The 115,343-nt window shown below is 45.3% G+C and carries 108 protein-coding genes and 2 pseudogenes; 59 read left to right on the plus strand and 51 right to left on the minus strand.

Annotated elements, in window-relative coordinates; translation table 11 throughout:
- The first annotated feature begins 321 nt into the window (after positions 1–321).
- A complete protein-coding gene (locus RJ60_RS09670) occupies positions 322–1,500 on the plus strand; it encodes an MFS transporter (RefSeq protein WP_103134590.1) in 1,179 nt (392 codons plus the stop codon).
- Between the two features lie 112 nt (positions 1,501–1,612).
- Positions 1,613–1,963, plus strand: a complete 351-nt coding sequence (locus RJ60_RS09675) for a DUF3147 family protein (RefSeq protein ID WP_103134591.1) — start codon at positions 1,613–1,615, stop codon at positions 1,961–1,963.
- Positions 1,964–2,023: 60 nt separating this feature from the next.
- Here the strand turns inward: RJ60_RS09675 and RJ60_RS09680 are convergent, their stop codons facing one another.
- From RJ60_RS09680 to arsB, 5 genes are all read right to left on the minus strand, one after another.
- A complete protein-coding gene (locus RJ60_RS09680) occupies positions 2,024–2,707 on the minus strand; it encodes an aromatic aminobenezylarsenical efflux permease ArsG family transporter (RefSeq protein ID WP_103134592.1) in 684 nt (227 codons plus the stop codon).
- The gene (locus tag RJ60_RS09685) at positions 2,707–3,195 is read right to left on the minus strand and encodes a nitrophenyl compound nitroreductase subunit ArsF family protein (RefSeq protein ID WP_103134593.1); all 489 of its coding nucleotides are present in this window, start codon (positions 3,193–3,195) and stop codon (positions 2,707–2,709) included. Before RJ60_RS09685 ends, RJ60_RS09680 begins: the two co-directional genes overlap by 1 nt.
- 324 nt (positions 3,196–3,519) lie before the next feature.
- Positions 3,520–4,290, minus strand: coding sequence for a metallophosphoesterase (locus RJ60_RS09690; protein WP_103134594.1), 771 nt, complete (start codon positions 4,288–4,290; stop codon positions 3,520–3,522).
- Positions 4,290–4,613: a metalloregulator ArsR/SmtB family transcription factor gene (locus tag RJ60_RS09695; protein WP_103134595.1), complete on the minus strand. Its 324-nt coding sequence runs from the start codon at positions 4,611–4,613 to the stop codon at positions 4,290–4,292. The genes RJ60_RS09690 and RJ60_RS09695 overlap by 1 nt, the downstream gene beginning before the upstream one ends.
- Positions 4,597–5,670 (minus strand): ACR3 family arsenite efflux transporter, encoded by a 1,074-nt coding sequence (gene arsB / locus RJ60_RS09700; protein WP_103134596.1) that lies wholly within the window; start codon positions 5,668–5,670, stop codon positions 4,597–4,599. Before arsB ends, RJ60_RS09695 begins: the two co-directional genes overlap by 17 nt.
- Before the next feature lie 149 nt (positions 5,671–5,819).
- Between arsB and RJ60_RS09705 the strand changes: the two genes are divergently transcribed.
- The 6 genes from RJ60_RS09705 (at position 5,820) to RJ60_RS09730 (ending at position 9,164) form a co-directional block, all read left to right on the plus strand.
- Positions 5,820–6,107: a helix-turn-helix transcriptional regulator gene (locus tag RJ60_RS09705; RefSeq protein ID WP_103134597.1), complete on the plus strand. Its 288-nt coding sequence runs from the start codon at positions 5,820–5,822 to the stop codon at positions 6,105–6,107.
- A gap of 229 nt (positions 6,108–6,336) precedes the next feature.
- Entirely contained in the window at positions 6,337–6,594 is a 258-nt protein-coding gene (locus RJ60_RS16215) for a hypothetical protein (protein WP_258006265.1), read from the plus strand.
- Positions 6,591–7,124 (plus strand): permease, encoded by a 534-nt coding sequence (locus tag RJ60_RS09715; protein WP_103134598.1) that lies wholly within the window; start codon positions 6,591–6,593, stop codon positions 7,122–7,124. Before RJ60_RS16215 ends, RJ60_RS09715 begins: the two co-directional genes overlap by 4 nt.
- Before the next feature lie 16 nt (positions 7,125–7,140).
- A complete protein-coding gene (locus tag RJ60_RS09720) occupies positions 7,141–8,256 on the plus strand; it encodes a permease (RefSeq protein WP_103134599.1) in 1,116 nt (371 codons plus the stop codon).
- Positions 8,257–8,274: 18 nt separating this feature from the next.
- Positions 8,275–8,508: a thioredoxin family protein gene (locus RJ60_RS09725; RefSeq protein ID WP_099829744.1), complete on the plus strand. Its 234-nt coding sequence runs from the start codon at positions 8,275–8,277 to the stop codon at positions 8,506–8,508.
- Between the two features lie 74 nt (positions 8,509–8,582).
- Positions 8,583–9,164 carry a flavodoxin family protein gene (locus RJ60_RS09730; protein ID WP_103134600.1) on the plus strand — a complete coding sequence of 194 codons (582 nt, stop codon included), beginning with the start codon at positions 8,583–8,585 and terminating at the stop codon, positions 9,162–9,164.
- A 16-nt stretch (positions 9,165–9,180) separates the two neighbouring features.
- Here RJ60_RS09730 and RJ60_RS09735 read toward each other — a convergent pair whose 3' ends face one another.
- From RJ60_RS09735 to RJ60_RS09750, 3 genes are all read right to left on the minus strand, one after another.
- On the minus strand, positions 9,181–12,237 hold the full coding sequence (locus tag RJ60_RS09735) for a glycoside hydrolase family 38 C-terminal domain-containing protein (RefSeq protein WP_103134601.1): 3,057 nt from the start codon (positions 12,235–12,237) through the stop codon (positions 9,181–9,183).
- 587 nt (positions 12,238–12,824) lie between these two features.
- A complete protein-coding gene (locus RJ60_RS09745) occupies positions 12,825–13,784 on the minus strand; it encodes an alpha/beta fold hydrolase (RefSeq protein WP_103134602.1) in 960 nt (319 codons plus the stop codon).
- A complete protein-coding gene (locus RJ60_RS09750; protein WP_103134603.1) occupies positions 13,781–14,602 on the minus strand; it encodes a diguanylate cyclase domain-containing protein in 822 nt (273 codons plus the stop codon). Before RJ60_RS09750 ends, RJ60_RS09745 begins: the two co-directional genes overlap by 4 nt.
- Before the next feature lie 150 nt (positions 14,603–14,752).
- On the opposite strand from RJ60_RS09750, the gene RJ60_RS09755 reads away from it, so the two are divergent.
- From RJ60_RS09755 to RJ60_RS09785, 7 genes are all read left to right on the plus strand, one after another.
- Positions 14,753–15,574: a thermonuclease family protein gene (locus RJ60_RS09755; protein WP_258006266.1), complete on the plus strand. Its 822-nt coding sequence runs from the start codon at positions 14,753–14,755 to the stop codon at positions 15,572–15,574.
- Between the two features lie 118 nt (positions 15,575–15,692).
- Entirely contained in the window at positions 15,693–16,088 is a 396-nt protein-coding gene (locus RJ60_RS09760) for a Fur family transcriptional regulator (protein WP_258006275.1), read from the plus strand.
- Positions 16,085–16,969 carry a metal ABC transporter substrate-binding protein gene (locus tag RJ60_RS09765; RefSeq protein WP_103134605.1) on the plus strand — a complete coding sequence of 295 codons (885 nt, stop codon included), beginning with the start codon at positions 16,085–16,087 and terminating at the stop codon, positions 16,967–16,969. The genes RJ60_RS09760 and RJ60_RS09765 overlap by 4 nt, the downstream gene beginning before the upstream one ends.
- On the plus strand, positions 16,959–17,699 hold the full coding sequence (locus RJ60_RS09770) for a metal ABC transporter ATP-binding protein (protein ID WP_103134606.1): 741 nt from the start codon (positions 16,959–16,961) through the stop codon (positions 17,697–17,699). Before RJ60_RS09765 ends, RJ60_RS09770 begins: the two co-directional genes overlap by 11 nt.
- Entirely contained in the window at positions 17,696–18,523 is an 828-nt protein-coding gene (locus RJ60_RS09775) for a metal ABC transporter permease (protein ID WP_103134607.1), read from the plus strand. Before RJ60_RS09770 ends, RJ60_RS09775 begins: the two co-directional genes overlap by 4 nt.
- Before the next feature lie 147 nt (positions 18,524–18,670).
- A complete protein-coding gene (locus RJ60_RS09780; RefSeq protein WP_103134671.1) occupies positions 18,671–19,471 on the plus strand; it encodes an MBL fold metallo-hydrolase in 801 nt (266 codons plus the stop codon).
- Positions 19,472–19,526: 55 nt separating this feature from the next.
- Positions 19,527–20,699, plus strand: coding sequence for an iron-containing alcohol dehydrogenase (locus RJ60_RS09785; RefSeq protein ID WP_103134608.1), 1,173 nt, complete (start codon positions 19,527–19,529; stop codon positions 20,697–20,699).
- A gap of 788 nt (positions 20,700–21,487) precedes the next feature.
- Here RJ60_RS09785 and RJ60_RS09795 read toward each other — a convergent pair.
- The 4 genes from RJ60_RS09795 to RJ60_RS09810 are packed head-to-tail and all read right to left on the minus strand — an operon-like array spanning position 21,488 to position 25,930.
- Positions 21,488–22,525 carry an ABC transporter ATP-binding protein gene (locus tag RJ60_RS09795; protein ID WP_103134610.1) on the minus strand — a complete coding sequence of 346 codons (1,038 nt, stop codon included), beginning with the start codon at positions 22,523–22,525 and terminating at the stop codon, positions 21,488–21,490.
- The gene (locus RJ60_RS09800) at positions 22,522–23,493 is read right to left on the minus strand and encodes an ABC transporter ATP-binding protein (protein WP_099829757.1); all 972 of its coding nucleotides are present in this window, start codon (positions 23,491–23,493) and stop codon (positions 22,522–22,524) included. Before RJ60_RS09800 ends, RJ60_RS09795 begins: the two co-directional genes overlap by 4 nt.
- Before the next feature lie 5 nt (positions 23,494–23,498).
- The gene (locus tag RJ60_RS09805; protein ID WP_103134611.1) at positions 23,499–24,893 is read right to left on the minus strand and encodes an ABC transporter permease; all 1,395 of its coding nucleotides are present in this window, start codon (positions 24,891–24,893) and stop codon (positions 23,499–23,501) included.
- Positions 24,890–25,930, minus strand: a complete 1,041-nt coding sequence (locus RJ60_RS09810; RefSeq protein WP_103134612.1) for an ABC transporter permease — start codon at positions 25,928–25,930, stop codon at positions 24,890–24,892. The genes RJ60_RS09805 and RJ60_RS09810 overlap by 4 nt, the downstream gene beginning before the upstream one ends.
- Before the next feature lie 365 nt (positions 25,931–26,295).
- On the opposite strand from RJ60_RS09810, the gene RJ60_RS09815 reads away from it, so the two are divergent.
- Positions 26,296–26,880: a DUF1349 domain-containing protein gene (locus tag RJ60_RS09815; RefSeq protein WP_103134613.1), complete on the plus strand. Its 585-nt coding sequence runs from the start codon at positions 26,296–26,298 to the stop codon at positions 26,878–26,880.
- Positions 26,881–26,929: 49 nt separating this feature from the next.
- Here the strand turns inward: RJ60_RS09815 and RJ60_RS09820 are convergent, their stop codons facing one another.
- Together RJ60_RS09820 and RJ60_RS09825 are read right to left on the minus strand one after the other, a co-directional pair.
- The gene (locus tag RJ60_RS09820; protein ID WP_103134614.1) at positions 26,930–28,825 is read right to left on the minus strand and encodes an alpha/beta fold hydrolase; all 1,896 of its coding nucleotides are present in this window, start codon (positions 28,823–28,825) and stop codon (positions 26,930–26,932) included.
- Positions 28,826–28,967: 142 nt separating this feature from the next.
- Positions 28,968–30,833 (minus strand): glycoside hydrolase family 127 protein, encoded by a 1,866-nt coding sequence (locus RJ60_RS09825; protein ID WP_103134615.1) that lies wholly within the window; start codon positions 30,831–30,833, stop codon positions 28,968–28,970.
- 88 nt (positions 30,834–30,921) lie between these two features.
- Between RJ60_RS09825 and RJ60_RS09830 the strand changes: the two genes are divergently transcribed.
- The 5 genes from RJ60_RS09830 (at position 30,922) to RJ60_RS09850 (ending at position 37,846) form a co-directional block, all read left to right on the plus strand.
- Positions 30,922–31,242 carry a hypothetical protein gene (locus RJ60_RS09830; RefSeq protein ID WP_103134616.1) on the plus strand — a complete coding sequence of 107 codons (321 nt, stop codon included), beginning with the start codon at positions 30,922–30,924 and terminating at the stop codon, positions 31,240–31,242.
- Positions 31,243–31,493: 251 nt separating this feature from the next.
- Positions 31,494–32,339, plus strand: a complete 846-nt coding sequence (locus RJ60_RS09835; protein WP_103134617.1) for a M23 family metallopeptidase — start codon at positions 31,494–31,496, stop codon at positions 32,337–32,339.
- Complete coding sequence (locus RJ60_RS09840) at positions 32,323–33,327, plus strand: lipoate--protein ligase (RefSeq protein WP_258006267.1); 1,005 nt, start codon at positions 32,323–32,325, stop codon at positions 33,325–33,327. The genes RJ60_RS09835 and RJ60_RS09840 overlap by 17 nt, the downstream gene beginning before the upstream one ends.
- A gap of 384 nt (positions 33,328–33,711) precedes the next feature.
- Positions 33,712–37,242: a pyruvate:ferredoxin (flavodoxin) oxidoreductase gene (gene nifJ, locus RJ60_RS09845; RefSeq protein WP_103134619.1), complete on the plus strand. Its 3,531-nt coding sequence runs from the start codon at positions 33,712–33,714 to the stop codon at positions 37,240–37,242.
- Between the two features lie 94 nt (positions 37,243–37,336).
- Complete coding sequence (locus RJ60_RS09850) at positions 37,337–37,846, plus strand: ferritin family protein (protein ID WP_099829767.1); 510 nt, start codon at positions 37,337–37,339, stop codon at positions 37,844–37,846.
- A gap of 156 nt (positions 37,847–38,002) precedes the next feature.
- On the opposite strand, the gene RJ60_RS09855 is transcribed toward RJ60_RS09850, so the two are convergent.
- Entirely contained in the window at positions 38,003–38,722 is a 720-nt protein-coding gene (locus tag RJ60_RS09855; RefSeq protein ID WP_099829843.1) for a sugar phosphate nucleotidyltransferase, read from the minus strand.
- A gap of 255 nt (positions 38,723–38,977) precedes the next feature.
- Between RJ60_RS09855 and RJ60_RS09860 the strand changes: the two genes are divergently transcribed.
- Positions 38,978–39,622: an MgtC/SapB family protein gene (locus tag RJ60_RS09860; protein ID WP_099829768.1), complete on the plus strand. Its 645-nt coding sequence runs from the start codon at positions 38,978–38,980 to the stop codon at positions 39,620–39,622.
- A 2-nt stretch (positions 39,623–39,624) separates the two neighbouring features.
- Here RJ60_RS09860 and RJ60_RS09865 read toward each other — a convergent pair whose 3' ends face one another.
- On the minus strand, positions 39,625–40,017 hold the full coding sequence (locus RJ60_RS09865; protein WP_243392302.1) for a hypothetical protein: 393 nt from the start codon (positions 40,015–40,017) through the stop codon (positions 39,625–39,627).
- Positions 40,018–40,805: 788 nt separating this feature from the next.
- On the opposite strand from RJ60_RS09865, the pseudogene RJ60_RS09870 reads away from it, so the two are divergent.
- From RJ60_RS09870 to RJ60_RS09885, 4 genes and pseudogenes are all read left to right on the plus strand, one after another.
- Positions 40,806–41,828: pseudogene (locus RJ60_RS09870) on the plus strand (FAD-dependent oxidoreductase); the annotation flags it as partial.
- A gap of 763 nt (positions 41,829–42,591) precedes the next feature.
- A complete protein-coding gene (locus RJ60_RS16220) occupies positions 42,592–43,017 on the plus strand; it encodes a patatin-like phospholipase family protein (protein ID WP_258006268.1) in 426 nt (141 codons plus the stop codon).
- Entirely contained in the window at positions 43,014–43,595 is a 582-nt protein-coding gene (locus tag RJ60_RS09880) for a hypothetical protein (protein ID WP_180979935.1), read from the plus strand. Before RJ60_RS16220 ends, RJ60_RS09880 begins: the two co-directional genes overlap by 4 nt.
- A gap of 210 nt (positions 43,596–43,805) precedes the next feature.
- The gene (locus RJ60_RS09885) at positions 43,806–44,744 is read left to right on the plus strand and encodes a PHB depolymerase family esterase (protein ID WP_103134621.1); all 939 of its coding nucleotides are present in this window, start codon (positions 43,806–43,808) and stop codon (positions 44,742–44,744) included.
- Here the strand turns inward: RJ60_RS09885 and RJ60_RS09890 are convergent.
- Positions 44,736–45,539 (minus strand): class I SAM-dependent methyltransferase, encoded by an 804-nt coding sequence (locus RJ60_RS09890; protein WP_146028908.1) that lies wholly within the window; start codon positions 45,537–45,539, stop codon positions 44,736–44,738. The two genes, RJ60_RS09885 and RJ60_RS09890, sit on opposite strands and share 9 nt — an antisense overlap.
- An 86-nt stretch (positions 45,540–45,625) precedes the next feature.
- Between RJ60_RS09890 and RJ60_RS09895 the strand changes: the two genes are divergently transcribed.
- Entirely contained in the window at positions 45,626–46,426 is an 801-nt protein-coding gene (locus RJ60_RS09895) for a hypothetical protein (RefSeq protein WP_103134622.1), read from the plus strand.
- Here the strand turns inward: RJ60_RS09895 and RJ60_RS09900 are convergent.
- Positions 46,416–46,598, minus strand: a complete 183-nt coding sequence (locus tag RJ60_RS09900) for a hypothetical protein (protein ID WP_103134623.1) — start codon at positions 46,596–46,598, stop codon at positions 46,416–46,418. The genes RJ60_RS09895 and RJ60_RS09900 overlap by 11 nt on opposite strands.
- A 453-nt stretch (positions 46,599–47,051) precedes the next feature.
- Between RJ60_RS09900 and RJ60_RS09905 the strand changes: the two genes are divergently transcribed.
- The 13 genes from RJ60_RS09905 to RJ60_RS09955 all read left to right on the plus strand — a co-directional run bounded on the left by RJ60_RS09905 (position 47,052) and on the right by RJ60_RS09955 (position 61,094).
- On the plus strand, positions 47,052–47,642 hold the full coding sequence (locus RJ60_RS09905) for a DUF6305 family protein (RefSeq protein WP_099829773.1): 591 nt from the start codon (positions 47,052–47,054) through the stop codon (positions 47,640–47,642).
- 57 nt (positions 47,643–47,699) lie between these two features.
- Positions 47,700–48,992 carry a C4-dicarboxylate ABC transporter gene (locus RJ60_RS09910; RefSeq protein ID WP_103134624.1) on the plus strand — a complete coding sequence of 431 codons (1,293 nt, stop codon included), beginning with the start codon at positions 47,700–47,702 and terminating at the stop codon, positions 48,990–48,992.
- Positions 48,993–49,019: 27 nt separating this feature from the next.
- Positions 49,020–49,184 carry a hypothetical protein gene (locus RJ60_RS15565; protein ID WP_165775359.1) on the plus strand — a complete coding sequence of 55 codons (165 nt, stop codon included), beginning with the start codon at positions 49,020–49,022 and terminating at the stop codon, positions 49,182–49,184.
- A gap of 11 nt (positions 49,185–49,195) precedes the next feature.
- The gene (locus RJ60_RS09915) at positions 49,196–50,362 is read left to right on the plus strand and encodes a succinylglutamate desuccinylase (RefSeq protein ID WP_099829775.1); all 1,167 of its coding nucleotides are present in this window, start codon (positions 49,196–49,198) and stop codon (positions 50,360–50,362) included.
- A 55-nt stretch (positions 50,363–50,417) separates the two neighbouring features.
- The gene (locus tag RJ60_RS09920) at positions 50,418–51,983 is read left to right on the plus strand and encodes a dipeptidase (RefSeq protein WP_099829776.1); all 1,566 of its coding nucleotides are present in this window, start codon (positions 50,418–50,420) and stop codon (positions 51,981–51,983) included.
- Positions 51,984–52,057: 74 nt separating this feature from the next.
- Positions 52,058–53,653 (plus strand): C69 family dipeptidase, encoded by a 1,596-nt coding sequence (locus RJ60_RS09925; RefSeq protein WP_103134625.1) that lies wholly within the window; start codon positions 52,058–52,060, stop codon positions 53,651–53,653.
- A gap of 363 nt (positions 53,654–54,016) precedes the next feature.
- The gene (locus RJ60_RS15570; RefSeq protein WP_258006270.1) at positions 54,017–54,640 is read left to right on the plus strand and encodes a DUF6305 family protein; all 624 of its coding nucleotides are present in this window, start codon (positions 54,017–54,019) and stop codon (positions 54,638–54,640) included.
- Positions 54,641–54,651: 11 nt separating this feature from the next.
- A complete protein-coding gene (locus tag RJ60_RS09935) occupies positions 54,652–55,926 on the plus strand; it encodes a hypothetical protein (protein ID WP_219725875.1) in 1,275 nt (424 codons plus the stop codon).
- A gap of 64 nt (positions 55,927–55,990) precedes the next feature.
- On the plus strand, positions 55,991–57,652 hold the full coding sequence (locus RJ60_RS09940) for a dipeptidase (RefSeq protein ID WP_099829779.1): 1,662 nt from the start codon (positions 55,991–55,993) through the stop codon (positions 57,650–57,652).
- 113 nt (positions 57,653–57,765) lie between these two features.
- Positions 57,766–58,401 (plus strand): DUF6305 family protein, encoded by a 636-nt coding sequence (locus tag RJ60_RS09945; protein ID WP_103134627.1) that lies wholly within the window; start codon positions 57,766–57,768, stop codon positions 58,399–58,401.
- Between the two features lie 61 nt (positions 58,402–58,462).
- Positions 58,463–59,767: a C4-dicarboxylate ABC transporter gene (locus RJ60_RS09950; protein WP_103134628.1), complete on the plus strand. Its 1,305-nt coding sequence runs from the start codon at positions 58,463–58,465 to the stop codon at positions 59,765–59,767.
- Between the two features lie 15 nt (positions 59,768–59,782).
- Positions 59,783–59,935, plus strand: a complete 153-nt coding sequence (locus tag RJ60_RS15575; RefSeq protein ID WP_165775360.1) for a hypothetical protein — start codon at positions 59,783–59,785, stop codon at positions 59,933–59,935.
- 10 nt (positions 59,936–59,945) lie between these two features.
- On the plus strand, positions 59,946–61,094 hold the full coding sequence (locus RJ60_RS09955) for a succinylglutamate desuccinylase/aspartoacylase family protein (protein WP_103134629.1): 1,149 nt from the start codon (positions 59,946–59,948) through the stop codon (positions 61,092–61,094).
- 68 nt (positions 61,095–61,162) lie between these two features.
- On the opposite strand, the gene RJ60_RS09960 is transcribed toward RJ60_RS09955, so the two are convergent.
- The 5 genes from RJ60_RS09960 to RJ60_RS09980 form a co-directional block, all read right to left on the minus strand.
- On the minus strand, positions 61,163–61,798 hold the full coding sequence (locus RJ60_RS09960) for an HAD-IA family hydrolase (RefSeq protein WP_103134630.1): 636 nt from the start codon (positions 61,796–61,798) through the stop codon (positions 61,163–61,165).
- Entirely contained in the window at positions 61,798–62,451 is a 654-nt protein-coding gene (locus RJ60_RS09965; protein WP_099829784.1) for an HAD-IA family hydrolase, read from the minus strand. The genes RJ60_RS09960 and RJ60_RS09965 overlap by 1 nt, the downstream gene beginning before the upstream one ends.
- A 69-nt stretch (positions 62,452–62,520) precedes the next feature.
- Positions 62,521–63,024: an inorganic diphosphatase gene (locus RJ60_RS09970; RefSeq protein ID WP_103134631.1), complete on the minus strand. Its 504-nt coding sequence runs from the start codon at positions 63,022–63,024 to the stop codon at positions 62,521–62,523.
- A 105-nt stretch (positions 63,025–63,129) separates the two neighbouring features.
- Entirely contained in the window at positions 63,130–64,596 is a 1,467-nt protein-coding gene (locus RJ60_RS09975) for a C1 family peptidase (RefSeq protein WP_103134632.1), read from the minus strand.
- A gap of 13 nt (positions 64,597–64,609) precedes the next feature.
- Positions 64,610–65,950 carry a hypothetical protein gene (locus RJ60_RS09980; RefSeq protein WP_103134633.1) on the minus strand — a complete coding sequence of 447 codons (1,341 nt, stop codon included), beginning with the start codon at positions 65,948–65,950 and terminating at the stop codon, positions 64,610–64,612.
- A gap of 493 nt (positions 65,951–66,443) precedes the next feature.
- Here RJ60_RS09980 and RJ60_RS09990 point away from each other — a divergent pair, with 493 nt between their 5' ends.
- The 3 genes from RJ60_RS09990 to leuS all read left to right on the plus strand — a co-directional run bounded on the left by RJ60_RS09990 (position 66,444) and on the right by leuS (position 70,273).
- Entirely contained in the window at positions 66,444–66,845 is a 402-nt protein-coding gene (locus RJ60_RS09990; RefSeq protein ID WP_103134635.1) for a hypothetical protein, read from the plus strand.
- Positions 66,846–67,197: 352 nt separating this feature from the next.
- Positions 67,198–67,629: a hypothetical protein gene (locus tag RJ60_RS09995; RefSeq protein ID WP_103134636.1), complete on the plus strand. Its 432-nt coding sequence runs from the start codon at positions 67,198–67,200 to the stop codon at positions 67,627–67,629.
- A 268-nt stretch (positions 67,630–67,897) separates the two neighbouring features.
- On the plus strand, positions 67,898–70,273 hold the full coding sequence (gene leuS, locus RJ60_RS10000) for a leucine--tRNA ligase (protein ID WP_103134637.1): 2,376 nt from the start codon (positions 67,898–67,900) through the stop codon (positions 70,271–70,273).
- Positions 70,274–70,707: 434 nt separating this feature from the next.
- Here leuS and RJ60_RS10005 read toward each other — a convergent pair whose 3' ends face one another.
- On the minus strand, positions 70,708–70,923 hold the full coding sequence (locus RJ60_RS10005) for a class I SAM-dependent methyltransferase (protein ID WP_103134638.1): 216 nt from the start codon (positions 70,921–70,923) through the stop codon (positions 70,708–70,710).
- A 282-nt stretch (positions 70,924–71,205) separates the two neighbouring features.
- Here RJ60_RS10005 and RJ60_RS10010 point away from each other — a divergent pair, with 282 nt between their 5' ends.
- Complete coding sequence (locus RJ60_RS10010) at positions 71,206–72,105, plus strand: DUF1848 domain-containing protein (protein WP_103134639.1); 900 nt, start codon at positions 71,206–71,208, stop codon at positions 72,103–72,105.
- A 184-nt stretch (positions 72,106–72,289) separates the two neighbouring features.
- Positions 72,290–72,874, plus strand: a complete 585-nt coding sequence (locus tag RJ60_RS10015; RefSeq protein ID WP_103134640.1) for a DUF2179 domain-containing protein — start codon at positions 72,290–72,292, stop codon at positions 72,872–72,874.
- Positions 72,875–72,921: 47 nt separating this feature from the next.
- Here RJ60_RS10015 and RJ60_RS10020 read toward each other — a convergent pair whose 3' ends face one another.
- The 5 genes from RJ60_RS10020 to RJ60_RS10035 all read right to left on the minus strand — a co-directional run bounded on the left by RJ60_RS10020 (position 72,922) and on the right by RJ60_RS10035 (position 76,244).
- Positions 72,922–73,608 carry an ABC transporter ATP-binding protein gene (locus RJ60_RS10020; RefSeq protein WP_103134641.1) on the minus strand — a complete coding sequence of 229 codons (687 nt, stop codon included), beginning with the start codon at positions 73,606–73,608 and terminating at the stop codon, positions 72,922–72,924.
- On the minus strand, positions 73,601–74,308 hold the full coding sequence (locus tag RJ60_RS16225; protein WP_258006271.1) for an ABC transporter permease: 708 nt from the start codon (positions 74,306–74,308) through the stop codon (positions 73,601–73,603). Before RJ60_RS16225 ends, RJ60_RS10020 begins: the two co-directional genes overlap by 8 nt.
- A 194-nt stretch (positions 74,309–74,502) precedes the next feature.
- Positions 74,503–74,763 carry a hypothetical protein gene (locus RJ60_RS16230; protein ID WP_258006272.1) on the minus strand — a complete coding sequence of 87 codons (261 nt, stop codon included), beginning with the start codon at positions 74,761–74,763 and terminating at the stop codon, positions 74,503–74,505.
- Position 74,764: 1 nt separating this feature from the next.
- Positions 74,765–75,412 (minus strand): B12-binding domain-containing protein, encoded by a 648-nt coding sequence (locus tag RJ60_RS10030; protein ID WP_103134642.1) that lies wholly within the window; start codon positions 75,410–75,412, stop codon positions 74,765–74,767.
- A gap of 10 nt (positions 75,413–75,422) precedes the next feature.
- Complete coding sequence (locus RJ60_RS10035) at positions 75,423–76,244, minus strand: aldo/keto reductase (RefSeq protein ID WP_099829798.1); 822 nt, start codon at positions 76,242–76,244, stop codon at positions 75,423–75,425.
- Positions 76,245–76,500: 256 nt separating this feature from the next.
- Between RJ60_RS10035 and RJ60_RS10040 the strand changes: the two genes are divergently transcribed.
- The 7 genes from RJ60_RS10040 (at position 76,501) to RJ60_RS10070 (ending at position 83,438) form a co-directional block, all read left to right on the plus strand.
- Complete coding sequence (locus RJ60_RS10040; protein ID WP_099829799.1) at positions 76,501–76,824, plus strand: hypothetical protein; 324 nt, start codon at positions 76,501–76,503, stop codon at positions 76,822–76,824.
- A gap of 144 nt (positions 76,825–76,968) precedes the next feature.
- A complete protein-coding gene (locus RJ60_RS10045; RefSeq protein ID WP_103134643.1) occupies positions 76,969–77,610 on the plus strand; it encodes a peroxiredoxin in 642 nt (213 codons plus the stop codon).
- 300 nt (positions 77,611–77,910) lie between these two features.
- Positions 77,911–79,206, plus strand: a complete 1,296-nt coding sequence (locus RJ60_RS10050; RefSeq protein ID WP_103134644.1) for an ABC transporter substrate-binding protein — start codon at positions 77,911–77,913, stop codon at positions 79,204–79,206.
- A 56-nt stretch (positions 79,207–79,262) separates the two neighbouring features.
- The gene (locus RJ60_RS10055) at positions 79,263–80,138 is read left to right on the plus strand and encodes a carbohydrate ABC transporter permease (protein ID WP_103134645.1); all 876 of its coding nucleotides are present in this window, start codon (positions 79,263–79,265) and stop codon (positions 80,136–80,138) included.
- Entirely contained in the window at positions 80,132–81,427 is a 1,296-nt protein-coding gene (locus RJ60_RS10060; protein ID WP_103134646.1) for a carbohydrate ABC transporter permease, read from the plus strand. The genes RJ60_RS10055 and RJ60_RS10060 overlap by 7 nt, the downstream gene beginning before the upstream one ends.
- Before the next feature lie 11 nt (positions 81,428–81,438).
- Positions 81,439–82,638 (plus strand): glycosyltransferase, encoded by a 1,200-nt coding sequence (locus RJ60_RS10065; protein ID WP_103134647.1) that lies wholly within the window; start codon positions 81,439–81,441, stop codon positions 82,636–82,638.
- Positions 82,617–83,438, plus strand: coding sequence for a MurR/RpiR family transcriptional regulator (locus RJ60_RS10070; RefSeq protein ID WP_099829805.1), 822 nt, complete (start codon positions 82,617–82,619; stop codon positions 83,436–83,438). The genes RJ60_RS10065 and RJ60_RS10070 overlap by 22 nt, the downstream gene beginning before the upstream one ends.
- Positions 83,439–83,585: 147 nt before the next feature.
- Here RJ60_RS10070 and RJ60_RS10075 read toward each other — a convergent pair whose 3' ends face one another.
- The 9 genes from RJ60_RS10075 to RJ60_RS10115 all read right to left on the minus strand — a co-directional run bounded on the left by RJ60_RS10075 (position 83,586) and on the right by RJ60_RS10115 (position 91,881).
- Entirely contained in the window at positions 83,586–84,746 is a 1,161-nt protein-coding gene (locus RJ60_RS10075; RefSeq protein ID WP_258006273.1) for an MEDS domain-containing protein, read from the minus strand.
- Positions 84,747–84,918: 172 nt separating this feature from the next.
- Positions 84,919–85,896 (minus strand): cell wall metabolism sensor histidine kinase WalK, encoded by a 978-nt coding sequence (locus RJ60_RS10080; RefSeq protein ID WP_103134649.1) that lies wholly within the window; start codon positions 85,894–85,896, stop codon positions 84,919–84,921.
- Positions 85,893–86,567, minus strand: a complete 675-nt coding sequence (locus RJ60_RS10085) for a response regulator transcription factor (RefSeq protein ID WP_103134650.1) — start codon at positions 86,565–86,567, stop codon at positions 85,893–85,895. The genes RJ60_RS10080 and RJ60_RS10085 overlap by 4 nt, the downstream gene beginning before the upstream one ends.
- Positions 86,564–87,241: a phosphate signaling complex protein PhoU gene (gene phoU / locus RJ60_RS10090; RefSeq protein ID WP_103134651.1), complete on the minus strand. Its 678-nt coding sequence runs from the start codon at positions 87,239–87,241 to the stop codon at positions 86,564–86,566. Before phoU ends, RJ60_RS10085 begins: the two co-directional genes overlap by 4 nt.
- Positions 87,242–87,256: 15 nt before the next feature.
- Positions 87,257–88,009: a phosphate ABC transporter ATP-binding protein PstB gene (gene pstB / locus RJ60_RS10095; protein ID WP_099829809.1), complete on the minus strand. Its 753-nt coding sequence runs from the start codon at positions 88,007–88,009 to the stop codon at positions 87,257–87,259.
- A 1-nt stretch (position 88,010) separates the two neighbouring features.
- Complete coding sequence (gene pstA / locus RJ60_RS10100; RefSeq protein ID WP_103134652.1) at positions 88,011–88,847, minus strand: phosphate ABC transporter permease PstA; 837 nt, start codon at positions 88,845–88,847, stop codon at positions 88,011–88,013.
- Positions 88,844–89,719: a phosphate ABC transporter permease subunit PstC gene (pstC, locus tag RJ60_RS10105; protein WP_103134653.1), complete on the minus strand. Its 876-nt coding sequence runs from the start codon at positions 89,717–89,719 to the stop codon at positions 88,844–88,846. Before pstC ends, pstA begins: the two co-directional genes overlap by 4 nt.
- Positions 89,720–89,735: 16 nt before the next feature.
- The gene (locus RJ60_RS10110; protein ID WP_103134654.1) at positions 89,736–90,560 is read right to left on the minus strand and encodes a PstS family phosphate ABC transporter substrate-binding protein; all 825 of its coding nucleotides are present in this window, start codon (positions 90,558–90,560) and stop codon (positions 89,736–89,738) included.
- Positions 90,561–90,831: 271 nt separating this feature from the next.
- The gene (locus RJ60_RS10115) at positions 90,832–91,881 is read right to left on the minus strand and encodes a metallophosphoesterase (protein WP_103134655.1); all 1,050 of its coding nucleotides are present in this window, start codon (positions 91,879–91,881) and stop codon (positions 90,832–90,834) included.
- 359 nt (positions 91,882–92,240) lie between these two features.
- Between RJ60_RS10115 and RJ60_RS10120 the strand changes: the two genes are divergently transcribed.
- Complete coding sequence (locus RJ60_RS10120) at positions 92,241–93,176, plus strand: magnesium transporter CorA family protein (protein WP_103134656.1); 936 nt, start codon at positions 92,241–92,243, stop codon at positions 93,174–93,176.
- Here the strand turns inward: RJ60_RS10120 and RJ60_RS10125 are convergent.
- The 5 genes from RJ60_RS10125 to uvsE form a co-directional block, all read right to left on the minus strand.
- A complete protein-coding gene (locus RJ60_RS10125; protein WP_103134657.1) occupies positions 93,166–94,065 on the minus strand; it encodes a glycosyltransferase family 4 protein in 900 nt (299 codons plus the stop codon). The genes RJ60_RS10120 and RJ60_RS10125 overlap by 11 nt on opposite strands.
- The gene (locus RJ60_RS10130; protein WP_103134658.1) at positions 94,065–95,225 is read right to left on the minus strand and encodes a DegT/DnrJ/EryC1/StrS aminotransferase family protein; all 1,161 of its coding nucleotides are present in this window, start codon (positions 95,223–95,225) and stop codon (positions 94,065–94,067) included. Before RJ60_RS10130 ends, RJ60_RS10125 begins: the two co-directional genes overlap by 1 nt.
- Positions 95,225–95,764: a hypothetical protein gene (locus RJ60_RS10135; RefSeq protein ID WP_103134659.1), complete on the minus strand. Its 540-nt coding sequence runs from the start codon at positions 95,762–95,764 to the stop codon at positions 95,225–95,227. The genes RJ60_RS10130 and RJ60_RS10135 overlap by 1 nt, the downstream gene beginning before the upstream one ends.
- Entirely contained in the window at positions 95,761–97,632 is a 1,872-nt protein-coding gene (locus RJ60_RS10140) for a nucleoside-diphosphate sugar epimerase/dehydratase (RefSeq protein ID WP_103134660.1), read from the minus strand. Before RJ60_RS10140 ends, RJ60_RS10135 begins: the two co-directional genes overlap by 4 nt.
- Before the next feature lie 77 nt (positions 97,633–97,709).
- The gene (uvsE, locus tag RJ60_RS10145; protein ID WP_103134661.1) at positions 97,710–98,618 is read right to left on the minus strand and encodes a UV DNA damage repair endonuclease UvsE; all 909 of its coding nucleotides are present in this window, start codon (positions 98,616–98,618) and stop codon (positions 97,710–97,712) included.
- Positions 98,619–98,693: 75 nt separating this feature from the next.
- Between uvsE and RJ60_RS10150 the strand changes: the two genes are divergently transcribed.
- Complete coding sequence (locus tag RJ60_RS10150; protein ID WP_258006274.1) at positions 98,694–99,299, plus strand: GerMN domain-containing protein; 606 nt, start codon at positions 98,694–98,696, stop codon at positions 99,297–99,299.
- 148 nt (positions 99,300–99,447) lie between these two features.
- On the opposite strand, the gene RJ60_RS10155 is transcribed toward RJ60_RS10150, so the two are convergent.
- Complete coding sequence (locus RJ60_RS10155) at positions 99,448–100,101, minus strand: hypothetical protein (protein WP_103134663.1); 654 nt, start codon at positions 100,099–100,101, stop codon at positions 99,448–99,450.
- Positions 100,102–100,357: 256 nt separating this feature from the next.
- The gene (locus RJ60_RS10160) at positions 100,358–101,701 is read right to left on the minus strand and encodes a transglutaminase-like domain-containing protein (RefSeq protein ID WP_103134664.1); all 1,344 of its coding nucleotides are present in this window, start codon (positions 101,699–101,701) and stop codon (positions 100,358–100,360) included.
- 737 nt (positions 101,702–102,438) lie between these two features.
- On the opposite strand from RJ60_RS10160, the gene RJ60_RS10165 reads away from it, so the two are divergent.
- Both RJ60_RS10165 and RJ60_RS10170 read left to right on the plus strand, forming a co-directional pair.
- Complete coding sequence (locus RJ60_RS10165) at positions 102,439–102,930, plus strand: peroxiredoxin (protein WP_099829845.1); 492 nt, start codon at positions 102,439–102,441, stop codon at positions 102,928–102,930.
- Between the two features lie 187 nt (positions 102,931–103,117).
- Positions 103,118–103,246: pseudogene (locus tag RJ60_RS10170) on the plus strand (transposase); the annotation flags it as partial.
- Between the two features lie 251 nt (positions 103,247–103,497).
- On the opposite strand, the gene RJ60_RS10175 reads toward RJ60_RS10170, so the two are convergent.
- Entirely contained in the window at positions 103,498–105,108 is a 1,611-nt protein-coding gene (locus tag RJ60_RS10175) for a methionine synthase (protein ID WP_103134665.1), read from the minus strand.
- Position 105,109: 1 nt separating this feature from the next.
- Positions 105,110–106,189, minus strand: a complete 1,080-nt coding sequence (locus RJ60_RS10180) for an NAD/NADP-dependent octopine/nopaline dehydrogenase family protein (RefSeq protein WP_099829831.1) — start codon at positions 106,187–106,189, stop codon at positions 105,110–105,112.
- Between the two features lie 298 nt (positions 106,190–106,487).
- Between RJ60_RS10180 and RJ60_RS10185 the strand changes: the two genes are divergently transcribed.
- Positions 106,488–107,915: an asparagine synthase-related protein gene (locus RJ60_RS10185; protein ID WP_103134666.1), complete on the plus strand. Its 1,428-nt coding sequence runs from the start codon at positions 106,488–106,490 to the stop codon at positions 107,913–107,915.
- 26 nt (positions 107,916–107,941) lie between these two features.
- On the opposite strand, the gene RJ60_RS10190 is transcribed toward RJ60_RS10185, so the two are convergent.
- From RJ60_RS10190 to RJ60_RS10205, 4 genes are all read right to left on the minus strand, one after another.
- Positions 107,942–108,790, minus strand: a complete 849-nt coding sequence (locus tag RJ60_RS10190; protein ID WP_103134667.1) for a homoserine kinase — start codon at positions 108,788–108,790, stop codon at positions 107,942–107,944.
- Complete coding sequence (gene thrC / locus RJ60_RS10195; protein WP_103134668.1) at positions 108,787–109,833, minus strand: threonine synthase; 1,047 nt, start codon at positions 109,831–109,833, stop codon at positions 108,787–108,789. The genes RJ60_RS10190 and thrC overlap by 4 nt, the downstream gene beginning before the upstream one ends.
- Positions 109,830–111,986 (minus strand): aspartate kinase, encoded by a 2,157-nt coding sequence (locus RJ60_RS10200; RefSeq protein WP_099829835.1) that lies wholly within the window; start codon positions 111,984–111,986, stop codon positions 109,830–109,832. Before RJ60_RS10200 ends, thrC begins: the two co-directional genes overlap by 4 nt.
- A 734-nt stretch (positions 111,987–112,720) precedes the next feature.
- Positions 112,721–113,032, minus strand: a complete 312-nt coding sequence (locus tag RJ60_RS10205; RefSeq protein WP_099829836.1) for a co-chaperone YbbN — start codon at positions 113,030–113,032, stop codon at positions 112,721–112,723.
- 62 nt (positions 113,033–113,094) lie between these two features.
- On the opposite strand from RJ60_RS10205, the gene RJ60_RS10210 reads away from it, so the two are divergent.
- Together RJ60_RS10210 and RJ60_RS10215 are read left to right on the plus strand one after the other, a co-directional pair.
- Positions 113,095–113,652, plus strand: coding sequence for a CoA pyrophosphatase (locus tag RJ60_RS10210; protein WP_099829837.1), 558 nt, complete (start codon positions 113,095–113,097; stop codon positions 113,650–113,652).
- A gap of 4 nt (positions 113,653–113,656) precedes the next feature.
- Positions 113,657–114,820 carry an iron-containing alcohol dehydrogenase gene (locus RJ60_RS10215; RefSeq protein WP_099829838.1) on the plus strand — a complete coding sequence of 388 codons (1,164 nt, stop codon included), beginning with the start codon at positions 113,657–113,659 and terminating at the stop codon, positions 114,818–114,820.
- Positions 114,821–115,343: the final 523 nt, after the last annotated feature.

The raw sequence follows: 115,343 nt of genomic DNA on the forward strand, positions 1-115,343 counted from the left end.
ATTTTCGAGGAAAGGGTGTTGGGAAGAAACTGCTTTCATTTGCTACGAAGGATCTGTCAGGAAAAGGCGTTGATGAAACGTTTTTTGAATGTGTCTTTGACAGCGATTATCACAATTGGTCTAAGGCTGTCGGGATGAGTGAATTCTCAATTCTTCTGGAGAAGAGCCTAAAGCAATGAGAAGAGATCCCAACTTTGATCGTTTCGAGAGAAGATTTCCAAGACCAACCGTAATAAGCTTTCTGAACCATAAGACTGGATATTGAGTGGTCATTCAAGTGTTATAATTGGTAAGCCAATCAAACTATAAGGAGAGTTTCCCTTGTTCAACAAACGTCTTCCACTTTTGCTAACATCCCTCATTGTGTTCTTCGTGATGTTCGGCTTCGGCTTACTACTTCAGTTGAAGTTGAGGGAGCTGGGAGCTTCTCTTCTTATGGTCGGACTTCTAACAACAGTTAGGGGAGCGGTTGAGATTCTTGGCTCGCCCGCGTGGGGAGCGATATCGGACAGCCTGAAGAGGCGAAAACCGTTAATGATAGTGCTTGTTCTGACTTCTGCTCTTCTCTACTTCGCCTATTCCGTTATCGAGATACCGTTAGTTTTCATATTGTTCTCTGCTTTGATAGCATTCTTCACAGCTGGATTTGAGCCCATAGCAATGGCGCTCAGCACTGAGCATTCCAGAGACTCTGTCAGAAATACTTCAAGGGAGCTATCAATACTGAACACCGCCAATTCAATGGGGATGTTATCAGGCAGGCTACTGCTTTCTTTGCTTCTAGTATTTTTTACTGTAACCCAGACGATCAACTGGTACGCGACAATAGCTTTTTTAGCAGTGATTCCAGCTCTTTTCTTGAGGGATCAAGAGCACACCGTGGCCCGCAGAAAGGGTTTTCTGAACAGACTGTTCCCTCTTAAGCAGGATTCTTCGCCGCTCTGGGAGAATGGATTGTGGGCGGTCTATGTCGGAACATTCTTAAGGCAGTTAGGTACTGCAGGAGCGACTTCTATCATTGCGATATTCATGACGGAAAGGATAGGTCTGTCAGCTTCGGCAACGGCGATAATCACATCGGTAAATCCTTTCATGCAAATATTCTCCCATATCTTCTTCGGTAGAGTAATATACAGAATAGGACCCAGGAAAAGCACATTGATCGGTATCGGCCTTACAATATTTACGATGCTTTTCTTTGCGATGGCGCAGAGCTGGGCCTTGATAGCACTCGGTTACTTTTCGCTTGGAATTGCCTTTGGTGCTTTCATTAACGGTGCTGGTACTATGATATCTTTGAGCTCACCACCCGAGCGAAGGGCCGAGTTTCTTGGACTGCTTAGGTCGGCGAGAGCGATTGGTTTCATGGTGGGGCCTTTACTGGCCGGAACGGTTGCAGAATACTCTTATTTCGTCATGTTCATCATGATGGCTTCACTCATTGCAACTGGAGGACTAATCGTGATTGTTTTTACGAAGGATCGATTGATAACGAGCTGAGTCAAACCGGTGTATGATAATGCATTAGAATCTCAGGAGTAAAGTAATAGGAGATTATTCAAGGAATTGGCAACGTGGGCAAGAAGAAGGATCGAAGCGGAGGTGAACAAGTTTGTTGAGATACATCGTCAAAATCCTTGTGTCATCGATAATAATCGCTCTTGTTTCTGAAGTTAGCAGGAAGTCCGGATACATTGGAGGACTTATAGCATCTTTACCCCTTACTTCAATGCTGGCGCTATTCTGGCTCTACAACGATACAAAAAATCCAAGTAAAGTTGCAGAACTTTCCACCGGTATTCTCTTATTTGTTCTTCCTTCTTTGATTTTCTTTGTTGCTATGCCGTTGTTTCTTAGAAGAGGCATCAATTTCTACGTAGCGCTTGCATTGTCCAGTGGAATCATGATGGCGGGCTATGCCTTCTTTTTGCTTATCCTTTCGAGGTTTGGAGTGAGATTATAGCGGTTTTGACTTAACGAATTGTTTGACAGCTCTTTGAGAAGCGTTTTGATGCTGAGCGTCTCACAAGAAAATCCTTGTAATGCTCAGGTAGATTCCCAGGACTATGAAAACGGCTCCTGTAACTGTCCGCGCCCAGTACTCGAATCTGGTGATTCGGCTGAACATCTTCGCAACCATTTTGGTGCTTATGGCAATTCCAACTGCGACTACCACAACAGGTAAGCCTGTGCCGATACCATAGATTGCAGGGATTAGTAGTCTGGACTGTTCATTGATGGCGAGGGGAATTACGCTTCCAAAGAATAGTGCAGCCGATACAGGGCAAAAGGTGAGGGCGAACAGAGAGCCTAGGATCAGGGCACCAAGCAGACCTTTGCTCTTGATCTTCTCTTGAGATTTGGTATCCAGATTTCTTCCGCTGTTTCTGAAACTCAGCAACTCAAGAAGGAACATGCCTACAACTATCATTATCGGACCAATTAGCTTCCCCATGTATTTCTGGAGGAATCTAGACAGACCGGGAGCAGCCGTCAAGCTTGAAACAAGTATGGCTCCGATTGCGACATATGTTAGTATTCTTCCCAGTGTATAAAGAAGTCCTGCGACCACCGCCCTTTTCGGGCTACCGATATTCTGGCTGATAAAAGAAACTGCTGCGATGTTTGTAGTTAGGGGGCATGGGCTTATCGAGGTTAGAATACCAAACCAAAGAGCGGAAATCATTGAAAACGCTAAGTTATCCATCAGTTCACCTCCAGAAAAGAAGCTATTTCATTTCTTATGTATTCGATGTACTGGGCTTTCTTCTCTGAGAGCTCCCAGGCATGCCAGAGTTCTTTCCATTCGCCTGGTTTGTCGTCTATAAATTCCTGTATCACCAGTGTGTTATACATGATAATGTAATCTTCGAGATAATGGTAGTTTTCTGGAAGGTCTATGTTTGCTACTTTCCACCGCAAAATCCCCGCTTCATATTGCGATGGAAAGTAACTCTCTATTACTCTCTTCGCATTCGTTTCCATCTCTAAGCACGCCTTACAGCGGATAGTACCATGGAAGTAGTAAAGAACAACATAATCTTTTGGAAGTGAAGGATCATCTATTTCCTTAAGTACAGATTCCCGAGTCTTCGAAGATTTATGCAAGAGATCAATTTCGTCATAAGCAAAATAGGCAATGCTGATTGAGACAAATAGTAGCAGAGATATTCTAATGGTTCTCTTCAGTTTCACGTTTCCACCCCCATGAAAAAAGCAATTATCAATTTCGTATTTCTTTCGCCAGTTTTCTTGCTCGCCCCGACCTGAAATTTGCTAACCGAGCAAAAGAACCAGATCCCAAAATGAATTCGGGATGAAATTGTAAGGCTTTCTGACGAACAAATTTCGTATCATCTGAACTTGATTAAGAATTGTGGCCTTAAGGTTCTTGCCTTACCCACCCCCAAGCCCTTGCCACAACGTGTTTGTGACGCTCTGAAAGCCAAGACACAAGTATAAATTCTGAATGACGAAGGTCTCTCTAATGAAAATTGCAGAAGATCAAACCAGAGAGCTTCATATTTTGAAGTCAATCGTGTTCTTTGATTTCGACTGCCCCATATTATATCCTTTGCCGAGCGCAAGGACCAAAGCAAGTTCTGGAGGCAGCCCAACCTCAATCATTTTCTCAGCCACAGATTTGACATCATACTGAACTCTTCGAAATTCATATGAAATACTCTGCTGGATAACATCAACAATCAAATAGCATGCCTCAGGATTCCCGTCCTTAGGCCTGCCAACGCTGCCATCGTTGAAGACGAGTTTTCCCATCGCCCAGCGCGCCATAGGGAGATGAGTGTGACCGTTTACAACGACATCGGCTATGACCCTCTCAAGCACTTCATGTATCCTTTCGCTTGAAGTGTCTGGTCTTATGTACTCTAGTAGATGGTCTATAGGACTTCCATGAACAAGAAGAAATTTCACACCCTCTTCTACGAATTCTAGGGTATGAGGCAGCGCACGAAGAAACTCCTTAGCTGCAGCTGAAGTGTTCGTTATGGTCCAATTTATGGACTCATCACCGACTTCAGTTTCTCTGCCGGGACTATATTCACAGCCGCAGCTTTCCTTTTCGCTGCCTATTGCATCATCATAATTTCCCAGTATTGTAGGGATTTTCAACTCACGAATTCTTTGAACAACCTCGTCCGGCTGAGGACCGTAACCTACTAGATCTCCAAGACAATAGCTTCTGTCGATGTTCTGGCTTTCAATATCTTTCAGTACCGCTTCTAGAGCCTCAAGATTTCCGTGTATATCTGAAAAGAATGCCAATCTCATTATTTCTCACCACACTTTCTGTGTCTCTCTTGTTTTTGGATTTTAAACTCTTCTATGGCCATGTCTATGACCTCATCAACAAATCCAGGGCAATCGGCCATGCTGTAATATCTCCATCTGCCGTCTTTCCTAACCAGGATCAACCCGGAATCGGCCAATGTTTTTAGGTGCCTTGAAACTGTCGGCTGCGGTAGTTCAAGCATATCCTCGAATTCACAGACACATAGTTCATCATGAAGCCTGATAAGACCGAGAAGTCTCAGATTTGTCTCATCTGCAAGACTCTTCATAACGTCGGCAAGATTCCTAGCGAGAGTCTTCATTTAGTCTCCCCCTGCTCCTTGAGAAAGTAAATGCGTCCTTCCGATTCTTCATTATTGCAACCAGTGAAAGCATTACCGGTACTTCAACGAGCACACCGACTACTGTTGCCAGCGCTGCACCGGAATTCATTCCAAAGAGTATAAGTGCAACGGCTATCGAAAGCTCGAAGAAGTTCGACGCGCCGATAAACGTCGATGGCGCGGCCTCGGCATAGTCTATCTTTAATTTTTTTACCGCAAAGTATCCTATGAAAAAGATGAGATAGGTCTGAATCAAGAGAGGGACTGCTATTAGAATTATGTGAAGTGGATTGTCCATAATCGTCTTGCCCTGGAACATGAATACCAGAATAAGGGTCAACAACAGTCCAATCTTCGTGAATGGATCGAATCTTTTGATGACATTCTCGTTCAGGTATCTCTCACTTTTCTTCTTTATCACCATTCTTCGAGTCAGAAGCGCCAGGAAAAGGGGAATGGCGACATAAAAAAAGACCGACCAGAAAATTGTGGAGAAGGGTACCGGGAAGCCTGTCGATACTCCTATCAGAAGTTTACCCATTGGTGCGAAAAGAAAGAGAATAACCAGATCATTAATTGCAACCTGTATAAGCGCATAGTTTATGTTACCCTTTGCAAGATATGTCCAAACTAAAACCATCGCTGTGCATGGAGCCAATCCCAGCAACACCATCCCCGCAATATATTCATTAGCAAGTCCATCAGGAATTACTGGATTGAAAAAAATCTTAATGAAAAGCCATGAGATAAAGGCCATAGTAAATGGCTTAATCGCCCAGTTGACTACCAATGTTACAAGAAGAGGCCTTGAGTTCTTCTTCACGTTTATTATCTCTTTGAACTCAATCTTTAGCATGATCGGGTACATCATGAAAAGTAGGACCACTGCTACCGGAATCGAGACACTCGCGATTTGCCAGTTCCCAAGGGAATTTGATAGACCGGGAAGAATGTTACCCAGTATGGCCCCTAGAAACATAGCTACCCCCACCCACACTGTAAGGTACTTGCTGAAAAGGTCAAGTCTCTGTTCCAATATACTGCCTCCAATATTCTCACATTCGAATATATGAATATGATACTCGCCGATTGTTTTCCGAGCTTTTTCGGAACGTTAAGTTTCATTGTTGCACAACAATGCAACATAAGTTATTCTATGAGTGTATCTTGACAGGAGGTGTCTCGATGAACAAGAAGACAGTAATGCTTTTCAAGGCACTAGGTTGCAGGTGGCGTTTGAAAATACTGGAGCGTCTTTCAGAAGGTACTCTGTGCGTCTGCGAGTTCGACGACTTGTTCCCTATAGACAAAACAACTCTCTCGAGACATGTCAAAACCCTAGTCGATGCGAAGCTTATTGTGGAGAAAAGGAATGGTACGAGAAAGGAGCTCAGCATAGCAGACAGTAGGGTCCTGGAGATTATTAAGCTTGCTCACTCTATTACTGATGAGTCTTCGGAAGAAACGGAGTAGCGACCCATGTACAGCGTCGTCATCTATACCGTCACCGGATTGCTTCTGTTGGCCTCTTTAGTCAGGAACAGGAATAAGACCCAGTTGGCTCTCAAGAAAGCGTGGAGATCTTTTGAACGTATCTTGCCTGAGCTCATTGCAATTATGCTCTTTGTCGGGTTGCTGATCGCTCTGCTAAACCCGCGAGACTATCTCGCAGCTGCTGGGAGAAAGTTCGGGAGTTTGGGGGTTGATGATAGCTTCAGCAGTGGAATCGATAACGCTGATTCCCGGTTTTGTCGCTTTTCCTACGGTGGCCATCTTGGTAGATAATGGTGCCGGGATAACTCAGATAGCTCTTTTCATCTCCACTCTCATGATGGTTGGAGTTGTCACTTTCCCTGTAGAGAAGAAGTACCTCAGAACTAGGCTGACTATCATGAGAAATGTGATGGCTTTTGGATTCTCCTTCATAGTAGCCGGTCTTATGGGAATGATCCTGGGATGAAGGCGAAAAGGTATGTCTTTCCACTAGTAATGGCAGCGGTCGTTTCTGTTGTATTTGCCGCCGACAATCAGCTCGGGCGCAGCGCTTTGAGCATTACTGGCTCGAGTTTTCTGGAGATGTTGTCTGTTATTCCTCCGATACTTATCCTATTGGGCCTTCTCGATGTATGGATTCCGAGAGAAAGGATTATCAGACATTTGGGAGAAGAATCTGGCATTAAGGGGATAGTTCTTTCCTTCATTCTGGGAGCAGCTGCGGCAGGGACTTTGTACGGAGCGTTTCCAATCGTCGCTGTCTTCCTGAAAAAGGGAGTGAAGTTTTCAAATGTGCTGATCTTCATCGGAGCGTGGTCAACAACTAAGATTCCGATGTTTATGTTCGAGATGGGATCACTGGGTATAGGTTTTGCCCTGTTAAGATTGGCGATAAATATCCCGGGAATTCTACTCATGGCAGTTGTCCTTGAAGGACTTACAGGTAAGAAAGATCTCAAGACGATATATGCACAGGCTACCAGCCTGAGTGAATAATAGGGGGCATTTTGTGATGGAAAAAGATCTGAAGAAGGAAGTAACGAAGTTCGGATTGTTAGCAACGGTCTTTCTTGTTTTCTATTTTCTTCCTTTTGGAAGCCAATATGTGCAAGATGCAATAATTAGCGGATTCACAATGCTCGGGTCGTATGCAAGGGAGCATGTTCTTCTCTGCCTGGTGCCGGCCTTCTTCATAGCAGGTACAATCACAGTGTTCATTCGAAAGGATGCAATACTCAAACTGCTCGGTCCCGATGCCCGAAAAATTATTTCTTACCCTGTAGCCTCTGTTTCTGGAGGAATTCTGGCAGTTTGCTCGTGTACGATTCTTCCTCTTTTCGGTGGTATCTACAAACGGGGCGCCGGTCTAGGACCGGCAGTTGCCTTTCTCTTCAGCGGTCCGGCGATAAACGTTGCTGCGATCTTTCTAACTGGAAGTGCTATCGGCTGGGAGATAGCACTTGTGAGAATCATTGGGGCTTCGACTTCAGCGATTGTCATTGGATTAACTATGCAGAGCATCTTCAGAGAGAAGGGATCAGGAGGTTTTGCGACTCAGGAATCGGATGATCAGATTTCCTGGCCGGAGGCCATTGGATTTCTGGCGCTACAGATGACTTTCCTTATCGTTGGCGGTCTGGCAATTGATCCTGTTGTCAAGGCTTCAATACTTGTAGTTTCCGCCGCTGCGGTATTTGTGATGGCGGTCCGGTTCAAGGGAGAGCTGAGAAATCAATGGTTAAGTGAGACATGGGACTTTGCAAAGAAGATCCTGCCATATCTTTTCTTTGGAGTCTTTGCCGCTGGAATAATATCCAGCGCGCTTCCGCAAAGTTTTGTAGAATCGCTTCTTGGAGGTAACAGGCTCAGATCAACTCTCTTCGCATCTGTCTTTGGAGCATTCATGTATTTTGCGACTCTGACTGAAGTGCCTATCGTCCAGTCGCTCATGTCTCTAGGAATGGGTAAGGGTCCTGCACTGGCGCTTTTCATGGCCGGCAACTCACTTAGTTTGCCCAGCATGATTGTTATCACCCGCCTTCTTGGAAAGAAGAGAGCTTTCACTTACTTTGGATTAGTAGTTGTCTTCTCTACGTTTTGGGGATTCATATATGGAAATCTATTTTAGGATTAAGGAGGTCGTATAGTGAAGATCGAAATCTTTGGTTCAGGCTGTCCGAGATGCAAACAGACTGAGAAGATCATGAAAAAGGCTGTCGAAGAGCTAGGTTCAGATGCAGAAGTTGATAAGGTAACGGACATGATGGCAATAATGGAGAAGGGAATTGTTTCGACACCGGCCGTAGCAATTGACGGAAAAATCGTTTTGTCAGGCAAGATCCCCTCTATTGATGAAGCCAAGAGACTAATTAAGGGTTGAATAAGAGGGCTCTCAGATGTTAGATTTGTGGAGGGTTGAATCCCTCCATTTTTCATGGGTTTGGGAGGTTTGATATGAAGGTTGTGGCTTTCAACGGAAGTCCTCGCCGGGACGGGAATACGTCAAAGATGATTGAAGAAGTCCTAGGTGTACTGCGCGAAGAAGGAATCGATACCGAAGCGGTTCAGATAGGTGGGAATTCCGTAAGAGGTTGCACTGCCTGCAATGTCTGCTTCAAGACGAAGGATAGGAGATGCATAATAGACGGCGATTACGTCAATGGTTGCATCGAGAAGATGCTTGAAGCCGACGGTATCATCATAGGTTCTCCGACTTACTTTGCCGATGTGTCTCCTGAAGTGAAGGCTCTAATCGACAGAGTGGGAATGGTTGCTCTGGCTAATGATGCAATGCTTAAGCGGAAAGTGGGAGCCGCTGTCATAGCCGTTCGAAGAGGAGGCTCGGTACATGCTTTTGATTCAATTAATCACCTCTTCCTTATCTCTCAGATGATAGTACCTGGATCTTCATATTGGAATCTCTCAATTGCCTGGAAGAAGGGCGATTTTGAAGGCGACGGAGAGGGTATAAGAACTATGAGAACTCTTGGTCAGAATATGGCCTGGCTTCTGAAAAGAACTGCGGGGAACTCTTAGTATTCACGGAAAACCACTATTCCAGCAGGATCGTATAGATCCCGAAAGGTTCGTAGTTCAGAGAGAAGGTGCTATGAGAAACATCCAGCTCTACTATCCTTTCCTCAAGAAGATTTGTGAGATAGGCCCTTTCAAAATCCAGAGTGCTCCTTATAACAGCTGTGCCTCTTGATCCTAACAGCTCACATACCCTGAGTATTCTACCCTTCCCATTCTCGGCGATCTTGAAGGCCATAATCCTTAAAGTCGACGCCTTCACTTCGAAGATCGGTGAATTCGCCCTGAAAGACCCCTTGCTCGTAAGTAGTCTTGTATTAAGTAATTCTGCCTCTTGAACTGTCTTGAGCAGATCGCAACTTTCATGAGGAAAAACAGCGTATGTGAATTCGTGACGCCCTTCGTCTGCTGTGAAGTCGGGAAATACTGGAGATCTAAGCAAGTTAAGGGACACATTGCATCCTCTTACTCCGTAACCATACTTCCCGTCGTTCAATATCGATATACCGTAATCGTATTCTGATAGATCTACCCATCTATGACCGGGGACCTCAAAAGCCGCCTGTTCTATTACATCGTTTTCTGTTGTGGGTCGTGTAATGAACCCGCATGAAAGGTCATATCTTGCCTGTCTTGTGAGGACTTTCAAGGGGAACAAGGCTCTGAGCATTGTTCTTCTCATATGCCAGTCAACTGTGTTCTTTACCTCGACACGTCTTGAGTTTCTGTAAAGAGAAATGTCTTGGATTATCCTTGTCTTCCCCGCCTGAAAGACGCATCTGATTGTCTCTCTTATTGGGCCAAATTCAGTTTTCTTAATCACCGAAGGCTTCAGGCTCTCTGAGGTGTTTCGATAATCTCTTTCGATGTCCCATGCGTCCCAGTAAGAGGGAATGTCTTTGAAAATCGCTATTGAGGCTTTTCCATCGAATACGTCTCTTAAGTGTTCTTTGTCATAAACACTTATTCCTTCTGCATCTACTTCAACAGTGAGATATTCGTTTTCCATCAACTTTGAGTCGTGATATTCTGTGTGCGGGTTCACGATCTCTTTATTAGAGAACTCTATTGTTACGAAGCCGGTGGGAGGAATTTCCAGCTCTGATAAGAACAGAGTATCACCGTTATCCAACAACTGGCAAGAGAATTCACCCGTAGGGCAAAACGGCTCTTTCGAACCCTGTGCAGTGAATTCAAGTTTCCTGCAGAAAGAACTCGGATTGAAGACTGTCAGTTTCATATTGTCTTCGTCCGTCAATCGATCAAAAGAGGCCTGAAGCATTGACGATGTGGCTGAATGGACTTCACCCAGTTCGTTCAATGCGTCCTCATATACCTCCTTTATTGATGAACCAGGCAGAATATCATGAAACTCATTCTGAAGGAGGATCCTCCATAGTAATTCGATCTCCCCGGGCTTATAGCCTGAGATTGCGCCAAGCATCTCCGCAAGTCTTAGCAAATCTTCACACTCTTTGTGAGCCATTTTGATTCTTCCCTGAGAGGTGTAAGTGCCACGGTGAAGCTCAAGATACAATTCGCCGTCATGTACGTGAAACGAGCGAGAGACCTCTTCTGCCCGCTTAAAGTAACTCTCAAAGCTTCTCATCACCAGTTCGGGCATTCCAGGCAGATCCTTGAGAAACCTGTAGCTTTCGATCATCTCATCTGTAGGTCCCCCGCCTCCATCACCATAGCCAAATGAAAAGACGGTTTCTGGGAACAAATCTTGGTCTCTGAAGTTCTTGGCAGTTGTCAGGATGTCTTTTGGTTCTAGAAGACCGTTGTATCCATTGGATGGATTCTTGAAGCTGTGGCAAATCACCTCAGAACCGTCTATTCCTCTCCACACAAATAGATCATGGGGGAGGGTATTCTTCTCGTTCCAGGTTATTTTCGTTGTGAAAAAAGAGTCCATACCTGCCTTCCGGATAATCTGAGGCAGAATCCAGGAGAATCCGAAGACATCTGGAAGCCATACAGTGCTGCACTTTCTTCCAAAATGCTCCATGAAGAATCTTTGACCGTAGAGAAACTGCCTTACCAAAGATTCGCCGTTCAGCAGGTTGGTGTCACTCTCTACCCACATTCCACCCAGCAACTCCCAGCGACCTTCTTTCACAAGGAGCTGTATTTCCTTGAATAGACCGGGGTCTCGTTCCATTACATCTCTGTACATAGCAGCGGAAGACTGTGAGAACATGTACTCGGGATACTTGTTTGCAAGCCTCACAGAATTGGAAAAAGTCCTGAGTATCTTTCTTCTAGTCTCCTCTAGCGGCCATAACCACGCGTAGTCAATGTGTGCATGACCAGAAAGCGTCATTGTAAGCCGACTAGGGAAGCGTCTCTTGAGATTTGCAAGTTCTTTTTCAACATTTCTCTCTGCTTCAGTGAATGTGTTGTGATCTTCTTCACTAAGTCGTTGACCTTCAGATCTAGTGAATTCCTCAGGCAGCCATACCGCCGATACCTCGCCAGAGATCTCCGGATCATCTAGAACTGCCTTCCAGTAGCCGGATGAATCTCTCGGGATTCTTATTCCGGCTAAGTTATCCGACAGAATTCTGTAGAGACTACTCGCGAGAACTTCATCATCAGTATAGGTGAAAAGCTCTATCAGATTTCTAAGCTTACCTATAATTCGCTTGATATCTGAATCAACAATAAGTAGATCGGACTCTGAGAACACAGGTTCTTTGATACTGCTTCCAAAGAGCCCCTTGGGAACAACATCCGCTTCATAAAAAACCACTTTGCCGGCAAAAACGGAAAGATCAAGCTCTCTGTGATGTGTATTGATCTCTCCATAGGTAATTCCATTGATTCTCACTAGTGATTCTCCACCAAACCAGTTTCTGAGAATGAGCTGCTCATCAGCATCAATTGGCGGGAGTTCGATCTCCCTTGAAAAATATACTGGAAAGCTATCGGGAGACCACTTGAACTCCGGGGAGACTCTTCTTGAATTGAAGGACCAGGAGTCGATTCTCTTCCTTTTTTTGATTGTGTATGGGTACATTTCACCGATGGACCGAAGAAACTTACCTCTAGCGCTTTCCTTAGAATAGTACATAGTGCACCTCTCCCTAACACATTTTCGGAGCTACACTCATTAGACCATAATGAACTGTAAGTGAGAAACATGGCAAGAGTATGATTACCGAAAAACAGTGAGTGTCATATAGTGCCGGTTTCTATGTCACGCTGATATCTTGTAGTGTTGATTGATGGAGGAAGTGTCTTCGTTGCTTGATACTTGAGGTTTCTCGGACGGTTCAACTTTATTTTACTGCTCTTTAATACATCTCTGTTTATTCTTTGGCGGTCAACCCTAAAACGCTCTTCAAAACTTGAAAACCCTCCGAGGGCGGCCTTCGCGAAGCAGGTTCGTTTTCTTGCTATTGTTCACCCTTGGACTGGCTCTGTGCTTCTGTTTTCCGTTTTATTACACGGATACCTGGCAACCGGCGGCTTCATTCTCTACAGCGGAAGCCTGGTCTTCTTAAGCGTCTTGGCCCAGTCCGTAGTCTACCTTCTGGGCAAGTACTTTCCTGCTATGAAGAGTAAGTGGAGACCATTGCACAGAGCTCTGATGATCGTCACATGGATCTCGTTCTTTCTGCATCTACTTGCTCCAGAATCTATCTGGTTCCCGATAATCTAGTCTTTTTCAATCAGCGATCTGACAAAGGGAATGACAATCTCCAGAAGAAGAGTTGGACTTTCCTCTTGTGGGAGATGGCCGGTTTCGGGAAGGATGAAGAGCTCGGCAGAATGCAACTCTTCGGCCAGTCTAATTGAGTCCTGCACAGGGACAATTCTGTCAGAGTCGCCAGTAATGACTAGAGATGGGATTCTTACGCTCTGTACCTTTGAGGAGTCATAAGGTTTTCTTGCGAGTGTAAGTTCCCAGAGAGCCCTGTCCCAGTTTGATGCCTTAAGCTGCTTTCTGTAGCCTTCACGTATTTCATCAGTCAGTCTTTCCGGATCATACCACGCCATTTCCAGGATACTGTCTGAGTTTCTCAAGAGAGTTCTCGAGATAAGCGGCCCCAAATGCCTTCCCTGAGGAGTGCTCGTAAGTATCTTGAACAAGAAACTGTCTGTGTCTTCTGTGTAGATCGCCGCGTCAACCAGGACAAGGCCAAGCACTTTTTCTGGGTGTTGAGCCGCGACTTCAAGAGCTGTAAGCCCTCCGGCCGAGTGACCAACGAGCACTGCCTCTTCGAATCCCAAATATTCCATAAGCGATACTGTTAACTCAACCTGTCCTTCCAAAGAGTATGGGTTGAAAGAACTGATATCCTCGCCAAGTGGTCTTGAGGTCAGGCCAAATCCAGGTCTGTCGAAAGCAATAACAGAGAACTCTTCAGAGAGAGGACCGATCACTTCTCTCCATGAGAAAGTGCTTGCTCCGAATCCATGTAGCAGCATTAAAAGGGGTTTGCCTTCTCCTTTTGCTTTGTAGTGGATGTCTGCATTATTGATCGTGACGAACGTACTGTCTTCATCGGCTAGAAGCCTTGGGACCACAGTATCTTCAAGATCGCTCACCGGTATTAAAAAAGGCGCGATCAGCAGTATTGAGATCAGCGAGGTCATGATGAGCAGGGTCTTCATTTTCTTGCCTCTGAACTCTGAATTGAAGCGAAGGCCTTATTGACAAGCTGCTCGGCATCAACACCATCTCTCGGGAGCAATACAAATCCCGCTCTTAGTTCCATAGAGAACTCGCCACAGTTTTCTTGCCAGATTTTGAATGCGTTGAGGGCCTTTCGAAGTATTGTGCTGGCATTTCTGTAATCCTTCAGATCTTCAGCTAGAAGTAGAAACTCTCTTCTTGAGAATCTGCAGAGCGTGTCATTCTTTCTAATCCCTCTCACCAGCGAGTGTGTCATATCGATTATCGTTGATTCTTCGATACCCGATACCCCTCCTTTGCTCACAAACTCGAAGGCAGCAACCATAGAGGAGGAGTTATTTCTTCTGCTCCTGAATATCGCCATGTTAACTCTATCTCTGAAAAGCACGTAATTTGGAAGACCGGTTTCGCCGTCGAAGTGAGCCAGTTGGGAGATAGTTTGTTCGGCCAGCTTCAGGTCGGAGATATCTTCAACCACGAAGAGAAAGAAGACTCTCTCCGACACCGACAGTCTCTTTACATAATACCTTAACCACCTTCCAGCACGTCTAATGTGATGAAACTCCAATGAGTCTTCGCTTGAGTGCTTAACTTCTCTTATCTTCTTCGAGATCTCTTCTTTGATGTCTTCTATCATGATAGACGCAGCGCTGTTAGCAAATACCGGATTTGAATGTTCATCGATAATCGCTATTCCATCTTCAATTCCCGTTAGAGCTTCGAGAAGAAGATCCGGAATATTCTCAGAGAGACTATCCTGTCTCATTATCACACCACCTTTGTACTGCACGAACATATCGTAACCTCAGTCATATTGTAACCTCTGTTAGTAGGAATAAGGTAACTGTTCAGAAAGCTTAATCATGAAACAGATGCAGGCGAGAGATCTCCGCACTTGTCGGTATAATGGTACTGATGTCTTAATATTGGAAAGGAGGAGCGGATATTGAAGAGAAGAGCTGCGTTAGCCATGGCTTCCCTGTTGTTGATTGCACTCCTTCTCCTGCAGGCATGCGACCGCTCAAGACTTGTCACTACGGTTACCTCGGTAATTGATGGCGATTCCATTACGGTGAAGGCGCTAAACGGCACTGTAAGGCTTATAGGAATAGATGCGCCGGAAACTAGATCAGGCAGCAAACCTGCGGGCCAGTTTGCCGATGAAGCGAAAGATTATCTGGAAATGATAACACGCGAGAGTGGAAAAGTTACCCTTGAGCTTCATGGAGAGGATACATACGGCAGACACCTTGCGTATCTTTTTGACTCGGAAGGTACCTTGATAAATTCTGATATAGTTAGGCAAGGTTTGGCCAGACCTCTTACCTATGAGGACACGTCCCATTATTCATCTGAGATAAGGAATGCTTACAGAGAAGCTTTCAGGAGTAGAAGGGGGATCTTCACTTTCTATGATCAGTCTCTTGTATTTGATGCTTCAATTGTGAGAGGAAATCTCTATTCTTACCAGGCAGGGGGTTTTTTGGGAAGAGTGATCTGGGTGGAATTCGAAGTAACGTCGGTAAACGGTCTCACCTTAGTGGGCGATGACATTGTGGTTCGAATCAGGTCAGAGGAGGCATCGCTTTTCGCGCTTGATCAGGCAGATCTGCAGGTGCTCTATAGAAAGAGGATCAGAGTCTATGGAGAAGTCTGGCAGGATACTTCTGGTAAGGCTTTGATGCTGATCAGAGACCCGGGAATAGAGATCATAGGAGTAGCTCAGCTTGCAAAGACTCTTCCTCTTTTAGCATTGGGGGCTTTCTGAAGCTCTTCACAAGAAAATGCCGCAAACCAAGAATTGACAGGAAGTGAGAAATGTGCGAAAATGTAGTGCAAATGATTTGCGCGAATTGTTTGCCTATAGGAGGTGCCCTTTGAAGAGAATGACATCACTCAGAAGAGAAGTTCTGGAGATCATAGATAAATCTGAATTGCCGTTGACCGCTGATTCAATTCATGAAATGCTTGATGAAAAACCTAATCTCTCAAGCGTTTACAGAGGTCTTTCCTTTCTTGAGGACGAGGGTCTTATCCGCTCGATATCATTCGAGTGCGAGACTAGATTCTATTTCAGCAGTCAGAGGGAACCAGTTCATTTTTTGCACTGCAAGAAATGCCACAAAACTAAGCCTTTCTATGAGTGCTTTGCCGATTCTTTTGCAAAGAGAGTTGCGGAAAACCGAGATTTTACGATTACTAACCATGTGTTTTACTTCATTGGAATCTGCGGGGATTGCAGGAGAAAGATCGTCTCCGATGTTGAGGGGGGCAGACTATGACAAGAAGAGTAATATTGATTCCTTTTCTGCTGATTACATTACTTTCGGGTACAGTTTTTTCGCTCAGGATAGTTGCAACGATTAATCCCTACTATTTGATCGTAAAGGAAATCGTGGGTCAAAATGCTCAGGTAGATCTTCTTATAGGGCCGGGTCAGAACCCCCACATTTTCTCTCCAAAGATCTCTGACATAAGAAGACTGGATGGAGCGGACCTGGTAATCGCAAACGGCCTAGATCTTGAGATTTTCCTGGAAAGATATCTGGACGATCTCGCCTCCCGAGGCAAGACTGTTGTGTACATTGGGAATCTCTTGCCCAAGGAGCTTATCATGGAGAAAGAAGAGCAGAACGAAGAACACGAACATGACCATCACGTGAATCCTCACATTTGGCTTGATCCAGTGATTCTTACTGATTACGTTATACCCTTTCTAGTTGAAGCGCTCTCAGAAATCGCACCAGAGAAATCTGGGTACTTTTCAGCGAATGCTGCGCAGCTTATTGATGATCTGCAGGAGTTCGATGAAGAGGCAAATTCATACCTTGAGAAGTTTCGTGGGAGCGTAGTCATTGTTGCACACCCCAGCTTTACCTATTTCTTCAGAAGATATGGATTGAGACTCGAACCGGTTCTAGAAGGGATAGGAGATGAGCCTACAATAGGCGAGATAAAGAAACTTGTCGATTTTGTGAGGGGCGAGAAAGTTGTTGGTATCTTTGCGGAGTACCAGCACTCTAAGAGAGCCATAGATATTCTGACGGCCGAGACATCTGTAAGACACGGGGAGCTTGACAGTCTTGGAATTTCAATGAGCGGCATCATCGAGCTGTTGCAGTGGAATCTCGGAGAGATCAAGAGGGTCTTTGATGGAGAGTAGAATCCTAAGAGTAGAGAGCTTGAGCTACAAGATCGGCAGCCACTGGATCCTGAGGGACGTGTCTTTCGAAGTGTCCAGAAGAGAATTCGTAGGAATAATTGGTCCAAACGGTGCCGGAAAGACAACGCTGATTAAAGCGATCGTTGGTGATCTGAGCGACTATTCGGGGAAGGTGTCTGTTTCAGCGAAAATTGGATACTTGTCTCAGAACCCCGAAAGAAAGCGAGACTTCCCAATAAGAGTTAAGGAAGTGGCCGCGATGGGTCTCTATGGAGAGCGCGGAATCCTGAAACCCCTGAGAAAGTGCGATTGGAAGAAAGTTGAGGATCTTCTAGAAAGGGTAGGTATATATGATCTGAAGGAAAGGAGAGCCGGTACACTCTCCGGCGGCGAGTATCAACGGCTGATGCTTGCGAGGGCATTGGCATCAGAACCGGAGTTGTTGATACTGGACGAGCCTGAAGCCGGTGTGGACGAAATGGGAAAAGCCTCCTTTTACAGGTTGCTTGAGTCACTAAAGAACGATAAAAACATGGGAATACTTATGGTGAGCCATGATATTGGAATGGTTTTTGAAGCTTGTGATACCGTGATGTGTATTAACAAGACCCTTCATTGCCACACATCTGCTGACAAGATACGACCAGAAGAACTGCAATCAGCTTTTTCTGGCGACCTCGACCTTTTCATAAGATCTAGAGATCACTTCGAAAGGGAGCACCACTTATGATTCAGGATTTTGTGAAGGACATCATAAGCTATGGTTTCCTGAGAAACGCATTAGTGGCCGCCATTCTCGTAAGTTCACTAACTGGAGTGTTCTCGAGTGTGGTTGTGCTAAGAAGGATAGAGTTCATTGGAGATGGTGCAGCTCATGCGACATTTGGAGGAATTGCTTTCGGCCTACTTCTCGGAACGGATTATTTGCTTATGGCGGCAATTACCGCCGTTGTCTTTGCAATTGCCGTAAGCTACTTTACCAGGAGGAACAAGTTGTCCGAAAGCAGCGTAATCGGAATGCTCCTTCCTCTTTCGATGTCTCTGGGAGTAATCGCGCTTTCATTTGTAAGAGGATACACACCGGATGTGATGGGCCTGTTCTTCGGGAACATCCTGATGGTTACTTCTGAAGACGTTTGGCTGCTTATCGCAGCTAACCTTGTCGCTATGGCCTTCTTCACGATATTCTACAGAGAGCTTCTATATTACTCGTATGACGAGGGAATGGCGAAGCATTACGGTGTACCTGTTGGGGCCATTCACTATGCAGTCCTAGTAGGAATCAGCTTGAGTGTTGTAAGCTCGGTCAAGATTGCAGGAATTATACTGGTTACGGCATTTCTGGTCATTCCGGCAGTGGCCGCGAAGCTTATCGCTCGCTCATTCAGAAGTATGATCGTTTTCTCTGTGAGCCTGGCAGTGGTAGCTAGCATAATAGGCATATTCGTTTCTTATGCGCTTGATATGCCTCCCGGACCGGTAATCGTAGTTGCACTATTCTTGGAATTTTTGTTGTTAGCTTCTTTGAAGAGGTTTATTGGAAAGGAATCTTGAAAGATACGACTATCAGATGCGCAATAGTACAAACTTGGTCGATTGCAGGTGGAGTTGAGAGGGATAGATATATGATCCGAATAGTCGGTGAGGCTTGTCGTACAGTGGGAATTGAGTAGAGAGCTTGGCGGCGAAGGGAGAAATGACATGAAGATAACTGTTTTGTGCAACGACAAAGCTCTTAAAGGGTTTGAGTCTGAACACGGTATCTCTTTTTACATTGAATCAAGCAAAAAAAAGTACTTGTTCGATACCGGATCTACAGACGTTGCTGTTAAGAATGCAGCGAAACTTGGTATAGATTTGTCTGAGGTCGAAATGATTATCATCAGCCACGGTCACTACGACCATCTTGGAGGTTTAGAGAGCGTACTTCGTGAGTCTGGAGGAAAGAGAGTACTGATTGGTGAAGGTGGTTTTGAGCCGAAGTATAGCGGTAAAGTGGAGTCAAGTCCCAAAATTACTAGAGCAGAATTCGAAGAGCTTGGGGCGTCAGTAGAAAATGTATGCTCTTCGAAGGAGATTGAAAAGGATCTCTATGTAATGACCGCAGCGCCTTTTGCCACAGATGAGAGGTCTGAGGAGAAACATAACAAGGTTGATGGCAGAAAGCAAACTCGCGATTTCTTCGGTGATGAGCTTTCTCTTGCTCTTGTGGAGAGCGGTATTGTAACGGTAATAACCGGTTGTTCTCACAGGGGTATTGGAAACATAATCAAGCAAGCCTCTGAGTATGGAGAGGTGAAGGCTGTGGTTGGGGGCCTACATTTGCTTCACAAAACAAAGGAGGAGCTTGATGGGATTTTCAACTATTTAGAGGGATTTAAAATTGAGAAATTCCACATTGGGCACTGTACAGGAGATGAAGTTATAAAGGCAATTGAGCGAAGGTTTTCTGCCAAAGTCTGTGAGCTTCGAGCCGGAGAAACCTTTGAGTCTCTTATATAACAATGTAAGACTATTACCGTCAAATCATGAAGTAGCAAATTGGGAGGTCGAAGAAATGGACAAAACGATGAACTTTGAGTATTTTCTGCCGACAAGGATTGTCTTTGGTGTGGGTACGGTGAATAAGGTAGGCAAACTAGCCAGAAATCTTGGAAAGAAGGCAATGATAGTAACAGGAAGAAGTAGTGCGAAGAAAACAGGTCTTCTTGATGAAGTGATCTCGATCTTGGAGAAAAGTGGAATCGAAAGTGTTGTGTTTGATGATATAGTACCTAACCCACTATCATCAACGGTCGACAAAGGCGCCGAAATTGCCAACAGAGAAAAATGCGATATGGTCATAGGTCTTGGCGGAGGCAGCCCAATAGATTCGGCAAAGCTCATTGCAGTGGTGGCCAAAGATGGTGGCCGATGTTGGGAGTACACCGGATCTGGAGGAGGAAGAGTTCCGAAAGCTGCGCTCCCTATCATCGCCATTCCAACAACTCACGGAACAGGAACCGAGTCTGACCCCTTTGCGGTTGTGACGAACAGTGAAACCAACGAGAAGATAGGCGTTGGATTCGACCAGACTTTTCCTGTCATTTCCGTTGTGGATCCTGAGGTTATGAAGACCTTGCCTCCCTATCAGACGGCAGCTACCGGCATGGATGCCTTCTATCATGCAATTGAGTCGTACATAAATACAAATCATCAACCGACATCTGATCTTCTCGCGATGGAAGCAATGGCGCTTATAAATCACTATTTACCAATAGCATACACGGATGGGAATAATATTGAAGCCAGGACTGCTCTTGCCTGGGCGAGTACTGCCGCCGGCATTTGTGAAACACTATCGGGCTGTATTGCAAACCATTCATTAGAACACCCAATAAGTGCTCATTACGATGCTACACACGGTGCGGGGCTTTGTGCTACAGGGCCTGCCTTCTTTGATTACATCAGGCCTCATACAAAAGAGAGACTGGCGCGAGTGGCTCAGATAATGGGAGCTCCAGAAAGCGTGATAGATATCAACAGGCTCTCTGAAATGTCAATAGAACTCATTCATAGGCTTCAGAAAAGTGTAGAAATCGATATCACTCTTAAGGAGCTTGGAGTCGAGAGATCTATGCTTGGCAGATTAGCTGAAGACGCAATGAGAACAATGGGCGGATTGGTTGAGGTGACTCCAGGAGACCTGAAGACCGAAGACTTGAAGAAGATTCTGGAGATGTCTTATTGATAGAGAGTTCGCCGTAAAGATCCGTTCAACGCTGTGAAGAGCCGTCTTCCGCCGTCCAAGAACATGACCGTCCTTCGTGAAGATCAGCCGAGAAAGAGCGTTGTCGAGAGCTTCGCTTCGAGAGTGCGAGAATTCATAGTTGACCGTCAACGGTCCACTGTTCTCCGACCGAGAAGAGAGGACAAGCAGAAATGATGCCGACTTCGTCGGGAAGCGAAGCTCGCTGGCACGAGGAAGTGATGCTGGAGTAAAACATCAGACACAGGGCTGGGCAAGAACGGCCCAGGTCGCAATGCCCGGAGAAGCATCCGGGGACGCAAGGCTGGCGAAGATCACGCCAGGGCGCAATGCTGCCTTCGGCAGGAGGCAACAAAATAGCCATTCAGGCTTCGCCTGGCCAGCGTACCACTTCATGGGTATGAGGCGCAGGGAAGAACCGGGTCTGAGGTCTAGGGCCCGGTTAGATCGCTAGAAGCCGTTCTTGGGGAGAGCCGCTGAACACCTAAGAACGAAGACCTTCTGTTAAGGGTCATCCCGTGATGTTTCTGCACGGGATCTCGCATCTAAGTACCGCTGAACGCTGGGAAGAGCCGTAATCCGTTGACCGTCCAAGAGCAAGGACCCGTCCACCGATAAGAGCATCAGTGATAGCAATGCCTGCTTCGCAGGGAAGCTTATTTTGGTTCAACGTACTCTTTCCTACCACGAACCCGCTACCCCCAACCCCGGCCTTTTGCTTTTTCTTACAACTCACAACTTGCAACTTGGAACCGATCCTTTGCTCTTTCCTACCCCTTAACCCCTACCCCGTTCCTGCTTTCTTCAACGACTTCCTTCCATCTCCTGCAGGCATGGAAGTGTCCATCATCTATCTCCTGAAGCTGAGGTTCTTCCTTCTCCCAGCATTCTTCCTTTGCATAAGGACATCTCGGATGGAATCTGCAGCCGGGAGGGATATTGGCGGCTGAGGGGATCTCTCCCTTTATAGGCACTACCTTGGGTTTGTTCACCTTTCCCGCGATCGGTTCACATACGGCAGCAATGAGAGCCCTTGTGTATGGATGAACGGGATTGTCTATAACATCGTCTGGATCTCCTATCTCTATTATCTTTCCAAGGTACATGACAGCTATCCTGTCGGTGAAGTATCTCGCAGTAGAGAGATCGTGTGTTATGTAGAGATAAGTCAGTCCAAGGTCTCTCTGCACTTCCTTCATCATGTGTAGTATCTCCGCCCTGGTTGAAAGGTCTATCATGGATACCGGTTCATCCGCAACGAGAAGCTCGGGATTGAGAAGAAGAGTCCTGGCAGTAGCAGCCCTCTGTCTCTGACCACCGGATAACATGTGGGGATACCTCACAAGGAACTCATCTGGGGGGTTGAGCTTGACTTCCCTCAAAGCCTTCTCTATCATCTCCATTCTCGCGTCTCTGTCTTCTCCGAGTTTGTGTATTATGAGAGGCTCTTCCATGACATCCCTTATCTTGAACCTCGGGTTCATGGAAGCGTATGGATCCTGAAAGATCATCTGTACGTTCCTTCTGTATCTCTTCAGTTCATCTTTCTCTATATGAGTGACATCCTTTCCGTTTAGAAGCATGTTGCCGCCTGTAGGCTCGAGGAGTTTCATAATTAGTTTTCCCGTCGTCGTCTTTCCACAACCGGACTCTCCAACGAGACCGAATATCTCGCCCCTGTTTATTGAGAAGGATATACCGTCAACGGCCTTAACATAATTGTGTTCACCCTTGAAGAACTGGGATATGCTTCTCCTTATGGGGAACCACTTCTGAAGGTCTTTCACTTCAATGATCTTATCTGTCATCTCTTCTCACACCTCCAGCAGGCCACCATGTGTTCCTCTTCAATCTCAATAAGGGGTGGTTCTTCTTCCTTGCACTTATCCATAGCGAGGGTACATCTCGGATGAAATCTGCAGCCCGATGGAGGTTCCAGTAAGTCTGGAGGAGCACCGGGGATGAAGGATAATTCACTTACCTTCGCGTGCAGTCTGGGAGTTGCAGCGAGCAAGTTTCTTGTATAGGGATGACAGGGCCCCTGTTCTCCGTATATCTGCTGGTTTGTTCCTATCTCCACTATCTTTCCGGCATACATAACGGCTATTCTGTCGGACACTTCCGCCTCAGTTGCAAGATCGTGAGTTATGAAGATGAATGAAAGGTCTAGCTTCTCCTTAAGGTCTTTGAGGAGGTTTATTATTTGAGCCTGCACGATAACATCCAGGGCTGTGGTGGGTTCGTCACAGATTATCACCTTCGGTTCTAGAAAGAGGGCGGTAGCGATGGCGATTCTCTGTTTCATTCCACCTGAGAGTTCATGTGGATATCTCTTAACTATGTCGCTGGAGAGACCGACCAGGTTGAGATACTTCTCTATCCTCTTTCTCGCCTCGTCTCTCTCCATCTCTCTGTGTTCCTGCAGAGTCTCCATCATCTGTTTGCCTATGGTGTAGACGGGAGTGAGGGTATTCATAGCGCCCTGAAAGACCATGGAGATCTTCTCCCAGCGGATGTTCCTTCTCATTTCATTCTCACGCAGGGGAGTAATGTCTATACCGTCGACCACTATCTTCCCGCCTGCGATCTTACCCGGGGGAGTGGGCATCTTAAGCAGGGCGAAGCCGGTGGTAGTCTTTCCGCAACCGGACTCGCCTACTAGACCGAGAGTCTCACCCTTCTTGAGAAAGAAAGAGATATCGTCTGCGGCCTTCACGACACCTTTGCTCGTGTAGTAGTAAAGCTTGAGGTTATCTACTGTCAATATGTTATCCATAGTCATTACCTCGTCTTCAGTTTCGGGTTAAGTATCTTGTCCATTGCAAACCCTACAAATGCGAATGTCATACCCATGAAGGCTATCGCCAGTCCTGGTGGTATTACCCACCACCACATCCCACTCAGCATAGCTCCGCCGCTGTTGGCTGCCTGGAGTATCTGTCCCCACGTAACAATAGTTGCATCTCCAAGACCCAAAAGGCTTATCGTAGCCTCTACAACGATAGCACCTGGGACATTGAGCGCCATAGAGGCGAAGGCGTAAGGGATAAGCAGAGGCACCATATGCTTGAAGATTATTCTCGTATTAGATGCCCCGAGAGCTCTTGAGGCCTCTATGTAGGTCTCTTCCTTTATCTGGAGTCCCATGCTTCTGACTGTCTTCACCGGTCCTACCCAGTAGAAGATGCACATTATTCCTATCATTACCCATATATTCGGCTTGAAGACTGCGCTCATGACGATGAGAACGGGAAGCATAGGAACGCTTATGAATATCTCGAATATCCTTTGCATGAGTGAGTCCTTCCAGCCTCCGACGTATGCACTTATGACACCATATACGACACCTATGGATACTGAGATGAGGGCAGTGAGCAGTCCGATAAGCATAGCCCATTTCACGCCTGCGATTACTCCGCTCCATATGTCTCTCTTGGAGTTGTCCGTTCCAAGAATACCGTGCACTCTGCCTGCAATATTTACAAAGGCTCCTTCGATGTTTTCGTCGGCCTTCTGCAGCAAAAGGGTTACCTTCAACTTGTATGTTCCCACCAATGGCGAAGGGCTTCTGAATATGCCCGGTTGAGCCTTAGAGAACAGAACATCAGTAGTCTTTATGGTCTGAAGCTGGACTCCTTCTGAGGGGGAATACTTCTTTCCAAAATTCATGGCCGAAGTCTGAGACGATCTGTCTATCGAAACTCTTAGACTCTGAGTAGGGGACACTTCAAGCTGTTTTCTATATAGATCGATCGTCAAACCGTCCGGTCTCTCGATCGCAATAACTACAGTTGGTTTGCCGACTCCCGAGGCATGAAATACGATATCTGAAGGAGCAACTGAAGCAGAATAATCGTATTCGAAGACGTATTCTTGTATTCTCATCGCTCCCGCCATAGTCTCAGAAAACGAGTATTCCTCAATACTCTCGGAAACAGCTCTCTTTTTTGAAGCGAATATATTGATCCATGAAGGCGGAGCGCTAGCCGGCAGGTCCTGCCAATAAGTTATGTCCCTCCACTTCAGATTTGCTTCGGGATAGGGGACGATAACCGGTTCGAAGATCAAGATAAACATGAATATAACAAGAAAGATTACCCCGATTATGCCTGACTTGACCTTTCTGAACTCGCTCCAAAAACCGCCTAATGATCTTCTGAAGTCGCTAATAGTCACTGTTTACCACCTACCTTGATCCTTGGATCAAGCAAGCCATATATAAGATCAAGAATCACAAGACCACAAATATATAGTCCGGTCGTAATAGCCAGGTTTCCCATGAGGACCGGAACATCATTCTGCTGCAAAGCAATCCAGTACAGATTGCCCATTCCAGGCCAGGAGAAAATGCCCTCGAACACTATATTGCCTCCTACAGATGCCAGAAGAGCGAGAAGTGACATCGTTACAATTGGTGGAGCAGATGTTCTCATTGTATGCCCGTACAGAACTTTCCTCTCAGGAATACCTCTTGCTCTTGCTGCCATGATGTAATCATCCTGAAGGACTCCGAGGACTATGTTTCGAGTAAGGAAAGCCCTTCCCCAGAACCCGATGACAACAAGTGTCAGTACCGGAAGAGCTAGATGATAGAGAAGGTCGAAGAAATACGAAATTCCCTCTGGAGGAGGAGTAGAATGTAGACCACCTGAAGGAAAGATCTTCACTCCGTAAGCAAAGAACATTATCATTATCATTCCCAACCACCATGATGGCATGCCAAATACCACCATAGTTCCCACCGAAGTGCTTTTGTCTAGAAACCCGCCTGCTTTCTGTGCCTTTTTCAGTCCTAGAAGCAGGCCCAGGACAATGTCTACCATCATAGCTACCGAAAAGAGAAGAAGTGTCTTTGGGATCGCCTCCGAAACAACACTCCATACGCTCCTGTTGCCATCTGAAGCTCTAATGATTGTAGAATTCCCAAAATTGAATGTCAGCGTGTCCCATGTTCGCCACACTACTCTCTCAGCGACAGGTCTGTTCAGCCGGTATAGAGAGTACAGGTCGTTTCTTCTGTTTGCGACGTAATTTGCAAGCTGGCTCTCGTTGAGACTTGTCATCCTCATAGTTTCGCCTCTGATCTGCTCCTCTATCTGCGCTCTCAGAGTTTGCTCCATTACTGTATTGAATAGAGCAGAAAAGATGAAGATTAGGATTGAATACATCAGAAATCCGTATAAAACTCTCTTGATTGCGTATTTCCAGTACATAAATCACCTCGATTGGCAGACAATTCCTTCTGACTTCCACTGACAAAAGTATTACCGGGACCTCCACCATTTCCAAATAAGCATCAGGAACGATCTCGTATTTCAGTTGCCTATGAACTGAATCACTCCGGGTGAATGTCTTGTGTTTTTGTGAGTGGTGTTAAGGTCTTCTCGGAGCAACTCGAAACAACATGATTAGAAGGAAAATCTAGTCTACAGATTATTTTCCTTTCAAAAGACACATAGTATTGCAAAGCACAGGAAAAGTTAGGATAGTCTTAATGATTCAAAGCAATTATATACTATTGGTTACGGGTTTCGATCTTGTCGCGATATAATCCAGAAAGAAAATCGGGAGGTATCATATGCGGTTGTCTTCATTTAATAAGGAAGCTATGAAGTACTTCAAATGGTTCAATGAACCAAGCAACTGGGAGCTGGATGGTGAGAAACTTGTGATTGATGCGGATTCACAAACGGATTTCTGGCAGAGGACGAGTTATGGGTTTAGAAACGATAACGGGCACTTCTTACATCTTTCTTTGATGGGAGATTTCTCGCTGATAGTTGGAGTGAAGTTTCTGCCGGTCAATCAATATGATCAAGCTGGTGTGATGGTAAGAATCTCTCCTTCTTGTTGGCTCAAGAGCTCGGTTGAATTTGAAGGCTCAGACCCATCAAAACTCGGTGCGGTCGTTACGAACTCGGGTTACTCGGATTGGTCAAGTCAGAATGTGCCAGCCGATACGAAGGAGTTTAGGGTTCGTGTTGACAGAAAGGGGCCTGACTATTCGGTTTGCTTCTGGCAAGACGGCTGGATTCAGCTACGTCTGGCGAGACTATTGGAGGATGATGGCAAGATCCCGGTCATGGTTGGACCATATTGCTGTAGCCCGAGAGGTAGCGGATACAGAGTAGTTTTCTATGAAATCGACTTGCGTTCTGAATGAACATCGAAATCTCCTCTTTTAGCGCTGCTAGTTTTGCATCTTGCGGGTTTTAGTTTGAGCCGACATCGTGGTCTTCATCACCAGGCTTAAGCAGGTGTTCCGTCTTTTCGGCGATTTGTGCCCTGATTGTAAATGTTTCTGCAGACGAGGCTTCCGGATTTTTCCCTCCGTAGGCAAACTCAATCAGGACTTCCCCCGGGCCGGTGGGCTTCAAATGAAATATCGTATATCGGACGTCCATATACTCTTCTGCATAGGGACCGCTGATTACCTCAAATCCGGGACAAGAAGAGATCTGCCAATCGGAATTCTCATCGCTGCTTTTTTTTAGCTTAACAAACACGCTTTGCTGTATACCAATCTCAATTGTTCTGCCATTGTCCGAATCCTGAATAATAATACACTCTCTAACGGGCTCTGCGACTACTATAGTGGCCTCGAATGTTCTTTCTGGAGGAAGATCCTCCCAGGAACTCCCGTAGTCAAAGCGAACAGACGCCGTACCGTAGTTCATTCCTTCAAAATAGTATACTTGCTCGATTACTTTCGCTGCATACAATGGATTTTCAGATACCCTGGTTTCGCTTTCTTCCGGCTGTCTAAGGATTCCGGGATTTGTTGATGCTATTCGCCATTTCAGGTCAGAATCAACTGGTGATTCTAGTAAGACCTCGATCGGTTCGTTCAGTCCAACAATGAAGGTTTTTCCAGAATCCGGAGTTGTAATGGTTAGGGGCTCAACAGAATACTCTTCAACATCTAGCGACATTGAACAAGTTCTCATTGGAGTCTCGTCCCAAATGGAGCCGAATGAAAACGTGATTCGGGTTGATCCGGACCCAACCACTCTGAAGCTAAACACATCGTAGCCGTTGCCTTGTTCTATTGGTTCTTCGTAGAAGGGATCTGAAATGAGCCTCACCATGTCTTCATCGAAGCTACTAATCTTCCACGAATAGCCAGCTCCAGGACTTGAAGGAAGCATGACGGTAAAATCCTCACTTATGTGCATGTTCACGTTTCTCTCCAGGTCTTCCTGACCGAATACTCTGTCTCCAGGATTTCCTTGAAGAATCTCACGGCTTGTTTTCGGGAGTATTCCTATGCTCGAGTTCTCTTCAACCCGTTTGAAGAAGCCGTCGACGATCAACTCAAAAGCAGCCTTTTCTTCAATCATTGGAAAGTGACCGCTGTTCATGAATGTCACAAATTCGCTGTTCGGAGCTCCAGACTGGTAGGCTGAGGTATGCGCGATCCCCGGAAAGCTCTTGATCCCAACGCAGACCAAAATAGGCACTCGAAGGTCGGGTAAACCTGAAGACAAGTCCAGTCCACGAAGTCTGCCTTCAATCGAGGCTGGATCCTCACCCCAGAAGAGGCTGTAGGTCGCCCTGTTAATCAGATCGTCCGTAATACCTTTGACTCTGTCTTCAGCAGAAATACCGCCAAGCAAAAAGTTGTATTTGTCGAACCCATTCGTTGGCTCCGTTTCTCTTAGTTCGGATATTGCCAGATCAATCGCGGTATAGTTAAGTCTTGGATTGACCACTATAAGACTGAGGAGTCCGGGAGGATTTGTCAGAGCTAACCCTACGGCTACTGCACTTCCAAAGCCATGACCAACTAAATGGAAAGAGTTTAGGTCTAGGGAGTATATTAGTGCGGCTAGTTCAGATATATAGTACTGGAAGTCGATGTCTATAGAGGACGAATTCTCCGATTTCCCGCTTCCAAGGTGATCGTACCTTAGGACTCTTCTTTCCTGGAAGATACCTGTCATGTAAGAGCTGTCAAGACCGGGCCCATCACTTATTACTACTACTAGTTCCCCTTCGGTCCCCTCTATCTCGTAATAGATAAGGTTCCCATTGAAGACTATCTGTCCAGAAAACGATGAACAGACTGCTGACAGAACCAATAGAAAGACTGCAAGAATACTTCGCAAATCATTCACACTCCAGAAGATACACTAAGAGTCTTAACTCAACTATTATCCTATCGATTCGTGTCCAGTTCAAGTTGAACGCGAAAACCGAAAAGTCAAAACGCTAGTACGAATCCTCAGTCAGAGTTACGAAAAGGAATCTCTAGTGCATATGAAGCCAAACACACATCGGTGAATTTCCTCTGTTATTCCACGCATAATAGGGAATAAGAGAGAATTTTACATTTTCGCTCTTGCTTTTCACAGAACCGAGCGAGTTGTAAAGCTTCTTGTCCCAGTTGTTAATATCATAAGCGATTCCCTTTCCACTTAATGTGACTGGATTTCCCGTGAGCGTATCGTTTCGTGAGAGTTCTAAGTTTTTTCTCGAAGGGATAGACAACGTACGCACATCAAAAGAAGGATTGTCTACGCCTTCAGCACAGTAAACCAGCGGGCCGATTTGGACAGCAACTTTATCGGTATTCTCTCTTAGAAGTGGATTAGAGGTCATCAACCTGATTCTCATCGGAAATGTGAGCGAAATCTCTGTCTTGCCTTTCCAGTTGCCTTCAAGTCTCACAAAACCTCTTTCAGGTCTTATTTTCTGTTTCACGCCGTCTACTTGAAGATCAAACTCCCCTTCGGTCCATTCAGGAATTCTTAGGAGAATCGAGATGTCTGTATCTAGATCGGTGGAGATAATAAGATCGATTTCTTCGGAATGAGGATAGGCTGTCTTCTGGATGATCGTCACCTCACCGTCCCTAAAGGGAATTGCAGACTTGCTCTCCTCGTAGAAATTGACTCTTATTTCGTTCAAAGTAGTACCGTAAATGTAGCCCCCGAAGGATGTGAGCAATCTTGCGATATTGGGGGGGCAACACGCGCATTCAAACCATTCCTCTCGGCTGTGCTTTCCGGCATCCTCCAGAGGATTCACGTAGAAATATCGTTTACTGTCGAGAGAGATTCCAGAAAGGACACCGTTGTAGAAAGTCCGCTCCATTACATCGAGATACTTTGCGTCGCCGGAAATCATATACATACGCCAATTCCAGAATACATTTCCAATTGCGGCACACGTTTCCGCGTATGCTCTTCTGCTTGGCAGTTCGTACGCCTCGCCAAACGATTCTCCTTCATATCTTGAGCCAACTCCGCCCGTGATATATATCTTTCGCGCGATCAGATCGACCCAGAGTCTTTCGAGAACTGCGAGGAGCGTTTCATCGCCTGTCTCTAGAAATACGTCGGCCGCTCCAGCGAGTAAGTAAAGCATTCTGACTGCGTGTCCAGTAAGTTCTTTGAGATCTCTAAAGGGAGCATGGTCAATATGATACTCGTCACCACCTACATAGCCCTTTCCGCGATTATCTATGAGTCTTTCCACGAACTCCAGATAAGCACGGTCGGCGGTTTCGCGATGAAGCTCAACCAATGCCATTTCTAGATTGGGATGCCCGGTAGTAACTTCACTGTCGTCGTCATGAAAAGTCTCCAGAATTTCGTCGGCCACTCGCTTGCCGATTACGAAAAGCTTCTCATCACCTGAAGCTCTCTTATATGCTATCCCTGCTTGAATAAGATGACCCGCGCAGTAGAGTTCATGCATGTTCTTAAGGTCTTTCCAGCGTTCCGAAGTCCGATCACCTATGAAGTAAGTGTCTATGTATCCGTTGCCGTTCTGAGCCTGAGCTTCCTCAATAAGTGTTATCAGTGACTCGATTCTCTCCCTGATTTCGGGATCTTCATTATACGGTAGCGAATAAGAAGCCGCCTCTATCCATTTGTATACATCGGAATCGTTGAAAAACCACCCGGTAGAGACTCCTTCCGATTTCCGTCCAGCCTTTCTGAAGTTTTCTATTCTTCCCGTCGATTCCAGATACTCATATTGAAGAGAGAGACTCGTCGACTTCATAAGTTCCTGATATCTGCTTACGAATCCCTCAAGTTTGACTCTTTCAAGCGCTATAGGTCTAACTTGCGCTCTTGGTGACCGCGAAGTGTCGTTGACAAAAGTCACGCTTTTCACCTCCAAAGAAGATGCTCTCTCCTCAAGAGTAGCAGAAAAGGTGAGAACTTTTGTATCCTGAGATAAGGAGGGGAAGACCATGTTTGAGAAGATAGATTATTGGGTTTCGGCAGCTAGTTACTCTGACAGAAATGGGACCTGGCTAATTGAGGCGGCACTTATCCATCCAAATGTAGGGGAGACCCACGAATATGGTGAGGAGTGGACACGCGAAGAGATCATTGATAAGTGCGACGTATTCGTGTTTTGTCTGATTTGTAAAGATGAAAAAGGGAATTGGAAGATGGGTTCTCAGTTGAGAAAAGTTGAGACCGAAAAAGGAGTATTTATCAGGACTGATGAGATGAAGAAGACAGGGGATTATCTTGGAGATATCCCGTTCTATGACTGTCTCAAGTAGTTGCAAGACTCGAAGTAAATGTTGGTTTAAGTTTAATCAAAGCCCACTTGGCTTTTCGTCCAAAGAAGAAACCGAGACTTCGGGAGCTGGAATTTGTTTGTTGGAAGCCGTAATGCATAATAATTAAATCTACTCAAGAGAGAGCTTCTTTTAAGGACTGTCGCTGTGATATTATTAGAATTACTATCAGTTCAAATGAACTAGAATTCTTTGTATTATTTTGCGGATAAAAAATGGTTTGGGGGTTTCAGATGAGAGCTAAGATTCTCTTAACGCTTACCATTATACTTATGTTTTCCCTAGCAACTGCCTTTGGAGTTGGTTTTATCAAATACCTGGTCAGGCCAGGCGATCGCCTCTTCAATATAATCAGGGATTATAACCTGAGAATAAGCACTGTCCTCGATTTGAACTGCATTAGCGATCCCCGTCAGCTGGAACCGGGTGAGTTCATTTACCTTCCTACTGGAGATGGCTTCTTCTATGAGGTTCAGTACGGTGATTCCATCGATTACATTGCTCGGCTGTTTTTTGCGCTTGCAGAGCATATAATGGTCGCAAACAATCTTAGCTGCAATTCCTATATATATCCCGGCCAAAGTCTGTTCATTCCGCTTGATTCGATAAACGTGTGCGGCAATGCAAATCCCGGTACACAGTTCACCTGGCCGGTCTATGGGAAGATTTCTTCGGAGTTCGGCTGGCGCAAAGATCCATTCACCGGCGCCTCAACCTTTCATTCCGGTATGGACATAGCAGTCCAGAAGGACGCTCCCGTCTTTGCTGCGAAGGATGGAACGGTTATAGAAGCCCAGGAAAATGGAGGATACGGACTGAATATAATAATCCAACACTATGACGGCACCAAGACAAGGTATGCTCATCTTAACAGAATAAGCGTCTATGTAGGGCAGAGAGTTCTCAGGGGGGAGCTAATCGGCAGAGTTGGAGAGACAGGACGAGCAACCGGGCCTCATCTCCACTTTGAGATCGTAGACTCTAACGATCAGTGTAGAGATCCAAGAAGCTATCTAACAGGAGCGAATTACATGTATGTGAGAAGAGAAATCGAAACTCTTGGTGTCGGAGGTAGGTAAAATCCCTAGTACAATATTTGTTGAATCTGACTCATTTGATCCCTGGCTGAATCTCGCAGTCGAAGAGTATCTTCTAAATTCATTTGCCAAAGAAAACATCGTTCTTTACCTATGGCAAAACGAGAACACGGTAGTGATTGGTCGAAACCAGAACGCTTGGCAGGAATGCAGGCTGGACAACCTTCACAGAGATGGAGGTAAGTTAGCAAGAAGACTATCCGGAGGCGGTGCGGTTTTTCATGATCTTGGAAACCTCAACTTTACCTTCCTCTTGCCAAAAAGAGAGTACGATCTTCACAGGCAACTATCGGTAATTGTGGACGGGGTAAAATCGGTAGGTATAGATGCTCATTTCAGTGGTCGAAATGACATTCTCGCGGAGGGAAGGAAGTTCTCTGGAAATGCTTTCTACCATGGACAGTATGCCTCTTATCACCATGGAACTATCCTCGTTGATGTAGATACGAGAAGACTTTCTGAATATCTGAATGTCTCCAGAGCAAAGATAGAATCGAAGGGAGTTAAGTCTGTCGTTTCTAGAGTAGTGAATCTAAGAGAGCTGAAACCTGACCTTACCATAGAAAGAATGAAAGAGGCAATGTATATGGGGTTCGCTGAAGAATACGGCAGAATATACGAAGTCTTGGATTTTGACGAACTAAGGAAGTCACTCGATGTGAAGTCGCTTTACGAGAAGTATTCTTCTAAGGAATGGCTATTGGGAAAGAGTCCGGAATTCAATTTCAAAATTGACAATAGGTTTTCCTGGGGAGGTATCGAGCTGCTTTTTACATCGAAGAAGGGAATTATATCCGACGTGATAGTTTATTCAGACTCGATGGATGTGGATTTCATTGAACAACTGAAACGAGAGCTAATCAGAGTTGAGTTTTCCAGAGTTGCCATAGTGAAAGCGATTGAAATGCTTCCAGACTGTTCAGAAAGAAACGATATCATTGCGTGGCTTCAGACAACCGATCTGAACTAGTTCATCTTCAGCAGTTGCACTCGCTTTGTGTAATCCCTGAAGTTTAACGGTGAAATGCCGAAGGGCGATATTCTTCTTGGAAGCAACACGAAATGATCTATAAAACCTTTGGTCAAATGAGACCTTCTTCAGGAGACCAACTCTTATCTTCAGACGGAAACCGCACCTTGTGTCTTTCCTAAATGACTGTTACCATCACATTACAGAGATTATCTTTGATTTGTCAAATCGAAAAGATACATCTGTGTAAGCAGCGAAAAGATGTTCTATAATGTTAATGAGCAGGCAGATTTCTTGCTTGCTATTCTATGTGTTTGCTGCAGAATACAATTTTATGTTTTCCAGTAGATATGAGATCAATTTCAGGATTACAGGAGGTTTAGGATGGCACGAGTAATGAAAACCATGGACGGTAATACCGCTGCTGCCCATGTTGCTTATGCTTTTACGGAAGTTGCGGCTATTTACCCCATTACGCCTTCGTCATCTATGGCGGAGCTTGCAGATGCTTGGGCAGCAAATGGAATGAAGAATATCTTTGGGCAGCCGGTTGACGTTATAGAAATGCAGTCTGAAGCCGGAGCGGCCGGTGCGGTTCACGGTTCGCTTGTTGCTGGAGCTCTGACGACTACTTTTACGGCGTCACAGGGATTGTTGCTAATGGTCCCGAACATGTATAAGATTGCCGGAGAACTCTTGCCCGGTGTATTCCACGTCAGTGCTAGAGCAGTTGCCGCCCACGCGCTTTCGATTTTCGGTGATCATTCTGATGTAATGGCTACGAGACAGACAGGATTTGCTTTGCTGGCTTCAGGAAGTGTTCAGGAAGTCATGGACATTGGCTCTGTGGCACATCTTTCTGCAATCAAGTCGAGAGTTCCTTTCCTTCATTTCTTTGATGGGTTTAGAACTTCGAGCGAAGTTCAGAAGATTGAGGTTATGGATTATGAGGACCTTAAGCGACTTCTCGATTATGGAGCGCTAAAGGAGTTCAAAGACAGGGCTCTCAATCCAGATCACCCCAAGACGATGGGGACGGCCCAGAATCCCGATATTTTCTTCCAGGCAAAGGAATCATCAAATAGATTCTATGACGCTGTTCCTGATATTGTGGCCGATTACATGGAAGAGATTTCGAAGATCACAGGCAGAGATTACAAGCCTTTTGTCTACTATGGTGACCCCAATGCAGAAAACGTTATTATCGCTATGGGTTCTGTCACCGATACGATAGAGGAGACCATTGATTACCTGATGAAGAAGGGTGAAAAGGTAGGAGTCATCAAGGTTCATCTCTACAGACCCTTCTCCGCGAAACACTTCTATGATGTTTTCCCGAAATCAGTCAAGAGAATAGCCGTTCTCGACAGAACGAAAGAGCCGGGTTCTCTTGGAGAGCCACTATATGAAGATGTGAAGACTCTCTTCTGTGGTGAAAAGAGCGCTCCCGAGGTTTATGGGGGAAGATACGGACTCGGTTCCAAGGACACAACCCCTTCTCAGATAAAGGCAGTTTACGACAATCTGAAGCTCTCGACACCGAAAAACCACTTCACGATAGGTATCGTAGACGATGTTACCAACACTTCTCTGGAGATCAAAGAGAGAATAAATACCGCTCCAGAAAGCACTATTCGCTGCAAATTCTGGGGTTTGGGTTCCGATGGGACTGTCGGAGCTAACAAAGATGCAATAAAGATAATCGGCGATCATACCGATATGTATGCCCAGGGTTACTTTGCATACGATTCGAAGAAGTCTGGAGGCGTTACGATATCGCATCTTAGATTCGGCAAGAAGCCAATCAAATCCACCTACCTTATAGATGAGGCGGATTATGTTGCTTGCCACAAACAGTCCTATGTGTATCAATATGAATTGCTTGAGGGACTCAAAAAGGGCGGCATTTTCGTTCTTAACACTAGCTGGGATTTCGAGGAGCTTGACAAGCATCTTCCTGCCGGTATGAAGAAATACCTTGCCGAAAACGAGATCAAATTCTACACTATCGATGCCACTAAGATTGCAATGGAGATTGGGCTTGGCACGAGGATAAATACGATAATGCAGTCGGCATTCTTTAAACTGGCAAATGTCGTACCTATAGAAGACGCAGTTAAGTACCTAAAGGATGCGATCGTGAAGTCTTACGGTACCAAAGGTGAGAAGGTTGTACAGATGAACTACAAGGCAGTAGATAGCGGTATTGAGGCATTGAAGAAGATAGAGATTCCAGAATCCTGGAAGAGTGCGAAAGAAGAAGTTAAAGAAGAAGAATCTGGAAGACCTGAGTTCGTGAGAAACATCGCAGATGTCATGAACAGGCAACAGGGAGACAAATTGCCCGTATCTGCCTTTGTTGGTAGAGAAAACGGAGAGTTCCCAAATGGGACGTCCGCATATGAGAAGCGAGGCATTGCGGTCATGATTCCGGAATGGCAGATCGACAACTGTATTCAGTGTAATCAATGCTCCTATGTCTGCCCACATGCAGCGATCAGGCCGTTCTTGATAAACGAAGAAGAGGAAAATAGGGCTCCTGCAACCTTCGAAGCTAAGAAAGCAATGGGTGGAAAGACTTTCGAGGGGCTGAAGTACAGGATTCAGGTTTCGCCGCTAGACTGCACGGGTTGCGGTAACTGTGCAGATATCTGTCCGTCTCCAAATAAGGCTCTAGTCATGAAACCTCTTGATACGCAGACAGAGAAAGAAGTACCAAACTGGGAATTTGCTACAGCAGTTTCTGAGAAGAAGGATGTCATGAATGTTGAGACACTCAAAGGGAGCCAGTTCTCCAAGCCTCTCCTCGAGTTCTCAGGGGCTTGTGCAGGCTGTGGTGAAACACCTTATGCCAAGCTTGTTACACAGCTATTTGGAGATAGAATGCTTATAGCCAACGCGACCGGTTGTTCCTCAATCTGGGGAGCCTCGGCTCCTGCAACTCCTTACTGCAAGAATAGCGACGGCAAAGGGCCGGCGTGGGCGAATTCTCTGTTCGAAGACAATGCCGAATATGGATTTGGGATGGCGATGGCGGTCAAGCACGGCAGAAGTAAGCTTGCCGGTATAATGGAAGAGCTTCTGAAGCAGGATATTCCCGAGGACATGAAGACGCCTTTCAAGGCTTGGCTTGAAGGAATGGACGATGCAAAAGCCTCAAAGGCAGCTACTCTTGGCATTCTCAATGTGATATCAAAGGGATCAAGAAACGAGAGAGTCAACGCTCTTTTGAAGCAAATTGAGGAAAGAAAGGATCTATTAATTAAGAAATCCGTGTGGGTATTCGGTGGAGACGGCTGGGGCTACGATATCGGTTACGGCGGTCTTGATCATGTACTTGCTTCAGGGGAAGATGTCAATGTTCTTCTATTTGATACCGAAGTATACTCAAACACCGGTGGTCAATCTTCCAAGTCTACGCCTAGAGCTGCTGTAGCGAAGTTTGCAGCTTCTGGAAAGAGAACGAAGAAGAAGGATCTAGGCAGGATGGCAATGACGTATGGATATGTTTATGTGGCCCAGGTCGCAATGGGAGCAGACAAGAATCAGGTGATCAAAGCGATCACTGAGGCTGAGAAATATCCTGGACCGTCTCTAATCATTGCATATTCACCATGTATAAACCACGGAATAAAGATCGGAATGGGAAAAACTCAAGAGCAGGAAAAGAGAGCTGTTGCTTCAGGTTACTGGCATCTTTACAGATACAATCCTCTTCTGAAGGAACAGGGTAAGAATCCCTTCATTCTAGACTCGAAGGAACCAAAAGAGTCGTTTGTCGACTTCTTGATGGGTGAAGTGAGATACAGCGCTCTTAAATCAACGTTCCCCGATATTGCCGATGAATTGTTCGAGAAGGCTGAGAAAGACGCTAAAGAAAGGTATGAAACATACAGGAGACTTGCCTCTGATTGATTCAATGTGAATTCTGCGGGTGGTTCACCGCCGCCCGCTTTTTGTCAGAATCGGATGGTTTTCTGTTTTTGCGATTCTCCAAAGGAGGTTTTAGATGAACGCTATCGATTATGCCCTTAAGTTGGAAAAGGACGGCAAGGCTTATTACGCAAAACAGGCAGAATGCGCTAAAGACGAGCAGTTGAAGAAGCTATTCGAGATGCTTGCGGAAGATGAGCAGAGGCACTATGAGATAATAAGGGGTTTTGAGGACAGAAACTACAGGTATAAGGGAACATACACTTTCAAGACTACCAGGAATATGTTCTCGGAGATGCTTAAGGATGAGAAGTGTTTCGAAATCGATGCAACGAATCTTGATGCATACGAGCATGCGGTAGAGATGGAAAAGGAAAGCATCAAACTCTATCTTGATCAGGCAAGACTAACAAACGAGTTATCTGAGAAGGAGATACTTCTTAAACTGGCAGCCGAGGAAAACAAGCATCAGATAATTCTTGAGAATCTAATGGACTTTATCAGAAAGGGCCTTGACTGGACCGAATCGCCAGAGTTCAGCCATCTTGAAGAATGGGATCAGTTCACTGATCTAGACAAGTATTGATCCGGATTGTCGCTACAAGGAAAGACCGGGACTCTGTCCCGGTCTTTGTAACTCAGGGGTAATCCATGTCGCCTTCGTTTGCCTTACATTTTAAAGGGGTTGTGCCTGTGGTTTCTCTGGTCTCTGGTAATGAGACTTCACCCTTGAGAAAAAGGTTCAGTCGGAGAGAAGTTTTTCTGCAATTTCAAGATCCTCAGGAGTGTTAACCCCCAAGAATTCCTCTTGATTCTCGGTTACAAAGCCGCATACAGACTTATGTTCAATCAACGATAGAGACACAATATCGGAAATGTAAATTTCTCCGGTATCCTTATTTGGTATCAGATTGTCGATATATTCTTCGACCACATCTTTTCTCAGAATTATTGGTCCAATGTAGAACTCCCAGGGAGGCGGGAAGTCAGGAATCTTTTTTTCCTTGAAGGAGATTACCTTACCGTATTCGTCACGCTCAACAAGAGCATATGGAAATTTGGTTTCGGTTACTCCGGAAAGAAATGTTATATCACAGCAATTACTCTTATGGAGTTCAGCAAGGGCCTTAAGGGAATCTTCCGTGATCAGAATGAGATCAGAATACATCACCAGAATCTCAGAACCTTCCGGGACCAAGTGAAGTGCTCTTTTCAGCGCATCTGCAGTTCCCTTAGGCGAATCTTGATATGCAAGTATGGTATTGCTATCGAGCACATTCCGAAAATCGCTTTCGAAGTCCGGATTTATTACTACTATTGAATTGACGCTATCGCATACTGAAAAAACCTTTCTTAGGATGTGAACGATCATCGGCTTGCCTTTCACTTTGACCAGGGGCTTAGGGACTTCCGACTTCAGTCTTCTCCCCTTTCCGGCTGCGAGGATTACGGGAATCAGCACATCTATCACTCCTTCCAACCAATAATAGCATTTTGGAAGTGAAGAGAGAATTACTCTTGGAAAGTGGCCCTAAAGGAAGAATCACATTCCGACTTCGGTAACTCATGAAAACGCAGATATGATCTAGCGTTTTAGCCTGATGGAAGAGATCATACGAGAAGTCGAAACAATGTCGATTGGTGTAGAAATGTTGTTCTCTTGTGTTTACTTATCGGAGGGAAAGGTTATAATCGTAACTTAAGGGAGGGTTGAAAATTGGAATATTTGGATCTGTGTTTGAGGCTATTCTGTGCTCTTGTTGCAGGAGCGATGATAGGAGTGACAAGAGAGAGAATATACAAGCCGGCAGGACTCAGGACACACTCTCTCATCTGTGTTGGTGCTGCTTTCATTACGGTGCTTTCTACAACAGTATTTGTAACCGCAGAACACGGTGACCCTGGCCGAGTTGCGGCTCAAATTGTCTCTGGAATAGGATTTTTGGGAGCGGGAACGATCCTGAAAAAGGGTTTTTCGGTCAAGGGTCTTACAACGGCAGCAACGCTTTGGGTAACTGCAGCGGTTGGCATGGGATTCGGAAGCGGTGAATATCTATTGTCCACCGTAGTGACCGTATTCGCAATAATGATCGTGCTTTTTCTGAAGAGGATAGAGCTTTTCACCGGCGGAAGAAATCTGCCGAGAATCCTAATAGTTGCGAGTAATACTGAGGAAATGTCCAGAAGAATCTCAGAATGGTTCAAGGACAATGGATTGACAGTAGAATCTATGGAAGTTGAAGACGATGAAGAAAACCTCACATTGCTAATTGAGATAAGCAAAAGCGATGCTATAAAAATCAAGAATCTTATGGTTGGTTTGTCGAGATTAAGGGGCATCAGAAGTGTGGAGCTTCGATAACTCTATTTTCTCGGACAAATGTGGTCTATCCAGAGTTCCTGACCTCCTATCGAAAAAGATGTGATCATTCCCTGAAGATTCAGTACTCCCTTGGGGCCGCTTACGCTTGTCAGAGTTACATTCACTCCGCCTATTACTTTTCCATCGATGTCAGAGAAGTCCTGTACGTTTTCGAGAACCCCGTTTATTTCCACATTTATGTTTCCACCGTACTCTCCATAGTAGAGAATAAGGCCGGTTGGATTGACAGGGAACTTGAAGGAGATCGTGACGTTGTTCATATTCATATCCTTTTTGATATCCTTTCCCGAGTGTCCCGCCATACCTGCATTTGTAACGGTCATTACTCCGTTTGGAGTGGGAGTTCCATTGAACCAGAAGAAGGGTTTTTTCATAACCATCCGTGTTGTCAGTTCAGAAAAGACGTCATCATTATGATATTATGCTCGAACAGTGAATTCCCCAAAGTCAACACATTTCAAAACCACGTAACATCCAGAGAACACAAGAAGTGTCGTCAATACAAGTGCTAGCGTGACAACACGTTTCTGAATCGCCCCCCGTAGAATTTGGCAGAAACTGAAGTGAGAATTAGAGAAAGAATGATTGAGACCAGATAATTATACGTCTCTCTCCCAGATCAAAGAAAGCCAAGACCTGTGTTGGTTCTAATCACTTTGAATGGTCGAGGGACCCGTCAAGAAAGATACCTCAATTTGCGTGCAAGTCTTGAGAAAAGATAAAGAGAATTGTTAGAGTTTTGGGTTCTCCTTTCAGAAAGCATCTAGCTGCCGCTGATGTTAATATGAAGAGGTTCAAGACGGTCTCTACTAAAGAGAAGGAAGATCAAGAGAAAGCAATGTGGAGACTCTTGGAGTCGGAATTGGAAATAAGAGACTCGTCAATAGGTTCTGCGTTGAGTAATTGAATGCGAACGGGACAAACAGACAAAGCTATGAAGATTGGAAGACGTTACTAAAGAACAGCAAAATGATTTGGTCCTCATTCTGGTATCGGAGAATCGTCGTTCGCTGGTACCGGTGCTATTAGGGGAGGTTTTTTGGCGAAATCCTGGTTCCTGCATGAGCGTGGGGGAATCCTTAGAAACGCCTTCGATTCAGAGATTCTGAAGATCATCTTTCTGGAAAAGCTGTGATAGGCTGGAGTTTGACTTGTACTTCATTCACTTCCGACAAGAGTTTCCTCTTCCGAGCGAACAGTTAAAGAAGTTAGCTTCATTTCCTCTTCAGGTGCGGAGTTCACTGCAATAGCAAAGATGTTTCTTGATTCTACGGGTGACGCCTCACTAGGCCAAATGGCAGGAGCTACGCTCTTCTCCGGTGATACTGATGGGGCAAATCAGGCCTCAACACTTATGTTTACTATGAGTAACATCAACTTCGAGAGAATTAGGGAGGACGTCAGTCGTAGAAGAAGCAACTTCTTCAAATGGGTGACACCAGATTCGAAGCCTCTTTCAGTTGCGGGCTACTTTGAAGAGATCGAAAAGGCTAGAAAGAGTGGACTTAACAATCTTCACGACTACTTTTTCTTCATTGAACTTCCCGGGGAAGACAGAGTATCCGTCAACACAACTCACTCGTTCGGTAAAGGTCCTGTCAATCCTTTCGAATTGAGCAAATCGGTCTTCGAATGTTCTGAGCAGATCGACCAACTTGTAGCCTTTTCTAGGAAGTACGTTCGGGGATTTGAAAAGTCAAGAATTGAGAAGATTGCAGGCGATATTGGAATTCGAGAGAGCAGAAGAGTGAGGGGACTTTATATCTTCACTGGAGAAGACTTTAGATTGCATAGGAAGTTCTATGACAGTGTCGCCAAAGCAACATATGGAATAGATGTCCATTCCCCTGAAACTCAGAAGATTACTCCGGAAGTCAAAGGCAGAGTACCTTCATATTCTGACTATTATGAGATACCTTTAGGAACACTCATCAGCAGCGACTTAGACAATCTAAATATGGCAGGCAGATGTTTCTCAAGTGATTTTGAAGGGCAAAGCGCCGGTAGAATAATGCTGACGTCAGCAGGCATGGGACAGGTTATTGGTGTAGCCTCTGCGATTTCTTTGGAAAGCGGCATACCCATAAGAGAAATCTCGAGAGACGAAATTATCGGAGAACTTGACAGGATAACCGAGAAAAACCCGCTATACTCTCTGGCGGCCCTTCTGAAGATAAGCAAATGAGGTCAGTTACGCCTGTTTTGGTTCAGGAAGGCTCATTTTAAGCGATTGGCAGATTTGGTACTGGAATAGATAGTGGCAAGAATTGGGTCATTGTTGCGCCGGATACGGGTATGCAGTCAGTTTTTGAAGGGAATCGACTGCGCTGGATTTTCGAAGATGGGACGGCGGTATTGATAGAAAGAGCTTCTCCCCGTGAACTTAAAACCCTGGCCAAAGGAGGAGTGAGTAGAGATTCGTGCGCCCGTAATCTACTTTGTAGCGGCGCTTATGAGATTCTGACTGAGCTGGAACAATTCTGGAAGTTGCGTACGGCCAACAATATATGAACAATGAAACGGTGTTTCATAGGTGGTTTTTACTTAGAGGTGTCGAAATGAAAAGAGCATTGGTTCTGGGAGGTGGAGGAGCAAAAGGTGCAGCTCCGTTGGGGTTATTCGTGCGCTTGAAGAGAAGTGTTTCATTCCCGACCTCATAGTTGGAGTAAGGATTGATGCTCTAGTCGAGGCGGGATATGCAATACTGGCTGATTCAAATAGCCTCTGGAAAATCACGTTGAGGACCTGCAGAAAGGCGGCCAGATGGTTCTCATTAACGAAATCAGTGGCAAGAACGCACTTGCCGATCTTAAGTGCGATCGTGTGTTCATATGTGAACACTTTTAGAGAAGTTCTTCCCTCCAGGAGATACGTCAGACTTCTTAGGAAGCGCTTGGGGGTACAGGTTCACCGATACAAAGATCCCCTTTATTTGTACATCTACAATCATGGATTCCGCTGAACTTTGCATCCACAATCATGGAAGTATATATGAAGCTCTTAGAGCATCAATGGCTATTCTCGGTTTGTTCAAGCCCAAAAGGAAGGGAGGCAAAACAACTGCCGATGGTGGTATTCTAAACAATCTTCTGGTGAGTGTGGCAAAAGAGGCGAATAGTACTTTCGTATTTGCCGTAGATCTTTCTTCATCGAATAGGGTCACTTCGTTCAATACTTCGAATTCAATATTGGGAGTGATGGATGAATACAGAGCCGATTTGATTTTGCAGAGAGAAATAGCTGCTGCAGATGTTTTGATCTCTCCCGTTATGACCAGGAGTATAGATTTGATGGATTTCTCATCCTGTATTGATATCATGAATGAATCGTATGAAGAAACGCTCGGATGTGACTTGAACGGAGTGACGCTTTGAAGATACATGTCGGGGGATACGGTTTTCAAGGTCTTGCTGCTTTGGAGCACATAAGTGATCTCGCCGGCAAGGGTAACATAATACTGAATGGACTGACAGGATATTATAAGGTGACTGCAGAAGCGCTGGGAGAGGGGGAGGCGATTAGCCGGTTAAATGAGTTTGTGAAGAGTCTCTTCGGCACTCTGAAAGTAATGGATGGTTCGACAATCTCTTCACCGGTAGGGCTGCGGGATAAGTTACAGAAGATTCGTCACTGCCGAATCTGGTCCAGACAGAATTACGTCTTCGAAAGCGATGTTAGGGATTTCTTTCTGAAAGGGGTATCAGGAAGTACAGATGCCAGTTCTGAGGTTTTTGATCTCGAAGAACGCTCGCTCAAGCTTGTTTCAGGGGCGGCAGGGGAAGTCGCGGCTTCGTGCATCTCTATCCTCGGTCGCTTTCCGACTTTTATGGGTAGATACGTCGCCACTACATTTTTTAGTCAGATTCCCGTATCATTTCTATCGGACGGAGATATAGTCCTTCTTAACCTCAGAGATCCATCCTTCGGCAAGCTTAATACAGCTTCGAACTAACTGTTTCAGGCTATGGAAATTCGCTCGACAAATTACGCAAGGGAGAGGCTTTCGCTTTTTGAATGCCGTTTAGTAAGAGTTATGAAGAGGATTTGTTCAGACAACGTGTTTGATTTTCTGGAGAGACTGAGAAATTGTTCTGGCTTAACAAATGTTAGTATTGAAATGTTATCAACTGTTGTAATTAAAAGGTGAACGGGGGGTAGCTAAGTGTTCAAGACAATGATGATAATCGGCACTCTTCTGGCCATGGGATTCTCCCTCGTCAGTGGCACGAAAAAGGGAGTAGATGAGGTTATGACGATAGAGCATGACGGCAGAACGAGACAAACCATAATTCATCTACCTCCGGAAATCAAAGATGAGAAGTTGCCGGTAGTTCTTGTCTTTCATGGCCTCTTTGGCAATGGCAATTACACAAAGAAAACTTACGGAATAACGGAAGTTGCTGATAAAGAGGGTTTCATTTCAGTCTATCCTGAGGGAACAGGCCCTTTGAACAGCGTTTTCTTGAGCTGGAACTCAGGTTTCTGTTGTGGATATGCTATGGAGAACAATGTTGATGATGTTTCATACATTTACGAGCTTATTGTCGAAATAATTAACAGTTATCCCGTTGACGAGGCTAGAATCTATCTTGTCGGTCTTTCCAATGGAGGAATGATTGTCTATAGGCTTATGTCACGCTATCCAGAGCTGTTTGCGGCATGTGCAATTGTCTCTTCTTCTCCGGCGGGCGGAACCGATGAAAACGCAGTGGTTATGATAGACCCTCCGGATGTAGGAGTTCCGCTCATTGTATTTCATGGGATGAAAGATCCTATAATACCCTTTGAGGGAGGTTTTTCGAGCAGCTCCGAAGCCAACGGAATGTATTTTCCACCGGCAGAAGAATCTGTGGAATTCTGGGCAACCAAGATGGGAGCAAGTACCGTACAGGAGACACAGCATGAAAATGGACTGGTCATACTGAAAGAATACACCGGGAAAGACGAGAGGAGTCTTGTACATTTCTATATGATAACTGACGGTGATCACACCTGGCCGGGGAGAGAAAAAGGACTAGATGCTCTCAACAGCTCGTCTGAGGCCACAATAAAAGCCAGCGAAATGATCTGGGAGTTTTTCAGAGACAAATCCTTAAGGTAATATCTTGTTCACCTTAAATAGGTACCATCTCACAAGGCCCGCACCAGGTTCTTTGAATCTGCTCCATTCAAATCCCTTCTCGAGAAGAAAAGAGTGAATACGATCGTCTGAATCTCTATTACTCGGAAACAGAACGATTTCGCCCTCCGGTTTTGTTACCCTATACATTTCACTGAATTCCTTCTCCATGAAGTCACCAAAGACATGACCGGAAATAACAACATCTGCGAAATCTCTCTCAAAGGGAATATCCTCTGTTAAGCCATCCACAACATAGAAGTCACTTAATCCTTTCGCTCTTGCCCTTGTCTTCAGGTACTCCCTCAGAGTTCTCATTGGCTCAACGGCATAAACGACTGATGCGCCCTCGCTCGCCGCAAAGAATGACAGTCTGCCGCTACCCGCACCCAAATCGACGACTCTCTTGCCTCTAAAGCTAACTAAGTCAGTCAATAATCTGTTATCCCACTTCGTGAATTCGAGAGAGTCGTACACCGACGGATCAATGGCGTACACTATCCAGTCATTCACATTCTTCAGCAACTCCAATTCTGCTTTTCTGATCTCTTCTCGAGAAAGGACTTCCGAGACGTTTTCTACCATTCTTTTGAATGTCTCAGCTCTCTCAGGCAGAATCATCTTGAAATACCATAAAATTTCTGGATTGGCCTTCAGAACCACTGCAAGCGATCTTTGATCTGAATGGTTTCTTTCAAGATGAGAGATATTGTGCTTTTCCAACAACAGAGGAGTCTTGATGTCAATGTCTGTCACATCTATCCAGTCAAGAGACAAGAAAACCACTCCAATGGATGAATTCTATTACGCATTCTATCATGATAAAATCGGGATTATCTTTAGTCTTTTCGGCGGGAGTTATTATGAATCTAAACCAAAACATATTTGAGAGAAGGCTCGGTATTTTTTTCATGGTTTTGTGGATTCTAATTCTTATCTTCTACTTAACTTGGGATGGGTGGCTTTACGAGTGGCGAGATTGCGGTTACAGTGGACCAAACCAGCATTTCGATCTCGATCTTCTTGATATGAAATACGAGCACACTTCTGACGGCGGGATTACTTATTTTTCGACGAACAACTTACATAATCTGATCTATCTATGTTATCTAGTATTCTTGATTGGTTGGTTGGCTCTGTTGTTTGGGTGGGAGTGGGCAAAACAGGGGGCAATGGCGACAATGGGAATCTCTCTTGTTGCGGCACTCTCAACTCTCGATCTTTCTGACCACGCATACATGCTCCAGATAGTTTATGACGTTGTGCATCTTTCGGGAATAGTTATAGGCGCCTATCTCTTTTCGAAATACTATCTGAAGACCTCAAAGAGTTTGCCGATTGTGTTTGGCACGTGGGCGGTCTATCTTATCAGCCATTTGATGTTCACACCATGGCCTTTCTGGGAGAATGTTGGTCAGGCGTATTTCAGTGTTAACCAGATAAACGATTTACCGTTCTTCTTATTTGGAGTCGAGTACACTCTTGTTTTGGCTATAATTCTCTCAGTCAGTTTCATGGTTGAAAAAATGAATTCCAGAACCTCGAATAGAGTTTTGAGAGTACTAATCCCTATTGGGCTGTATTTCGTCTTATGCCTGGTAATGTATTCTTTGGGACTGATAATTGTTCAGGATATGAATATGGGAACCTGTATTAAAGGATGATTATGTAATCTGTAATCTTCATCTGCCCCAGTTCGCTTGTTTTTCGTCGTACCTGTACCGTGACAAGTTTTCCTTTCGGGTCATAATATCTTATGGCATCTCTTATGCCCTTCAACTCGTCTGGTTTCAACATGATGTATTCGTAACCTTCCCAGATCCTCCAGCTCTTCATCAAAACCCTCCAGAAAGAGATTTTCGGTTTCCATGGTAGCACGCATGAGATGAGTCTGCAGAATTTCCATAAACATAACAATGCGGGTAATTAACTGGATCGAAAGCTAATGAAAGCAGAGAATTAAACAAGAATGCATTTGCCGATTGGCTTATCACACATCAATTAACTATGAAGTGATAATCGAACGTAGTTGCGCTACATTGGAGATCATCTTGACAGATCATGGTTTGTCAGAGATTGAAGAGATGGTAGAATAAGTTTGTAAACGATAAGGATTACGTACTTATTTTATTGTTTGTTTCTATATTCTTCGGCAGCCTTCAAGAGTATCGTTTTGGGTCTATTATTTGCCAGAATGGGTAGTCGGTGTGGAAATTGGACACACAAACTGAGTGTGTATATCCTTAGTCTGTATATTAGTTCAATAGTTTTAAAAGGAGGGTGTTTTTTGTGAGAAAGATTATCCTGGGATTTCTAGTAATGCTGATTTTAGTTTTGCCGTGCTCTGCCCTTTTCTCAGTGGAGACTGAGATGCCGGTCGTTCAGCCACCTATGGTTGTAACCACTATGGGGCAGAGTCCGGGTGCTTTGATGTTCAGACTGGTGTGTACAAGAAGCCAGATCGCCTGTGTTCAGGAGGATCTCTTGACTGCCGAACAGCTTTCCGAGATGGCGGCAGGAGAAAATGCTCCAAAGACATTGGTTATAACCACAGGAACGAGCCTCAAAGGAATGGGAGCCGCCGGTATTGATATGAATTTCGAGGTTAAAAGGGTTGAAGCTCTTATTTCTAAGGCTAAAGAACTCGGAATGACAATTATTGGTGCACACATTGAGGGGATGGCGCGCCGTGTAGATTCTACTGACGAAAGGTCGATAAATACAGTCATTCCAAAATCCGATTTGATTCTTGTCATCGCTGACAGCGATTCAGATGGTTTCTTCACGAACTACTCTGAAAAGAATGGAATACCTCTGATCAAGGTGAAGGAATCGTTGGACATCGGTCCCGCTCTAAAAGAGCTGTTTGAGTCGGAGTGAAACAATGAATCATTTTGCAATCGACCTCATGGTCGGTTCTGAAGGGGGAGTGTCCTGGTGTACTTCCACGCTGGTCTAATACTTGCCATAATTGCCGTCTCTTTCGGGATTGCAAAGGCACTTAAACTTAGTGTTGAACTCTCGATGTTAGTTGCTGCAATCGCAGCGGCCATTGTACATTCTGGTGGAGCTATTCCCGTTCGTCATCTGGTTGAAGGCTCTTTCACTTATCTTGATGTCTGTTTGATCTTTATCACTGCTACTTTCTTCATGAATCTGATAAAGGAGTCCGGGGGAGTCGCCTTTCTGGTAAGGCGTATAGTTACTGCCTTCCACAAGAGCAGAGCGCTCTGCCTTTTCTTCCTGACTCTTCTCCTGTTAATTCCCGGTGCTTTGACTGGTTCTGGTGCTACCACAGTGCTCACGGTCGGTACGCTGGTTGGGACAGTTCTCACCTACATGGGAATATCTGAGAAACGAGTAGCAGCGATAATCTTCGTTTGTGCTGCAATGAGTGCCGCCGCACCTCCTGTTAACCTCTGGGCGATGATGGCAGCCGCAGGTTCTAACATGCCTTATGTAGGCTTCTTCATTCCGCTCCTTGTCCTGTCGCTTTCGGGGTCTCTGTTTGCGATGTTCTTCTTGGGAGGAAAGGGCAAGCCTGTAGAGTTAGGAGAAGCTTTGAAGGAGCTGCCTGAACCGCCTGCGAAGATGAACTGGATAAGGGTAGGAATTCCCTTCGTGGTCCTAATATTCTTGATTATGGCGGGACGGATATGGCCCCACTCAATTCCTACGCTAGGGTTGCCTTTTATGTTCGTTGTAGCATCTGTATTTGCGATTCTCCTCAGTCCCAAGAAGTTGGAGATTCTGAAAATAGCGACAAACACTATAAACACTTTGATCCCTCTTGTAGGAATCATGATAGTTGTGGGTATTTTGATACAGATAATGGCTTTGAGTGGCGCAAGAGGGTTGATCTCTCTGGCCGTAGTGACACTGCCTATGTGGGTTCTGTTTGCTGCACTCTGGCTAATATTGCCTGTTTCTGAAGGGTTGCTCCAATACGCGGTTGCACCGCTTCTCGGAGTTCCCCTTATACTTTTGTTCAACATGAAAGGTATGGACGCAATAATCGCTCTTTCTGCAATGGCAGTAATGTGGCCAGTGGGAGATATTCTTCCGCCTACTGCAGTTGTTGGAAGGGCAACGGTTATGGAGCTCAAGTTCAAGGGTCACTACTATAAGGATTTCTTGAAGACTTCGCTTGTTCCAATGGGGTTTATTCTGCTGATCACTACACTGTTCTTGATCTTCAGTAATGAACTTTCCTTCTTGGTTGGCGGGTGATGTCATGGCCGAAAGGAAGTGTTGTTAATGGCTGTTCTTTATACAATAATCAGTGTCTGTTACTACTTGATAATCGCTTTTGTAGTTTTCGTTATAGCTAGAAACCTGATCAAGACCAAGAATTTTCAGGAGGCAATCCTCTTTTCTGTCATGTTAATGCCATTCATCCTGCGAATCCTGAGAATCAAGTAGGGGGTGCTGGTATGACTGACAGAAACCTGATGATTGTCAAAATAGTTTCAACTGCATTGGTCGGGATTGCCCTTATTATTGCGGGGATCGAGTTCTACAACCACAGAAACTTCCGGGAGCCAGTTGTAATTGGACCGGGGGTAACCAATGTGAAGACTCTTGGTGACTATTTTGCGCCCTTGAAAGGCACCATAAACGACACCAATATCTACATAATCGATAGTGGTGTACCCGGTGGAACGGCACTTGTGATTGGTAGATCTCATCCAGAGGAACCAGCGACGAATCTAGCCGCAAAGATATTAGTCGAGAACGCCATGCCAAGCAAGGGAAGGCTGATCGTAGCCATAACTGCAAACCAGAGTGGATCACGAGTTACCAGACCGGGGGACGCATATCCCATGTATTACACGATCGAAACACCCTGGGGAGAGAGCAAATACCGAATGGGAGACAGATGGACAAGCCCTCTCGATTCGTGGCCGGATCCCGAGACGTACGTCCACTATCCAAGTGGTCAGCTTCTTGCCTACATGGACATTCGTAACTTCAACAGAACATGGCCAGGCAGGGAGAACGGAATGATCACAGAACAGACTAACTACGCTTTCATGAATCTGATAAGGGAAGAAGGAGTTGACGTTTTCATCGACTTACATGAGGCCGAGCTTGAGTACCCTGTCATAAGCACAATAGTTGCTCATCAGAAGGCCGCAGACATAGCGGGGCTGGCTTCCATGATTCTCACTTCTTCGGAATTCAGGATCGGGATGGAGTTCTCTCCTCCTAGCCTTCACGGACTCTCTCATAGAGAAGTGGGGGATCATTCGGACGCGATATCTCTTCTGTTCGAGACTCCCGAGCCTTTCCTGGACAGGGTTAGGGGAATCACGGATGAGGCGCTTCTGTTAACAGGTAAGGATGAATTTGTTATGACAGCCGGAAAGTACGGTCTGCTTTACGAGAAGATAGACGAGAAAGGTTGGCCAATCGATGTGAGAGTCGGCAGACACTGCTCCACGACTCTCATGGTTCTCGAGCTATGGAGCGATTTCAATCCAGGAAAGGAGGTACTTGTTGGAGGAGTTCCGAGATACGACGAGGTAGTTAGTAACGGTACCGGCTTCTATTTCCAGGATCCATCTAAAGCAAGTGCAAGTAAGATTTACTATGAATGACCGGTAAAGCATCATTATTGTTGAGTTTTTTTCCTCAAAAGGGAGGGGTTTTTAGGTGAGAAAGATACTAGTAACGATTGTTCTTGTACTGTCAGTTTTCTACGCAAGTCTGATTGCCTGCACAGATATACTGGCTGGTAAGATGGCTACAATTGATGGTTCTGTTATCTGTTCGCAGACAGTTGACGGGACATATGATTCTAGGATTCTGATACAGCCTGCAGCAGACCATGAACCGGGAAGCATGACACCTGTTTGGGAATGGATAGTTTACGCGGATAGAAGGCCACTCGAGAAACTGGGCGAAATTCCGCAGGTGGAGCATACTTACCAGTACTTCCTGACATCGTATCCTTTTGGCAACGAAAAGGGACTTCTTATGGGCGAGACAACCTTGGGAGGAGCAAGAGCAACTGCGAATAGTCCCGAAGCAATAATGACTGTTGAGCAGCTTCAGGCATTTGCACTACAACGTTGTACTACTGCAAGGGAAGCTATATTGCTTATGGGGCAACTTGCCGAAGAGTATGGTTACCGCGAATCCTGCAATCTTGGAGAATGCATCACAATAGCCGATGGCAAGGAGGCATGGGTATTTGAAGTTTACGGGGTAGGCCCTCTTTGGAAGCCAGGAGATGGTCCAGGAGCCGTATGGGCTGCCCAGCGTGTCCCCGATGAACATATTTCGGCTGTTGTCAACTACAGTATGATTGGAGAAATAGATCCTGAGACAAAAAGACCGCCGGCCGTTCCAGAGGAAGACTTCTATATCTCCGATAATTATCTCGACACAGCCATCGAACTCGGTCTTTATGATCCCGCTAGTGGTGAACCGTTTGTCTGGAAGTATGTTTACGGAAACATCAAAGGTAAGTGGAGTTCCAGGCTCTGGAGGATTTTCAGCACTTTGAATCCTTCCGGTAACTGGTCCTATGACAAGACTGATGACTATCCTTTCTCTGTGAAGCCTGATGAACTGGTTTCGGTATATGACATAATTGAGCTCTACAGAGATGTTATGACTGGTACACCTGGTGACATGGAAGCTAATGAAGCCTGGTTATATGAATACGGAGACGAGATAAGGAAGAGTGGGCTGGCATCGCCACAGCCAGGAAGTGAATTCAGAAATCTTCTTGGAATTCCGAGCGTAAGGAACATCGGTGTTCAGAGTACAAGCTGCTTCTTCATAAACCAAACGAGAGACTGGTTGCCACCTGAGATTGGTGCGGTCTCGTGGTTTGGTCTTGGAAATTCCCACAAAGCAGTTGTTGTTCCTCTATTCTGTGCGACGACCAGCGTTCCTGAATCTTGGACCACAATAAACAGAGGGGACAGCAAGATCAACAGAGATGATGCTTTCTGGGCATTCTATACTGTCGACAGGTTATCCGGAGTCAGGTATCAGGACATGATGCCTAGAGTAGATGCTGTCAGAAAACCTCTTCAAGAAAGGATTTTCGAAGTTCAACCAGCAATTGAGGCTACAGCACTTGAGCTTTACAAGACCGATAGGGATCTGGCAGTTGAATTCCTAACTAGCTACGTTTCCAGCTTGATGATCGAGGTAGAGGAAGCATATTGGGATCTAGCAGACTCTTTGATTCTTAGGCTTCCTTGATTTAAGTTAGTTCTGGTATATTTTCCGGGTCGGTCTATGACCGACCCCCATTTTGTGAAAGGGGAGTGAAAGAATTGCGACGTGTACTTATTGTTTTGTTAGTGCTTTTTGTTGGATTTGGCGTAACCGCAATGGCATGCACCTCTATCCTGGTAGGAAAGGATGCATCGGTTGACGGTTCAACGATGACCACACACACCTGTGACGGCAGCTACGATGCCAGAATTCAGATTATTCCCGGTGGAGTACATGAAGAGGGCGAGACCGTAAGCATTTACAAGGGTCTCTGTCAGGCGGGTATTCCCGGAAGGACTGTATCTTACGTGGGAGAAATACCTCAGGCACCGGTAACCTACACCTACTTCCACATAGGATATCCATTCATGAACGAAAACCAGGTAATAATGGGAGAAACAACCTGGAGTGGTGAGAGAGCGCTTAGAAACTCTCAGGGATGGATGACAATCGAGCAGTTGCAGGTTCTCGGTCTTCAGAGAGCCACTACGGCGAGAGAAGCTATACAGGTAATGGGAGAACTAGCCGAGAAGTACGGATATGGCGATGGCGGCGAAGGACTAACAATTATCGACGGAGAAGAGGCATGGCTCTTTGAGATCTGTGGTCCTGGACCCTTCTGGTCTCCTGGGAGCGAAGAACCCGGAGCGGTATGGGTTGCACAGAGAATTCCGGACGATCATGTTCTCGTTCACGCCAACAGATCGAGGATTGGAGAAATCGATCTTGAGAACACCGACTACTTCATGGCATCACCAAATGTGTACTCAACTGCGAAGGATCTTGAACTATGGGACGGACAGGAACCCTTCGTTTTCTATGCAGCGTATGGTCCGAAGAATGCCTTCTACAACACGAGACGTGAATGGAGAGTTCTCGATCTTCTTGCCCCCTCTCTGGAACTCGATCCCTGGGCAGAAAGATACCCTCTGTCAGTCAAACCAGACAAGAAGGTTTCTGTTCACGATCTTATGATGATCAAGCGCGATCATTATGAAGGAACAGAATTCGATCTCACGGTTGGTCTTGCCGCGGGTCCTTTTGGCAATCCTAACAGATATGCGACCTCTTCCAGTCAAAGGCCAGAAGGTGTCAACTACGACGGTTGGGAAAGAGCAATCTCCATGTTCAGGTGTTCTTATGTAATCGTTGGACAGGCAAGAAACTGGATGCCTGCTGAAATCGGTGGACTGGTATGGTTTGGCGAAGATGCGCCTCATTCAACTGTATACATTCCCTTCTACGCCGGCGCTACCAGTGTTCCCGAGTCATTCAGTCAGGGAGCAAGGAATTTCTTCGACAGAAGTTCTGCATGGTGGGCATTCAACCACGTCTCTAACCTAGCCGATCTGAGATACAATGTCGCAATAGAGATTATCAAAGAGGAATACACGAAGTTTGAAACTGAGTTCCTCACGAATCAGCCACTGATCGAAAAGGTTGCGCTCGAACTTTACAAGAGCAGTCCAGAAGCAGCGATTGATTTCATCACGAACTACAGCAACGGTCTTGCTAATAGAGTTGTGGATAGATGGTGGAAACTCGCTGATGAACTGATCTACACATTGAACGACGGTTATGTGAATGGTTCTACTGCAGGGTACCCAACCTGGTGGCTCGAAGCTGTTGGTTATGGAGATACAACCAGAAGATAGTACTATTGTTCTATCGAAGGGCGGAGTAATCTTCGCCCTTCTTTTCTTGAAGAGTTCTTTTTATCGTATTACTCTAGGACTCATTTGAAGTCGATTTCTCGATTCTTAAGCCGCGACTGTGGTTCCATGTGGGACATGTCAATAAGTTGATGCAAGTGTTTAATGAGCCAGGAAGTCTTTTTGAAAGGGAATCTCACTCATGGAGTCAGAAACTAGAGCTTTTTCCTCCTATTTAAAACTTGTGTATCGATTGGAGCAAGCGGGCAAAATGGCATAAGGCTTTGCTATAATGATTATAAGAAAGTTTTACAACCTAACTTAATGAGTTTTCCGTTCTTGGACTGATTATTATTTATTTTGGGGATGGCACTGTTGAAAATTGCTACGGTTATGCTGATTCTTTTCGCTGGTTCAATTCTTTGCTCTCTGACAGTCGAACCTTTGCCCGTTATTGAAGATCCTCTGTTAATGACAGTTTGGGGCGAGAGCATAGAACTTCAGAATATAACCTATTTTTGTGACAGTCTTCAGATTGCTCGTGACTATTCGCGGTTTGCGACAGTCGAAGATCTCGCTTCTGGTGCTGGATACAGGATTGGGAGAGAGCTACCCGACGAATTTTTCCATCCATTCTACGTTACCGGAACTCCATATCGTACTCTTGTTGTCATTGTTGGAGGCGCTGAACGGGGATCAGCAGAAGATATCGTTAGAATTAAGACGCTTGCCTCTTCAGTTAAGGGATCTGGAGGAAAGGTTCTAGCAATAGATATCGATGTTGAAGGGACTGGAAACGATCCCGTAAAGGAAGAGTTCGTCCGAACAATCGTTCCGTTTCTAGATGTCCTTATAGTAGCCGAGAGCCCCACTGATCAATACTTGCCATATCTGAAAAGTGATACCCCTATATTGGTGGAGCTGCCAGTTGTTGTAGATCTCGTTTCAATCTTTGAAAGGGATTTCGGCGGCGGCAGGTGCTGTGACTAACAGGAGGATTAATGAAGAGAGTATTTTTGTTAGCCGTTATTATGTTAAGCGTACTTACATTTTCAGAGATTAGTGTTGAGTATTCGATTGCTTACGGAGGAGAAGGCGATGACGTTGCGAACGATCTGGTTTTGCTCAAAGACGGAAGTATTCTGATTGCAGGACACACAACTTCAATTACCAGAGATCTCGGGACTTCAAAAGGGGAAGAGGATTTTCTCGTAGTGAAAATGGACGGCTCTTTTGAAGTGTTGTGGTCTAGAACTTTCGGTGGTAGTGATTCTGATGTTGCAGAAGCGATAGCTGAGACAAGAGACGGCGGCTTCATCGTTGTTGGCATGACAGAATCATCAGACGGCGATGTTTCCGTGAGTAACAAGCTTGGAGATTTCTGGATAATCAAGCTTTCCTCGGAAGGTGAACTACTCTGGGAGAAGACATTCGGGGGAAGTGGCCAGGACCATGCTTACGATGTTGTTGAGAGGCCCTCGGGAAATGTGGTCGTTGCAGGCTACACGAGATCGGTAGATGGAGATGTTCGAGGACATGTATGGGGAGAAGATTTCTGGATAATTGAGATCGCTCCTACAGGAGAACTTCTAAACCAGTGGACAATAGATGGAGAAAACAACAACGAAGATCTTGCTCGAAAGCTTCTAATAACTGACGCAGGCGAGATACTGGCTGTAGGTTATACTGCATACAAGGACATAGGAATTAGCTGCAATTACGTTAACGAACAGGCTGCACTTGCGGTCATCGATAATGAAGGAGTCCTTTCTTCCTATAAGAGTTACGGTGGTATGTATCTCGAAGATGGTTACGATGTGATGATTTTTGAGGACACAATAATCATTGTTGGTGAACAGGATGCTGGAGTCTCTATGTTTTCCAGCGGACTCGGAGGAAAAGACTTTTATGTTGTAGCAGTAGACAGAGATGGGAATGAAATTTGGACGAAGAATTATGGAGGGACCTTTACAGATATAGCGCGTGTGGTTCAGCGATTCGGGAACGGACACTTTCTTGTTGCAGGTCACACAACTTCACAGAACGTTGACGTCAAAGATCCTCTAGGTATGAACGATGGGTGGATAATTGTAATAAAGGAAAACGGTGAGCTTGTCGAATCATTATCGGTAGGTGGATCGGCAGACGATCTAATTCTTTCGGGAGTCAGTTCAGATGAAAAGCATATTTTCTGTGGTTATTCAACATCATCTGACGGAGACTTAGAAAGCAACAACGGCGGAAAAGATATCTGGTTGATTTCGTTAGGGAAATAGATGAGGTCTAGCGACCTTAAACTGGGGTATATCCCCAATAAAATCTAGTTGGGAGGGGTTTCATTTGCGTAAGATCCTATTGGTCCTGATTGTGGCTGCTGCAATAGTCAGTATTGGCCTTGCATGTACCACGATCATCGTTACTAAGGGTGCGTCTGTTGACGGTTCAGTAATGACGAGCCATTCAGCTGACTGCGGCCTCTGTGATTTCAGGTACGTCTATGTTCCACCCGCAGATTATGAAGCGGGAGCAAAGAGAGCAGTATATCCTTTCATCGAGCCATATCCACGTTATGTCGGTGCAGATATGGGTCCGACCTACAACGATCCAGACCTTCCGGCAACAGAGCCTCTGGGTTACATCGATCAGGTCGAGCACACATTTGGCTACTTTGATGCAGTTTATGGCGTAATCAATGAACATCAGCTGGCAATCGGTGAATGTACATGTTCTGCGAAGGTCTATGCGCAGCCAAGTGCAGATTGTATTTTCGATGTTGCTGCTCTTTCGAGAGTTGCAATGGAGAGAACTACCACAGCCCGAGAAGCAATAGAACTCATGGGTGCGCTTGCCGTTGAGTACGGTTACTACGGTTGGGGAGAAACACTGACAGTAACAGACCCAAACGAAGCCTGGGTCTTCGAAATCTGTGCATCGCCAGACAAGAAGAGTGCACTTTGGGCGGCGAAGAAGGTTCCAGATGGAGAAGTCTTCGTAGAATCGAATATGTTCAGGATAAGAGAACTCGATCCTGAAAGCCCTGACAATATGTTCTCGCCGAATCTTATCGATGTTGCAACGGAAGCCGGCTGGTACGATCCCAGCACAGGTCCTATCGACTGGATGGCAACTGTTAGTACAGGCGAGTACTCTATGCCTTACTACAGTCTGAGAAGAACATGGAGAGTTCTCGACAGAGTCTCTCCATCTCTTGGACTTTCTCCCTGGGTAGAAGACAGTTTTACAAAAGACTATCCGTTCTCTATCGTACCTGACAAGAAACTGTCGGTTGCAGATGTTATTGATCTCTTCAGAGATCACTACGAAGGAACAGAATTCGATCTTACTGAAGGGCTTGCAGCAGGTCCATTCGGCAATCCTAATCGCTATGCCGGTTCCAGTAAGCTAATAAAGGGAAGCTGGGAAAGAGCCCTTTCTATCTTCAGATGTGAGTACGTTTTCGTCACTCAGTCGAGAGACTGGCTTCCTGATCCTGTCGGTGGAGTAGTATGGTGGGGAGCAGCTGCACCTCACGAAACGATTCTTGTGCCGATGTACTGTGGAATAACGGACGTTCCTTATGCTTATGACAGTGGTAGCCTTCAGGAATTCGACTATAATGTCGCATCTTGGGCATTCAACTTCATGGGCAACTGGGCAGAACTGAAGTGGAGTTACATGTATCCGGAGATTCAGGAACTTCAGAAGAAGATAGAAGGAAAGCTCTTTGCAGTACAGCCAGCGATTGAAGCGGCAGCTGCACAGCTTTACGAAACAGATCCAGAACTATGTAAGGAATTCCTTACTGATTACGTTGCCGACGTTACTGACAGAGTAATGGCGGAGGTTTGGGATTTCAACGAATATCTAATAACCAAGTACAGAGACGGATACATCAACATCCCGAACGTTGGTTCTTCAGCTGGATACCCCGACTGGTGGCTTGATGCAGTAGGATACGACGAAGGGCACATTTTCGGCGACGACGCTTACAAACCTAAATGATAGTCCTGGCCTGCCCCTTTCGGGGTAGGCTTTCTTCGATAATTTCGAACTTTGCATACGATATTTGCTTCAAATATATGAGTCGAATAGAGCAGAAAGAAGGAGGTAGTTTCATGAAGAAAGCAATTCTCGTTATGATTATTGTTTCTGTTGTCGGTGCACTTGCCTTCTCGGCTACAGAAGTCTCACTGGCACTTCCTGTTGTAATCACTTCAGCCGGTCAGAGTACGGAAGTTGAGACGGTGACTTATGTTGCCGACGAAATAGGTTTGAAGTACGATTATTGTGACATTCTGTCCAAAGATGAGCTAGCTGCCGGAGTGGGCTTGGGTGGTGCTGCATCGGCTATTGGAAAGCACGTGACCACGCTTTCTCCCGATCCGAAAGGTACGAAGTTTCAGTCGATGATCCTGGCTCTTGGTGCGAGTCTTAAAGGGATGGGAGCATCGGGACTGTCTGTTGATTCTGAAGTTTCAAGGCTCAAGGCACTCATCGATTACGCAAAGGCGAATGAGATCGCAATAATTGCTGTGGCAATTGGCGGCTCGGTACAGAGGGGTCTTCCTGGAAGTCCGATCGAGGTAATGATCGACACAGTAGCTCCCTTTGCAGACATCTTCATCGTGACAAAGGACTCAAACAAGGACGGAAGATTTACAAATGCGGCTTCAGAAAGAGATGTTCCAATAGTGGAGATTGATTCAGCTTTCGATCTTCTCGATACATTTGCAGAGGTTTTCGGGTTGTAGTTGATTGGATGCGGCGCGATCGTGATGATTGTGCCGCGTTCATTATAAGGGGGTAATCACGTTGTCAGCTGATGCAATATATATGCAAACTATCATAGCCGGTCTGGTTATGATTGGGGCTTACGCAGTTGGGAAGTTCTTGAAATTCTCGACGGAACTGTGTATGTTCGTTGCGGTAATCGGCGGGGCAATTGCCGGAGGAGCGGGATTTGATACTTTCAGGCACATTGCGGAAGGGTCCGTTACATACCTCGACATTGGACTAATCTTCGTATTTGCAACGATCTTCATGAACATTATCAAAGAGTCGGGTGGAACGAATTATATCGTCAGGAAGATAATTGGAGCTTTCCATAACAAAAGAGTCCTGATGCTGATACTATTGATGGTTGTAATTCTAGTTCCGGGAGCGCTTACCGGAGCAGGGAGTATCTCCGTTCTAGTTGTGGGGGGTACGGTAGCGGCAGCCCTTAACGCGATGGGACTTTCAAAGGTCAGGATTTCGGCGCTAATCTTCATAGTTGCCGGATTGAGTGCCGCCGCACCGCCAGTCAACATCTGGGCAATGATGACTTGTGCGGGAACAGCAATACCTTATGTGGGGTTCACAATGCCTCTCCTTGTACCGATCTTGATTCTGGGGCTGTTTTCTGTCCTGTTCTTTGGACGTGGTGCAAAGAACATTGACAAGGAGAAGGCTCTCAATGAGATTCCAGATCCTAAAGGACTTTCAGGTTGGAATGTCGCTGTTCCTTTCATTGTACTCATATTCTTGCTTGGGGCCCCCAGAATCTGGCCGTTCGGATTCCCGGTTCTCGGATTGCCTCTAGTCTTTGCAATCTGTGCGTTAGTTGCTTGGCTAATGAACTTCAAGAGAGTGAATATTCTAAAGGTCAGCAAAGAGACCGTTGCCCAATTAACACCCCTGATAGCAACCACCGCAGTTGTGGGAATGCTGATCCAGGTCATGAGTTTCAACGGTGTAAAGGGTTTGATCTCAATGTGGATTGTTACGGCTCCTCTGGCTATAGTCTGGATACTCCTTCCCTTCATAATACCGATATCGGAAGGTCTCCTTACGTATGGTGGTGCGATGGTAATAGGAATACCGCTTATCTGGATGTTGAATTCAAACGGGATTAACCCCGTAATTGTTTTGGCAGGATTAAGCCTTCTTTGGCCTCTTGGAGATGGACTACCCCCAACTGCGCTGATAGGGAGGTTGACAGTAAGCACGGTTGGCTATAAAGGTTCTTACGGCTCGTTCTTGAAAGAGTGCGTAGTGCCCTGGATAGCCATAACCGCAGTTGCTATGATACTGATTATCTTCGCCAACAAATTCAACTTCCTGATGATGGTAGGTTGAGGAGGAGGTGTCGTCATGACTTTGATAATGTTTCTGTATTATGTGATGACAGCCTATGTGGCAGGCATGCTAATATGGAACTTCATTAAGACCAAGGATCTAAAGAGCGAGATACTCTATACTTTGGCTCTTCTACCCCTCATTCTCAGACTGCTGAGAATGAAGTAGGAGTGGTTTTATGATGAGAAAACTGATAATCATAGGAGTCCTTGCACTTGTTGTTTTGGCGGGAGGAATACCGCTTTATGTTCAGAGATACTTCAAGGAAGAGGTTGTGGCCGGACCAAGTGTGACTAACGTTTTTAAACTCAGCAAGTACTTTGACGGAATAGAAGGAACGATTGCAGATACCGATGTTTTTGAACTGAAGGGCGCAGAGGAAGGCGGGAAGACTCTCATAATAGCGGGGACCCATGCCAATGAACCTTCTGCGGCTTTACTCGCATATTTTTTCATCGGGAATCTCGAAGTGGAAAAGGGAACAGTCTACGTTATTCCCCATTTCAATGTTAGCGGTTCTCTTGGAACACAGCCAGGTGGAGGATTTCCTCTCTACTACTATCTGGAAACTCCATGGGGAGAACAGAAGTTCAGAATGGGCGACAGAGGGTTCCAGGCACTTGACCAGTGGCCAGACCCGGACGTCTATGTACACTATCCTGATGGTCAGCTTTTGTCGTACATAGACGCAAGAAACACAAATCGATCCTGGCCAGGCAGGCCTGACGGATTCCTTGCTGAAAAAGTCTCCTTTGCAGCAATGGAGATGATCCGTAATGAGGGTATAGATATCGTTATTGATTTGCATGAAGCAGAGGCGATGTACCCTGTGACAAACTGCATAGTTGCCCCTGAGAAGTCGATGCCCTATGCAATAGGAGCTTCCTTCTATGTGAAGGGAAGAGAGAAGTTTGATAATCACGTGGAATCTTCTCCAACCGGTTACAGAGGCCTCTCACACAGGGAAATTGGCGATTGGTCCGATGCATACCCGTTCTTACTGGAGTCACCCGGAGTCCATCTTGATCAGATTACGGCTGCCAAAACTCCAGAACTGATTATCGATGGTATAGACCCATTTGTGTTGAAGGCTGGTGAAAAGGGATTGCTTTTCGTCCCGTACGACGAGAACGGATTCTCTATGGACAGAAGAGTCGGCCAGCATTCTTCAGTTATTCAGGAGATTCTGTCTCAGTGGACGAAGAAGAACCCCGACAGAGGATTCTCGGTTTCCGCCGCAAGATACGCCGAAATAGTCGAAAATGGACTTGGATACTACTTCAAGGACCCTGCTGAAGCAGATTCAAGAAAGGTATACTACCAATAGAATATCTTTCTGCATAGGAAAAGTGCATACGGGTTTTGCGTATGCACTTTTTTCATTTGCTATACATATTAGGAATGGCCGTCATCAGAAATAATCTTTTCAAGCTGTAACAGATTGTCTATTGTGAAGTCGACTCGAATGGTTGGTCTGGATCCATTCTGAGAGAAGAAACATGTCTTTGTTCCCGCATCCCTTGCAGCAATGACGTCAAGGTCTCTATCACCAATGGAGAGAGTTGATCTGGGGTTCAGTCTATAATTTCTTATCGCGCTGACGAAAGCATCGGGGTCTGGTTTCCTCTTAAATCCGCTTTCTCTGGTGATTATGTCGCTGAAAAGCGAGGTCATTTCGTAGTAACTTAGCAGCTTGAAAGCAGTCTTTCGTGATCTATGAGTTATGATCAGATTCTTACCGCCATTCCTTACAACTATTGAGCACACCTCGCGAGCGCCTTCAAAAGGAGGTTGCTCAGCCGGGTCGAGTTCTTCTTCAGATTTCTTGAAGTCTTTGTAGAAGTCATAGTCAACTCCTCTATCCAAATAGAAATCAACGGCCTTTCCGAGGGTGTCTTTCATGAGGGAGAGAATTTCGTCTTCGGAAGCGACATATCCCTTTCTAAGCAGAGCCTGTTTAAACAGTCTGACCATAGCGGGGTATGTATTGAAAAGCGAACCGTCGAAATCCCATATAAGATTCTCGATCATCAGCTTTCACAACCACTGTATCTGTTGCACACCTGCAAAACAGAAGGAACCTGTTTCAAGGAGGTAACGACAAAATCAGCTTTTGTGGTTGCTGATGACGAATCTGGATTGAAGAGGCAGGTAGCTATTCCGGCGCGTTTCCCGGCCTCAATATCGATCTCTCGATCACCGATTGTAATAACTCTTTCTCTCTCAAGCCCATACTTGTCGATAATATACATAATTGCCTGTGGATCGGGCTTTCTGGCAAAACCACCGTCTGCGGATACAATTTCGGAGAAAAGATCCAGCATCTTGTAGTAATTCAGAAGTTTGGTCATGGAGTAATTACTCCTGTGACTGAAAAGGAAATTACTTCCACCGTTCTTATTAATCTGGATACAGGTATCCTTTGCCCCTTCAAAAGGTGGTTGTCTCTCCGGTTCAAGATGGTTCTCTATACTGTAGAAATCCTCCAGAAATCCACTGTGCAGTCTGTACTTATCCATGAAGTGTTGTGCAGCTTTCGATGTTGATTCCTTAAGCTTTTCAAGAATTTCTTTGACGGAAGCTCTCACCTCGTACTTCTCAAGGACCCTTGAGAATACCTCCGCTGCCGCAGGGTAAGTATCGAAGAGAGTGCCACCGAAATCCCAGATAACGTATTCATACATAATGGATTCTCCTTTCCTGTTGCTAAGTCAATGATATACGCTTTTCGGAATTTCGTCCTGTCGGCTTTTTTAAGAATCTTCACCTTCTTCAAGAAATCTCAGCTTCGACTCAGCAATTATTCTCATAGTCTCTTCTCTTCCTACCCAGCCTTCTATGCCTGTCTTCTTTTTTTCAAGGTCCTTGTAGATGGAGAAGAAGTGCTCGATCTCTTTAAGGAGATGAGGAGGAACATCATCCAGGCTTTCTATATAGTTCCAGACCGGATCATGTATCGGAACACAAAGGACTTTCTCGTCAGGGCCCTTCTCATCCCACATCTTGAATGCGCCGATTGGCTTTGCCTCAATCAGACACCCGGGAAAAGTCGGCTCCCATAGCAGAACCATTGCATCAAGCGGATCTTCGTCTTCAGCGAGCGTGTTTAATATGAAACCATAGTCCATCGGGTAATGAACAGCAGAAAACAGAGTCCTGTCGAACCTTATCCTCTTGAGTTTCTTATCATACTCATACTTATTCCTACTTCCCTTAGGAATCTCTATCATTATGTCAAGCACGGTTTCTTCCTGCAAAGCTCTCACCTCCTTATCAATTATGCCAGAAAGACTACAGACTAATGATTATCACAAAAGAAGAACCCCCTAAGGGGGTTCTTCTAAACCTATTTCAAAACATTCTTACCTGTTGTTAAACAAGAATACCCAGGCAGCAGCGTCTTCGCCGTTGATCTTCCCGTCCTTGGGGAAGGAAATGTCACAGGTTGCGATATCCTCTGCTTCTGTCGAACCTATCTTTTCGACCAAAGCTTCGAAATCCTTCTCGTCGATAATGCCATCACCGTTTATATCAAGACTGTCTTCTTCGTGATGTGCAAGATCGTCGAAAATCGGCAGATACATCTCTCTTCCTTCGATTTCCCAGAAACCTATCTGTCCGCTCTCATATTGTTCCTCGCTAATGGCGGGGATTACATAGTAGCCTCCATCTCCCCAATCATAGGCCCAGGAGTTCTTGATTATCCAGAAGGTGGTTGCTGTGAACTCTGGAGAACCGGTCTGTGTCGGATCCAAATACGTGTAGCTTTCGATTTCTTCGTCCAGTATAGGAGTTGCATCAGGATTCGTCCTGCCAGCTAGGATTATGTCATCGAGCTCGGTGGCATCCGCCCATCCAACTAGAGTGACTGCGTGTCCGCCTGTGCTGTAGTCTCCTTCTACAGGAGAATAGATTCCCTTGGAATAGAAGTTGAAACTGTATGGAACTGAGAAAGAGACAGCAAGAGATCCGTAATCCGCAAGAGCTGTCTTTATCATATTCAGATAATCCTCGTAGCTATATCCTAAGCGAGCTGCCGCTGTTGCAGGAGGTATCATCACACTTCTCGAGGACTTCAGCAGCGGAGCATTGTATGCCGATGGGGGCAGAGGAATCTCCTCTCTGGGGTCCAAATAGACTTCAGAATATGGAGCGTATTGTTCTTCCATCATTCCATACCTTATGAGATTGTACATTGCAAAGTAGCTGTTTCCACCCTCAAGGCTGTTCCTGTCCTGAACATAGTTGTCAGGTGAAAAGCTGTAGATGTCCCAGTCGATGTTATGATAGGTTCCCCATCGTTCCGAATAATCCAGGGTGTTATCCACGTTTCCGTTCATCCCATATATCTGCACTGCAAGCGCACTTTCAAAAGAACCAACAGTAGCGAAAGACCAGCAGCTGCCATGAATGAACTGGTCTCTAACGGGTTCAAGCCTCACGAAATAGCTTTCAGCCACTTCTCTCGGTTCCAAAAGGACGAAAGTTGACATCATGAGATCGTCTGTTGTGGTCATCCCCTGAATGGAAAAGTCCTCTACTTCTTCTATATATGCCATTCTAAGGTACTCAACCAACCGATCGCTAACATCCTTTGGAAGATCAATGTATCCATTAAGCCGCTCAAATATCGCATCGACATCTGCGATATTTGCGGTTTCAAGCTTTGCGACAAAGCTTTCTTCCAGACCTGCTTCCCAGCTCAAATTCAGCTTTTCTATTGAAGAATTTACTTTTTCCTCAGCTGACCTTACTTGAGTTGCAATACTTGCCAGTGCAAAGGACGATATCAAAACTACCGTAAGTAGAACTATAAAGGTTTTCTTCATAGTAATCCCCCCCTTACTCCAAGAAGACAATTGGTTCGTGGTCAACAATGAAACCGTCAACAGAACCATTGTCTACATCTCTGAAAGCGGGATTTGGCAAATCGGGATAGATGCCATATGTATCCCAGTAACCTTCGTACGCCAGTCCAACGGCAATGATCTCGCCTTCATAATCCTCAGGAACTGAGAAAGTGAGAGTTGCGAAGACATCATCGGCAGCTCCAGCTTCATCTGCTCCATTCAGGAAGGCTTTGTAAAGGGTGACAGCCTCATCACTACTCTTGAATGTTCCAACATCCTTTAGACCTGACATGAAGTTTCCGAATTCGACGCTTTCAAGAACCAAACCTTCGCTGTTCCACAGAGAGAGTTGAATATATCTGACGTCATACAGATCGGCGAAACTCGAAACATTTTCAGTCATAACGACGATAGTAAACGAGTCGCCAGGTCCTATATCACCGTCGGGAGTGGAAAGGCTGATAATCGGTTTTTCGTCTGAATCATACCTCTCTCTTAGAGCAAACGCTTTGTAGGCTTCTCCATAATCGTTAAGTGTGTTTCCAAAGACATGAGCCTCAACCCATCTTGCATAAACTGTGTTTAGTTCAAAACCGACTTCCGCAAGAGGATAGAATAGAACGAAACCACTATACGGACCTTCTACTCCGGCATAATATACTCTAATTGAGTCCGTGCCATACTCAAAACCGTACGGTACCCAAAGTGTACTATAAACTTCCAAGTAACCCGGTAGGTACACGTACCTGTGTAGATCAGATCTGTTGTTAGGTATCTCTTCCCAAGTGTCATACACGCCATCTTCATTGGTGTCCAGCAGGTTCAATCGCTTCCTTACAGTCACCTCTTCGGCAGGGACAATTTCCTCTGAAGCAGTCTTGTAGAACCTGATACCAAACTCTTCATCTTCGATGTACTCGAACAAATCGCTGTAATCGAAATACATCAGCCCAGCTCCAGATTGAAAGAGTTCTCTCTTCATATTAGTCGCTTTGAAAGAGATAGTCTTCTTTGTTTGAGCCCCCATCGAATCGGTCGCTACAACCTCTGCGACGTACTTTCCCTCTTCGTCTAGAGCGTACACCGCTTCGCCGGTGTCTACTACAGACAGAACTTCAGCCCCATTCTTGTAGAGCTTGAACTCAGAAGTGACTTCCGTGTCATCGAAGTCAGTTACTTCCCACTCGAAAGTGACAAGCGTCATCGGAGCAATTTCCTGTCCTTCCGAAACGGAGCCTGTCAACGATACCACTGGCGGATTGTTGATCTTGAAGCAGCCAGAGACAAAGAACAGGAATACAAGCAACAGAGATACGAACAATGCTTTCTTCATTCTCTTACCCCCTTTTTCGAGATTTCGTGTTCATGTACAATTATACATTGACGGGCAGTGATTATGAAATCGAAGAGCTCCGGCACAGGCTGTTTGTAATAAGTGGGAAGGGCACGCCTGAGAAGACTTCTCAAAGATTGACACGAACGTACAAAACTGTCTGGAAGGTATCATTTGAAATCGAAATTATTGCTTCGTCTGGAATGTCAAAACCCATCTCTTCGTTCTCCCGATTCTCGAATCTCAGCAGATCTTCAAGAGTTGCAATGAGTAGATTTTTAGATAATTTGCAGCCAGTTGAGTCTTCGGAAAGTTTGCAGTACTGGCGAATGACGTAGCGGAAAGAGTCTAAATTTCCCCTAATCTGCAGGCACTATGAACAAATGGGAGGCCTCTTTCACTCTCAAATCACATATAAAGAGAGCTCCTGTTGCCGGATGGTTCTCTTGGGCGGACAATGCAAATAAATACAATTCAAATTGTGGGGTTGAGAATGAGACGTCTTTCTTCGTTGCTACTGATTTTCTTTTTTATCATTGTACTAAGCTCATATTTTAAACAAGATTATACATCATTTGATCTAATGAATACTGAAGTAGAGTATTCTGCGAAAGACGTGACAGTTTCCTGGAAACCAACACATGGTATCAACAATCTATACCTATACTCTGTTGACGGAGGTGAATTCATCGAGATTTCTGAAACAGAGATCGTACTCACAGATCTGGAAGAAGGGTGGCACATTGTTGAAGTCAAGGTTATTGATTCGATCAGTTTGCCTGACAGGTACATCCACGGTGCCTTCTCGGAAGATTTCACTCCCTTTGGAAGGTATGTCTTTCTGGAATGGGAGTTCTGCGAGGAAGTATCCAGGGTCGAGTTTAGGTTTGTCTAAACAAACACGGAAGATTTCGAATATATAACCGATTGGCTTGACTGGAAACCCAGTAGCACTTCCATCCTCATAAGCGACGAAGGGCTGACAGCAACCCTGAAGGAGGGGAACATAGTTCTGGGCATTTTCGAGGTCGGTAAGATATACAGGATGTACATAAGGGCTTATGACAGACTGGGAGCACGCGCTACTGCGATCAGTACAGACCTTTTGTTGTTTTCAGGCTCGACGAAAGGTACGCCGGCGAAGACAAACCCCTGATCAATCTGGAAGCGGGAAAGATTCTGCCTTCCGACGAAGAGAGTACAGGTTCAATAGAAGTGGCCATCGTAGCACCCAACGTCGCACATTTGTGGGGAGCAAAAAGGAATACTTCGCACCCGATAACAGCCTGAACGGAGAACTCATGTACCTTCAGTTTTCCATAGTCCGTGACGAGGGTCGGGTATTTGAAGAGGCTTACTTCCGACAGTTTCTCGAAAACAGAACCAGTTTTGATGGTGTCATCCCTTCGAGCAAAGAAGCAGTAGTCGTCAGGGGTTTTATCGACGAAGCGCCTGGTATCTCTCAAGTGAGTGACATCGTTGCGGTTCTAAGATTCAGTTTCTCTGAAGAAATGAGCGAAGAAAGAGTGAATTTTGGAATCGGGTTACAACATGAATCTGATCCTACAGGTCCGAGATATTTCATAAGAGACGAGAAGAACAGAACTATTGATGGCATCACAGTGGACAATAATCCGATAGAGATCCAGCTGCCCGAACTTGCGGCAACGGGAATGTGAGGGGGAGATCTGTATGAAGAGACTCCTACTGGTTCTAGCTATGCTTCTGGTTGTCTATATATCTTTATATCTTTCTCGAATGTGCCGCGAAAGATGGTTTTCTGCAAGAGAGAGTCCAACAAGGAAATCTGGTTATTCATAACTTTAACAGGGAGCTGTCCAGGTTATGAATTCAACTGATCGGTTGTCAGAAATTCGGTAACACTGGCATGTTATAATCCATCTAAGTTGCTTTTCTCAAGCTTTACACTCATTCGGGAGGTAGCACATGTACGATTTCAGGGTGATTGAAAGGAAATGGCAGGATTACTATGCGAAGGAGAAGCCTTTTAACATAGATCTCAAGAAAGCGGAGAAGCCTTTCTACAATCTCATGATGTTTCCATATCCCTCCGCTGCCGGTCTCCACATAGGAAACATGTTTTCCTTCATCGGATCGGATGTATATGGAAGGTTCATGAAGCTCAAGGGCTACGACGTCTTCGAACCGATCGGTTTCGACGCTTTCGGTATACACAGCGAGAACTATGCCTTGAGAGTTGGGAGACATCCTGCTGAGCTCACTCCGAAAAGCATAGAGTACTTCAGAGAAGAGCAGCTCAAAATGATTGGTAATATTTTCGACTGGAACAGCGAAGCGATAACTTCTTCTCCGGAGTATTACAAGTGGACCCAGTGGATCTTCATTCAGTTGTTCAAGAACGGTCTTGCTGAGAAACGTGCGTCAAATGTTAACTGGTGTCCTTCGTGCAAGACAGTGCTGGCCGATGAGCAAGTAATTGACGGTCGTTGCGAACGATGCAATAATGAAGTCGAGAAACGTGAGATGAGTCAGTGGTTCTTTAAAATCACAAAGTATGCAGAGAAACTGCTGTCTAACCTCGAGAAGCTTGACTGGACGGATACTACTAAGAATCTTCAGCGCGCGTGGATAGGGAAATCTTCTGGAGCCACGATTTCTTTTAAAGTATCTGGAATGAATGAGCAGATAGATGTGTTTACAACCCGTCCAGATACGATATTTGGAGTAACTTACATAGTTGTAGCTCCTGAATACGGTCTGGTGAACAAGCTAGTCACGCCTTCAACAGTGGAGACTTTTGATAATTTCAAAGAAGAAGTGAAGAGCATGGATCTTGCCACAAGAACTTCTATTTCTCGTCCAAAAAACGGAATATTTACCGGTTCTTACGCCATTCACCCTCTTACTGGTGAGGAGCTTCCAATCTGGATAGGAGATTACGTGCTGGCAGAATATGGAACGGGTGCCGTTATGGCCGTCCCGGCGCACGATGAGAGGGATTATGTCTTTGCGAAGAAGTATGGACTAGAGATAAGACAGGTCATAGAATGCGATCCCTCACAGTTGCCCTATACTGAGAAGGGAAAGATGATCAACAGCGAAAAGTACTCGGGTACGCTCAGTGTTGATTTCATCGACAAGATTGACGAAGTGAGCGAAAGCATAAAGGGCTCTGTGAACTATCACCTTCATGACTGGTGTATTTCCAGACAGCGCTACTGGGGTCCTCCGATACCAATGATCTACTGTGATAAGTGTGGAACTATCCCCGTCCCTGAAGATCAATTGCCAGTGATGTTGCCAAATACCGATGACTACATACCTGACGGCAGCGGCAAGTCTCCACTGGCCAAGAACAGCGAATTTGTCAACACGACTTGCCCGATTTGTGGAGAGGCTGCCAGAAGAGAGACCGATGTCTCCGACAACTTCCTTGATTCGGCATGGTATTATCTGCGATATCTTTCACCGAACAATGACAGTGCACCTTTTGATGATGGGCTGGTTGAAAAATGGTGCCCGGTCGATATGTATATAGGCGGAAATGAACACGCAACTCTCCATCTGATGTACTCGAGATTTCTTGCGATGGCGCTACACGATATGGGTTTTCTTCCTTTTGAAGAGCCGTTTACTTCATTTAGAGGACACGGGCTTATCATAAAAGATGGGGAGAAGATGTCGAAATCGAAGGGAAATATCGTCAATCCAAACGAGTATTTTGAGAGCCATGGAGTGGATGCCCTTAGAACCTATCTGATGTTTATGGGGACCTTTCTCGAAGGCGGAGATTTCCGGGACAGCGGAATGGACGCTATGAGAAGGTTTCTGAATCGAGTTTGGGACATCGCAACAATGCCTGAAGGCAAGAGTTCGACAGATCTGAAGATAAAGATGGCAGAGACTGTGGAAAAGGTCGAATATTCAATCAAGAATATCAAGCCGAACACGGCAATAGCCGCTCTCATGGAGTTCGTCAATGAGGCTTCGAAAGAGAGCGCTATCGAGAGACAGCTCGTAGTAGATATGGCAAAACTCCTCTCGCCTTTCGCCCCCTTCATTTGCGAAGAGATATACAGCATGAAAGGCGGGAAGAAGAGGACTATTCTTGAAGATGGTTTCCCTTCTGGCTATGAGAAATACGCTTCTCTGGCGAAGACTGAATTGCCTGTTCAGATTACCGGTAAGATGAGAGGAAAGGTTGTGCTTCCTCAGAACGCATCCCAGGAAAAGGCAATGGAAGTGGTAATGGCTGATGAGAAGCTCTCAAAAATGCTTGAAGGAAAGTCAATAAGAAAGATCATCTACGTACAGGACAAGATAATCAATATAATTATTTGAGTGTAGTAAGAAATAGTATAGTCTCAACATCTAGAAGGAGGGCCAGTGGCTCTCCTTTGTTTTCCATCGATTCATCTCCATTTTGATGTGGGTTTTCGTGAAACGAAAATGCTTGAATTTTCGTATCTTGCATGGTGTCTTACAGTACTGAACACAGCCTCTTCCAGAACTGCTTGTTGATTATCTATGGAAAGCGGCAGATCAAAGTGGTAGAAACCATCAGGTGCGTCATGCTCGCTTCTCAGAGACTCGTATTTCTTGCGTAGTCCCATTTCCTATATCGTATCGACCACGTAATCTGCCTCGATATATGTTCCATTACCCGCTAGACTGTGGAGAATCTTTTTGTAGAGCGACAACTTCTGTTTGTATCCGAAATGATGCATCGACTGAACCGAAATGGCAACGTCGAATCCTTCCGATGGCAAATCAACTTAGAAGTAGGAACCGGTAATCAAGTTCAGGTTGTCCAGTCTGTCTTCATGTTTGATTCTAAGAATTTCGAGCATCTTCTGGGACAAGTCGACACATGCTACTCTGGCTGTCGTGTTTAGTCTGAATATCTCGTCGAGTTCGAGTCCCATCCCGCAACCGAGATCAAGTATCCTGATTCCAGCAGTAACTAAAACAACTAAAACTAACCTTTCCACTTCTCTGTAGAATTCAGCAGATTCTTTGATATTGTTCTTCGTGTGTGATTCGTATGAATCGGCTCTTCTGTTAAAAAAGGAAGCAATTCTTCCAGTTGATTATTTATTTCTTTTTCTCTACGAATCAAAACAACACATGCCCCCTTTCTTCAGTCGCTATGATCTTCTGTAATAATATTGAAGTGGTCAGCAAACGTTATGTTTTTTCGAAATGGCGAATCGAGCTGTGATGATTTTGCACTTCACGAAGATCAAACCGAACATTAATCGAAGGTGACAGGAATGATAGTAAGTGCGAGCAGAAGGACAGATATCCCTGGTTTTTATTCAGAGTGGATGATAGAGCGTTTGAAAAGTGGCTTTGCTCTTGTTAGGAATCCATTCAATCCCCATCAGGTGAGCAAAGTCAACCTAAATCCAGAAGCAGTAGACTGCTTCGTATTTTGGACAAAGGATCCCCAAAAAATGTTAGACAAGCTGAATCACTTTGCCGATTACTGTTATTATTTTCAATTCACGATTACGCCCTATCATGGAAGTGTAGAGCCTGGGCTTCGCAACAAGAGAGAGATTATCGAGACCTTCAAAAAGCTTTCCGGAAAGATTGGAGAAAACAGAGTGATTTGGAGATACGATCCTATTCTGATAAATGCGGACTATAGTGTCGACCATCATCTACGGGCCTTTGAAAAAATGGCGCATTTGCTTAAGGGGTTCACTGAAGAGTGTGTGATTAGTTTTCTCGATTACTATCAGAAGATCTCATCAAACCTTCGAAAACTTGATGCAAGGGCACCGAATGAAATTGAGGTAAGGAAAATTGCTAGCCATTATTCAGAAGTATCATCTTCTGAAGGAATGAAGCTGAAGACATGTTCAGAGACCGTTGATCTTTCGGAATATGGAATTAGTCACGGAAGCTGTATTGACGGGACGCTAATTGACAGGCTGACAGGCAAAAGGATTGATCACCCAAAAGACAGATATCAGAGAGCTGCATGCCGCTGTGTCGAGAGTGTCGACATTGGCGCATATAATACCTGTCTTAATCGTTGCCTATACTGCTATGCAAGCTTTAGTGAGAAAGCGATTCGTAAAAATTATCATTCCTTTAATCCAAAGGCCCCGCTTCTTTGTAGCGAATTGCAGGAGCACGATGAGATTACTGAGAGAAAGAAGTAGAGATATGCTAAATTTGGTAGAAATGATCTATACTAAGTCTGCTTCACTTGCCAGATCATTCGAAGAAATCTGTTTTGCCCGTATTAAACAAGGTAATCTCTTCATCATGCTATCCTGAAAGAAGTATCTTATAATTGGCTTGAGAGAAGAGTTTCTATGTAAGAATGCGGTAGGAGGGTTTCTAATGGAAGAATTCTTGAGTGGCGATCTCTTCAGATGGGTTCTTATGCCTCTGATAATCTTCTTCGCAAGGATCATCGACGTTTCTCTTGGAACCACGAGAATCATAATGGTTTCGAGAGGCAAGAAGGAAATGGCAAGTGTAATCGGTTTTTTTGAGATTATTCTGTGGTTGCTCGTTGCCAGCAAAGTAATCCAGAGTGTTGACAATGTACTTTACATTCTTGCTTATGCAGGTGGCTTCGCGGCCGGTAGCTACATAGGAATGCTCATTGATGAGAGGCTTGCAATTGGAACCGTATCGGTTAGGTTGATAATTTCGAGAGATCCAACTGAACTTATAGAAAAACTGTGCCAGGCTGGATTTGGAGTTACAAAGATAGACGCTCACGGCGCTCGAGGAAAGGCTTACATTATTTACAGTATCATAAACAGGAAAGAAGTGGAAGACTTCGAGAGAATCGCTCTGGAATGCGTTCCAAAGGCGTTCATGTCAGTTGAAGATATTCGAAAGGTAAAAGAGGGTGTCTTCCTCCCCAAAGATACGATGCGCCTCAGAAGGGAATCTCCCTTAAGAAAGTCCAAATAGCTTTCCAGAAGCGTTATCATTTAGAGAGATGAGGGGGGATGTCTCCCTCATCTCTTTATGTCATTGAAAATGTTGCCGTCTCTGATTTCAACTATTCTGTCTGTCTCTTCTGCGATTCTTCTATCGTGAGTAATTATTACGAATGTTGTTCCGTATCTCTTGTTGAGATCACGCATGAGGCTGAAGACCTTCGCCGAAGTATCGGAGTCGAGATTGCCCGTAGGTTCATCTGCAAGTATAATCTTCGGATTGTTGATAAGGGCCCTTGCTATTGCGGTTCTTTGCTGTTGACCTCCCGACATGTTTGGAGCCAGATTATTCCTAACCTCGCTGATTTCAACGACATCCATTAGTTCCTTCGCCCTTTCCATAATTTCCTTCGAGGGTTTAAGACCTTTAATTCTGTAAGGAAGAATTACGTTTTCGAAAGCAGTGAACTCGGGAAGCAGATAATGAAACTGGAATATGAATCCAATAGTCTCATTTCTAACACTTGCGAGTTCATTCTTGTTCATTTTGTTTGTCTGTTTCCCTGCGATTTTAATTTCACCGCTCGTGGGTTGATCTAAAGTGCCCATAATGTTCATGAGTGTAGATTTTCCGCTTCCAGACTGTCCGACTATCGAAAGAAACGATGAGTCTTCGATTTCAAGATCCACACCGTGAAGAACTTCTGTCTTCACAACCGTTCCGTAAACCTTCTTTATATCCTTAAGCTCGATTATGTTAGCCATTTCGTATCACCTCAACAGGGCTGAGTTTGGAGGATCTCCTGGCTGGGACCATTGCGGCAATAGTTGAAGCGCCAATGGCAATGAGCGCGGACAACATTACAAACCCATAACTCAGAGAGATTCTGATGATCGGTTCTCCGTCAGTCCCTACGGCAAAAGTGGAGAACATTATTATAAGCAGGATTCCGAATGCAATTCCAACTACTGCTCCCACAATGCCGAGAGCGAGTCCCTGAAAGAGAAAGACGAAACTCGTCGTGGAATCCTTAAGGCCCATAGCTTTCAGGATTCCAATCTGCCTTGATTTCTGGACTACAGTTATTGCGAGCACACTTGCTATTCCAAGGGAAACGGCTATGATTACGAACACCTGAATCATTATGCTTGAGACGCTCTGCCCGTTCAGTCCGGAGAGGAGATCTTCGTTCTGAGATTTCCAGTCAGTGACAAGTAAAGCAGACCCCGAAAGACGTTCAGAAATGACAGAGGCGTTTTCATCAGCTCTGAAGACCTCGCTCACCTGCATCTCTATCGATGTGACTGTATCACCAAGTTTCCCAACTGACTGAGCGGTGCCAATCGTTGAGATCAGCCAGTTCTTGTTAAGGCTTGCAACACCCAGATCGAAAACACCGACTACCTTCAGAATCTCAACTGCTCTATCTGGAGTGAAGATTGTGATTTCTTCTCCAAGGTTCACATCGAGCTCATTCTTAAGACCCCTGCCGATAATGATTTCTCCGTCTCTTTCAGGAAGGCTGCCATCAATGAGGCGATTATCCGTTTTGTAAATAACATGTGATTCGGGGAACTGCAGACCTCGGAGCAGAACAGATAAGGTTCTGTCGCCGCTGCTTATGAAGACAGGAACATCCGCGCTTGCAGAAAGAGCCGTCAGTTCTGTTGCAAATCAAGAGAAGCGATTTCCGAAATTATGCCTTGCCAGTCTTCTACTCTGTTGTTTTCCGATGAGGAGACTGTTATCTGCGAAGAGCTTCCGATTGTTGTGTCCACCAAGTCTTTTTGGAGTCCCTGGATAAGCGAGCTTATGAACACCTGAACGGAAACACCTATTGCAATTCCCATTACTATGAGAAGAGTTTGGGTCTTGCTGGAAGATAGAAAGCGCATCGCAATTGAAAAAGCTAATCTCATCTTACATCACTCTCCCCAGAGCTAGAATCTCTCTCGGATCTTTCAGGAAGATATCTGCACCGACTTCCTTCCAGTAGTCGGGATTTTTTTCGAATGCATTTCCACCTACGACAACTCTCGATTTCCCACCGGCTTCTTTAATTCGCGAAATCATCCTTCGTGTGTTTATTAGGTTGTAGTAGTTTGAAACACTAATCGCAACGTACATTGGACTCAGCTTTTTCGCAGCCTCAAGGAAGGTGTCTAGCGGGGTATTTGCTCCGACGAATATGGAATTGTACCCAGCGATAGTGAAGATATCCGAAATCATTCTAGCTCCGATCTCATGATACTCTTCGGGCGGGCAGAGTACTGCCGCTGTCTGATCATTCTTTTCTGATCCATTGTCTCTTCTTTTCTTCACAATATAAGGGAAGCAGCATTCCATTACCGTTCTGACAATAGAGCTCCTTATATGTTCGTTCCATATACACAATCTGTTGCTCACGTAGTCGCAATCCCAACTCCTCAAAGCGGGTGCAAGAATATCCAGATACAAATCGATTACTTCAACATTGCCAGACTCAAGCGATTCTATGCACACCATCACTGCCCTCTCTTTATCTTGTGAGTCGAGAGCGCTTATAAAGTTGCTCTTGATGTCGTTCAAGATGTCCTCCTTATTCTAGTGAATCAAGCATTTTCATATCCTCTCTGTCGAGAACAATCATGCCTGCTTCTAGATTTTCTCTCAGGTGTTCAAGCTTGGATGCCTTTGGTATGACCACCACACCATCTTTCCCCAGCAACCATGCAAGCATTACTTGCTGAACAGAGGCCGAGTATTTTTCAGAGAATCCAGTCAGAAGTTTCTCGGTTGAGGCTTTTAGTGCGTTTCTCTTTAGCGGCGAGTATGCGGTTAGGGTAATGCCATGATCTTGGCAGTATGGTAGAAGCTCATTCATTGCTTGCCGGTCCTCTAGATTGAAGAGAACCTGATTGTTCACAATAGGTTCCTTTGAAATAGATACGGCCTTCTTAAGGAGCTGCGTGTCGAAATTAGAAACTCCGATGTGCCTTATCCGTCCGTTCTTCACTTCTTCATTCATCGCCGAAAGAGTCTCTTCTAGCGGAACTTCAGGATTCGGCCAGTGAATAAGATACAGATCAATATAGTCTGTTCTCAGCCTCTTCAGTGTTCTTTCAAGGGCTTTGTGTAAGTCAACACTCCGCAAATGAGTGGGCCAGACCTTAGATGTGATAAACAATTCTTCTCTACTGAAAATCGAGACTGCCTCTCCAATTATTTCTTCGGTATGGCCACCACCATAGTATTCGGCAGTATCTATGTGCTTGTAACCCATTTCAATGGCTCTGGACAATGTGTCAATGTGTTCTCTGTCCCTCGTTTCATCAGGAACGTCTCTTCCTCCGATCTCCCATGTGCCTAGACCAATGGCGGGGATTTCTCCTTTGTTATCCTTCAGAGTTCTATATATCATTTAGATCACCCCCATTCCCTAAATTCTACATTAATATTTCGATAGATAATAGTCTGCGATAAATCTAGAACTCCTCCTGGTTAATATAGGTAGACTGCCTTTGATGTATAATAAATGGAACGGGCTGATCACTTTGCAATAGTAGCTATGAACGGTCTTTCACAAACGGCTTTTCCAGAAATCAGGGTCTACATCTGGTACCTTCCTGTGTTAGTTATGAACAGAATCTAAGAAACCAGACGAAGGAGGGAGCGCCATGTACATTGTTTGCGATTTGAGGTACGCTGTTTCTGAAAGTAGATCCACAGAGGCTTTGAAGATGATACTTGAGACGCTCTCAAAAAAGTTGCTTCTGGGAGCCCAAGGTGACACGCTCAACATGAGAGCCGAGACTGAAGATACAATTGAAGTTCAGATCATGGCTCTGAAAGGTTCCTGTTCCTTTGAAGAAGTGGTGCCAAGGATCAACGAGTACCTTTCACTGATCTCAAGAGCCCTGGAAACAAGTTTTCCAGATTACAGAGTAGTCAGTTCATACATCTACCCCGATGAAGAAGAGACACCTTACCTACTCTGTTGAAGTCATAAAAAGAGGGCCAAGAGCCCTCTTTTTCTTTAGAATCGAAACCTCTGTTCGGCATAATTGTATGGTTGACAAACAAAGTAACGAAAAGTATAATTATATTGTAGCTAATAATAATTATTATAAATATGGAGGTGCTTTATGGAGAAAAGGATTCCATTGATCGGAGAAGATTTCCCTGAGATGAAAGTCAAGACAACACATGGGGTAATGAACCTACCGGAAGCGCACAAGGGAAAATGGTTTGTTCTATTCAGTCATCCGGGGGACTTTACACCGGTTTGCACGACCGAATTCGTGGGCTTTCAGAGAAGATATGATAAGTTCAGAGAGTTAAACTGTGAACTCGTAGGTCTTAGCGTTGACCAAGTCTTCTCTCATATAAAGTGGGTGGAGTGGATAGAAGAGAAGCTAGGTGTGAAAATCGAGTTCCCTATTATCGCGGACGAAATGGGCGAAGTAGGAATGACTCTCGGGCTTATTCATCCTGCAAAGGGAACGAATACTGTCAGGGCGGTCTTCATTGTTGATCCGAAGGGAAAGATCAGAGCTATCCTCTATTATCCGCAAGAGCTGGGAAGGAATATGGACGAGATTCTCAGAATGGTAAAGGGCTTCCAGGTTGCCGATAAGAATGGAGTGGCTATTCCGGCAGATTGGCCAAACAACGAGATTATTGGGGATCACGTAATCATTCCTCCCGCATCAGATGTCAAGACTGCTGAAGAGAGAAAGGGCAAGGAAGGTTGTTACGACTGGTGGTTCTGCCACAAAAGCTTATAGATAGACTGTAAGCAGTTAGTACTAATGGGATCGGCATTGGCCGATCCCATTTTTATAGCTTTATTATGCTTAGGATATCTTCAGTGAACTTCTATAATCGGTTTCCTCTGTAGATTGCATAAGATCTCTTGGTTCAAACCATACTCTTAGAGCTTGTTTCTTGGAGTTATTTCTATCTAATCGATGCTAGATTGACGAGAATGGCAGTGATGGATCCTGATGCGGTGTATAGCCTCTTTGAACGAAAGAAGAAGTTTGGTATCATTAGGGTGAAAAAAATTTCCTTCGGAGGTGGTTAAAATGAAAAAAATATTCTTTGTAGTATTTCTGGTGTTGATGCTTTCGGTAACAATGACTGGAAAACTTGTTTACTGGCACACTCAGGAAGAAGAATCCAGACAGCAGATTATTGCTCAGTTGATCGAGTCGTTTACAATTGAAACCGGAGTAGAAGTTGATGTTGTGGCAATCGAGGAGAACGAGATGTTCTCGAGATTGGCTGCGGCTTCTGCGGCTGATACGCTTCCAGACCTAATTGAAGCTGGCGCTGAAACTATTCTCGGCCTTGGAGCTGATGGTCTACTGGATACTGTGATTCCAACAAGATTCATCAGAAATGCAGGGGATTTCTACACTGGTGCAACAAGATTTGTTATTACTCCGGCTGGGGATCAGTATTTTGCTATTCCTTATCACGGATGGGTTCAAGGAATTTGGTACAGAAGAGATTGGTTTGAAGAAGCGGGTCTTGCCGAACCAACAACTTGGGATGCGATTATGGAGGCGGCAAAGTATTTCCACGATCCTCAGAATGGAATGTATGGAATCGTACTTGGAAAGACCAACGATGCTTACGCGGAACAGGTCTTCACAATCTTTGCTTTGTCAAACGGAGCAAGGATTTTCGACAAGGACGGAAATGTAGTCATTAACTCTCCTGAGATGAGAGAGGTACTTCAGTACTACAAGGACCTTGGCGCATATTCAGCTCCAGGACATACCTACTGGCAGCAGGCAAGAGAACTCTATCTTGCGGGTAGGACACCGATGATGTTCTACTCAACTTACGTCATGGATGACCTGGCTCTTGCCGAGATTCAGACTCAGTTCATAAGCGACTTTGATCCAGATCTTGTTAAGAACACTGAATTCGCTCCCATGATGACTAACAGCAGGCCTTCCTCCTTTGGACAGGTCTTGTCGCTCGCGATCGTCAAGTCTTCCCAGAACAAGCTTGATGTTCTCAAACTTCTCGATTTCATGTTCGAGCCGGACAATTACATAAAGTACATACATATGGCTCCCGGTGGAATGCTTCCTACAAGAGCTTCCATAGCTGAAAGCGAAGAATTCCTGAACGATCCAAAGGGGATTTATAAGAGCTACGGCGCAGAAAAGATCAAGGCAATCATTTATGGTATGGAGAATATTGAGAAGTTCGGTTATGTAGAAGGAAGAGTCTTCCCCGAAATGGGAAAGATATCCGGAGCCTTCACAATAGGAAATGGCATAGTCATGATGTTCGATAACAACGCAACCCCAGATCAGGTTCTAACCTTCTGGAGAGAGGATATTAGAAAGCTTATAGGAAGATAAACGCCTGACATCGAAGGCCCCGGAGCCGGGGCCTTCCTTTTTTGGAGGTAGATCTTATGCAGCAAGCAGCCTCTTCCATATTGAAGAAGGAAAATAGTTTAGGTTGGAAACTTGTTTCGCCAACAGTAATCCTACTGATGATATTGATAATCTATCCGGTGGCGTATAACATATACATTTCGTTTTTCGACTACGGGATTACTAGTTCAACATTCGTAGGATTAGAAAACTATATCCGAGTTTTCAAAGACGCCGCTTTCTGGAAGTCCTTCTTCATAACTGTTGGTTTCACTCTGATGACAGTTATTGGAAGCATATTGTTGGGTCTCGGAGTAGCGCTGATGATGAACAAGGAGTTCAAGGGGAGGGCGATAGTTAGGACGATCATTCTGCTTCCATACATTACCCCACTTATCTCGATAGTCTTTTCATGGAAGTACATATTTGATCCAAGCTACGGGCCTTTTATGCAGTTATTCAGTCAAAGTCTCGGATGGGTCTCTCCGCAACTTGATCTCCTAAACAACTCGAACAATGCATTCTTTGTGGCATCGATATTCAACATTTGGCGGAACTTCCCTTTTGTTTACCTGATGCTGCTTTCAAGACTTCAATCTATTCCCGATGAGTACTACGAGGCTGCAGAAATCGATGGAGCAACATCATGGAATAAGTTCACGAATATCACTCTACCGGAGATCTATTTCGTCATGAGTGCTGTCGCTCTCATGAGGGGTATCTGGAATTTCTATAAGTTTGACGAGGTCTATCTGATCAGCAAGAGAGCTGGCACTCTGCCTATCTTTATCTATGAAAGGGTTATCGGTACAACTTCGCCGGAGTACGGAGTGGCCGCGGCAATTGCAACAATCCTTATGGTAATTATGCTTGGGCTGATAACTGCATACGTGAAGAAGGTGTTGAAATGGTAAGGAAGAAGACACCCTTCAGAAGAGTCATGTTTGCATTGGGGATCTCTTTAATCTGTTTCTTCATACTCATTCCGTTTTATTTCATGGTTCATGTATCTCTTAAGGCAGACTACGACCCGAACAAAATGACATTCTCAGATTTCACAATCAGAAACTATCTGGAGATATTTGGGCTTATTCAAAGTAGTGAGACAGAGTTTTTCGGCGATGAGATAATTAGGGCAAATCTTGAACCTGTATTGAAGAGGATAGATGAGTTGGAAGAGAGAACGGCCTCAATTGAAGTGTATACGCGGTATGTTCATGATGTACAGCTCAAGGCCAAGGAAAAAGAACTGAGAGATATCGTTGATCTTGTGATCGACTTCAGTGGAATTGATGTAACAGACAGGGAAGAGTTTATTGAAAACTCGCTCGTTCCAGGTACAGAGGAGGCTTCAATAATCGAGGAAAACATGAAAACCATATTCAGTGCAAATGATGTGAAACGGTTCACGGATTTGAGAGCCGAGGTTGACAATGCTCTCTCCGAGGAAGCGCTTGCTGCCGGTTTCGAAAAGGCAAAGGCTCAACTGAAATTATTCGAAGCGCAGAAGACAAAAATATTGGAAGAGAGAGCTAGTGAATTTCCCTTCTTGAAATACCTTAGAAACTCGCTGATATTCGCAGGGATTTCCGCTTTGATAAGCCTCTTCGTAGCGATTTTAGGAGCATATGCATTCTCGAGGTTGAGATTCAAGGGTAGGGGACTTGTTCAGCGTTCGGTTCTTTTCGTGTATCTGTTCGGTGGTACCGTAATAATGGTTCCGCTTTATCAGATGGCGGTGAAGCTTGGAATCCTTTCTACTCCATTTGGTACAGGAGTTTATCTGATCATGGTCTATGTTATTCAGACACTTCCGGTTTCTCTTTATATGTTGGGAAACTATTTCCGGACAATTCCGTTTTCAATAGAAGAAGCGGCGATTATCGATGGCTGTTCCAGAGTCCAGGCGATTTTCAAGATCGTTATTCCTCTTTCGCTTCCGGCAATAGTCACTGTATACATCTACGCATTCATGATTGGCTGGAATGAGTATCTATTCGCTTCGGCCTTCCTGGGGCTAAAATCATACAAAGATCTCTTCACTCTCCCTATCGGGCTGAATGCATTTTCCGGTTCCGCTCATGCAGTTTGGGGAAGGTTGATGGCGGCTTCCGTGGTTTCTGCAATACCAATCATCATAATTTTTACTCTTATGCAGAAGTATTTGACTAGTGGATTCACTGCCGGAGGAGTAAAAGAATAGGAGGTGTAAGAATGTCTGGATTGAATCATACTTCATACGATATTGTAGTAGGAATACCAAGTTTCAATAACGCAGGCACCATCAAATACGTTGTTGAAACGTCTGTAAGAGGACTTAATCAGTTCTTTCCATCTTTAAGATCCTGCATACTCAATTCCGATGGTGGATCAACAGATAATACTGAAGGGGCTTTCTTTTCAGCCTACAGTGACGGGGTGGATTTGCTGTCTTTCAAGTACCGGGGGATTTCCGGAAAGGGAAGTGCGATGAGGTCAATAATGGAAAAAGCAAGATCGCTGAATGCTAAGGTGGTTGTCTTTCTGGATTCTGATCTGAGAAGCGTCGAACCCTTTTGGATTGAAAGGCTTGTAAATCCAGTTCTCGAGAAGAACGCAGCGTACGTGACGCCTTACTATGTCCGACACAAGTACGATGGAACGATTACCAACAGCATCTGCTATCCGCTTACCACGGCTCTCTACGGGAGAAAATTGAGGCAGCCTATTGGTGGAGACTTCGGTGTCGGGAGAGAGATCATAGATTACTGCACATCTGTTTCAGACAACACATGGAACTCAGATGTTTCCAGATTTGGGATCGACATATGGATGACCACTTCGGCTGTGAATGAGGTCAAAGGGGAGATTTACCAGGCCGCTCTCGGTACCAAGATCCATGATGTCAAAGATCCCGGAAAGCAACTAGGGAGCATGTTCCGAGAGGTAGTAGGGACTCTCTTCTCCCTTATGCAGAAGTATGAAAGCAGATGGAAGCATGTGAAGGGGTATACTGAATCACCAATTTACGGTGATGCGGTGGTGGGAGAGCCGGAATCGCTTGAAGTAGATCTAGGAAACATGATTTTGAAGTTCTATGAGGGCATAGAAAACCAGAAGAGTTTTGTCAAAGAGATTCTTGGCCCGGAGATTTTCGAAGGCTTGTTTCTTCTAGGAAAGACCGATGCGATGATCGAAGACGATCTGTGGGTTAGAATTGTTTACTCAATCGCATCTAGTTACAGAGATGAAGCGTTGAGAGAGAGACTTATAGAATTGCTTGTTCCGCTATATTTCGGGAGGGTTGCTTACTTCGTTTCGAAAACGGAATCACTGGTCCAGGAAGATGCAGAGAAAGAAACGGAAAAGCTCCTTGAGAAATTTGTGGAAACAAAAGGTGAGTTGATATCGATATGGGAGAAGAATTCGGGATAGTCGAGAAGCTTAGGGCGATGATCAAGGGACTAAACCCTGCTGAAAAGAAAGCGGCTAGATACATCATAGATTTTCCAGATGATGTCATTCATCACTCGATAAGTGAGCTCTCTGTTCTAGCAGGGACGAGCGAGACCACGATCTTCAGGCTGTCCAAAAAGCTGAATTTCAATGGCTACCAGGCATTCAAGATTCAGTTGGCCAGAGAGCTCTCAAGAGAGTCGCCGCCGATTTCGGCCGATAAAAACAAGTTGATCTCGGATTTGATTGACGCTCTTAATCAACAGAATCACTTAATAGATGATGAACAGCTAGATAGGATAGCAAAGCGAATGGTGAAAGCAAACAGAGTGATCTTCTTTGGAGTTGCATCAAGTGGTATAGTGGCAGAGTTTGGGGCAACTCTATTCATGAGAGCGGGTTTTTCGACCGCATTTTACACTGATCCTCATCTGCAGATAATGACCGCAGTTTCTCTCAACTGGGATGATATTGTCTTCGGTATTTCCGCAAGTGGGAACATAAGAGATACTGTCAAGTCTATTGAAGTAGCCTCGGATTCTGGGGCTTATACTGTAGCCATTACAGGTGGCATCGGATCGAGAATTGTCAGCGTTTCAAAAGAGACTATCTACGTGGCGCAAGGTGGTCATGAGACGGGGATACCGTTGCTTCAGCCTAGAGTGTGCCAGCTTGCTGTAATTCAACTTCTGTTGGAGAAATCTATTAAACTCAGAAATGGAACGATGCAGACTCTGGAGAAAGTAGACAGGACACTTGATAAAAAGAGATACTTATGACTCGAATATCAACGGAAGAATATCTCTATGAAGTCTATCATTGCGACAGTGAGTTCGTTTGCATGAATTTGAGAAATTGAGTCAATAATTACAATCAACGCTGAGTGCCACATGCAGGTCGTATCTTCCTCTCAGTCTCTCCAAAAACTATACTCTTGAGGAATCACCATCGAAGGCAAACCCCTTACTAAAAACGTTGGAACAGGCTTCTGCCACTTCGGTCCTGTACAGTGAACCGCAATTGGTAATAATCTCGCTCAGAGCATATTCTGTTCCGTACTTCTCTCTGTAAGGTCTGTAGAAGCTCATCGCGGCGACTACCTCGGATACAGCGATGATGCTGCCTTCAAGGCTGATCTCCGATCCCCTAAGGCCGTTAGGATAGCCTGACCCATCTATCCTCTCGTGGTGGTGAAGGATTGCATTAGAGACCTCTTCAGGAAAGGGGGCACCTTTGCTGATTTCGAATCCCGTATTGGGATGTTCTCTAAGAAGAACCTTCTCAAAACTGTGTAAGGGGCCTGGTCTGCTAATCATGTCTAGAAACAGCGAAGTCATTCCTATGTCGTGGATTTTTCCTGCCATTTCGAGACAGGCCTTTGTGAAAGAATCAAGGCTCATTTCATCTGCTATGGCTATCGCAAGATCTGAGACGTTCTTCTCATGATTCTCAACATATATACTCTTGATCCTGAACATCCGTAACAAAGAATCTGCAGTACCCCTGCAGATATCTAGACGGCTTGCCTCACCAAATTCGACAGATCTTCGGGACAAGGAATAGTAATCTTCATTCACTGAAAACTCCCCCGTTCGATGAACATATGGATGGAGCCTGGAAATCTCGAGAACACTTTTTTGGTCCATTCTAGAAGGGTTGTATAAACAGTTTGCAATAATGGGCAATTTCTCAATCAAATCATTAACCGCTGCTTCATAACGAATCATCTTGCAGAGTGGAATCGCCGAGTCCAAAAGGGCAGTACCTTCCCCCGCTACGCAGAGACCATTGAACCCCTCTTCAAGAGCTTTTAGAGCGAAATCTTCAAGAAACTTGACCTGTCTCTCCGGATCGAAAGACCCGTTACTAAGGTACGAACGACGCGGATCTATTATCTCTATTGCTTTTTCATGAACCAAACCCTCCACGGTCTGCTTTCGACTGAGAGTCACGCTCCTCAGAGAGGCGACATCCTTCTCTGGCATCAAGTACAAGAGCTTATAGTTATTCGAAAGGCCCACAATCAAAAAGGAACCGATCGCACTTTCAAAATCGCGATTCGATTCATAGAGAGTAATCCCATGCATCCGTGACTCCATATGGCAACAGCTCCAAAATCGGTTATGAATTTACAAGAGAATTGTGCTTTCCGAATTATAGCACGGACCCTGAGTTCGTCCCAAATACGATATCCTGTCTTTCGAGACAGTTTGTCTTATTCAATCTTTAGGTTTTTCCTAAATGTACTGCTGGGTGTCTCTACATGTTCTTTGGAAAGCCGATAGTAACTGTAGTTCCCATCATGTATCTCGACTTAACATCTATTGTACCGTTTATGAGGTTAAGTGCATGTTTGACGAGCGAGAGCCCCAGTCCAAGCCCTGATGATCCGGAAGTCCTTGCGTTGCTTGCACGATAGAATCTCTCGAAAATCCTCGGCAGCTCTTCGCTCTTTATTCCTATGCCGTTGTCTTTAACAGACACATATACCTTTGATCCATTCTCACGAGAACTCACTTCTATCGTGTTTCCTACGCTAGAATACTTTACCGCATTAGAGATGAGATTAGATATGACTCTGAAGAGGAGCATGGAATCCACCGCAGCGTATATGCTTTGAGATACATCAGTAATAATCTTAAGTTTCTTTCGACTCCACTTGCCTTCGAGGTCAAATACAGCTTCGTCTACCAATTCTCTAAGGTTAACCGTTTCAATTTTCACCCTATAGTTCTGTAATTCAAGATTCGACAGAATACCGAGCTCCTCGACAAGTCTAGAAAGCCTGTTAGTCGACCTTGCAATCCTATCAATCGTTTCCGATACTTCAGCTGGTAGCTCTTTGTTCTTCTCAATCAGTAGCTGTACATATCCGTTAATAACTGCCAAAGGTGTCGAAAACTCGTGAACAATAGAATTTACAAAGTCCATCTTTGCACTCTCAAACAACTTTTCACTTGTTATATTTCTGGCAATCACGTAAGGAGGTGAGACTTTGATCTTCAAATAGTGGGTTGTCTCGTCTTTAACAAATACCGTATCTGTACAGTAATGAGATCCAGAGATGAAGCTGTCTACTATGTTCGAAATCCCCTGAACATGAAGAGCATCGGGAAGAGCCGATCCCTCGATTTCGCCTAGTAACTTTTTGGCCGATAAGTTCGCATACGATATAACCAGGCCTTCATCGACCATTAGGATTCCTTCACAGAGTTCGTTGAGCAATGATTCGTTCACTTCTGATCTCCTAGTGCAAATTTGTAGCCCACTCCCCTTACTGTCCGAATAAACCCTTCTCCGATTTTTTCTCTTAGTTTGCTGATGTGTACGTCTACAGTTCTGAAGTCTCCGAAGAAATCAATCCCCCACACCTTATCCAGCAGCTCTTCTCGCGTGAAAACCCTCCCGGGATTCTCCGCTAGCAACTTTAGCAACTCGAATTCACGTCTGGTGAGTTCTTCGGTCCTGCCGTTCTTGGTAACGGTGTACGATTTCAGGTTTACAATGGCCTCGCCTATTGCAAGATTCTCGTCCAATGTGCCGGATAGCTCGCTTCTCCTCATTACGGCCTTTATTCTCGCTACGAGAGCCCGCGGATTAAAAGGCTTTGTGACATAGTCATCGGCACCTAGTTCCAATCCGAGTATCATGTCAAGGTCCGATTTCCTTGCAGTCAAGAAGATTATAGGAATTCTTGGATGCTTAATCCTGATCTTCTTCACAAGATCAAGACCGTTTGCATCGGGCAGCATAATGTCAAGTAATATTACGTCTGGTCTTCCTGCCCGAAGAGCTGTCCAGAGTTCCTCTGCACTTGCGGCTGTGAAAGTCTCCATACTCTCGCTTTCGCAAGCTGTCCTAACAATGTTCAGAATATCGAGATCGTCATCAACAATCAATACCTTCAACGTCGCATTTCCTCCTTAAGACTCTCACCCATTTTTATGTAGTAGATCTCTTCAGCAATATTCGTTGCATGGTCGCCGGCTCTTTCCAGAAATCTTGATACTAGCATTAGGTCAAGAAGCTGATCAATTGCGCCGGAGTCAGACATGCTTATCAGCTTGTCTCTCACTTCCCTCTTGATGTAAAGATAGTATTCGTCAACCTTACTGTCTTCAGTCCAAACTCCCTTGGCGGCTTCCGTATTCTTGTCGTAATAAGCGTCAATTACCTCTTCCAGCATCTTTTCTACCACGGCAGTCATCTTCTTTATGTGAATGAGGGGCTTGACCAGAGTCTGGTTCTCGTACCTAACTGCAACTTCAGCAATATTTACAGCAAGATCGCCTATTCTTTCTAGATCAGTAGCCAATTTCATCATCGTCAGAACATACCTGAGGTCTTCTGCCAGAGGTTGAAATCGGCCGATGTAATTGCAGATTTCCGTATCCATTTTTCTCTGCAAGTCATCAATAACTTCATCGTTTTCGATAACAGTTCTTGCAAGGTCGCCATCAAGTCTATCCAGCGCATCGATGGCTTTCTGAATACTGGATCTTACGTTCTCCATCATGTCTGAAAGCATTGATTTGAGCCTGTTGAATCCCGCTTCAAGATGTCTTTGTCTTTCTGGTGTCATCAGAACCAACTCCCGTCAACTAAAGATTCCTCTCAGATAGTCGCTTGTCCTTTGATCCTTGGGATTTGAGGTAATCTTTTCCGTCGTATCAAACTCTACTAACTCTCCAACATAAAAGAACATAACATAATCTGAGATCCTCAGCGCCTGCTGCAAATTGTGGGTTACTATAACAATAGTATACTTCTCAGAGAGTTCTTCTATTAACGTTTCTATTCTCTGAGTAGCAATAGGGTCAAGAGCGCTTGTCGGCTCGTCCAACAAAAGGACGTCGGGTTCTACAGAAAGAGCCCTTGCTATGCAGAGTCTTTGCTGCTGACCTCCCGACAGATTTGCTGCATTCTTCTTCAGTTCATCTTTGACTTCGTCCCATAGAGCAGCTTGCTTTAGTGATTTCTCGGTTATTTCACGCAGAACTTGGCGGTTCCTAATGCCATGAATTCTTGGGCCGTAAGTGACGTTTTCCTGTATTGTCTTCGGAAAGGGATTTGGCTTCTGAAATACCATTCCGATATGTTTCCTGAGTAATACAGGATCCATATCTAGAATCTCATCGCCTAAGAGCTTGACAGAACCGGTATGCCTGTATGAAGGAATTAAGTCATTCATTCGGTTTAGAACTCTCAGAAAGGTCGATTTCCCACAACCTGACGGACCTACTACTGCAGTTACCTTTCTCTGAGGTATATCACAGGTAACTTCTTTAAGAGCATGCTTCTCGCCATAGAAGACATTTAGGTTTTTTATTTTGAATATTGGTTCAGTCATCTCATCCCTCCATCTTCCGAGATTCCCTTCTTCTCCTGATTGCAACCGACATGAACAGCGCCACCACGATGATCAAGAGAACTGATACGCTTCCCTCCAACTTCGGAGTTACATTGTCAGGATAAATCGCAGATAAAACAAATATATGTGTAGGCAGAGCCATCGCTGGTTCAAAAGGACTTGAAGGATTTCTAGTTATATAGAAGGCAGCTCCCGTGAAAAGCAACGGCGCGGTCTCACCAATTATTCTCCCAATTGCGATGATTACTCCGGTAAGTATTCTTGAAGAGGATGCAGGTATAACAATTTTGAAGGTTGTTTCGGCTTTATTGGCGCCCAAGGCCATCGATGCTTCTCTGTATGACTTCGGGACCGCTACAAGACTTTCATGAGTATTGGAGATTATATACGGAAGTGACATAATTCCGAGTGTCAGGCCTCCTGCAATGAGTGAAGTTCCGAATCCAAAGGTGATCGAGAAAAGCGACAAGCCGAACATTCCGAAGACGACGGAAGGTATTCCGGCAAGAATGTTGTTCGCTGTCAACACTAGGCGCTGTAGACGATTCTCCTTACTATACTCACTGAGATATACTGCTGCGAGTATCCCAACAGGTACCGAGAAAAGAAGAGCTATCGACAGGAAATAAACAGTCCCCAGCATTGAAGGCCAGATTCCGCCTTCGGTCATTGAGTTTCTTGGAAATGAAGTCAGAAACTCCAGGTTTATATCATCTAAACCAGACAGTATTAGGAACCCTACGATTAAAAGAATTATGGTCACCAGAAGATAGGATATGATTCCGAAAACTATCTTCGCAATTCTATCTATTATCATCTTCTCATTCCTCTCTTCAAGCGCATTGCCGTAACTGTGAAGATAAGAGATATCATCAGAAGGACTACTCCTATCATGAAGAGGGCGAAGTAATGAGTACTTGCTAGCTCCACTTCTCCCATTTCACCTGCTATTGCAGCTGTTAGGGGTCTTACAGGATCGAAGATTGATTGTGGAATCATGGTTGCCCCCCCCGCAATCATTAAGACCACCATAGTCTCTCCAATTATTCTATTCGTTCCAAGAATGATTGCGTTGAGAATTCCGCTTCTGGCCTGGGGAATGAGCACCCTGAAAAGAGTTGAGGTCATATTGGCGCCGAGTGCCAGTGAGGCTTCTTTCTGATCCACTGGGACGGCTTTCAACGCATCTTCTATTAGAGTTACGAAATAAGGTATTGCAAGAACAGAAAGCATCAAAGAGGCATTCAAAATATTCAGTCCGGTCCACACTTTCATCGGGAATAGGTCCATCAACCATTTGGAAATATATTTGAGACCAAAACTTCCCAGTACTACTGAAGGTATTCCCGCCGTAAGCTCAAATACATACTTCAGGAAATCGTGTGTCTTCCTGTTTCCGAACTCCGCAAGGAAAATAGCGGATATGAACCCCAACGGGATAGAGATAAGCAATGTAAGCCCGGTGACTGCAAGCGTGCCGGATAAGAGAGCGAGGATGCCGAATTCGGCATCCTCGTACGTTGGGTACCAGCGAGAGCTGAGGAAGAAGTCTCTCAAAGATATCTTTCCAAAGACTCTGACTCCATCAGATATCAGAAAGAAGAATATTCCGAACAGAATAACCATTGTCAGTAGGGCAGCGCCCGTTACCAACACTCTTGAGAAAAGGTCAATTCTCTTCCTACTCAACTCGCTTCATCCGTTCCTACTCTATGCCGTAAGCGTTTACATAGCCCACACTGAGAACCGCCGACTGGCCTTCAGGTGAAAGAGCGAATCTCAAGAAGTCTCCTGTAACACCTGTGGGGAGTCCGTTGGTTGCATCGACAAACATGAATAGCGGCCTTGATATTGGGTATGCACCGGAGTTTACGTTAGCTACGGTCGGTTCAATATTCTCTACTGTAAGAGCTTTGACGTCTTCGGTGATGTATCCCATTCCGATATAACCAATGGCGTAGCGATTTTGCATAACCTGTTCAACTTCGGCCCTCGTCGATGCAAGCTGCTGAACCTGTGGTGCTAACTTTTCGCCTTTCATTACTTGCTCAACGAAGTACTCGAATGTTCCCGATGCATTGTCTCTGGACAGGGGTACTATTCGCACTTTTGGCAGCGAAGAATCGATTTGATTCCATGTGGTCACCTTACCCGAGTAAATGTCGTAAAGCTGTTGAACAGTTATGTTTTCAATCTCAAGAGACTTATTGACAACTATTGCTATTCCATCGTATGCAACGATGAAGGGAATGAAGTACTTACCTTCTTTGTTCATCTGCTCGATCTCCGAGCTCTTGATCCATCTACTGGAGTTTGCGATGTCCGTCTGCCCGTTGAACAGAGCTTTTATACCGGTTGAAGACCCCGCACCCTCAATCGATATCTCTGCATCCGGGTTGATTTCTTTGTAGGCTTCGGCCCACAGCTGTGCGACAGGATAAACAGTGTTTGAGCCCTTAATAACAAGAGTAGAACCAAATGCCGTTCCGACTAACATGAGCAAAACAAATACAGTACCGAAACTCTTCATAGCCACACCTCCTGAAGTTTTTTCCACATTTTATTTATACACAGAAGGTGTTATAGGGGTTTTATAAGAGTATTCCTATTTGTCCTTGCTGCTGAAATGTGCTGCTAGAGAAGAATTTCCGAGCAATAAGTATTCCAAGTTCAGATTCTTGAAGTCTTCGGCAGTCGCACTATATTGTAAAATCCTTATCAGTAGGTGCTTATGAACGACAACGACGATTATTATCGGTGGTTTAAGAACTTTACGCTTACTGAATTGCAGTAAAGAGCCGTTAATCTCGTCTCTGGATATAGAAACTGTCGAGAATCAATCCCTTTGCCGTCTTCGCATAACCAAACAGACCATCAACGGTATAGTTGAACAACATGTAGTGATATGCATTTGCAGACGCGATCAGGTCTTTTCCTGAGCCAATGTCATAGAGCGGTGCACCACCACCGGCTGAAATAACGTAGGTCACACCGTTTTTCTCGACCCTCTGGTAACCGTGATCATGCCCGTTTAGAACTAGATCTACTTTGTAATCTTCGAATACCGGCACAAGATACTGCTGTATATAGAGATGGTCGCCATGAGGGCCGAAACTATAGGGGGGATGGTGGAAGTAGACTATTATGAATGCAGGGTCTCCCTCTTTTGCCTCTTCGAGTTCTGTCAACAGCCAAATGTACTGCAGTGAATACTTGTCGAAAGCTTCATTCGTATTTAGACAGATAAAGAATACGTCACCGTACCAGAAACTATAGTATCGCTTATTGCCGGGAAAAGCAAAGAACTTTGTGTAGTTCTCGGCAGATGCCTCGTGATTACCAATTGTACTGTAGAAGACGCTATCCGATAAGATGTCAATTACATTGAAAAAACTTGTCCATTCATCGAGAGTGTCGTCTGAGGATACGAGATCTCCTGTATGTATGACCAGCGGAACATTTTCACGGGCAATTCCATGGGCAATTTCGAGATGCACCGCATGGTTGCTCCTGCTGTCTCCATAGACTGCGAAGCTAAATGGGGTCCTTTTCAAAGGAGCTGTTGTAAATATGCCGCCATTCCTGAAGATTACTTTTCCGTCCTTTTCGCTTTTTACAGTGTATGCGTAACTCATTCCCGGTTGAAGACCGGAGACTTTGAATCTGTGCAACGTAACTTCCTGCTCGGAATAGATTGATTCATTTGAACCATCGTATACAATCAGGAAAGAGTCGGAAGGCTCCTCGGTAAACCAGTTAATCGTTACCCCATCCCCAGAAACATCATTAAGATAGAGAGAGAAGAGCTGAGAGATTACCAGAAGAAATATCAGAATTGTGTATTTTTTCACTTTAGTCATCTCCTTTGGTCTGTTGTAGATGTTAGACTGATCCAACTCATAAGAGATTATAACGAAAAAGCGGTTTTGCATCTCGTTATAAAATCTCGCGAATTCCATTTTATTTTTGATGGCAGACAACTATCCGGCGGTTCAAAGAATTTTGGATCACCGTAATGCATCATAATTAAATCTACTCAAGAGATCACGAGATAGCGATGATTAATTGCGTGATATAATCTCAAAGCGGAGGTGAGCCAAATGGAATTATACAGTAGTGAGAGTGAACCGCCACTTTGATTTGTCTCGCCCATTGAAGCCTCCCTCTATCTAATCGGAGTTGCTTTGCTACTAGAAGAGGAGGTGTAGGTGTGCGAGAGATACTGATTTCAGAGAATGGAAAAATGAAAGTCATAGAGTCACCGACGGAAGGCTGTTGGATCAATGTTATTGCACCTGACAGTGGTGACATAGCTTTTCTCAGAAGTTTGGAGATCGACGAGGACTTTGTGTATGATGCTCTTGATCAGGAAGAAAGGGCAAGGTTTGAGCAAGACGAAGAACTCATCTACGTGATTACTAAGCTTCCATACTTCGATATCAATGACGAGGCAGTTCCGTACAGAACGACTACTCTTGGTATCGCTATGAAGTCCGGTTATTTTGTTACCATAAGTGGTTTCGAAAACGCCATTGTTTCTGACATAGTTGAAGGCAGAGTTAGGGACATATCAACCAAGAAGCGTAATCGTTTTCTTCTAAGAATCTTCGATAGGGCAACGGTTTATTACCTTAGGTATCTGAAGGAAATCCGAAGACTGTCAAATGAAGTCGAATCAGAGTTGCACAGATCGACCAGGAATCAAGAACTGGTGGCAATGTTGAATCTTGAAAAGTCTTTGGTCTTCTTTACCACATCTCTTAGGTCCAACGAGTTGATGTTTGAAAAGCTGAAGAGAGCCAACATCCTAACTTTATACGAGGAGGACGAAGAGCTGTTTGAGGATATTTCCATTGAGAACAGACAGGCTATAGAGATGGCGAATATTTACAGCGACATTCTGACGGGAATGATGGATGCCTTCGCGTCTGTTATTTCCAACAACCTCAACGTTGTAATGAAGATACTGACAATAGTGACTTTGTCTCTTCAGATTCCGACACTGGTTGCATCGATGTATGGAATGAATGTCAAACTTCCTTTTATGAACTACAGTTCTATCTTCTACTGGTCAATGGGTCTCTCGGGAGTTGTGGCGTTTCTTGTTGCCATAATACTCTTCAAAATTAGATGGTTTAAGAAGTAGTTCGTAGAGACTTAAGAAGGAAGATCTGAGTCAACGAAGTCAACAGTAGTACGGGGGGGATTAGCGCAACTGGAAGAAATAGCCCTAAGACTGCATAGAAGAGAGCCATGCCGGTAGATATTAAGAGCGTGACTCTCTTTTTCTGTCCAAAGAGCTTGAATATTTTGTCGTAATAGTGATCTCTATCACCTGTGAAAGGTGATTTCATTGCAATAGATCTTCTCAAGAAACCCACGAAAAGGTCAAGTACTACGGGCCAGCAAATAGCTGCAACTCGAACGAAATTCTGACTTCCCCAAGACTGTATGAGTAACGTTCCCACAAATGTTCCGGCGATGTATGATCCCTGATCCCCCATAAAAAGCCTTGCGGGGGGAAAATTGAAGATCATATATCCGGCATAAGCGCCAGCGACTGCAAGAGACATAAGAGGCACAAATCCCGTGAAGAAGGCGAAGATTCCGAAAACAATCATATTAGTTGAGCATATTCCGTCAAGTCCATCCACCATATTATAGGCGTTAACCGTTCCTGCAAAGATGATTGAGAGTATTATCGAATCGACTGTCGAGAAGCCATAGATTACGAATGCAACGGAGAATCCGACAAGAATTTCCACTACCAGTCTGATCTTTGGTGATATGCCTCTTATGTCGTCCGCAAAGCCCAGAATCCACATGATGATTATTGCGGGGAAGAACTCCGGACTCTGAATTAGCCATGGAACAAGCGCAAGTAGAATTGCAGTTCCACCCATATAGCTAATCGGTTTTTCGTGGGGCTTTAGAGTTCCCGAAGGCCTGTCTACCAGATCTAGCTTAATGCCAACTCTACGAAAAAGGAAACATAGTACGGCCGAGAGAACGAGAGCGTAGACAAAAGCCATCATCAGTTATACTCCAAAGCCTTTTCAATAGTGTGGGCAACGAACTGCTGTTCTTGTTCAGACAGATTATTGAAGAAAGGAATAGCAACCGTTCTTCTTGCGAGCTCTTCAGTTACGGGAAACATGCCATTCTTGAATCCAAACTTTGTCATATAAAAGGGTTGAAGGTGTATAGGTCTGAAATAGTCTCTGCACTGAACACCATTGTCATTGAGGTATTTCATGAAGTTGTCTCTCTCTATCTTTTCATCAAGCCTTATGACATATACGAACCAGCCGATACTTGTAGCGTAGTCTGCTACAAAGGGAGTCTCTACTCCATCAATCTTTGAAAGCAATTTCTCATATCTGTCGGCAACTCTCTGCCGCTTTGCTAGAATTTCATCAATTCTCTTAAGCTGCTCTAAACCCAGTGCTGCCGACATCTCGTCCATCCGATAATTGTAGCCCAACCTCACATGTTCAAGCCAATTTTCTGATGTGCCTCTTCCCTGATTCCGCATGCTTTTCGATAATTCGGCAATCTTGCTGTCGTCAGTAACAATTATTCCACCCTCTCCAGTTGTGATTTGCTTGTTTGGATAGAATGCAAATGCACCTGCGAGACCGAAAGTGCCGGTTCTCCGCCCCATAAAGGAGCTTCCCAGCGCCTCACATGAATCCTCTATGATTTTTACGCCGTGTCTGTTACAGACACCTTCTATCCCGTCCCATTCAAGGGGATGACCAAAAATATCGACCGCCATGAAAACATCTGGAATGAAGGGTCCTAACTCAATTTGACCTGTATTCAAACCGTTTTTCGAATAATAGCCAAGAGCATCTTCCAAAGTCTCTGGAGAGATGTTGTATGTTGCCTCGTCAATATCTGCGAAAACAGGAACGGCGCCTTCGTATACTGCAACATTGGCTGAGGACACAAAAGTGAAGGAGCTTGTGATCACCGTCTGGCCCTGTTTCAAGTCGAGAGAGCGAACTATAAGATGAAGAGCGCTGGTCCCGCTGTTTACTGCAACTGCGTGCTCGACACCAATATATTCTGCAAACCTTTCTTCAAATTCTGCGACTTTTGGGCCGATGGATAGAATTCCGCTACTCATGAGTTCAGTAACAGCGGATATCTCTCTTTCAGTTATGTCAGGTCTGGAAAGGGGTATAAACACTACTTCACCTCCTGGGGAGACTTTGAAAATAGAGAAAGCATTAGTCCCAGCATGAACGACCATAATGCGGCAAGACCAATCTGGAAGTCTTTTGGCAGTAAAAAGGTCAATGTGTGTGCTGGAAGCCAGAACCATATCAGAGAGAATAAGGCTTTATCGACGTTTTTCCAGTTCTTAGTTTGAAGAATAAGATTATCGAGCAACCTGTGAAACAGAACCAAGAAGACTCCAAACTGAAGATTCATTGATGCAGAGCGCGTGACTGCATTCAGAAATGAGTCTTCTGCGAAGGATGTCGGCAGAATTCTGTTGATTACCAAAGCAGAAACGAATCCCTCGTAGCCAATGAAGGCAATCTTTATGAAGATTGATAGGAAAGCCCATTCAAGCGCCTTCAAAACCATTACGGAAGCAGAGAGGTTTTCCTTAGAATCTGCAATCTTTACGCTGACATAATCGCCTAGAGTTCCGAGAATCGAGAACTGAATCATTGCAGAAACAAAGGGGAAATCTCTGACAAATTCCACATACCATCTCATCGAAAATCACACCCTGCACTTATTTTGACTGTGGCATCGTCAACTATTTCGGCCGTGATTTTGTTCAGCTCTTCAAAATCGTTGTTATCAACGGCTGCCCTAAGGCGACTAACTATCGAAAATAAGGTCGTTTCATCCATTGCTTCCTTTGTCTTCAGACGAAAAATCTTTGGATGCTTCGTCTGAATAAATTCTTCGTTCGTAAGGACAAGTTCCTCGAATAATTTCTCGCCCGGTCGAACTCCCGTGTACTTTATTTCTATTTCTTGCTGCGGTACGTATCCTGCCAGTGTGATCATCTCGTTTGCAAGAGAAGAGATCTTGACGGGTTCTCCCATATCTAGCACGAAAACGTCTCCGCCTCCGGAGTAAGCTCCTGCCTGAAGCACAAGCGATACAGCTTCTGGGATAGTCATGAAATATCTAGTCATTCTTGGGTCCGTCACGGTAACGGGACCGCCCGACTGGATTTGCTTCTTAAAGAGGGGGATCACGCTTCCTCTGCTTCCCAGAACATTGCCAAATCTGACTATGCCGAACCTTGTTTTACTTCTCGATGAGATAGACCTAACGAACTCCTCTGCGATTCTTTTTGAAACGCCCATTACAGAACTCGGCTTGACGGCTTTATCAGTAGATATTACCACCATAGTCTCCGCACCGAACTCACTGGCAAGCATAGCAACGTTGTAAGTGCCGATGGAATTTACTTTGAACGCTTCCGTCGGGTTCTCCTCCATAAGAGGAACATGTTTGTGGGCTGCTGCATGAAAGATGACTTCAGGTCTCATCGTTTTTAAGATGTATCTCATTCTTGATGAATCGGCAACGTCGCAAATCAGCTGACAGAGATCGAGATCGGGAAACAACGACCCAATCTCCTGTCTGATCTCATAGATGCTGTTTTCTCCCTTACCCGCCAGCAGCAGTCTTCTGGGCTTCAGTGGAGCTATCTGCCTGCAAAGCTCACTTCCGATGCTTCCTCCGGCACCGGTTACGAGTACAGTTCTTCCGACAATGTAACCCTTAAGTGAATTCACATCGATGCGCACGCTCTCTCTGCCAAGCAAGTCCTCAATGTTGATCTCTCTCAAGTATCCTAGCTTCGCTTTGCCATCCATTATCTCTGTTATGCTAGGCAGTGTCTGAGCTTTTACCTTTCCCACATCGATCTTTGAGAAAATCCTTCTCAAAGTAGCTGCATCAGCAGAAGGGATTGCGATTATGACTCGCTTCACATCCATCTTTTCAACCAAGGCCATGATTTCGTCTGTGTTTCCTAAAACCGGGACTCCCCTGATCCGTTTTCGAAGTTTTCTTGGGGAATCGTCGATAAACCCTATAACCAGTCCGTTTTCTGGGCGGCGAGACAATTCCTCCGCTATTGAAGTTCCCGCATCACCGGCGCCCACTATCAGTACTCTCTCTGCAGAGGAAACGACATGATGATTTCTACTCAATATGCTCAGCCAAAATATCCTTGACCAGATAATCAAAAACACAGAGATAATGGCAGCCATAGTCGATACCGTGAATGGTACCGTAAGAAACCTGACGCCAAAAAGATTCAGAAGTCTTCCGGTAGCAAACCCTACTGCATAACCTATGACGACCGCCCTGAGAATAATCAGATAATCTCTGAAGTAGCTGTAGCTCCAGGCTATTGTATAGACTCCATTCAGAATCAGAGAGACTACTATGAATAAGCTGAAGTAGACTCCATTGACAAAGAACTGAGGTTCGTCCAAAGTGAAGATTCCGTATCTGAAGTACATACCTAAAATGAATGCGAAATAGACCATCAACGAATCGAAAACCAGAAGTGTCAGATTTCTTCTGAAGCCACTTAGATCACCGTGTCTTTTCAAGCACCTCACCTCATGGAGATTCTAGCATACTTAGCGCAATCTCAGAATCCGGAAGCCATCTGAAAATGATCTCAGCTTCAACACCCCTTAGTAACACGAGAAAACCTCTCGTCTGTCTGAGCAACGCGAATCGCAGATTGAGCAGACAGCTCCTTGTCTTTGATCTCGAGCATTATGTCAAAATCATATGAACTGCTTATTCTAAGAAAGTCTGAAAAATGCTCAAGATCGATGCTCTCCGTGTGTTTACCCTTTCTTGCTTCACCTTGTTGAGTGCTGTAGTCTACAACGGGGATGCCGTCTTCAGGAAGCCATGTCCACTGAGAAAGCTTCAGCGAATCCAATTGAGTTATTCCATCGCCGAGAATTGAGTGATGGAATACGTCAAGAAGTACGGGAATACCAGTAGAGTTATGTATCGAGAGACAGTCCACCAGCGAGTAAAGCCTCTCATCATTTTCAATGACTAGCCTTTCGCAAACGTTTTCGGGCAGATATTTGTACCGATCAATGAATCTTTCCATAGCTTCTTTCTTCTTTCCGTAAACTCCACCAACGTGAATCTGAATCTTCGCACTCTTGTCAAGCCCCATAAGATCCAGAAGCTTGGCATGATACTTAAGCTCAGAAATACTGTTTTCCAGAACTTCACGCTTGGGTGAGTTAAGTAAGACGAACTGATCGGGGTGCATTGAAATCCTCATATCGTATGTTCTTATCATCTTCCCGATTCTGTCGAAGTCACTCTTGAAATGCATCTCCCAGTCAACCCTACAAACAGGGTGGGATGCAAACGGAATCAAGTCTGAGGTTATTCTGAAGAAGAGGATACTCTTCGCTCTGTTGAATTCAAGGATCTTTTCAAGGCACATGAGATTTGCCGCTGTAGTTTCAATCAATCTCTCTTCGCTGTATGATGAAAGCCTGAATTTCCTCGCAGAACAGCACTTTACGGTTCTGTTGATGCATGGGTATCCAATCTTCATCTTCTACCTCCTACCATAGTATTTTAGCTGAGTTTCGGATAGAGAATGTATAATTGATTCGATATTGATTGAGAGGTGAGTTCTTTGAGGGTTAAGAAGCAGCAATCTTTCCCATTTCTTAGGGTAGCCGTTGTTGTTTTTTTTGGGCTTTCAATCCTTCTTCTTGTGCTTTTTGCTGTTCAACTGGGAAAGGTGAAGAATCTTGCGGACAAGATTGCGAACCTCGAAAAGCATCAGGCGGCACTTGAACTGGAGATAAGTGCTGTAACGGGTGTACAGAGAACTATGAACGTTAATCTTTACTATTACAACGAGCTTCTAGACAGATTGATAAACGGTGAAATAGCTTGCGATATAGAAGCTGTTATCCCTGTACAAAGAACAATTCCGGTTTCTCAGTCTCCAATTAACGACGTTGTACGTCTTCTTATAAGAGGTGAACTGACAAAGGCAGAACGAGACCTCGGGTTCAAGACGGAATTCCCTGGTAGAGAGCTTCAGTTTCTTGGAGCGAAGCTGGAAAATGGAGTTCTCTATCTGAGATTCTCGGATCCTTCGGGATTCACTTCAGGTGGATCGTGCAGAGTGAGCCTCCTGAAGGCACAGATTGAGAAGACTGCACTGCAGTTTGATACCGTCAAAAGTGTTGTCTTAGAACCCGAAAACATCTTCCAACCCTAGAGTGAGTGCGAGCTGAAACTGAAGTTTACTATGTGGTAATGCGCAAAGCAATTGACTTTAACAAATATCCGTGGTATAATCATCACTAAGACGTCCGAAAACGGGCGTCTTTTTCGTTGTCTCTCTTTGCTCTGCTATTCCTTTTCATTCAGAAAAAGACAAGTATTATGAGAGTCGTACCTATGATTCCTACTATTCCAAGACCGTATTTCTCCCACTTTGCGAGTCCGGTTTGATAATGGAAAGCTCTCATCTCTCTAATCCACCTTGGGACAGCTGCTATCTGGGCTACCGTGAATCTCTCTTTTTTCCCGAAAGTTATCCATGCCCTTCCGGAACCTTCAGCCTCAATTTCAACAGAATAGATCCCCTCTTTAGTGAGCTCTGAGTCGTGCCTGACGTAAAGATATGAGTAAGTATCGCCAAAAAACTCGTACATTATCTCAGGTTCTGCGCTTTCGAGGAAGAAGTCTTCGAGAACCTCTCGATCTGGACCATAAAATGTCAGATTCGGTCGGAAATCCGCAGTTGATTTCATATTGTCAGCTTCCTTTGGTACTCCAAAAAGCATATGAAACTGTTGGCCAACGGTACTTATATTCTGCAGCAAACAGGTCCCTTCGAAAACAAATCTGATCTTCTCCGCTGATGAGAAAATGTAGTAATAGATTTGGGAAAGATCAATTTCTTTTACAAGATATCCTTCCACAAAGTCTTCAGGAGTAAGGAAAAAGGGAATGTGTGAAAAAGCCGAGCTGGCAAAGACAATCAGTAGTGACACCAAAATCAGTGTCTTCTTCATAGAAAGCCTCCTAAATTGGAGTGAATACAAGTAAGTTTACCAGCAATTGCCTTATTTTCTTTCAGCTGGAAATAGTGGGGAAGCCTAAATCATGAACATTTTTGAGGCAAGCATATAAGACCAGAGAGTTAACTGAGTTGATCGGAGCAAATTTCGTTTAACCATATTCACAGGCAGTTAGACCTGTCTTTGATAGCAATCGTGTATCGAGGCAAAACAACAAGTTTAGTCTCTCCGGTAATTCCAACTTCAGGAGTCACAATATTCTTTCAAACGATGAAATCTCCAGTGAGTATTCCCACTCATTTGACCTCAAGTTTCTAGACTCGGTCTCGAGTTCCCCTACCTGGTTATCGTATGGATCAGATCTATAGAATCTCTTGGCAGGCACAAGGGGAGACATGAAAGCTGAGTTAGAAACCATTCTGTATGCATCGAGATTACCAAAATAGAATTCTCTGTATGCCGGTATATCTTTTCTTGACCCTCCAAATGAACAGTCTACAGGCAGCCAGCCGAAAGGCTCAACCCAGAACATCGCCCAGTCATGAGGGCTGGCACCCAAAGGAGCTGCAAACCATCCGGACTGCCATCTGGCAGGAATACCTTTAATCCTGCAAAGGGTAATGAACAAGAGAGCCTTCACTCCGCAGTCGCCTCTAAGATTGACGGCTGCGAATTCGGAGAGATTCGGATAGAGTGCATACTCACTCATAAAAGTGTACTTGACGTTTTCACATATCCAGTCGTAAAAACTCTTCGCGATGAAATAAGGGTTATTTTCGCTCCCGACAATTTCCTCCGCCAAAGATCTGACTAGAGGCGAAAAGACTACATGAGGAGCTTGTTCGCATAGATAGCCCGAGAATCTCTTTGCGTCAGGTTCTACACAGCTAAAGGGGTCTAGGGAAGTAGATATTTCGGAGATTTCGTATTCATATTCGATGCTGAAAACCGTATCGTTCTTTGCAGCAGTTTCCATGTATACAGTACGCTGAGAGTAGTCAGCCGGTGATAGAAAATAGCTGTGGCTTGAACTCAAGATCCTTGTTGAAGACACCTGATCTCCAACTCTGGATACAGGTAACCAGCAACGATAGACACTTTCATCGGAACCTTCGACGGAAATCGATGACTTTGCTACTACTCTAAATCTTGCGGGTTGCCTTTCACTTATCAGTCGATCTATTTCTTTGTGGAGAGAGACTCTGGTCGCTTCCCTATCTGTGTTCTTGCTTTTCAGTCGCTTCTCGTATTCTGGCATCGTGAATAGGAGGTTCTTATCGAATCTCTTCTCGAATTTCTCTTCACCGTCGAAAATCATGGAGTCGAGCTTTCTGGCGCTGTTGAGAGAATCGAATTCCCCTTCAGTGAATCCTTCAATATCTCTTGAGAGAATCCCCAGAGCCTCTGAAGCCGAATAGGGATAGTTGTTTTTGAGCCTTACGATTCTCTCTCTTTCCCACCTTAGTCTTTCAATCATTATCGATGGGAGATAATCATCTAGTTGGATCTCTAACTCCTTTAAAGCGCCGTCATAATCCCCAATACTTTCGAAGAAGCTTATCTTCTCCGGAAGTTGTGCCGCAAGAAACTTCATATCCGTCCCCCCCATTCAGTTCAACCTGTTAAGTCAAGATGATTATATCAGCTGCAAGGTCTTTCCAAAAAAAGGCGGTCTCCGTTCTGAGACCGCTATTCTTTTGAGATATTAGGGGTGGAATTTTCTCCACTGAATAAGCCTGAGCAATTCTGTGCCAGAAAAACTATGCATCGAGTGAGAATCAGCATGCCAAGTCAATGTAAGCCTTTTGAATTTACGTTGAATGCTGTCAATGAACAGATGATGACATTGAGCTCGCAAGCGAATGATCCTGTGCAAGACAATTACCCCGAAACGGAAATCAGTGTTTCTTTTGTCTTGAATTGCCGAATTCTCACTTCCCGTTTTTCAGAGACAAGCACTAAACTTGATACGCTCACTAAACCTAAACAATCATTGATTCTCCTTGGATTTCGGGGAAGTTCGATTCATGCCATTGTTTTGATCTTGTTTGTGCGCCACATTCATTCACAGATCACTAGAACGTATTCTAGACTGGTAGAGATCCATGCTCAGGGTACTCTTTCGTCTATCATACAGGTTCCTGCGACAGTTAATAGAAGGCATTCTTAATTGATCAGTATAGGATGAATGTAACTCGAGAACTCAAATAATGGCGAGCAGGAAAAGAGAGCTCCGCGTTCGGAAAGAGTAGGGGTATTTGTCATATAATGGTTGTTGAAGAGACGGCGCCTAGCTTTGGTCAAGTGAAGAGTATGTAGTTGGCAGCCAATATGAATTCCGGAGGTGCTAATGTGGCAGAAATCGAGTTGAACAAAGCTGTTCCCGATTTTTCTTTGCCCGATCAGACCGGAACTGAAGTGTCATTGTCGGATTTTTTGGGCAAGAGAGTCGTTCTATACTTCTATCCAAAAGACAATACTTCGGGTTGTACTCTTGAGGCGGAAAACTTCAGAGATCTAGCGGATCAATTTGCCAGTAACAATGCGGTTGTAATAGGAATCAGTAGGGACAGTCAAAAGTCTCATCAAGGCTTCGCACTCAAACTTGATCTAAACTTCTCCATTCTAAGCGATAAGAATGAAGAGATACACAAGCTGTTTGACGTGATTAAGCCGAAGAAGATGTACGGTAAGGAGTATCTGGGAACTGAGAGATCGACGTTCATTATTGACGAAGAAGGGGTTCTCATTAGGGAGTATAGAGGTGTTAAAGCAAAGGGTCACGCACAAGAAGTCCTGAATTTCATAAGCAAGTTGAAGTAGGCGGGAGAAGTAGTCTGTAGCAAACCTTGCTATACATCTTTTCGAAACCCTCTTTTACCGAAAGTGCCGTAAAGCCCCTTGCTTCAGCTATGGGGATATAAGGCACAACCGATTAGAAAAGTGATGTTTTTCAATCGGCTTAATTCTTCTATTTGTATCAAATAGTTTGATATGGTCTAATACATGTATGAACACCAAATTTAAGTCGAAAAACAATGTTGTTTACTCTTGCAAGTACCATATAGTCTGGTGCCCTAAATATCGTAGGAAAGTTTTGGTTGGTGATGTAGACCTACGATTAGAGGAGTTGATTGTAAGTATGAGAAACAGCTTTTACGGAGAACGGAGAGCCGATGACGGTCAACGTGGTCTTCATCAGCGTCCCCGGACGTTTCTCCGGACATCACTTTCTGCGCAGCAACATAAATTCTTGACGATGTCGGCCTTGCGTCCGTTGATGTTCTCCGGCGTCTTCCGTCTAATCTTTCGTTCTTCTTCGTGTCTAGAGCTCGCAACTTGGAACTGGCAACTTGCAACTGTTCTTGGCCGCTCAACGTGACTGGCTCATCAATCACTTTCTAAGTCCGCGAGCCTCTCCCTTTCGTCTATCTTCGTTCCTTCCTCATCGACCGCGCAGGACTGTCCATCGATAATGGCTGTTCGAACTGCCCCTTTGGCTACTGACATCTTGCTCAAACCCGGGGCATCGAGGATGCCCAGTTTGATTGCCGTGTAAATTGTCTCGGGCGATGAGAGCTCGCCTGTTTTGATCTTCTCCATTGCCTCTATGATCGTTGCAGATTCACTCTTGAGGTATTCCTTGTGGTTCTGAATCTCCTTATCCTGCTTGAAGTCGGGAATCCCTTTGATCGCCTCGTTTATCGCCTGTTTGGCCATCTTAACGCTTTCTATGATCTCTACATCTGAGGCCCTTCTTGTTGCTTCACAGTAAGCGACAACATGAACGATCTCCGGGTCAATGTTCATAGCAGTATAAACGGATGTTACCAGCTGACCCATAGCCAGATTGGGGTCGGCTGGAAGAGACATAAGTCCGGGCCTTACCATCGTAACTGGCGTGAAGTTCTCATCCTTCAAAGACTCGATCAACTCTTTTTTTGCGAGCGCCTTTGCCAGATCCATTCTTGGAGAGATCCCCGGTGGCGTGTTAAACATGTACTGCGCAACGTACACTTCTACGCCGAGGCGCTTAGCGCAGAGGGCGGCAAGATAGGCGGTAGTCACTTCGACTGCAGCATGGCAGTATCTTAGCGCCCACTGATGGGCCTCGTTTATCTCGACCGGGATGCCCTTTCCTCCATTCCAGGCGATCGCTCCCTGATTGTCTCTTATCGCTTCGAGCAGTTCGCGATCCGATCTCCCATCTAGCTGCGAGTACCAGGTTAGAGGAATCGCCGCCCAGGCGTTGTTCAGCGTCTCTTTGAAGAGAAGAGAGAACTTCAGAAGATCTCTTGTTCCTGAGTAGCAGCGCATCAAGGGATAGTTCCCTGTTCGGCTTGCCTCATACATTCTTTCAAAATCCTCTCTAGTTCTGAAGGGAGCGCCGCCGGCTCCGTCTTCGGAAGAGATCATATTCTCCTGTTGAAAGAACCATTGCTGGCAGTTCTGATCCGGGGCAAGTGAGATGATATCCAGCAGTCCGGATTCGGCAAGATTCCGGACGGCCTTCTCAGTTGCTTCAACGGTCTCCAGACCTATATGATGCCTTATCAACGGATAGGGCTTCTTAGATGTTATTCTTTCGAGAAGCGACTGCGGGTAATCAACCTCGCCTTTTGCATCTGTCGTGCCCCTGAGGAACATAACGACTTCTTCCGGCATCTCGCTGCCATCGAAGACCTTCTCGAAGAGACCGCTTCTCTCTGCTATTTCAGCAGTCTCAACCGTTCCACCGAAGATCAGTCTTTTCTCGATCCCCCTGTTCTCCAGAGACAGCTTCAGTTCGCGCAGTAGCTGCTCGCAAGACTCCTTGCCCAATCTGTAGCTCACCGCAAGTATGTCAGGCGAAGCCTCTTCTACACTGTCCAACAGCTTGTCTATGCCGATTACACTTCCAATGTATGTCGTCTCGTAGCCTTCCCTTTCGGCCAGATGGAGGAAATTCAAAATGCCAGCAGTGTGTATGTCGCTCCCGATAGCTCCCGCCAGTATCTTCATATCAGTTCCCTTCCTCCACGTACCTGGTCAGTTCTTCAATAGACATTTTATCGACACCGAGACTGGCTAGACTTCTCCCCCCGCTCCAGAAGTCTCTCTCCATAACCGCTCCAGCAATATTGATTATAGAATCTATGACTTTCGTCTCTATTTTGAGCTTCTTTCCAAAGCAGCTGATCGGAACGAGGCTCATAGGCACATCTTCCATTATGTATCTGTTCTCTATGCTTATCGGGGCCATTATCCCTCTGTAGCCTTCGTTGCTGTGAATGGCCGTATATAGGTCTTCGCCTTTGACGTCATAAGCATAGTCAAGCCACTCCTTGGCGCCCATTGCCTCAACGCCAAGAGTTTTCGTGACCTCGCAGCGCTCTCTGTCCAGTGCTTCCAAAGCTCTCGCGACCGATGGGCTTATGCCCTCTAAGTAGAACTGGAAGTCTCCGTGTTTCGTCTCAATCCAACCGGCGTTCATAAGTATCGCACCGGGATGAAAGACTGCGCCTATGTTGTTGAAACTCGTGTAAAGTACGTTCTTCGCCAGTGTAAACTCTGGCATGATCTCGCTTATTATCGGCATGATCGCCTCGTTTTCCTTTGAAGGCAGAACAGAAATCGGAACGGCGTTCTTTATCCTGAATATCCTTACCATCCCCGGACCAGAGATTCTCGAAGCGAAGACGAAGGTTTGGGCCTCGGCAATTACCACTTTCTCTCTAACGCCCTTCTCCCTGAAGATCTTATCGAACTCCAGCGCCCCTCCGGTTCGGCCCGGATTCAGAACTATAATTTGCCCTTCCGTAACGCAGTCGGCCAGACCGGCGGCAATCTGAGCATGAGCAAAGGCAGGCACGACCACCATGATTGCCTCTGCCCCATTTATCGCCTTTTTCATATCCGTTCCGACGTACTTGAGTTTGGCCTTTCCGCTAGACTCACCTTCAACTCTTATTTTCCGGTCATCAAGTATCGGTAGTATTCTCTTTTGACTCCTGTTGTAAAGCGAGACATCATGTCCTCGCATCGCAAGGACCGCCGAAAGAGCTTGTCCACCGTTGCCAGCTCCAATTACAGCTATCTTCATAGAACCACCTCCCCAATCCCCTGTGCAGAAAAAGAATAAGAAACAAATGATAACCTGCAAAGAACAGATACTCCAAAGCGAATGGAATGTCTGCACTCCCATTATACAGAAATCCTCCTTGTGAACTAAGTGAATGAAGCCTTCTGAGCTAGTTGGAACGCGATGCGCGGACCTGGCTTCAGAAATGAATTTTGGAGATTTCCTCACATGATATAATTATTATGTGTCAGAATAGTAATGATCCCAGAAGTAGCTTCAGGTAAGTCTTCGCGCATGGAACAAAATGGAGGGATTTTTGATGAGCGGAATCGCTGTATTCTATAGGGGCGAGAGAGAAATGATAGAAGACTCGCTATCTTTCCTTGCACACAGGGGGAGCGAGCCAAGAGTCCTCGCGGCAGACCGAGAGGTAGGTATGGGCGCTGTGTTGAGCAATGCCTATGAGGATGACATGAATGTCTTTGAAGGGCAAGGTGAGTACGTCGTTTTCGACGGTTTTCTCAGAAACTGCTCCGATGCGCCTTGGCCGGAGAAGATACTGAGTCTTCATAGGAAGTATGGAAATCGATTCATAGATAGACTGGACGGCTCTTTTGCCTTCGCAATTCATACAGCCGGAGAAACTCTGATCGCCCGAGATCCTTTAGGACTGAAGCCTCTTTACTACTGCTTCATAAACGGGTCGATCGCGTGTGCTTCCGAACTCAAGGCTCTGACCGCCTTCTGTAGTGAGGTTAAGGTCTTTCCGCCGGGTTACTACTTCTCTTCCATCGAAGGGTTCAAGAAGTACTCTTCACTCGAAGACCTGCTTACAGATGAGTCGGATGCTCGAAACGAAGAAGAGGCAGCTGAACTGCTGCGGAGTTCTCTTGAAGAGGCCGTTGAAAAGAGACTCTCAGCAGTTAAGTCTGATGCGATAGTCTTCTTGAGCGGCGGTTTGGACAGCAGTTGTATCGCAGCCGTTGCTAGTTCGCTGAGCGGGTCCTTGAGAACATTTACTGTTGGAAGCGGTGACGGGGAAGACCCGGAATACGCGAGGGAGGTTTCCGAGTATCTCGGCACGGATCACAGAGAGCACACCTATGATTTCGATGAGATGCTCGAAGTCTTGCCGGAAGTAATCTATCATCTCGAGTCGTTCGATCCTCCATTGGTCAGAAGCGCTATTCCCATTTACCTCGTTTCGAAGCTGGCAGCCGATGAAGGCAGTTCGTTCGTCTTCATGGGAGAGGGGGCCGACGAACTCTTCGCCGGCTATGAGTACATGAAGGATCTGCCCACTGCAGAGTCTATAGACAAAGAGTCGATGAGGATTACAAAAAACGGTTATCGCTCGGGCTTCCAGCGGAACGACAGAATGAGTCTTGCATTCGGAATCGAATTCGATGTACCCTTTATGGACCCTTCGGTGTTGAACCTTGCCTTCTCCATACCCGCTGAATGGAAGATCCACGGACCGGAAAAGACAGAGAAGTGGATTCTCAGAAAGGCGTTCGAAAACGAGCTGCCGGAGAGCGTCGTGTGGCGGAAGAAGAGCAAGTTCAGCGTGGGTTCGGGCTCATCGCATCTGATGAAAGAATATGCGGAGGAGATGATATCCGACTCAGAGCTTGAGAACGAACGGCGAGACAGCGGAATTAGATCAAAGGAAGAGCTTCTATACTACCGGATATTCGATGACCTGTTTCCCTGTGAAGGCGCCATAGAGACTGTTTATCGAAGCTGATTGAAACTCGTTGTCTAGTCAATAACTCATAGACCGACGATAAACGGTTCGTTTGCCGGGGTGGTTCTTATGACTGCTTCCAGATGTGGAATTCCGTTTACATCTTCCAGATCGCAGCAGACTGCCGAGCCCGAACCACTGACAAACCAGAAAGAAGGCCTTCTCTCTTCGATGCTGAGGACGAATTCCCTCATCCGTGAATCGCTGTTTATTCTGTAAGTCTGATGGATTTCATCCTGTGAGTATTTCAGAGCGCTACCAAGATCGCCCTTTGAGATTTTGGCTACAAATTGCGAAACGCTTTTTATATTGCTCACAGCGTCTTCAAAGGGAATCGATTCGGGAAGCGCCTTTCGCATTACATCTGTGGAGAGCTTGAATTCTGGCACCAGAAAAGTCAGTCTGTGATCTGGCATTTCAAACTTCTCGTAGTCGAATCTCTTTCCGTCGTAGTAAGAGACAACGAGCCCTCCAAGCATACATGGGACGATGTTGTCAGGATGACCTTCGATCTCGGTCCCGATCTCGAGAAGCTTCCTTACGGGAATACTCCCTCCAGTCATCACATTCGCTATAAACAATGCGGAGGCAATTGCCGCTGCACTCGATCCGAGTCCCCGGGCAGGAGGTATCTCACACTCCTGAATTATCTGGATTCCCGGTACCACCTTGCCGGTAATCTTCTCAAATCTCGCTATAGAACTTCTGAAAATCTCTTCCGCATCCTCGATCTCTATTCCATATCTACCTATAGATAAAACCTTAAGTCGATTCGCCTTCTCGAATTGAACGGTATTATGGAGCTTCAAAGCCATACCCACCACGTCAAAGCCGCTTCCCATATTTGCCGTCGTGGCCGGCGCCCTCAGTCTCATTTCAGACCTGCCTCATGAAGGACTGCCTCCAGACTGTTCTGAATGACTATGGGCATATCTACAGACTTGATGACTGCATCGGGGTCTTTGAGACCGTTCCCGGTCAAAGTACAGACAACGAGATCACTTGACCGGAACAACCCCTCTTCGGCCTTTCTAAGGAAACCGCCAAAAGAAGCTGCAGAGGCCGGCTCGCAGAAGACACCCTCGGTGTTCGCGAGCTGCTTCTGCGCGTTCAAGATCTCTTCGTCGGTCAAGGCTTCTATTACCCCTCCCGACTCGTCTCTTGCAGCGACTGCCTTCTTCCAGCTTGCAGGGTTACCAATCCTGATGGCGGTCGCAATAGTCTCGGGGTGTTCGAAGACCCTGTCATATACAATTGGGGCAGCTCCCTCGGCCTGAAAGCCCATCATCTTGGGCAGGCTGTTTGACAGACCTCTCTCGTGATACTCCCGATACCCCATCCAGTAGGCAGTAATATTGCCCGCGTTCCCTACCGGTATGAAGTGGTAGTCAGGAGCCCTTCCTAGAACGTCGATTATCTCGAAAGCGGCAGTTTTCTGACCCTCAAGTCTGTAAGGATTCAGACTGTTCACAAGCGTTACCGGATACTCTTCAGAAATCTTCTTCGCAAGTTCAAGACAGTCATCGAAATTCCCATCTATCTGAATTACCTTTGCGCCATAGATCATCGCCTGGGCAAGCTTGCCCAGAGCGATTTTTCCCTCTGGAATTAAGATTATCGACTTCAAACCGGTCCTTGCAGAGTAAGCGGCAGCGGAGGCCGAAGTATTTCCGGTAGAGGCACAAATTACGGCCTTTGAGCCCTCTTCAATCGCCTTGGCGATAGCCAGAACCATCCCTCTATCTTTGAAAGAGCCTGTGGGATTAGCCCCTTCATACTTCACGTAAACTTTCGGTCCGAATTTCCTGCTGATGTTCTCCAGATATATCAGAGGCGTGTTTCCTTCAAGGAGGGTAATCCTCGGAGTACTAAGAGTTACGGGAAGAAATCTCTCGTAGCTAGCTATTAACCCTTTCATTCGATCTCCTCCAGACTGAAGGCACTGTGAATAGCGTTTACAGCCAAACGCACCTTCTTGCTGTCAATTACGACCGAGATTCTGCTGTTGCTGGCGCTTATCATATCTATGTTGATCCCTTCATTTGCAAGAGTCTCGAAGAGAGTCGCAGCTATGGCCGGTGTGGCAGTCAGGTTGACGCCCACTATGGAAATCTTTGCAATAGCTCTTTCTATGGTTATTTCTCTGGCTTCGCTTCTCGATTTCAAAATATCCTGCTTGAGCTTTGCAAGGTCGCTCGCCTGAACGGTAAAGGCCATTGTGTTGAAATCACCGCTTCTCATACTCTGTATTATCATATCGATATTCACATTCTGCTCGGTAAGAGTCTTGAGCACTCTTGCAGCTATTCCCGGCCTGTCAGGAACTTCTTGCAGAACCACTTTTACGATATCCTGATCAGAAGTTACTGCTCTTACGATAGGTTGCTCCACTTTCGATCCCCTCCATATAAGCGTGCCTCTGGCGTTCGTGTGCGCGTTTTTCACGAGCACCTTTATATCATACTTCCTGGCGAATTCCGACGCTCGGCTTTGAAGCACCTGAGCTCCCTGTTTGGAAAGCTCGATCATCTCTTCCCATGAGATTTCTTTGATCGGTCTGGCCTTCCGGACTATCCTCGGATCGGCAGAATATACGCCATCCACATCTTTGTAGATTTCGCACAGTTGTGATCCCAGAGCCTTCGCAAGCACTACGGCCGTAAGATCCGAACCCCCTCGTCCTAACGTCGTGATCTCGCCAGTATATGTCGATCCCTGAAAGCCTGCGACAACGGGAACATATCCATTTGAAATGTGGCGACTTACTAGATCCGCGTCGATTGAGACGATCCTTGCATTTGAGAAATTCGAGTCAGTCTGAATCCTAGCCTGATTGGCAGAAAGTGAGATAGACTTCATCCCCAGCTCCTGAATTGCCATCGCTACAAGTGCTATAGACTTCTGCTCGCCGGTAGCTAGAAGCATATCCATCTCTCTGCCGTTTGGCTTACTGGAGATCTCTCCGGCGAGTTCATAGAGAGTGTCAGTTTCGACCCCCATGGCCGAAACAACCAGAACGGGCTTGACTCCGCTTTGAACCTTTCTCTGAACACGTTTTGCAACATCCCTTATCTTCTCCGGCGTGTCGACCGACGTTCCTCCAAACTTCATTATCACGACTGAATTGCTCTGCTTCTCGGCGTATCTCGATGCCCTTAGAATATCCGAGATAATCGCAGTTGCAGTTGGTTGTGCGCCTGCACCCTCTCCCCTGAGAATAAACTTTCCAGACAGATCCGTTTCAACCTCTATGGCATTCTCAACACCATCTACGCTCCAGAGTGGATCATCTCTTTCTAGTTCCTGAGGTCTAACAGAAGCTCTTTCCTTCTCGAAATCAATCGTCCCTATGAGCTTGATCTTCCTTCCCTCGTCTGCAGCCCTTTCTATGTCTAGTTTATCTATATCTTCAATTCCTTTCGTCTCTATTGTTGCTATTCCGGGGAAAATCCCAGTCTTTATACCCGTGAGCACCGATAGCTTGTATGCAGCATCTAAGCCCTTCACATCGCTTGATGGATCGGCTTCTGCATAACCCCTTTCCTGAGCAAGCCTCAAAGCTTCTTGGTAACCAATTCCCTTCTGCATCTCAGATAGAATGAAATTCGTTGTCCCGTTGAGTATACCGCGTATGCGTTTGATTCCGTGGAATATCAGGTAGTCCTCAAGAAGCGAGATTATTGGAATGCCACCACCCACGGCAGCTTCAAAGAAGAGACTCTTAATAGGGGAACTGTCGGAGAAGTCATTACCGAATTCGGAGATAAGCATCTTGTTCGCGGTAACCACTGTTCTGTTGAGTTCCAGAGACTGTCTAACCAGTTTTCTGGCGGCCTCAGTCCCGCCAATAGTCTCGACTACAATATCGCTGTTGATAATCAGGTCTTCGAAATCCTCTGCGATCAGGTCGGACGGGATTCCAAGTTTGGCGTACTTGCTTCGAGTCCTTGTTATTACCTTGGAGACAGTACATCTCCTTCCCGATCTCTTCTCGATATCATCTCCCTTTTCAGAAAGAATAGCATATACGCAGGACCCTACTGTGCCGAGTCCGGCAATTCCGATTCTCAACTTGGTGCACCCCCTCCTGAAGCAATGAAGCCGCTATTAATCAAAAGTATACACCGTAAACGCGTGGTAGCGGGTCAGGTTGGAAAGAGTGGAATGAGACGCAATGCGCCGAAAGGCACAGCGGACGCAAGGCTGGGGAGAACATCCCAGGTCGCAATGCTGGCGAAGATCGCGCCAGGACGCAATGCCCGCTTCGCGGGGAAGCAACTCAGAACAACTCACTGAGGCCGTTTCTTTGAAGTGCTCGGCGTGCAGCAAAAAGCGGCTCTTGCATTCGAGATCCCGATCAGTTGCATATCGGGATGACCCTTAACAGGAGCATTCCAGCTATTGTTGTTGATTTCAGAGGACGGTAATCCTTTGACAGCCAACGTGGTTTTCATCAGCGTACAGCGGGCTTCTTGAAGGACGGCAGACTGTTGGCGGTCAACGTTCTACTCAGCAGCGTTCACAGATTGGTGGCTATTAGCCCGCAAAGCGGAACTGGCGTTAGCAGACTGGCTCCTTTTTTGCCTCCTGCCGAAGGCAGCCTTGCGTCTGATGTTTTATGCCAGAGTTTGCTGCGCTTACGTGAAGATCGAGACTCTGACTAGGAGCTTTGTCAGAATGACGACATGTGGTGTCTTCTGAATAACCTAAGGCAGTCATTTCAGACTTGGATCCGGAATCTTGGTTTCGATCTTCTTCTTGGCTTTAACGGAGAACGGAGAACCGATGGCGGTGAACCGAAAAAGCTAACTCTCTGTCTCATCAATTTCACGAAGATAGTCGATAACTTCTTCGAGAGAGAAGTATCTGCTCCATCTCTTCTGCTCTCTACCATCAACCTGCACCACAATCGTCGGGACTGTAAAGACGGAGTGTTCTGAAGCAACCGCAGGATTCTCAACAGTATTTATCTTGTAGAATTTCCAGGAAACAAAAGTGTCTTCAACTTCATCAAGTTTCGCTTCAATCGCAGCACATACTCCGCAGCCCGGACTATAGAAGTCAATAAGAACCTTTCCGACGACTCCCCTCAATTCTGTTAGGGTTACTTCCTTCACTTCATCGCCTCCCAAAAGCATTATAATTGATAATAATAGTAGAATATATGCGAGGTGGAGTCTTGCAACAAAGGAATCAAGATACGGCAGTATTTGTGCCAATCGTGAAGCTCTGCGGAGAATACTATCTGCTTCTTACGCGAAGATCGACAGGGATAAGCCATCCGGGGCAAATCAGCTTTCCTGGCGGTCATATTGAAGATGACGAAACTCTTCTAGAGTGTGCAATAAGGGAAATGAGAGAGGAAATTGGTGCCTCTCCGTCTTCTCTTAAAGAAGTCTACCCGCTGAACATAAATACTACAGTCACATCAGGAAAAGTGATCACCTCATTCGTTGGATTCATAGATAAGCTTGAGTTCAAACTGGACAGGGGAGAAGTTGAGGACGTGATCTTTCTTTCGCTAAAGGCTCTTATGCTAACCTCCCCGGAGACAATTATTATGCCCAATGGAAAGAAGACCATCAGATACCGCTTCCCCGGTTTCGTAGTCTGGGGAGCTACGGCAAGAATAATCGAAGTAGCTATTGAGAGAATACTAGAGATAATTGAGAGTTGTGAAGAAGGTATGTCCGAGTGTATAGATGTCAATTACAAAACACATATAAGAGAGGAGTGATTGAATGCTAGACTTCACGTTTCACAATGCGACCAAGATAATCTTCGGAAAAGATACCGAACAACATGTTGGAACCGAGATTTCCCGGTTCGGCAAGAGAGTTCTTCTTCACTATGGTGGAGGCAGTATAAAGAAGACCGGCTTGTACGACCGTGTTGTAAAAAGTCTAAGAGAAGCCGAAGTTGAGATCTTCGAGCTTGGAGGAGTAATGCCCAATCCAAGGTTGTCTCTTGTAAGAGATGGAATCGAACTCTGCCGAAAAAAGAACGTCGATGCAATCCTCGCAGTTGGCGGGGGAAGTGTTATCGACTCGGCCAAGGCGATAGGAATTGGAGTACCTTACGGTGGAGATGTCTGGGACTTCTACTCGACCGGCAAGAAAGTAGAAAAGATGCTCCCGCTCGGTGTTGTGCTAACAATTCCTGCAGCCGGAAGCGAATCGAGCGGCGGATCTGTAATCACAAACGAAGACGGCTGGTACAAGAGAGCAGCAAACAGTGTTCACATGAGAGCGAAATTCGCAATAATGAATCCCGAACTGACTTTCACACTGCCTGCTTACCAGACGGCGGTAGGTGCGGTAGATATAATGTCCCATGTCATGGAAAGATACTTCACAAATGTGAAGAACGTGGATTTCACGGACAGACTCTGCGAAGCTACTCTAAGAACAATGATCAAGAACACTCCCATAGCTCTAGAAGAGCCTGAGAATTACGATGCGAGAGCGGAGATAATGTGGGCCGGAACCATAGCTCATAACGACTTGCTCAGCACGGGAAGAATCGGAGACTGGGCTACTCACGGCATGGAACATGAACTCAGCGCGATATACGACATAGCTCACGGCGGAGGCCTGGCGATTATGTGGGCTCCGTGGATGACTTATGTGTATAAGCACGATGTGGAACGCTTTGCCCAATTTGCGTACAGAGTCTGGGACGTCGAACCGGACTTCCGTAATCCTGAAAAGGCCGCTGTTGAGGGAATTAGAAGGCTGAAGGAATTCTTTGCTAGTCTCGGTATTCCCGTTACCCTGACAGACGCCGGAATTCCCGACGACAAGTTTGAAGAAATGGCCAAGAAGGCAACTGAAGACGGACCTCTGGGACAGTTCGTACAACTTCATAAGGACGATGTTAAGAAAATCTACGAATTGGCGAAGTGAACTTATGCTCGGTTGAGTGTTACCCCCCCGGCCAAGAAAAATCTCGTTTTTCGTTCCAGAGCGAGGATCTGTTCTTCGTTCTTGGTCAAAGGGAAGATCGTGGTTGGGTTTGGAAAGAGCGGAACAAGACGCAAGGCTGCCTTCGGCAGGAAGTGAGGCTCGCTAACGCGAGGAAGTGATGCCCGCAGAATCGTCCGGGGAAGTGATGCGCCGAGAAGCATCGGCGGAAGTGATGCCACCTTCGGTGGGACGCAAGGCTGGCGAAGACCACGCCAGGTCGCAATGCCCGCTTCGCGGGGAAGTGATGCTGGCGCTGTTGCGCCAGGATGAGAAAAAGCGACTCCTTCGAGCGTTATTGGTTCTCCGCAACGGAAAGATCATCTGTTTCAAGTTTCATGATGCAAGTTTTAAAAGCAGAAACCAAGGCAGCGTTTCTTCCAGCGCGCAGCGGTATTATATGATTAATGTGTCGTTTCTTTTGTAGGGGCGAACGGCTGTTCACCCTTGAGAACAAGAAGAACCT

The organism is Mesotoga sp. B105.6.4 (assembly GCF_002896535.1).
Lineage (GTDB): Bacteria > Thermotogota > Thermotogae > Petrotogales > Kosmotogaceae > Mesotoga.

Coding starts and splice junctions, on each gene's coding strand:
- RJ60_RS09680 (WP_103134592.1), bottom strand. CDS start 2,707: ATGGATAACTTAGCGTTTTCAATGATTTCCGCTCTTTGGTTTGGTATT.
- RJ60_RS09690 (WP_103134594.1), bottom strand. CDS start 4,290: ATGAGATTGGCATTCTTTTCAGATATACACGGAAATCTTGAGGCTCTA.
- RJ60_RS09695 (WP_103134595.1), bottom strand. CDS start 4,613: ATGAAGACTCTCGCTAGGAATCTTGCCGACGTTATGAAGAGTCTTGCA.
- RJ60_RS09705 (WP_103134597.1), top strand. CDS start 5,820: ATGAACAAGAAGACAGTAATGCTTTTCAAGGCACTAGGTTGCAGGTGG.
- RJ60_RS09715 (WP_103134598.1), top strand. CDS start 6,591: ATGAAGGCGAAAAGGTATGTCTTTCCACTAGTAATGGCAGCGGTCGTT.
- RJ60_RS09720 (WP_103134599.1), top strand. CDS start 7,141: ATGGAAAAAGATCTGAAGAAGGAAGTAACGAAGTTCGGATTGTTAGCA.
- RJ60_RS09730 (WP_103134600.1), top strand. CDS start 8,583: ATGAAGGTTGTGGCTTTCAACGGAAGTCCTCGCCGGGACGGGAATACG.
- RJ60_RS09735 (WP_103134601.1), bottom strand. CDS start 12,237: ATGTACTATTCTAAGGAAAGCGCTAGAGGTAAGTTTCTTCGGTCCATC.
- RJ60_RS09745 (WP_103134602.1), bottom strand. CDS start 13,784: ATGAAGACCCTGCTCATCATGACCTCGCTGATCTCAATACTGCTGATC.
- RJ60_RS09750 (WP_103134603.1), bottom strand. CDS start 14,602: ATGTTCGTGCAGTACAAAGGTGGTGTGATAATGAGACAGGATAGTCTC.
- RJ60_RS09760 (WP_258006275.1), top strand. CDS start 15,693: ATGACATCACTCAGAAGAGAAGTTCTGGAGATCATAGATAAATCTGAA.
- RJ60_RS09765 (WP_103134605.1), top strand. CDS start 16,085: ATGACAAGAAGAGTAATATTGATTCCTTTTCTGCTGATTACATTACTT.
- RJ60_RS09770 (WP_103134606.1), top strand. CDS start 16,959: ATGGAGAGTAGAATCCTAAGAGTAGAGAGCTTGAGCTACAAGATCGGC.
- RJ60_RS09775 (WP_103134607.1), top strand. CDS start 17,696: ATGATTCAGGATTTTGTGAAGGACATCATAAGCTATGGTTTCCTGAGA.
- RJ60_RS09780 (WP_103134671.1), top strand. CDS start 18,671: ATGAAGATAACTGTTTTGTGCAACGACAAAGCTCTTAAAGGGTTTGAG.
- RJ60_RS09785 (WP_103134608.1), top strand. CDS start 19,527: ATGGACAAAACGATGAACTTTGAGTATTTTCTGCCGACAAGGATTGTC.
- RJ60_RS09795 (WP_103134610.1), bottom strand. CDS start 22,525: ATGACAGATAAGATCATTGAAGTGAAAGACCTTCAGAAGTGGTTCCCC.
- RJ60_RS09800 (WP_099829757.1), bottom strand. CDS start 23,493: ATGGATAACATATTGACAGTAGATAACCTCAAGCTTTACTACTACACG.
- RJ60_RS09810 (WP_103134612.1), bottom strand. CDS start 25,930: ATGTACTGGAAATACGCAATCAAGAGAGTTTTATACGGATTTCTGATG.
- RJ60_RS09815 (WP_103134613.1), top strand. CDS start 26,296: ATGCGGTTGTCTTCATTTAATAAGGAAGCTATGAAGTACTTCAAATGG.
- RJ60_RS09830 (WP_103134616.1), top strand. CDS start 30,922: ATGTTTGAGAAGATAGATTATTGGGTTTCGGCAGCTAGTTACTCTGAC.
- RJ60_RS09835 (WP_103134617.1), top strand. CDS start 31,494: ATGAGAGCTAAGATTCTCTTAACGCTTACCATTATACTTATGTTTTCC.
- nifJ (WP_103134619.1), top strand. CDS start 33,712: ATGGCACGAGTAATGAAAACCATGGACGGTAATACCGCTGCTGCCCAT.
- RJ60_RS09850 (WP_099829767.1), top strand. CDS start 37,337: ATGAACGCTATCGATTATGCCCTTAAGTTGGAAAAGGACGGCAAGGCT.
- RJ60_RS09865 (WP_243392302.1), bottom strand. CDS start 40,017: ATGAAAAAACCCTTCTTCTGGTTCAATGGAACTCCCACTCCAAACGGA.
- RJ60_RS16220 (WP_258006268.1), top strand. CDS start 42,592: ATGGATTCCGCTGAACTTTGCATCCACAATCATGGAAGTATATATGAA.
- RJ60_RS09895 (WP_103134622.1), top strand. CDS start 45,626: ATGAATCTAAACCAAAACATATTTGAGAGAAGGCTCGGTATTTTTTTC.
- RJ60_RS09900 (WP_103134623.1), bottom strand. CDS start 46,598: ATGAAGAGCTGGAGGATCTGGGAAGGTTACGAATACATCATGTTGAAA.
- RJ60_RS15565 (WP_165775359.1), top strand. CDS start 49,020: ATGGCTGTTCTTTATACAATAATCAGTGTCTGTTACTACTTGATAATC.
- RJ60_RS09915 (WP_099829775.1), top strand. CDS start 49,196: ATGACTGACAGAAACCTGATGATTGTCAAAATAGTTTCAACTGCATTG.
- RJ60_RS15570 (WP_258006270.1), top strand. CDS start 54,017: ATGGCACTGTTGAAAATTGCTACGGTTATGCTGATTCTTTTCGCTGGT.
- RJ60_RS09935 (WP_219725875.1), top strand. CDS start 54,652: ATGAAGAGAGTATTTTTGTTAGCCGTTATTATGTTAAGCGTACTTACA.
- RJ60_RS09945 (WP_103134627.1), top strand. CDS start 57,766: ATGAAGAAAGCAATTCTCGTTATGATTATTGTTTCTGTTGTCGGTGCA.
- RJ60_RS15575 (WP_165775360.1), top strand. CDS start 59,783: ATGACTTTGATAATGTTTCTGTATTATGTGATGACAGCCTATGTGGCA.
- RJ60_RS09955 (WP_103134629.1), top strand. CDS start 59,946: ATGATGAGAAAACTGATAATCATAGGAGTCCTTGCACTTGTTGTTTTG.
- RJ60_RS09960 (WP_103134630.1), bottom strand. CDS start 61,798: ATGATCGAGAATCTTATATGGGATTTCGACGGTTCGCTTTTCAATACA.
- RJ60_RS09965 (WP_099829784.1), bottom strand. CDS start 62,451: ATGTATGAATACGTTATCTGGGATTTCGGTGGCACTCTCTTCGATACT.
- RJ60_RS09975 (WP_103134632.1), bottom strand. CDS start 64,596: ATGAAGAAAACCTTTATAGTTCTACTTACGGTAGTTTTGATATCGTCC.
- RJ60_RS09980 (WP_103134633.1), bottom strand. CDS start 65,950: ATGAAGAAAGCATTGTTCGTATCTCTGTTGCTTGTATTCCTGTTCTTT.
- RJ60_RS09990 (WP_103134635.1), top strand. CDS start 66,444: ATGAGACGTCTTTCTTCGTTGCTACTGATTTTCTTTTTTATCATTGTA.
- leuS (WP_103134637.1), top strand. CDS start 67,898: ATGTACGATTTCAGGGTGATTGAAAGGAAATGGCAGGATTACTATGCG.
- RJ60_RS10010 (WP_103134639.1), top strand. CDS start 71,206: ATGATAGTAAGTGCGAGCAGAAGGACAGATATCCCTGGTTTTTATTCA.
- RJ60_RS10015 (WP_103134640.1), top strand. CDS start 72,290: ATGGAAGAATTCTTGAGTGGCGATCTCTTCAGATGGGTTCTTATGCCT.
- RJ60_RS10020 (WP_103134641.1), bottom strand. CDS start 73,608: ATGGCTAACATAATCGAGCTTAAGGATATAAAGAAGGTTTACGGAACG.
- RJ60_RS16230 (WP_258006272.1), bottom strand. CDS start 74,763: ATGAGATTAGCTTTTTCAATTGCGATGCGCTTTCTATCTTCCAGCAAG.
- RJ60_RS10035 (WP_099829798.1), bottom strand. CDS start 76,244: ATGATATATAGAACTCTGAAGGATAACAAAGGAGAAATCCCCGCCATT.
- RJ60_RS10040 (WP_099829799.1), top strand. CDS start 76,501: ATGTACATTGTTTGCGATTTGAGGTACGCTGTTTCTGAAAGTAGATCC.
- RJ60_RS10045 (WP_103134643.1), top strand. CDS start 76,969: ATGGAGAAAAGGATTCCATTGATCGGAGAAGATTTCCCTGAGATGAAA.
- RJ60_RS10050 (WP_103134644.1), top strand. CDS start 77,911: ATGAAAAAAATATTCTTTGTAGTATTTCTGGTGTTGATGCTTTCGGTA.
- RJ60_RS10055 (WP_103134645.1), top strand. CDS start 79,263: ATGCAGCAAGCAGCCTCTTCCATATTGAAGAAGGAAAATAGTTTAGGT.
- RJ60_RS10060 (WP_103134646.1), top strand. CDS start 80,132: ATGGTAAGGAAGAAGACACCCTTCAGAAGAGTCATGTTTGCATTGGGG.
- RJ60_RS10065 (WP_103134647.1), top strand. CDS start 81,439: ATGTCTGGATTGAATCATACTTCATACGATATTGTAGTAGGAATACCA.
- RJ60_RS10070 (WP_099829805.1), top strand. CDS start 82,617: ATGGGAGAAGAATTCGGGATAGTCGAGAAGCTTAGGGCGATGATCAAG.
- RJ60_RS10075 (WP_258006273.1), bottom strand. CDS start 84,746: ATGCATGGGATTACTCTCTATGAATCGAATCGCGATTTTGAAAGTGCG.
- phoU (WP_103134651.1), bottom strand. CDS start 87,241: ATGACACCAGAAAGACAAAGACATCTTGAAGCGGGATTCAACAGGCTC.
- pstB (WP_099829809.1), bottom strand. CDS start 88,009: ATGACTGAACCAATATTCAAAATAAAAAACCTAAATGTCTTCTATGGC.
- pstA (WP_103134652.1), bottom strand. CDS start 88,847: ATGATAATAGATAGAATTGCGAAGATAGTTTTCGGAATCATATCCTAT.
- RJ60_RS10110 (WP_103134654.1), bottom strand. CDS start 90,560: ATGAAGAGTTTCGGTACTGTATTTGTTTTGCTCATGTTAGTCGGAACG.
- RJ60_RS10125 (WP_103134657.1), bottom strand. CDS start 94,065: ATGATGGCTTTTGTCTACGCTCTCGTTCTCTCGGCCGTACTATGTTTC.
- RJ60_RS10135 (WP_103134659.1), bottom strand. CDS start 95,764: ATGAGATGGTATGTGGAATTTGTCAGAGATTTCCCCTTTGTTTCTGCA.
- uvsE (WP_103134661.1), bottom strand. CDS start 98,618: ATGAAGATTGGATACCCATGCATCAACAGAACCGTAAAGTGCTGTTCT.
- RJ60_RS10155 (WP_103134663.1), bottom strand. CDS start 100,101: ATGAAGAAGACACTGATTTTGGTGTCACTACTGATTGTCTTTGCCAGC.
- RJ60_RS10160 (WP_103134664.1), bottom strand. CDS start 101,701: ATGAAGTTTCTTGCGGCACAACTTCCGGAGAAGATAAGCTTCTTCGAA.
- RJ60_RS10165 (WP_099829845.1), top strand. CDS start 102,439: ATGAATTCCGGAGGTGCTAATGTGGCAGAAATCGAGTTGAACAAAGCT.
- RJ60_RS10175 (WP_103134665.1), bottom strand. CDS start 105,108: ATGAAGATACTGGCGGGAGCTATCGGGAGCGACATACACACTGCTGGC.
- RJ60_RS10180 (WP_099829831.1), bottom strand. CDS start 106,189: ATGAAGATAGCTGTAATTGGAGCTGGCAACGGTGGACAAGCTCTTTCG.
- RJ60_RS10185 (WP_103134666.1), top strand. CDS start 106,488: ATGAGCGGAATCGCTGTATTCTATAGGGGCGAGAGAGAAATGATAGAA.
- RJ60_RS10190 (WP_103134667.1), bottom strand. CDS start 108,790: ATGAGACTGAGGGCGCCGGCCACGACGGCAAATATGGGAAGCGGCTTT.
- thrC (WP_103134668.1), bottom strand. CDS start 109,833: ATGAAAGGGTTAATAGCTAGCTACGAGAGATTTCTTCCCGTAACTCTT.
- RJ60_RS10215 (WP_099829838.1), top strand. CDS start 113,657: ATGCTAGACTTCACGTTTCACAATGCGACCAAGATAATCTTCGGAAAA.